Raw genomic sequence first — 110,392 nt, forward strand, 5'->3', positions numbered from 1 at the left:
GCGGAACGCTAGTCGAGCCGGGTGAACCACCCGCTGCCGCCCGCCCGCATGATCAACACCGGATTCCCGATGTCGCGGCATCCAGGACGTCGGGCCGATCACCACGTCCGGCAGTCGCGCCGGTGGGAACTAGGCTCGCGGCATGACGATCGACAGCGACGGCTTCGCCGCCCCGGCCGCCCTGGTCGAGCACGCCCGCCGGTTCCGGGCCGAGGGCGGCACCCCGGCCACGCCGCGGGTCGCGGCCACCGTGCTGCTGCTGCGTCCGACCGACGCCGACTTCGAGGTGTACGTCATCCGGCGGGTCGCCGCCATGACCTTCGGCGGGATGTACGCCTTTCCCGGCGGCGGGGTGGACCGTTCCGACTCCGCGGCACACCTGGACTGGGCGGGCCCGCCACCGACCGAGTGGGCGGGTCGGCTCGGGGTGACGCCGGACGCCGCACAGGCGGTGGTCTGCGCCGCCGCCCGGGAGGTCTTCGAGGAGGCCGGCGTGCTGCTCGCCGGCCCGGACCCGGCGACAGTGGTGGGCGACGTCAGCGGGGACGACTGGGAGACGGCCCGGCAGCGGTTGGAGGGGCGTGAGCTGGGCTTCGCCGAGCTGCTGGCCGACCGCCAGCTCACGCTGCGATCGGACCTGTTGCTGCCGTGGAGCCGGTGGATCACCCCGGAGTTCGAGCCGCGTCGCTTCGACACGTACTTCTTCGTGGCCCTGCTGCCGGCGGGGCAGCGGACCCGCGACGTCTCCGGCGAGGCCGACCACACGCTCTGGATCCGTCCGGCGGACGCGTTGGCCCGGGCCGAGGCCGGAGAGTTGACCATGCTGCCGCCGACGCTTGTCACGCTGGCGCAGGTGGCGGCGGCAGGCGACCTGGCCGGCGTGGCCCGGGCGGCGGCCGACCGGGACGCCGCCACCCCGATCACCCCGCGCCTGGACCTGCCCCCGGACGGCGAACCCCGCTTCGTGCTCGGCTGACCCCGGCCGGCGGTCCGCCGTATCCCCGAGGCGCGGCGGACCGGCGGTCCCTCAGTAGTGCCCGACGTACCGGTAACCGGCGTTGAGGCTGCCCGGGGCGGCGTGCGCCGGTGCCAGCGCGTCGAATGGCGCCACCGTGAGGAAGCGGACGAACTGCTGGTCCGGCTCCTCGTTGGGTGCGAAGGTGAGGACGTCGATGTCGCCCGGCGCGACATCACGCTCGACCCAGTCCATCAGCGGCTGGAGGAGTTCGGGGATGCCGACCTCCGACGGGTGCGGGCTCGGCTCCGGCCCGAACAGGCAGTGGTAGCCCGCGGGCACCATGTACAGCCGCGTGAACGCCTCGCTGCCGCCGCGCCGCTGCACTGCCGCGTAGTAGTCGACGGTGGTGAACGGGGGGACGGAAGGGTCCGCCCAACCGTGGTAGAGGATCAGCTTGCCGCCCTGTGCGCGGAACTCGGACAGGTCCGGGTCGGTGGCGTTGTAGATGGCGTCGCCCAGCACGTTCAGCCGGTCGAACGTGGCCCGGGTGAACCGCACGTCGGTCAGCTGGAAATCGGTCGGCGGGTTCTGCGGGTACGCGAGGTATTTCAGGTAGTTGAGGGCGATCCTCCCGGCGTTGCCGTCCGACGGGGAGCCCGAGCGCACCACGAACTGGTCGATCCAGCCCAGCTCCGATCCGTACGGCATGCCCCCCTCGTACAGGCCGTCAGGCCCTCGGTAGAACGCCACCACGGCCGCCACCTGGGCCGCCGTGAGGCAGTCCGGCCGGTCCGTGCCACGGGGACAGCGCAGCGACGACGGCTGGAACCCGCACCGCCGCGGATCGTCGATGACCGCGCCGCACCTCCGCACAACCGCCTCGTGCAGCGCGGGAATCTTCTCCGGGCCGAGGATCTGTCGGCCTGACGCGTCCGTGTTCCGCAGGGCCACCCAGGCGTTCAGCAGCGCGAGTGGCGCCAGGTTGTGCACCGGCGCGCCGGCCAGGATGCCGTCGAAGTCGGCCGGAAACCGCTGCGCCAGCATCAACCCCTGCCGCCCGCCGGTCGAGCAGCCGTCGAAGTAGCGGTACGTCGGGCCGTGCCCGTAGTACGCGACCATCACCGCGTCCGCGACCCTCCGCAGCCGATGCTCGGACAGCAGCCCGAACTCCAGTCGGGCCCGCGGGTCGGCACCCCAGGTCGCCGGCTCGCTGGTCTGCGGGTCGCCGGTGTGCCCGGCGTCGTCGGCGGCCAGCACGAGCCGACCGTCCCGGGCAGCCGCGCACTGGAACCCGAAGAGCGGCAGGGTCAGGTCGGGCACCTCGCCACACAGCCCGCTACAGCCCTGCTGCACGTACTGCCCCGTCCATCCGGAGACGGGGAGTTTGACGGTGAACCGCGTCTGCGGCCGGATGACCCCCTGCACGACGCAGAACTCCTGACCCTCGGCGTTCGTGTCGCGCTTCGCCGAGAACACCGACACCTGCGGGATGCGCGCCCCGGCCAGCCCCGCGCATCGGTCGGCGGGCGGGCCGGTGGTGACCGCGGGCGTGACGATCAGGGGTACGACGGTCAGCAGTGCCAGCACTGAACGGATCATGTTTCCCTCCTCTTTGGAGGGGGGTTAGGCAGGCCGGCGGGTCTGCCGGATCGGTCCCGGGACGGGACTCCCGGTCATCCCCGAGGTGGAGCGGTGCCGGGTCGGACCAGGCCGCACTCGTAGGCGAGCACCGCCGCCTGCACCCGGTCGCGCAGGCCGAGCTTGAGCAGGATCGCCGACAGGTGGGTCTTCACGGTGGCCCGGCTGAGGACCATGCGCTCCGCGATCTCGTCGTTGGAGAGTGCCCGCGCGACAAGCGTGAGCACCTCGATCTCCCGGGCGCTGAGCGCGTCGAGGGCCGGCGGGGGAGTGCCGCCGGGCAGTTCGCTGGCGAACCGGTCGAGCAGTCGCCGGGTGACGGTCGGCGCGAGCAGAGCCTCACCGCGCGCCACCACCCGTACCGCCGTGGTCAGTTCGTCGGGGCGGATGTCCTTGAGCAGGAAGCCGCTGGCGCCGGCCCGCAACGCCGCGAACACCGGCTCGTCCAGGTCGAACGTGGTCAGCATGATGATCCGCGCCGCCTGGCCGGAGGCGGCCAGCCGACGGGTCGCCTCGATGCCGTCCAGCCGGGGCATCCGTACGTCCATCAGGATCACGTCCGGTCGCAGGCGCTCCGCGAGCGCGACGGCCTCCAGACCGTCGCCCGCCTCGCCGACCACCTCGAGATCCGCGCGGCTCTCGATGATCATCGCGAAGCCGGCTCGGACGAGGGCCTGGTCGTCGGCGATCAACACCCGGATGGCGGCCGTCGTCATGCCGAGGTGAGCGGCAGGTCCGCCCGTACCCGAAAGCCGCCGCCCGGCACCGGCCCGGCGTCCAGCGTCCCGCCCAGCAGCCGGGCCCGTTCCTGCATCCCCACGATGCCGCGGTGGGCGGAACGGTCGACCCGGCCGACCGGACGGGCCGGCCCGTCGTCGCGGATCTCCAACCGCACCGACCGGGGCGAGCACCGCACCGTCACCCGGGCCAGGGTGGCCTGGCTGTGCCGCAGGGTGTTGGTCAGCGACTCCTGCACGATCCGGTACGAAGAGAGGTCCACCGCCGCCGGCAACGTCGACACGGCCGGCTTCCGATCCAGCTCGACGGTCAGCCCGGTGGCCCGCAGCGACGCCGCGAGGGTGTCCAGTTGCGCAAGACCGGGCTGCGGGGTGGCCGGGTCGGGCCCGGTGTCGGCGCTCATCGTCTGCAACAACATCCGCAGTTCGGAAAGGGTGGACCGGGCCGCCAAGTCGATCGAGGTGAGCGCCGCGCGGGCCAGGTCCGGCCGACGGTCGAAGACGTCCTGCGCGGCACCGGCCTGCACCACGATCACCGACACCGTGTGGGCCAGCACGTCGTGCAACTCACGGGCGATCCGTTCGCGCTCCAGGGCGACGATGCGGCGCTCGGAGTCCTGCCGGCGCAGCGCGCGGGTCCGGCCCAGCTCACCGAGGGCCCAACCGAGCGCCGGGCCGGCGACCGCGAGCAGCACGTTGCGCCAGTCGCCGTGCGCCAGCTTCCACGGCGTACCGGCCAGCAGCAGGCCGAGCACCCACAGCGACCGCGACGGCGATCGCCTCCGCGCGTACCCGGCCAACACGGCGGCGACCTGACCGAGCCAACCGATGTCCGGACTGAGCGACTCGATGCCGACCCCGGCGAGGACGGCCGCCGCCATCGCGGCCTCCGGGTGGCGACGCAGCACCGCGATGGTGCTGGCCTGCACCGCCGCCAGCACGAGGGCGGCGGCGTACCCGATGGGGTGTTGCGGGCCGTTCGGCGTGACCACGATCAGTGTCGCGAGCACGACGAACAGGCCGACGGCGACTCGCAGTTCGGGCCGGCATCCGCGCAGGAGTCCGCCGGATGTACGCACCCGCTGATCGTAGGCAGCACACGATCGGCGGTCATCGGCCGCGGGAACGACGAAGCGGTCCGTCCGGAGACGGACCGCCCGCGTCGCGGCCGAGACCAGCGGCTCAGCCGAAGCGGCCGGTGATGTAGTCCTCGGTCTTCTTCACGCTCGGGTTGCTGAAGATCTTCTGGGTGTTGTCGTACTCGATAAGCCGGCCCGGGTCGCCGGTCTTCTCGATCGAGAAGAAGGCGGTCCGGTCCGACACCCGCGCGGCCTGCTGCATGTTGTGCGTCACGATGATGATCGTGAACTTGTCCTTGAGCTGGAACATCAGGTCCTCGATCGCCAGCGTGGAGATCGGGTCCAGGGCCGAGCAGGGCTCGTCCATCAGGACGACCTGCGGCTCGACCGCGATGGTCCGGGCGATGCAGAGCCGCTGCTGCTGACCGCCGGAGAGACCAGCGCCGGGCTTGCCCAGCCGGTCCTTGACCTCGTCCCACAGGTTCGCCGAGCGCAGCGCCTTCTCGGCCGCGTCCTCCAGGATCGACTTCTTGCGGACGCCGTTGAGCTTCAGCCCCGCCACCACGTTCTCGAAGATGCTCATGGTGGGGAAGGGGTTGGGCCGCTGGAAGACCATGCCGATCGTGCGCCGAACCGCGGTGACGTCCACCTCCCGGTGGTAGATGTCCTGGTCGTCGATGGTCAGGCTGCCCTCGACCCGGGCACCCGGCAGCACCTCGTGCATCCGGTTGATCGACCGCAGGAACGTCGACTTGCCGCAACCGGACGGCCCGATCAGGGCGGTGACGGTCTTCGGCTCGACGGTCAGGTTGATGTTCTCGATCGCCTTGAACCCGCCGTAGTACGCGGTGACGTTCGAGGCGGAGACGCGCTTGGCCATGGTGGTACCTCCGGGGTTCATCGGCTGAGCCTGTTGCGACGGGCCAGCAACTTCGCCGCGATCGTCAGGATGAGCACGAGGGCGACCAGGGTGAGTGCCGCGGTCCACGCGCGGTCCGGTGCGTACTTCGACGCGTTGCCGGCCTGCTGGTAGACGTAGAGCGAGAGAGACGACTGGTTGTTCTCGAACGGGTTGAAGTTGATCGCGGCGCCACCGCCGGCGATCAGCAGCACCGGGGCGGTCTCGCCAGCCGCGCGGGCGATGGCGAGCATGACGCCGGTGACGATGCCCGGGAGCGCGGTGGGAAGCACCACCCGCAGGATGGTCTTCCACTTGGGCACGCCCAGGGCGTAGGCACCCTCGCGCAGCGGTGCCGGAACGAGGCGCAGCATCTCCTCGGTGGAGCGGACGATGGTCGGCAGCATCAGTACCGCGAGGGCCAGCGCGGCGGCGAAGCCGGAGAAGCTCGGCCGGCCGTCGTTGAACCACGGCGAGACGATCAGCACCCAGAACGCCAGCACGAACAGGCCGCTGACGATCGACGGGATACCTGTCATCACGTCGACGAAGAACCGGATCGCGAAGGCGAACTTGCCCCGGCCGTACTCGACGATGTAGATGGCGCAGAGCAGCCCGAGCGGCACGGTGATCAGGACGGCGATGCCGACCTGTTCCAGAGTGCCGATGATGGCGTGGTAGGCGCCGCCGTTCGGGTCGCGGGCGCCGATGTTGTTCATCGAGGTGAGGAAGAAGTCGGCATCCAGCCGCTGCACACCCTTGCTGAGCAGCGTCCAGACCACCGAGACCAGCGGCACCACGGCCAGCACGAACGCGGAGTGGATCAGCGCGCTCCAGGTGCGGTTGCGGGCCGCTCGTCGCCCCTCGACGGCGTTGGACGCCGCGAAGAGACCGACCAGGTACAGCACCGCGCCCAGCACGATGACGAGGACGGGCCCGCCGATGCTCGCTCCGTAGACGATCGCGGCGGCGAGGACCAGCGCGGCCACCGCGATGGCCGGTGCGGCGTACGCGGGCAGCCGCCGGGCCCGTAGCGTGTCCGGCTGGACCGGCGGCCGGGTGCGGTGTGAGGTGATCGTGGCGCTCATGCGGCGGACTCCGTGAACTCCCGGCGCCGGTAGATGATCGCCCGCGCGATGATGTTGACGACCAGCGTGATCGCGAACAGCACCAGACCGGACGCGATCAGAGCCCCGCGACCGGTGTCGTTCGCCTCGGCGAAGCGGTTCGCGATGTTGGCGGCGATCGTGTTGCCGCCGGACTCCAGCACGTTGAACGAGATGCTGTAGGTCGCGCCGAGGGTCAGTGCCAGCGCGATGGTCTCGCCGAGCGCCCGGCCGAGGCCGAGCATCACCGCGGCGATGATGCCGGGCCGCCCGTACGGCAGGACCGCGGTGCGCAGCATCTCCCACCGGGTGGCGCCCAGCGCGAGAGCGGCCTCCTCGTTCGCGGTCGGGGTCTGCCGGAACACCTCACGGGTCAGCGAGGTGATGATCGGCAGCACCATGATCGCCAACACCAGGGAGCCGAGCAGGATCGAGTTTCCGTACGGGCCGTCGCCGCCGAAGATCGGGATCCAGCCGAAGTACGTGTTCAGCCAGCCGGAGAGATCGGTGACCGGGCCGATGAGGTAGTCCCGCCCCCAGAGGCCGAACACCACGCTCGGCACGGCGGCCAGCAGGTCGATCAGGAAGCCGAGTGCGTTGCCGAGCCGCCGGGGCGCGTAGTGGGACAGGTAGAGCGCGATGCCCATCGCCACCGGCACCGCCATGAGCAGCGCCAGTGCGGCCGTGAGCACCGTACCGAAGGCGAGCGCGCCGATGCCGAACGTGGGCGGATCGTCGTTCGGGAACCAGCCCTCGTAGGTCCAGAAGCTGGCGGAGTTGGCCCGCAGCGCCGGAATCGCCTTGGCGATCAGGAAGACCGCGATGGCGACGATGATGACCAGGACCGTCGTGCCGGCGGCCAGGGTGAGGCCGTGGAAGGCCCGCTCGGCGCCGAAGGCGCGGGCCCGGGGCAGCGCGCCACCGCCGCCCAGGCCGGAACCGTCAGGGGAACGGGTGCTGACTGGTGCCTCGGCCACACGCGCCGAGGCACCGGCGGGCCACTCGTGACTCTGGGTCACGCGCGTCCCGCCGGTGCCGGCGTCGGCCGAGCGGTGAGGGGTTTCACCCATCTGCTCGCTCGATTCGGTTGCGGAGGTGGTGGGTTCGGGTCAGGAGAGGTTCTTGACCGCGGTCTCGACCTTGGTGCGGACCGTCTCCGGCAGCGGGGCGTAGCCCAGCTCGGTGAGAGAGGTCTGGCCCTCGGCGCTGGCGGCGTGGCCGAGCAGGCCCTTGACCAGCTTCAGCTTGTCGGCTGCGAGGCCCTTGCTGCAGACGACCTCGTACGTCGCCAGGACGATCGGGTACGCCCCGGCCTCCTTGGTGTTGTAGTCGATCGACATCTTGAGGTCGTCGCCCTGGCCCTCGATCTTGGCCCCGGCGATCGTCTTGCCGGCCGACTCGGCGGTCAGCGCGGCGAACTCGCCCGCGCCGTTGCCGACCTTGGCCATCTTCAGGCTGGCGTTCTCGGCGTACGACCACTCGACGTAGCCGATGGTGCCGTCAGTGCCCTTGATCTTGCTGGCAACGCCGTCCGACTTGGCGGCGCCCACGCCACCCGGGGCCTTCCAGGCCTTCGCGTTGCCAAGGGTCCAGTCCGCCTCGGCGGTCTTGGAGAGGAACTTGGTGAAGTTGTCGGTGGTGCCCGACTCGTCCGAGCGGTGCACCGCCTGGATGGCGGTCGACGGCAGCTTGGCGTCCGGGTTGTCGGCCTTGATCGCCGGGTCGTCCCACTTGGTCACCTTGCCGGCGAAGATCTTCGCCAGGGTGGCCGGCTTGACCTGGAGGTTGTCCACGCCGTTGAGGTTGTAGGCGATGGCCACCGGGCCGATCACCATCGGCAGGTTGATCGCGGCGCCACCGGCGCACTTGGCGTCGGCCTTCGGCTGCTCCTCCGGCTTGAGCGCGGAGTCGGAGCCGGCGAAGTCTGCGGTGCCGTTGATGAACGCCGTGATGCCGGCGCCGGAGCCGGAGGGCTCGTAGTTGATCGTGACGCCCTGGCACTTCTGCTGGTACGCCTTGATCCACTCGTCCATGGCGTTCTTCTGTGCCGACGAACCCTGGGCGTTCACCGTGCCGGTGGCGCAGTCGGCCGCGGCGGCCGAGCCCGAAGCGCTGGTGCTGGGCTCGTTGTTGTCCGAGCCGCAAGCACTGAGACCGAGCGTCGCAGTAAGAGCGAGGCAGGCAAGAGTGCCGTACCGCTGGAGCTTCACCTGAGGGGTTTCCCTTCGCGTCTGACTTGGCACCCCGATGCCGGGGCCCGAGGACCGGCACTGACCGGCTGACACGAAAGTTAGAAGTGCCAGGTAGCCGGTTCGCCGGTCGCAAGTGAACGCAGGGTGAACACGTACGGCCCTCAAGATGACCGCTTGCTGAGGGTGAGTTGTCCGTTAAGTGAACCGGGAGGCACCTGTCGGATGTATGGGTATATTTCCGGTTCGGTGTTATGCCGCCGAAGCCCGGCCGTTACCGCACGGTGATCGGCCGGGGAGCGGGTCGACGGTCAGCCCAGGTGGTAGTTGATGTGCGCGGACCAGCGGGCGAAGCCCAGCCGCTCGTAGAGCGCGACCGCCCCGGCGTTCGACTCGTCCACGTAGAGCATCACCCGGTCCAGACCCCGTCTGTCCCGCAGGTACGCGAGCCCGGCGGTGGTCAGGGCCCGCCCGAGCCCGCCACCGTGCGCGGTCGGCTCCACGCCCAGCACGTACACCTCACCGATCCGGGCCGACCCCGGGCGCTCGTGCACCTTGGTCCAGTGGAAGCCGAGCAGTCGACCGGTCGCGGTCTCCTCGGCGAGCAGGAAGCCGTCCGGGTCGAACCACGGCTCGGCGAGGCGGACACGCAGGTCGTCCGAGGTCCACCGCCCCTGCTCGGGGTGCTCGGCGAAGGCGCGTGAGTTGAGGGTCAGCCAGGCCCCGTCGTCCGCCCCGGGTCGGAACGCGCGCAGCACCACCCCGTCGGGCAGACGCGGCTCGCCCAGCGGGGCGGCCAGCGGCCGGCGCAACTGCCAGAGCACCCGGGCCCGGGTGAACCCGAGGTCGACACCGAGCGCCGCGGCCGACGGGTGGTCGCCGCGCGCCCACGCCCGCAGCGGCCCGGTGGCCGAGGCGAGTACGCCCCGGGCCAGCGCCCGACCGGTGCCCCGCCGCCGGTACGCGGGGTGCACCACCAGCTCGACCCCGATCCCGCCGACCGGGTCGGTGGTGTCCAGGTGTGCGTACCCGGTGAGGGTGCCGTCGTCGGCGCGGGCGATCAGGTGCAGGGCGGGGGCGTCCGGGTCGCGCAGGCGGAGCAGGACGTGCTCGTCGAGCGGGTCCGCGCCGTCGGTGTCGCCCGCGGAACTGGCAAGGGCCAACACGTCGATGATCTCCGCCGGTGCCAGTCGGTCGGTCCGGGTCACCTGGTCGCTGGTCGGCTCCGCGCTGCTCATCCCGTCACCGTATCCCCGCTGCGTCTCGGAACGCCCGGACCGTCGCCGTAAAGCCGCGCCTCAGGTCGGGTCGGTGGGCAGAGCCTCCAGCTCGAACCGCGAGGTCAGGTCGGGCAGGATCTGGCGCAGCGCGTCCACCGTGCCCTGTCGGTTGCCGCCGGCGTCGTGCAGCAGCACCACCGAACCCGGTGCGGCCTGGGTCAACACGGTCGCGGTGATCTTGCTGGCGCCGGGGAGTTCCCAATCCGACGGGTCCACCGACCAGTGCAGCGGGGTCATGCCGAGTTGCCGGGCCACCGTCACCACGGGGTACGTCCAGGCACCGCCCGGCTGGCGGTACCAGACGATAGGCGCGTTCGGCGCCGCTGCCCGGATCGCCTCGTTGGTGCGCAGGAGGTCGGAGCGGATGGCGTCGGCCGACCGGGCACCCAGGCCGACGTCGTGGTGCCACGAGTGGTTGCACAGGGTGTGTCCCTCGGCGACGATCGCCTGGATCAGGTCGGGGTGGTTCTGCGCGTTCTCGCCGACCACGCAGAACGTGGCCCGCACGTCGAATTCGCGCAGCGTGGCGAGGACCTGCGGGGTGTACCGCGGGTCCGGCCCGTCGTCGAACGTCAGCGCGATCCGTCGGGAGCCGGAGGTGGCGTGCGCGCCGAACAGGTTGTCGCCGCCGGCGTCCTGCCCCGTGCCGTCCTGACCGGTCTCGGCGGGGCCGGAGCTGGCACTCGGGGTGCCGCTCGGCTCGCCGCCGCCGGGCTGGTCGGCGTAGTGCGGCCCGTCGGCGTTCGTCGTGGCCCCGGTGGAATGCCCCGGGACCTGGTCGGGGACCAGGCTGCGGCCCAGCGCGTACGCCGAGCCGAGCAGGGCGGCCACCACCACCGTCACGATCCCCGCCGCCCGCACGGTCGTGTTGCCCCGCGTCACGGCGTCTGCCCGGCTGGCCGGTCAGGCCGGCCCTTCGCCCCCGTGGTCACTGCGCGCACGGTCGCCCCTTTCTCCGACAAACCCGGCAGTCAGAATAGGACTGCCAAGCTGCGCAAAAAGGGCATATGGGAAATTGGCCGGGGCGACTCGCTGATCAGACGGGCAGTGGCGCGTGCTCCGCCTCGGACAGCGAACGCGACGGCGGGACGACGAACTTGTAGCCGACCTGGCGCACGGTGCCGATCATCGACTCGTACTCCGAGCCGAGCTTGGCGCGCAACCGCCGGACGTGCACGTCCACGGTGCGGGTGCCGCCGAAGTAGTCGTAGCCCCAGACCTCGCGCAGGAGCTGGTCGCGGGTGAACACCCGGCCCGGGTGCTGGGCCAGGAACTTCAACAGCTCGAACTCCTTGTAGGTGAGGTCGAGCGGGCGACCCTTGAGCTTGGCCGCGTACGTGTCCGGGTCGATGGTCAGCTCGCCGGCCCGGATCGAGCCGCCCGCGCCAGCCGTCGCGTTGCTCAGTCGGCCCACCGCCAGCCGCAGCCGTGCCTCGACCTCGGCGGGGCCGGCCGAGGCGAGGATGACGTCGTCGACGCCCCAGTCGGCGTTGAGTGCGATCAGGCCGGCCTCGGTCACCACCGCGACAAGCGGCACGCCGAGCCCGGTGGCGTGCAGCATCCGGCAGGTCGCGCGGGCCTCGCTCAGCTCCGACCGGGCGTCCACCAGCACCGCGTCCGGGCTGGGGCCCGCGACCAGGGTGCGAACATCGCGCGGCGCGGTGCGCACCGAGTGCGGCAGCAGGTCGAGTGCCGGCAGCACAGCCGACGGTTCACCTGCACGCGCGGTCACCAACAACAGGATTTCCACGATCACCTCCGTCCCGGCGGCGCTCGGCCGCACGCGACCAGACACACTCGTGAGGGAGTGCGCTGAGAAATTGCGTGGTCCCGGCGTCGCTGACGGGCGGGGTAACGGGTTGAGCGTAACCGATCGCCTCGGCCGCGCCGTCAGGCCATTTCCCGTTTGTCTACCTTGCCCCTGATCGTGGCTCAGGTTTTAACGTTGCCGAAACCCGTAACCACCGCGTCGGGCGGTCGGTCTGGCACGATCGGGTCGTGTTTCCCTCCACGTCGCCCGAGGCCGGCCGCGAATCGTGGCCCGCCGGGCCCCACCCGGGTCCGGCCGCCACACCGTCCCGCGGCCACCCGCCCGCGCCGCGTACCGGCCCGGCCACCACCGATGGCGAACGCCGTGAGCGGGGCAAGCCCCGGCGTGCCCGTCGCGCCGGTGAGCCGGCTCGCCGCTCCGAGGACGAGGTCGACGAGCCGGAGGAGGAGGTCGTACCCCCGGTCGACGTGCGACGCCAGTTGGCGGTGACCATCGCCGGCTTCGCCGCGTTGCTCGGTGTCGGTCTGGTGCTCGGCGCGCAGACGTCCGGGCCCGGTCACCGCCTGCCGTTCGCCTTCATCATCTTCGGCGTCCAGTTGTTGTTCGTGCTCGCCTGGACCATGGCGATGCGACCGCCGGCGCTGCTGGTGGTCGCCGGGATCAGCGCCGCGGTCGCGGCGCTCGTCGACATCGCCGCGGTGCAGACCGACGTCGCCGGCCTGGCGCCGCTGGGCTACCTGGCCGCCGGTGGGTTCCTCGCCGCGGTGCTCGGCCAGTTGGTCCGGCGGGTCGACCGGGTCCGGGTCACCGACTCGCTCGGCGCCACGCTGCTCATCGTGGTCGGGGTGGTGGCCTTCGGCACCCTGATCGTGCTCAGCCGGATTCCGGCCGGCACCCAGGCGATCACCGTCTGCCTGACGGCGAGCGGTGTCGCGCTGACCGTCGCCCGGTTGACCGATGCCGTGCTGCCCTGGCCCCGGCTGGCTCCCCAGGTGCCGCGGGGCGCCGCCGGTGTGGTCGCCGGCGCGATGGTCGGCACGCTCACCAGCGCGCTGCTGGGCAGCTACCTGGTGGCTCCCTTCACGCCGACCCGGGCCGCCGTGATCGGCCTGGTCGCGGCGGTCACCGCCGTCCTCTCCGATCTCGCCGTGGGGTACGCGGAGGCGGGCCGGCTGATGGCCGGCGAGACGCCCACCATGTGGGTGGCTCGGCACATGCAGGGTCCGCTCGGCGGGTTCGCCCTCGCGGCGCCTGCCGCGTACGCCATGTGCATGCTGTTCCTCTGAGTCACGGTTGAGCCCGGAGTCGGTCGGGTACCTATGGGTGCGCCGCGCTGCGGCACCGGCACGGACGACCCGCCAGCTCGGCGGGCGGAGACAGGAGGCGGCGTGGCGCAGGACTATCCGGTGGACGAGGCGCGACCCCGACGCCGTGGCCGCAAGCTGCTCATCGGGCTGTTCGTGCTGCTCCTGCTGCTGGCCGGGTTGCTGGTGGTCGCCGACCGGGTGGCGGTCGGGGTCGCCGAGCGGATGATCGGTGACCGCGTCCAGCAGGAGGTCGCCAAGCAGGGCGCGCAGTCCACCAAGCCGGACGTGGAGGTCGCCGGAGTCCCGTTCCTCACCCAGGTGCTCGACGGCCGCTATGAGCGGATCTCGATCAAGCTGCGGGACGTGCAGGCCCCGGTCGAGGGCGACACCGTGCTGCTGCCGGTGCTCAACGTGGACGCTCGCAACGTGCGGGCCGCACTGGACACCCTGCGCAGCGGCCAGGGTGACGTCGTGGCGGACACCGTCAAGGGCACGGGCACGATCAGCTACGAGAGTCTTGCCGCGCTGCTGAAGCGGCCCGGCCTCACCCTCGGCGAGCAGAACGGCAAGCTCGCCGTCACGGCCCCGGTCGACATCCTCGGTCAGAAGCTCACGGTCAGCGGCACCGCCGACGTCACGGTCGCCGACAACGGCGCGGTCGCCCTGCGTTTCAACGAGTTGGACGCCGCGGGCCTGCCGAACCTGCCGTTGGCCCGGGCCCTCGTGAGCAACTACGCCAAGAGCATCTCCATCGATGTGCCCCTGCCCGACCTGCCGTTCCAGCTCGCCGTCCGGGAGGTCCGCCCGCTGCCGGAGGGGCTGGCGGTCACCGCCGACGCGAAGAACGTACCGATCAATTCGGCCAGCTGAGTCGCGACCCGGGCCGGACGCCGGCCCGGGTCGTTCCCGGATGGTGGTCGGCTCAGTGGCAGCACTGTCACTGGCTGGTAGGCTCCCTGCTCATGGGGACCCACCTCACCAAACGGCGCGCGGTCGACCTGTGCCGCGTGGCCACCTGCCTGTGTCGCCCCGTCATCTGACGGCGGGGCTGTCTCCGGCCGCCTGACGGCGGCCACCGGCAAAGGGTTCTCGCACCCTCCGGTAAACCCACCGAACGCCCGGCAGCGGCGCCGTCGCACGAACCCGTGATCCATCCTTCCGCTGGGTCCGCGCGTGGTGCGACAGTTACACCCATCCATCTCGCGCGTTGGCTCACCATCCATCCTCACCAGGGAGTGATTCGATGAGTCGCGACACCGCACTCGTTTCGGCCGAGTGGGCCGAGAAGAACCTCGACGCCCCGGGCGTCGTCTTCGTCGAGGTCGACGAGGACACCTCGGCCTACGACACCGGCCACATCGCCGGCGCCGTCAAGATCGACTGGAAGACCGACCTGCAGGACCAGGTCCGCCGGGACTTCGTCAACAAGACCCAGTTCGAGGCGCTGCTCTCCGAGCGGGGCATCAGCAACGACGACACCGTCATCCTCTACGGCGGCAACAACAACTGGTTCGCCGCGTACGCGTACTGGTACTTCAAGCTCTACGGCCACCGCGACGTGAAGCTGCTCGACGGCGGTCGCAAGAAGTGGGAGCTGGATGCCCGCCCGCTGGTCACCGAGACGGCGGCCCGCCCGGCGACGCAGTACGTCGCGCAGGAGCCGGACACCTCCATCCGGGCCTTCCGCGACGAGGTCGTCGCCGCGATCGGCACCAAGAACCTGGTCGACGTGCGCAGCCCCGACGAGTTCGCCGGCCGCCTGCTCGCCCCCGCCCACCTGCCCCAGGAGCAGGCGCAGCGGGCCGGCCACATCCCCACCGCGATCAGCGTCCCGTGGTCCAAGGCGGCCAACGAGGACGGCACCTTCCGGTCCGACGACGAACTGCGCCGGATCTACGGCGACGCGGGCCTCGACGACGGCAAGGAGACCATCGCCTACTGCCGCATCGGCGAGCGCTCCTCGCACACCTGGTTCGTGCTCCAGGAGCTGCTGGGTCACCGCAACGTCAAGAACTACGACGGCTCCTGGACCGAGTACGGCTCGCTGGTCGGCGTGCCGGTCGCGCTCGGCGACGAACCCGGGGAGGCGTGATCATGACCCTGCCCACCGCCGCCGGGTGCGCCGCACCTGACCAGGCCGCGCCGCTGCCCGCCAGCCTGGACCTGGAGAAGGAAACCGTCATCACCGGCATCGTCCGCTCCGCCGAGGACGAGCCGGTTCCGGGCGCGTACGTCCGGCTGCTCGACTCGACCGGCGAGTTCACCGCCGAGGTGGTGACCTCGGCCGCCGGTCAGTTCCGGTTCTTCGCCGCGCCGGGTTCCTGGACGCTGCGCGCACTGTCCCGGCACGGCAACGGCGACACCGCCATCACCGCCGGTCGGGGCGTCAACGAGGTTGCCGTCACCGTCGCCTGACCCACCGCTCTGATCGACCGGGGCCGGTCACCCACACGGGTGACCGGCCCCGGTCGTCGTTTCCCCGCGGCGTCAGCCCTGTATTCCAGCTCCCCCGGTGCCCGAGCGGCGATGCCCGGAGCGTCGCGTACCGCCCTGCGCCACTCCTCCCGGCCCTCCGCCGCCAGGGCGGCGGCGCAGGCGTGACACCATGGCCGGGTGAGCGGTGCTGTCCAGACGGGTTGGGCCTCCTCGGCCGGTCCCGCCGCGCCGGCACCCGCCCGGTCGTGGCGGCGTTGGCTCCTGGCCGCGACCGTGGCCTGGGCCGTGCTGTTGGCCCTGCTCACCTGGATGTCGGTCCGCGAGGACCCACCCACCGTGCGCGAGCAGCGTTCCCTGGACCAGGCCGGTCCGGTGGTCGACCGGGCGGTCGGGGAGCTTTCCCGGGCGGCCGGCGTGGGCGGGCTGCTGGAGCTGAGCCCGCCGCGGATCGTGTCCGGCTGTCGGGTCACCCCGTTCGCCGACGGGGCGAGGCTGCGACGCGAGGTCGGCGTGCTCGCGCCCACCGGCAGCGAGCAGGCCGTCCTTGCCGGCATCGCCGATCGGCTGCCGGCCGGTTGGCGGGCCGGGGTCGGCCCCGGGCTGGACGGCCCCGAGCTGCACGCCGACGCCGGCGAGTTCGTGGCCGTCAAGGGACGGCCGACCGTGGACGGCCGGGTGCTGTTGCTCGTCGACACCGGTTGCCGGCCGGTCGGCTCCGGCTACCGGTCAGCCCAGACTCCCGCTGCCGGCCCGGAAGCCGCAGCCCTGACCGCCGCGCTGACGGCGCTCGGCCGGCCCGGCGACGCCGCGCCGGAGCTGGTCACCGCGCCCTGCCCGGGCGGTGGTTTGGCCCGCACCGCACGGTCCGCGGGCGGTCCCGGCCAGGCCGCGTCGAAGGACGCCCTCGCCCCGCTGGCCGGCAACGCCCCACTGCTGGACCAACCCCCGGTGTACGCGTACCGCGCCGGCCCGGTCACGGTGCTCGCCGACCTCGCGCCGGACGCCACCCGGCTGGCCGCCACCGTCGGCTGCCCGAGCTGAGCCGGGCAGCCCGCCCCGGTCAGCCGCCGTCCGGCTGGTCCTCCGGGTCACGGCTGCGGCCCAACGCGTCGACCATGCCCCAGCGGCCGGGGATGTCCAGCAGCTCGACCCGACCCATCCCCGGTGGCACGGCCGGGTCGATGATCAGGTGCTCGCCCTGCGGCTCCAACCCCAGCATCACCCGCAGCAACAGCAGCGGGGTGCCGGTCGACCAAGCCTGGGGGCTGCACGCGGTCGGGTACTCCACCGGGTAGTCGGTGAGGTCCCGGGCGTAGCCGGCGAACGCCTCCGGCAGCCGCCCCTCGAAGTACCGGGACGCCGCCAGCATCGTGTCGCAGAGCCTGCCGGCCTCCTCCCGGAATCCGTACCGCCACAACCCCCAGGCGATGATCGAGTTGTCGAACGGCCACACCGTGCCCACGTGGTAGCCGATCGGGTTGTAGCGCCCCTGGTCCGCGGCGAGCGTCCGCACCCCCCAGCCGGAGAACAGACGTGGCCCGAGCAGGTGCTCGACCACCTTGCCGGCACGCGACTCGTCCACGATGCCGCTCCACAGCAGGTGCCCGATGTTCGAGGTCAGCGCGTCCACCTGCCGGCCGTCGGCGTCCAACGCGAGCGCGTAGTACTCGCGGTCGGCGATCCAGAAGTCACGGTCGAACCGCCGTTTGAGATCGGCGGCCTGCCGCTCCAACTCGTCGGCGTACTCCGGGTCGTTCCAGAACGTCCGGGCCAGCCGGGCCGCCCGGATCTTCGCGTCGTACGCATACCCCTGCAACTCGCAGGTGGCCCGGGGGAAGTCGGGCAGTTGGCCGTCGGCGTACGAGATGGCGTCCCAGGAGTCCTTCCAGCACTGGTTCTGTAGGCCGGTCTCCGGGTTGCGGGTCTGATACCAGAGGTAGCCGGTGCCGAGCAGGTCCCCGTAGGTGTCGATCCACTGCAACGCCGCGCGGACCTGCGGCTCCAGCCGGCGTACCAGCGTGGAGTCACCCGTCCAACGCTCGTACTCGTCGACCAGGATGACGAACAGCGGCGTCGAGTCGGCCGACCCGTAGTACGGCGAGTGTGGCTGCTCCTCGAAGCCGGCGGTCTCCCCGTACCGCAGCTCGTGCAGGATCTTGCCGGGCTCCTCGTCCCGGAAGTCGTCCACCCGGTGCCCCTGTAGTCCGGCCAGCATCAGGATGGTCGGCGGGACCAGCTCCGGCAGGAACGGCAGCACCTGTAGTGAGGTGATGATGCTGTCCCGGCCGAACAGGGTCATGAACCAGGGCAGTCCCGCGGCGATCAGCCGCACGCCCAGGGCGATCGACTCGTAGCGCAGGGCGGCCAGGTCGTTGAGGCTGCGCCGGTACGCCCCGGCCAACGGCTCGCAGTCACACCCGAGCTTCGGCGCCCGGTCGATCAGCTCCTGCTGCTCGGCCCGGATGGCGTCCGCGTTGCGGCTGCCCCCGTACGGCAGGGTGGCCCGGATGTCCTGGCCACGCGCCCCGTAGACGACGCTGGACACGTGCAGTCGGGTGGTCCACGCGCTGTTGCGGGCGATCCGGACCTGAAAGGTCATTCCGGTGGCGTCGACCTGCGCGGGCGTGCTCGTGGTGACCACCATCTCCCGGTGGAACGCCTCCCGCCGGTACGTCAGCCGCAGCTCGTTCTCGGCGACCGAGACGGTGGTCCGGCCCCGCTTCTGCCGAGAATTCTTGATCTCGAACAGGTCGGCGAAGTCGGCTCCCACCTCGATGCGGATGGTGCACTCGGACTCCGCGCCGAGGTGGTTCAGCACGGTCAGCTCCTCCTCGAAGCTGCCCACGATCGCCCGGCTGCGGATCACCGACGCCTTCGCGTCCAGATAGTGCGTGGGTTCCCCGGGGGCGAGGAAGAACTTGGTGCGGTACGACTCGGTGTCGTCGACGGAGAGGGCGTGCAGGCGTTCGCCGTCCAGGGTGAGCACCCAGGTGGACAGGAACCGGGTGTCGAAGGAGAACAGCCCGGTGGGGAAGTCGTAGGACGGTTCGATGTCTCCCCGCCGGTCACTGACCAGGAAGGTGTTGCCGTCCAGGATGCTGACGAGTTCCTTCACGCCAGCCGTCCGGCTGCTCGGCGCGCCGTTTCGCGGGGGTCGCGGGTGCCGGGCGGGTTCGGGAAGAACCGCCGGAAGGCGAGGAAGAGCACCACGTTGCCGCTGAACGTGCTCTCGTTGCGCAGCACCGCGGCGACACCCTGGGCCTCACCGGCGATCAGCCGGTCGAAGAGCGCGGCGCTGCTGTACCAGATCGCGTCGGCCGGCCCACGCCCGCGGTTGACCTGCACCGACCCGGGCCGCATCCGGACCAGCCAGTGCTCGGTCCGGTGGTCGTCGCCGAGGTCGATCTGCAGGGTCCCGTCGGCCAGGCCGCCCAGGATGTCGGGGGCGCGCGACGGCAGTGCTTCGAAGAACCTCTCCGTCGCCTCGGTCACATCCGAATCGTAGGCAGCCGCCCGAGTTGTCGGGTCGGTATCGGCACTCCGCTCGAATCGACGGACCGCGTCCGCTGGTCAGTAGACGAGCGCCTGCGCCCCCTCGGCCATCGCCTCCTCGACGAAGACCGCGGCACCCGCGATCCGGACCCCGGGCAGGACGTCGTCCGGGCCGATCTCCCGTCGGGCCGCGCACTGGGTGCAGGCGGTCACCCGGCCGCTGGTCAGGATGACGTGCAACAACTCGGCCAGCGGTGCGGAGTGCGGCAGCTCGAACTGTTGTGCACGACCGGGCAGGGCGAACCAGGTCGACTCACCGGTCAACCAGAGCGACACGTCCACCCCGGCCGCGACGGCCGTCGCGGCGACCGTGAATGCCTGTGCGCACCGCTCCGGGGCGTCCGCCCCCGCGGTGACCTTGACGACGAGAGTGCGGGCCATGTGGCCCAGCATAGGATGGTCGGGATGGTTACCGAGATCGGGTTTGTCAGCCTGTTGGTCGCTGGCCTGGGCGGGCTCGCCGGTGGCCTGGTCTACCTTGCCGTACGCATTTCGAGAGGACGCTGGTGAGCGCGAGGAGTGAGCCGGGTCTGCGAGCCCCGCAGTCGCGAACGAAGGTGGCCCTGTGAGCGAGAACCCGCTGCAGCCGCCGTGGCTGAACGCGCCGCCGGTCGAGGAGTACCCGTTCGAGGAGAGTCACGACCTGCGGGTCGGGCCGAAGCTGCATCCCGCGCTGGACGGCCTGTTGCCCTACGTCGGTCTGTGGCGTGGCCGGGGCAAGGGTGGTTTCCCCACCATCGAGGATTTCGACTACGCGCAGGAGATCCGGATCAGCCACGACGGCCGACCGTTCCTGCACTACGAGTCCCGTGCCTGGATCCTGGACGAGCAGAGCAGGCCGGTCCGTCCGGCCGGTCGTGAGATCGGCTGGTGGCGACCGGTGTTGGTGGACGGTCGGGCGACCGACGAGCTGGAGGTGCTGCTGACCACGCCGACCGGGGTGATGGAGCTGCACCTGGGCAAGCGCACCGGCACGCAGGTGGAGTTCGCCACCGACGCGGTGGTCCGCACTCCGACCGCCAAGGAGGTCACCGGCGGTAAGCGGCTCTTCGGCATCGTCGAGGGCGCGCTGCTCTACGCCCAGGAGATGGCGGCGATGGGGCACGGGCTCAGCCCGCACCTCTCCGCCCGGCTCGTCCGGGTCGGCGGCTGACTAGACGGGGTAACCCAGCAGGGACTGTAGGGCGGGGGTGCGCGGGCAACGGTCCCGGCGCACCCCGTCCAGCGTGTGGACCTCGACGGCACCGCGCACGGACGAGGTGAACCACACGCCGTCCGCCGCGTGTAGCTCGGCGGTGGTGACCATCCGCTCGGCGGCGCTCAGGCCCAGCTCTCCGGCGTGGGCGAGCAGCCAGGCGACTGTCGTGCCGGCGAGGATGCCGGTGGTGGCGGCCGGCACCGTGCAGAGTGTGTCGTCGGTGAGCCACACCACGTTGGCCCAGGGGCCCTCCAGGGCGTACCCGTCGGAGGAGACCCACAGCACGTCGTCCACCCCGGCCCGGGTGGCCCAGCGGCGGGCGGCGCTGTTGACCGCGTACGACGTGGATTTGATCCCGGCCGGCAGCCAGCTCAGCCCGTTGCGGGCGTCGGCGGGCACCCCGAGCGGCAGGGTGGCCACCCGGATCCCGTCTCGGCGGGCTGCCCGGGAGGTCGCCGGCACCTCGGCCAGCGTGGCGTAGACCGTCGGCGGTCCGCCGCCCTCCGGGCCTCGTGTGCAGACCAGCCGAAGTGCCCCTTCCACGGCCGCTGGCCAGCCTGCGCGTACCTCGTCGAGCAGGTCGATCAACGCCGCGGTGGGCGGCACGGCCAGTTCGACGGCGTCGGCCGCCGCGACCAGGCGGGCCAGGTGTTCGTCGCGTAGCCACGGCCGGCCCTGACGCAGGTGCATGGTCTCGAAGAGGCCGTCGCCACGGAGGACGCCGAGGTCGTCACCGCGGAGCACCGGATCGCCGGCCGCCACCGGGCCGCGCCCGAGGACGGCGATTCGCGCGGTCGGCGGGGCCGCGGCCTTGCCGGTGGGCGACGTCACCATGGCTGTCGAGCGTAGCGGCGGTCGATCGCGGTGCACCGGCCGGCACGGTGGCCGAACTATGATCGGACGGTGTCCGAATCCTCCCTCGCGGAAATGCTGCGGGCCCGTGGGCTGCGGCTGACGGCCCAGCGGCAGCTCGTCCTCCAGGCGGTGCTCGATCTGGGCCATGCCACACCGGAGCAGGTGCACACCGCGGTCCGGGAGGTCGCCGCCGGCGTCAACATCACCACCATCTACCGCACGCTGGAGCTGCTGGAACGGCTCGGCCTGGTCACCCACACCCACCTGTCGCACGGCTCACCGACCTATCACGCCGCGGGTGAGCACCAGCACGTCCACCTGGTCTGCCGGGAGTGTGGGGCGATCGACGAGATCGATCCGCTGCTGCTCCGCCCACTCGCCGACGAGTTGGCCGCGCAGCGCGGGTTCCGGGTGGATATCGGGCACGTGTCACTCTTCGGCGTCTGCGCACGCTGCGAGAACGGGGACAACAAATGATCGACATCGCGGGTGCGGTGGCCGTCGAGAGCATCGACGAGGCCAGCCGCGACCAGCCGGATCCGGCGCACGTCGCGGCCGGGGTGCGGGGGGTGGCCGCGCACTACGGCGACCCGCTGCGCGAGCAGCGCACCCTCGACACCGAGGTCGGCCTGGTCGACAGGTCGCACCGGGGGGTCATCGCGGTGCCCGGCGAGGAGCGCGCCGGCTGGTTGCACACGATCACCTCGCAGCACCTGACGACGCTGTCCGCCGGTGAGGGCACCGAGCTGCTGGTGCTCTCCCCGCACGGCCACGTCGAGCAGCACGCCCTCGTCGCGGAGGACGGCGAGACCGCCTGGCTGGACACCGAGCCGGGTGCGACCGAGGGCCTGCTGACCTACCTGGAGAAGATGCGGTTCTTCAGCCGGGTCGACCCGCGCGACGCGACAGCCGAACGGGCGCTGCTGTCGCTTGTCGGGCCGGCGGCGACGGAGGCGCTGGCCACGCTCGGCGTGACCGGGCTGGCCGCACCGGACGTGGTCGCGGTGCCCGGCCCGAAGTTCGCCGCCGGTGCCGTGCCACCACGGGCGAGCATCCGGTACGACGTCAAACCGCTGCCGATCGGCGGCTGGGCCCGACGGGGCCTGCTCGGGGTGGACCTGTTGGTGCCGCGCCAGGCGATGGACCAGGTGGTGGCGGAGCTGCGCGGCGCGGGTGTGCCGGTCGCGGGCCTGTGGGCGTACGAGGCGATCCGGGTGGCCGCCCGGCAGCCCCGGGTCGGGGTGGACACCGACCACCGGACAATTCCGGCCGAGGTGGATCTGATCGGCCCGGCGGTGCACCTGGACAAGGGTTGTTACCGGGGGCAGGAGACGGTGGCCCGGGTGCACAACATGGGCCGGCCGCCGCGTCGCCTCGTACTGCTGCATCTGGACGGGGTGACCACCGACCAGCCGCCGACCGCCGGTACGCCGGTGACCCTCGACGGCCGGGCGGTGGGCTTCGTCGGCACCGCCGTGTTGCACCACGAGCTGGGTCAGGTCGCTCTCGCCGTGTTGAAGCGGAACGTCCCGGACGACGCCGCGCTGCTGATCGGGGAGACCGCGGCGGCGATCGACCCCTCCTGAGCGGGCCGTCTAGGATCGCCGGCATGACGACAGGGACGTTGATCACGGTGGCCCCGACCGGCGCGGAGTCGGCCAAGGCGGAGGTGCCGGCGCTGCCGGTGACCCTCGACGAGCTGCTGCTCACCGCCAAGGAGTGCGAGGCGCTCGGCGCCGCCGTGATCCACGTCCACATCCGCGACGACGAGGCCCGGCCGTCGTTGGATCCGGTGCGTCTGGCCGACACGGTGGCGGCCCTGCGGGACAGCACCGGCCTGATCGTGCAGCTCTCCTCCGGGGGTGCGGTGACCGACCCGGAGGCCGCCCGGCTGGCCGTGCTCGACGCCGGACCGGACATGGCCTCCTGCACCATGGGCACCGTCAACTTCGGCGACGACGTCTTCCTCAACCGCTGGGAGTTCATCGTCGACCTGCACACCCGGATGCAGGAGCGCGGGATCGTTCCGGAGTACGAGATCTTCGACCTCGGCCACCTGTCCGCGTTGCAGCGGCTGCTCGGCAAGTACGGGCTGCCGGCCGGCGGGCACGTGCACGTCGACTTCGTGATGGGGGTTCCCGGCGGCATGCCGGGCACCACCGAGACGCTCGTCGCCGCCCATCGGATGCTGCGCGACCTGCCCGAGGGCACCACCTTCTCGGCCACCGGCATCGGCCGCAGCACGATTCCGGTGCTGCTGGCCGCGCTGTCGACGGGCGGGCACCTGCGCGTCGGTATGGAGGACACCGTGACGTACGCGAAGGGCCGCCCGGTGGAGTCCAACATGCAGTTGGTCGCCCGCGCTGTCGGTTTCGCCCAGCTCGCCCAGCGCCCGCCGCTGACCACCACCGAGGCCCGCGAGCTGCTCGGCCTGTAAGGACGGGCACGTCCCACGCCCCTGTCACCCGAGCGATGGACGACCTGGTCACCCCGCCGACGGGCACCCCAGGACCGTCGGTACCGTCCAGCGCGTGACGAAGACGTACGAGGGCGGCGCGCCGCTCGCCGAGGTGGTCCGGTCCGGGTTCGTGGAGGGTGCGCACCGCGGCTCGGTGGTGGTGCTCGACGCCGCCGGTGTGCCGGTGGCCGCCGCCGGGGACGTGCACTCGCCGGTCTTTCCCCGGTCGGCCAGCAAGCCGATGCAGGCGATCGGGATGCTTCGGGCCGGTCTGACGTTCACCGACCCGGCCGACCTGGCCCTGGTGTCGGCGAGCCATGCGGGTGAGGACTTCCACCTGGCCCGGGTCGGTGCGCTGCTGGAGCGCGCCGGGCTGGACGCGGAAGCGTTGCACTGCCCGCCGGACCTGCCGGCGGGCGCGGCCGCCCGGCAGGCGGTGCTGCGCGCCGGTGGCGGCCCGAGCAGGGTGCAGATGAACTGCTCCGGCAAGCACAGCGGGATGCTGTTGACCTGTGCCGCCGCCGGTTGGCCGCGGGAGGGCTACTGGCGGCCGGAGCACCCGTTGCAGCAGCGGTTGCGGGCGGCCATCGAGGAGTTCACCGGCGAGCAGGCGGCCGCGGTCGGCGTGGACGGTTGCGGCGCGCCGGTGCTCGCCGTGTCGCTGACCGGCCTTGCCGGGGCGTACCTCCGGCTTGTCGACGCCGAGCCCGGCTCGGCGCCGCGCGCGGTGGCCGATGCCATGCGCGCGTACCCGGAGATCGTCGGTGGCACCCAGGCCGACGACACCCGGCTGATGCGCGGTGTCCCGGGCCTACTGGCCAAGATCGGTGCCGAGGGCGTGTTCGCGGTGGCGCTACCGGGCGTCGGCGCCGTCGCCCTGAAGATCGACGACGGCGCCGACCGCGCCCGGATGCCGGTGTTGGTCTCCGCGCTGCGCCGGCTCGGCGTGGATGCGCCGGTGCTGACCGAGTATGCGGAGGTGCCGCTCTTCGGCGGCGGGGTCCCGGTCGGCGCGGTCCGCCCGCTCTGGTGACCGCCGCCTGACCCCCGCACCCCACCCCCCGCACCCCACCCCGCCCAAGATCCGAGCAACTTTCCCTGATGTTGCTGCCTGCGGCGTGCGGGAGGCAGCAACATCCCTGATGTTGCGCGGATCCTGGGCGGGGGTGCGCTCGAGTAGGGGAGGGAGAGGGACTAGCTCAGGAAGTCGAGCAGTGCGGCGTTGACCGGCTCCGGACGCTCCAGCGGCAGCAGGTGCGCGGCGTCCGGCACGTCGGGCAGTCGTACCGCGCCGGGGACCTCGGCGGCGATCCGGTCGGCGAGTCGACTGATGTCCGGCACGTCCGCGGCACCGGCGGTGACCAGGACGGGGATCCTCAGCTCGCCGAGGCGGCCGATCGCCGGTGGCGTCAGCTCGCCCACCTCGACCGCGCCGAGCGCCAGCTCGGCGGCGAGGGCACGCTGGTCCATCTCCTGCGCGAACGCGAGCAGTTCCGGGTCGACGTCCTCCGGTCGGCGGGCCGGGCCCACCACCCAGAACCGCACCTCGCCGGCCGCCCCGGCGACGAAGTCGTCGGGATCGACCTCGCCGACCAGGCTGTCCCAGAGGTCGTTGGCCTCCTCGGACCACTCGTTGCCGGAGACCGCGGTGTCGAACAGCGCGAGCGCGCCCACCCGGTCGGGGTGGGCCAGCGCGGTGTCGATGGCGACCGACCCGCCGAAGGAGCAGCCGACCAGGGCGGCCCGGGGCAGGTCGAGCGCGTCCAGCAGCCCGGCCACGTCGTCGTGGTGTGCGAACGGGGTCGGGGGCAGCTCCGAGTCTCCGTAGCCGCGCAGGTCCGGAACGATCACCCGGTGCCGGGTGGCGAGCGCGGGCAGCTGCCCCCGCCACATCCGCCGGTCGGCGATGCCGGCGTGCAGCAGCACGACGGGCGAACCCGTGCCGGCCTCGTCGTACGCGATGCTTGCTCCATTGACTGTGATCTTGTGCACGAACGGACCGTACGGATCGGCGAAGCGGCGCGCAAACGGGCGCTGAGACCTTGCTAACTGTGGCTAGCGTTTTGCTTGCAAGAGTTAGCGCGGCCGGTTAGCGTCGCTGTCATGGCCACACCCAAGGACCTTCCCGACGTCGGCGGGTTCATCCGCGATCTGCGGCGCAACGCCAAGATCTCGCTGCGGCAGCTCGCCGAGCAGGCGGGGGTCAGCAATCCGTACCTCAGCCAGATCGAGCGCGGCCTGCGCAAGCCGAGCGCCGAGGTGCTTCAGCAACTGGCGAGCGCGCTGCGGGTGTCCACCCCCGCGATGTACCTGCGCGCCGGTCTGCTCGACGACAAGGAAGGCCACGGCGTGCTCGCCGCCATCGCCGTGGACGCCGACCTGACGATGGCCCAGAAGCAGTCGCTCAGCCAGATCTACGAGACGTTCCGCCGGGAGAACGCCCGGCTGGCCGAGGCCCGGGCCGACACCGAGGGCACCGCCGCGACCGACGCGATCACCCCGACCGCCCCGACCGGCGCGACCGGCCCGACCGGCGGCACCGGCGCGACCACCCCGACCGACGTCGCCGACCAGCCCGCCGACCTGGCCAACCTGGCCGCCACCGGCCCCACCACCGCGGGCGGCACCCCGACCGAGGCCGTACTCGAGTCGGTTGCCGTCACCGAGGCGGGCGCCGCCCCCGCCCCACCCAGCACCCCCGAGAAGAAGGCCGCCGCGGCGGCCGAAGAGGAGACGTCATGAGCGAGCCGAAGACCAACCGCATCCCCGCCCCGATCTACGCCGCCGCCGGCGCCGGTGAGTTGGCCATCGAGCACCTGCGCAAACTGCCGGCAGTGGTCGGCGTCCTCGGCACCCGGGTCGTCGCCGACCTGGGCGGCCGGGCCGTGCTGACCGGCTTCGAGTTGCGCCAGAAGGCCACCGAGACGCTGCGTACCGCCAACGAGACGGCCGGGACGCTGCGCGACCGGGCGCAGGCCGAGCTGGACCTGACCAAGCTCCGCGAGTCGGCCGACCTGGCCAAGCTGCGTGAGGTTGCCGACCTGGCCAAGCTGCGCGAGGTCACCGACCTCGACAAGCTGCGCGCCGCCGCGACCCGCAACGCCATCATGGTGTTCGCGGGCGCGCAGGCCGCCCAGGAGCGGGCCTTCGCCGCGTACGGTGCGCTCGTCGCCCGTGGTGAGCGGGTCGTCGGCGCCGGTGTGCTGGAGGCCGCCGAGACGGTCAACGCCGACATCGAGGCGACCCAGGCCGTGACCCCCGTCACCACGGTCCCGGCCGCCCCGGCCGAGGTGCCGACCCCGGCCGACGTGGCCGAGATCGCCGAGGCCAGGCCGGCCGCCGTCAAGAAGGCCGCCCGTGCCCCGAAGGCCCCCAAGCCGGCCGCGACCCCCTCGGCGAAGCTGCCCGGGGCCACCAAGCGGACCCGCCCGGCAGCCGAGTAGTTCGTCCGGACGACGACCCCGGCGGCGTCCTTGTCGGACGTAGCCGGGGTCGTGGACATAAGCTTGCCGGCATGGCCAACGCCGCGCCGATCTTCGCCTTCGCCGTCCGCGAAGTGATCCAGCTGATCCTGCTCGTCTTCGCGCTGATCGTCCAGGGCGTCGCCCTGGTGCACGCGATTACCCAGCGCTCCGACGCCTTCCCCGCCATTGGCACCCTTCCGAAGGGCGGCTGGATCGCCATCCTGGCGGTCTGCCTCCTGCTGACTCTGCTCGGCTTCGGCCCGATCAGCCTCTTCGGACTGATCGGCATCGCCGCCGGTCTGATCTACCTCCTCGACGTCCGAGTCGGCCTCCGCGAACTCGGTGACGGCAAAGGGTCCTGGTGAGAGGTTTTCGCTGGCCACCCCCACCGGACAGCGGGCCCCGCACCTGGGGTCCCGGCCCGGGTGGGCCGCGGACCGGCCGACCGGCGCTGCCGGAGCCGGACACCGAGCTGGTCACCACCCCGCACGGCGTACGGCTGGAGCGCTTGGTCACCGGCACCGGTGATCCGGTCACCGTCTTCGCGCACGGGCTGGGCAACGGCATCGCCACCACTCGCCCGTTCGGCAGCGGAGTGACCGGCCGCAAGGTGTTCTTCCAGTTCCGCGGGCACGGCCGTTCCGAGGCCCCGGACGGTCCGTGGGACTACCTGGACCTGGCCCGGGATCTGCGCGCCATCGCGGACCTCGGCGGGGCCAGCCGGGCGTTCGGCGTGAGCCTCGGTGCGGGTGCCCTCTGCCGCCTGCTCGCGGAGAGCCCGGAGCGTTTCGAGAAGCTTGTCTTCTTCCTGCCGGCGGTGCTCGACGAGCCGCGCGGGCCGGTCGCCCACGAACGGATCACGGGTCTGTTGGAGGCGGTGCAGAGCGGGGACGCGTCGGCGGTCGCCGACGTCGTCTCCCTGGAGATGCCCCCGGCGGTGCGCAACACCCCGGCCGGCTGGGCGTACCTGCGGCAGCGGCTCGACCAACTGCTGCGCGACGGTTTGGCCGACGGGCTGGCCACGCTCGCGGCGCAGACGTCGCTGCGCCAGCTCGGTGACCTGGTGGCGGTCACCGCGCCGGCGCTGGTCATCGGCTGCGCGGGCGACGACCTGCATCCGGTCGAGGTCGCCGAGCGGCTCGCCGCCGCGCTGCCGCAGGCGACCCTGCACGTGTACGACAGGCCCGGCGTCCTCTGGACGGAGCGCGCCGACCTGCGGGACCGCATCGCCGGCTTTCTCAACGAGTAACGTGCCCTGTCATGGGTGTCACACAACACGGCCGCACGCACCGACTCGACCTCGCCGACCCGACCCTGCGCGAGTGGACCTGTACGGTCCTGCACGCCGACCCGGAGCAGGGCATCGTCCTGGACCGCTCGGCGTTCTACCCGGGCGGCGGCGGCCAACCACCGGACCACGGCGTGCTGCTGTGGCAGGGCGTGCAGACGCGGATCGTCGGCACCCGCAAGGGCGACGACCCGTACCTGATCCCCGCCGAGGGCGACCCGTTGCCGCCGGTCGGCACCGAGGTCGTCGGCGCGCTGGAGGACGAGCGCCGCAGCCGGCTGATGCGTACCCACTCCGGGTTGCACGTGCTCTGCGGTGTGGTGTTCCGCGACTTCGGCGCGCTCGTCACGGGTAACTCGATGGAACCGGGCGAGGCTCGGATGGACTTCAACCTTCCCGAGGTGCCACCGGATTTCAAGAGCCGCATCGAGGAGTTGGTCAACGCCGAGGTGGCCGCCGACCGGGCCGTCGCCACGCGGGTGCTGCCGCGCACCGAGGCCCTGGCCCTGCCGGACATCATCCGGACCCAGTCCAACCTCATCCCGCCGGACGAGCAGGAGGTCCGCATCGTCGACATCGTCGGGCTGGACGTGCAGGCCGACGGCGGCACCCACGTGGCGTCCACCGCGCAGATCGGCAAGGTGCAGGTGGTCAAGGTGGAGAGCAAGGGCCGGGCCAACCGCCGGGTACGCGTCCGACTTGTGGACTGAGTGACGCTGTCGCCCAGCAGGCTCAGGGTCGTGGCCGGCATGCCGCGACAGGATCCCCAGATCTTCTGCCCCCGCTTGCCGCAGCGGCTGATCGAGCACCGGCGAGCAGCCGGACGCACCTGTCTGCGCTCCTGTAGAGCTGCCCCAGATACGGGGCGCGGCGGATCGTGGTGGTCGCCCTCAGCGTCACCACCGCGAGGGGTCGAGGGTGTTGGTGGTCGCGTTCCGGCACCCAGCCCCATTTATGGGGCAGCTCTACAGGAGCGCGTGGCCCCTACCGCTGCCCGCCGCCCGCCGCCCGCCGTCGCCGTCGCGATCCTGGTTCGGGAATTCGGACGCCGGTTGTCAGGTATCGCTGACATGAACCGGCGGAGACCATCGAGGAGACCGCCGAGCTGGTCACCGCGGCCGGTGGCACCGGCATCGCCGTGCGGGTCGACCACCTGGTGCCGGAGCAGGTCCGCGACCTGGTCGCCCGGATCGACGCCGAGCAGGGCCAGCTCGACGTACTGGTCAACGACATCTGGGGCGGCGACCCGCTGGTCACCTGGAACCAGCCGGTCTGGGAACAACCCCTCGACGCCGGCTTCCGCACCCTGCGACTGGCCATCGACACGCACATCATCACCAGCCACTTCGCCCTGCCCCTGCTGATCCGCAAGCCCGGCGGTCTGGTGGTGGAGATGGGCGACGGGACCAAGGCGTACAACGACGAGAACTACCGGCTGTCGGTCTTCTACGACCTGGCCAAGGTGTCGGTCAACCGGCTCGCCTTCTCCCAGGCGCACGAGCTGAAGCCGCACGGCTGTACGGCGGTGGCGCTCACCCCCGGGTGGATCCGCTCCGAGGCGATGCTGGAGCACTTCGGCGTGACCGAGGAGAACTGGCGCGACGGCGCCGCCACCGACCCGAACTTCCTCATCTCGGAGACCCCGGCCTTCGTCGGCCGGGCGGTGGCCGCGCTCGCCGCCGACGAGGACAAGGCCCGCTGGAGTGGCAGGTCCGTCGACGCCGGCACGCTGTCCAAGGTGTACGGGTTCACCGACCTCGACGGCAGCCAGCCGGAGGGCTTCCGCTACATCACCGAGGTGGTCGACGCGGGCAGGCCGGCGGACGTCACCGGCTACCGGTAGAGCGAGCCGAGTCGCTCGGCCGCCCCGGCGAACAGTTGCCGCAACTCGGGTGGACCGAGCACCTCCACCTCGGGGCCGAGCCCCAGCAGTTGGTGGTACGCCACCTGGACCGACTCGACGGGCAGCCGCGCCACCACCCAGCCCTGCCCGTCGGGCGGGCTGGCGGCGGCGCGCAGTTCGTCGTACACGAAGGGGGCATCGACCAGGTGCCGGAGCTGGCGCAGGCCGGCGGGGCTCAGCCGGACGGCGACCTCGGCCCGCAGCATGGTCCGCAGGAACGACGCGGCCTGCTCGCGCCAGTGCCCGGCCAGGTCGAAGCCCTCGTCGCGGTCGAAGTGCTCCTCGCCCACCTCGACCCCGGTGACCCGGTCCACCCGGTAGGTGCGGGTGCCGTCGTCGACGCGACCAACCAGATACCAGACCCCACTCTTGAGCACCAGACCGTACGGCTGAAGCCGGCGGGTCACCTCCCGGTCGCCGCGCCGGTAGCGCAACTCCACCACCCGGTCCGCCCAGACCGCCCGGGCCAGCGCGGGAAGCCAGAGCGGTGCTGCGGTCTCCCGGAACCAACCCGGTACGTCCAGGTGGAACCGCTGCCCGGCGCGAGCCGGGGCGTCACGCAGGGCGGGTGGCAGCGCGGCCAGCACCTTCAGCTCGGCGGACGCGACAGCGTCGGCGAGCCCCATCTCGCCGGCCGGCCCGGGCAACCCGGCGAGGAACAGCGCCTCCGCCTCGTCCCGGGTCAGCCCGGTCAGTCGGGTGCGGTAGCCGCCGAGCAGGCGGTAACCGCCGGCCCGACCCCGGTCGGCGTAGACCGGCACCCCGGCGGCGGAGAGGGCCAGCACGTCCCGGTACACGGTCCGCTCGGAGACCTCCAACTCCCGCGCCAGCTCGCCGGCGGTCATCGACCCGCGCGACTGCAACAGCAACAGCAACGAGATCAGTCGGGAGGCGCGCACCCGCCCATCCTGCCCCGCGCACCAATCAGCGGATCCGATCACCGCTCGCTAGGCTGCTCGATCGTGGATGCCAGCAGAATCGCCAGCCCGGTGACCGGGGTCGTCGGCCGCTTCCTCGCCGGGGCGGGGCTGCTCCTGCGCGGGCTGGGCCTCTACGTCCGCAGCCCGGGGCTGATGCTGCTCGGCATCGTGCCGGCGCTGATCTCCGGCGCGCTGTTCCTGGCGGCGCTCGCCACACTCGTGTACTTCGTGGACGACCTCGCCGCGCTCGTCACCCCGTTCGCCGACGACTGGTCGAGCACCTCCCGCAGCCTGGTCCGGGTGATCGCCGGGTTGGCCTTCCTGGGGGTTGGCGGCCTGCTCGGGGTGCTCACCTTCACCGCGGTGACCCTGGTCATCGGCGACCCGTTCTACGAGAAGATCTCCGAGAAGGTCGAGCAGCGGTACGGCGGAACGCCCGGCGCGGTGGACGTGCCCTTCTGGTCGTCGCTGCGCCGCAGCCTCGCCGACTCGGTACGGCTGGTGGCGCTCACGGCGCTTGTCGGGATTCCGCTGTTCCTCGCCGGCTTCATCCCGGTGGTCGGGCAGACGGTCGTTCCGGTCATCGGGGCGGCGGTGGGTGGGTGGTTCCTTGCCGTGGAGCTGGTCGGTGCGCCGTTCTACCGGCGGGGGATGCGGCTGCCGCAGCGCCGGACGATCCTGAAGGCCGACCGGGCCGCCTCGCTCGGTTTCGGAGTGGCGGTCTTCCTCTGCTTCCTCATCCCGCTCGGCGCGGTGCTGATCATGCCGGCGGCGGTCGCCGGTGCCACCCTGCTGGCCCGTCGATCGTTGGGCCAATCAATCGAGAGGGACTGACATGGAGATCACCCTGGTCGAGGGGGACATCACCACCCAGCGGGTGGACGCCATCGTGAACGCCGCGAACTCCTCCCTGCTCGGCGGCGGTGGCGTCGACGGCGCGATCCACCGGCGCGGTGGACCGGCCATCCTGGCCGACTGCCGGGCGCTGCGGGCGTCCCACTACGGCAGGGGCCTGCCCACCGGCCAGGCGGTGGCGACCACGGCCGGAGAGCTGCCGGCCCGCTGGGTGATCCACACCGTCGGGCCGGTCTGGTCAGCAAGCGAGGACCGGTCGGCGTTGCTGCGCGACTGTTACGCCAACAGCCTGCGGGTGGCCGACGAGGTGGGCGCGTCCACTGTGGCGTTCCCGCTGATCTCGGCCGGCATCTACGGCTGGCCGCTCGACGACGCGGTCCGGCAGGCGCTGTCGGTGCTGCGTTCGGCCACGCCGGCCGCCGTCACCGAGGCCCGCCTGGTGCTCTTCGGCGCCGACACCCACGCGACAGCCCGCCGGGTCTTCGACGGCGCCTGACGTCGGCCGTAGCCGCGGTGCCCGCCTCGATCAGGTCAGGTCAGGTCGGCCAGGCAGGACCACTGCGACGTCACCGGTCGGTAGCCCAGTCGGGCGTTGATCGCCAGCATCGGCGCGTTGGCCTCGTCGTTCGAGGTGTACGCCACACGCACGCCGTTCGAGGCAGCCCGGTGCAGCGCCGCCACCTTGGCCAGCCGGGCCAGCCCCTGACCTCGGTACGCCGGAACGGAGCCCGTGTAGTCCGACCACATCCGGTCCCCGTCCCGCTTCACGAGACTGAAGGCGGCCACCACGCCGTCGACCTCGGCGGCGACGCTGGCCGTCTTGTCCAACCCGAGGTTGTCCCACACGTCGTACTGCCAGCTCTCGTAGCTGATCGCGTCGACCGGCACGTCGCCCGGTTCGTCCGCTGCCGAGGCCACATTCGCCACGTACAGCAGGTGGGGGTCCAGGTCGCCGATCGGGCGCAGCCGTACGCCCGGGGGCGGCTCGGGTAGCGCCGGTGCCGAATTCAGGTCGAGTGCCGAGTAGCGCACCTCTCGGCTTGGCTCGTAGCCGTGTCCGCGGGCGAACGGCAGCGCCTCCGACAGTGCCATGGCGCGCACCCGGCGGACTCCCAACGGGCGAAGGTGGTCGGTCGCGGCGGTCAGCAGGGCCGTCCCGAGGCCGCGCCGCCGGTGCTCCGGGTGCACGTGCAGCAGGTTGATGCCGCCGACGTCCGTCGCTGAGGTCGTCCCGATGCGTTCGGCGGACACCCAACCGACCACGCGATCGTCGACCTCGGCCACGAAGGCGGTCCAGGCCTGCCCGGGCGGTGGTTCCGCGATCATCTTCCGGGTCGACTCGACACCGCGCACCAGGTACGGAACGACCGTCGCCCGCAGGGCCACCACACCCGGGGCGTCATCCGGCTGCGCCACACGGATCCGCATGTCAGGCCCCCGTCCGTACGGCGGCGACGGCCTCGACCTCGACGAGCTGGTCGGGGTAGCCGAGCACGGTGACCCCGAGCAGGGTGCTGGGCGGGTCGTGGTCGCCGAAGAAGTCGCGCACCACCTCCCAGACGGTCACCAGGTCGGCCTGCCGGGAGGACGACACGTACACGGTGGTCTTGACGACGTCGGTGCGGGTTGCCCCGGCCGCCGCGAGGGCGGTCTGGAGGTTCGCCAGCACCTGCCGGGCCTGTGCGGCGTGATCGCCGGGCGCGACGGTGCGACCCTCGGCGTCCAGCGGGCAGGCGCCGGCGGTGAAGACCAGTCGGGCGGTCGACTCGACGGTGGCCGCGTACGCGTATTCGGCGACGTCGGAGAGTGCGGGTACGCGCAGCAACGCGACATGGTCAGGCATGCCGGCGAGGCTAACGACGTTCGCCCTCCAGAGCGAGGAGTTATCGGTTCCGCCCGGCGCGCCGAGGAGGCAGCAACTTCAGGGTTGTTGGTGCCTCGTGACGTCTGGAGGCAGCAACAACCTCGAAGTTGTGCAGATCCTGCCCGCGGGCCCGACCGGTTTACGCGGAGGCGCGGCGGATCAGTTCGGTGGGGAGCATGACCGCCTGCTCGATCGTCTCCCCGGCGGCCAGCCTGAGCAGTTGACGGGTCATCCGGCGGCCCAACTCCACGATCGGCTGCCGGACGGTGGTCAGCGGTGGCTCGGTGTACGCGGCGGTCTCGATGTCGTCGAAGCCGACCACCGCGACGTCCGCCGGCACCCGCCGGCCGGCTTCGCGCAGCGTCCGCAGGGCGGCGTGCGCCATCAGGTCGGAGGCGGCGAAGACGGCATCCAGGTCGGGGTGCTCGGTGAGCAGTTGACGCATCGCCGCCGACCCGGACTCCCGGGTGAAGTCACCGACGGCGATCAGCTCGGGCAGGCCCGCGTCGGCGACCGCGCTGCGGTAGCCGCTGAGCCGTTCGATGCCGGCGACCATGTCCTGCGGGCCGGCGATGGTGGCGATCCGCCGACGACCGCTGTCGACCAGGTGTCGGATGGCCGCGGTCACGCCGGCCACGTGGTCGACGTCGACGTACGGTACGGGCACGTCGCCGAGCGGCCGGCCGCTGACCACCACCGGGATGCCGAGCCGGGCGAGCGTGCCGGGCAGCGGGTCGGCACCGTGCAGCGAGGCGAAGAGCACCCCGTCGACGTGCCGGCCGGTGGTGTACCGCTCGACCCGGTGGTGCCCGGCCGGTGAGCCGGCGAGCATCAGCACCAGTTGCTTGTCGGCCGCCTCGAGCTCCTGGCTGACGCCGCGGATGATGCCGGGGAAGACCTGGTCGTCGGAGAAGACCCGGGTGGCTGCCTCCGGCATGACCAGGGCGACCGAGTCGGTGCGTTGGGTGACCAGGCTGCGGGCGGCGAGGTTGGGCACGTAGCCCAACTCGGCGACGGCCCGGGTGACCGCCTCCCGGATCGGCTCGGCGACGGTGGTGGAGCCGTTGACCACCCGGGACACGGTGGCCCGGGACACCCCGGCCCGCGCCGCCACCGCTTCGAGCGTCGGCCGTTGCGCCGTCGTCATCGTGCCTTTCCCCCCGCTCGTCCCAGCCCGTTCCGGGTGACACCCCGTGCCTCTGGGCCGGGTAGTCGACGCGCCGCAGCCCGAACCGTTGCGGTGACCGTCGGCCCGGTAGAGGTGTCCAGGAACGACCATACGAGAAGACCGCCACGGCAGATCGCCCCGCCGAGGGTGGCCGATGCGGCACGCCCTGTCAAGAGAGCGCTCTCTCACCCTCGCGGCACCGACCCGAACGAGGGCGCCACCCGCCGGGGTGACGCCCTCGGTCAGTGCGAATCGATCACTTGGCCCGCAGGCCGTCCAGCAGGGCACGATCGCCGGCAACGACAAGCGTCTCGAAGCTCACCCGGCCCCAGAGCGCCAGCAACAGGTCGCTCGCCGTGCCGCTGACCTGCGCCCGAGCGTGATGATCGTCGTGGTCGAAGATGGTCGCCGTGTCGAGCAGCGCCACCCCCTCACCGCGCAGCCGCAAATACCACTCCTGGGCCGCGTCGGTCGCGGTGAGCTGCACCACCCCGCGCCAGTCGCCAGGCGTCCGCCGCCGACCCGCCGGCAGCCAGGTGTCCAGCACCTCGCTCACGCCGTCGGCCGCGAGCTTCGCCTCCACCGGATCGCCGGCCGCGATGGCGAGCTGGGCGTCCCACCGGTGCACAGCCGTCTCGTGTGCCATCCGACGCGGCCAGAAGCCGGCCTTCTTCGGCTGCGGGGCCCAGTTCCACGCCGGTGCCTCCGGGTCGAGCCCGTCGAAGACGGTCATCAGCTTGTCGTACCCCTGCTGCCACAGCTGGAGCGGGCTGACGCCCGGGTCCGCCGCAAGCGGCTCCCGGCGGGCCGGCTGAGCGGTCTGGCCGGACCCGGCGAACGACGAAACCCAGTGGTAGATGCCAGCGAGGTGCAGTGTGAGGTCGTTGACCGTCCAGCCCGGACAAGACAGAACCGGTGTCTCCGGCGGGGCCTCGGCCACCGCCGCCGCGAACGCCGGGCCCTCCGCCCGGAGCGCCCCGATCCAGAAATCCTTGCTGCCCTGCAGTCTGCTCATCGCCATCCTCCCGGGGGTGCCGGGCGACCAATGGGTGCCACGGCTATCAGTCAGCCTAAGGTGAAGGGCGTGCCAGACGCCTCCGCCCAGCCGACAACCGAAGCCGATCGTGCCATCCCTGGTCCACTGGCCAGCTACACCACTCTACGGATGGGTGGGCCGGCCGAGCGGATCGTGACCGCCACCAGTGCCGACGAGATCGTCCGGGCCGTCCGAGCCGCGGACGAGCCGGTCCTGATCCTGGCCGGTGGCAGCAACGTCGTGGTCGGCGAGCCCGGCTTCCCCGGCACCGTCGTGCTGGTGCGCTCCCGTGGCCTGAGCGTCGTCGCCGAGGACGCCGGGTTCGTCACCGTACGGGTCGACGCCGGCGAGCCGTGGGACGACCTGGTCGCCGCGACCGTTGCCAACGGCTGGGCCGGGCTGGAATGCCTCTCCGGCATCCCCGGCTCGACCGGTGCCACCCCGATCCAGAACGTCGGCGCGTACGGCCAGGAGGTCGCCGAGACGATCACCGGCGTCGAGGTGTACGACCGGGTCGAGGGCACCCGACACACCATCCCCGCCGCCGACTGCGGGTTCGCCTACCGGGGCAGCATCTTCAAGTACCGGGACCGCTGGGTGGTGCTGTCCGTCGACTTCCGACTCACCCGGTCCCCGCTCTCCGGCCCGGTGCGCTACGCCGAGCTGGCTCGTGCGCTCGGTGTCGAGGTGGGCGACCAGGTGCCGTTGGCGGACGCCCGAGCGGCGGTGCTGCGGCTGCGCGCGGGCAAGGGCATGGTGCTCGACGCCACCGACCCGGACACTCGTTCGGTCGGTTCCTTCTTCACCAACCCGGTGCTGGACCAGGCGACGTACGCGCTGCTCCTGGAGCGCTCCGCCGAGCTGGGCGACCCGCCCGCCTGGCCGGGAGCCGACGGCCTGGTCAAGGTGAGCGCGGCCTGGCTGATCGACAAGGCCGGCTTCACCAAGGGCCACCCCGGCGAGGGCGGAGTCTCGATCTCCAGCAAGCACACCCTGGCCCTGACGAACCACAGCGGCACGGCCAGCACCGGTGACCTGCTCACCCTGGCCCGAGACATCCGCGACACGGTGCAGACCCGCTTCGGCGTAACCCTCCACCCCGAACCAGTCCTCATCAACTGCACCCTCTAACCCCGACCCCGACCCCGACCCCGACCCCGACCCCGACCCCGACCCCGACCCGCCCCCAGCCCACGCGATCTTGCAGTTTCTGCCGGGGCATAAGGGGTGTAGCGGGGCAATCAGCGACAGAAAGTGCAAGATCGACGAGGTGGGGGTGGGGCGCGGGGGCGCGGGGGGTGGGGCATGAGGGGCAGGGCGGGTGGGGTTATGGGAGGGGCCAGGGGAGGGTTAGTTCGCCTTGGCGCCAGCGGGACGGCCCGCCCAGGATGGGCCATCCTGCCTCGCGGAGGCGCGTCACCGCTCGCAGCCATCGTTGACGGGGGCCGAACGTGGCGTACGGGGCGGCGGCCTGCCAGGCGTCGTCCAGGGCGCGGATCAGGTCGTGCACCTGCTCACCGGGGACGTTGCGATGGATCAGCGCCTTGGGCAGCCGCTCGGCCAACTCGGCGGGGCTGCCCAGCGTGGTGAGTTTCGCGGCCAGGGTCAGCGTCCGAGGGCCGTCGGCGTCGACCAGCAGCCAGCTCGCGAGCCGCCCCAACTCGTCGCACGTGCCCTCGACGAGCACCCCGCCCGGGGCGAGCGCAGCGGTCATCGTCCGCCAAGCGTCCGGGACCTCGCTCTCGTCGTACTGTCGAAGCACGTTGAACGCGCGGACCAGCACCGGCCGGAGCCCGGCCAACTCGAACCCACCCCGGGCGAACGTCAGGCCGGGCGGGTCGGCGGCCGGGGCCGCGGCGGCCACCCGGGCCGGGTCGATCTCCAACCCCACCAGCCGTACGTCGGGACGAACCCCCGCCGCCAGCCGCGCGCGCAACTCCACAGCGGTCACCGGGTTGGCGCCGTAGCCGAGATCGACCACCAGGGGGTCGGTCGCCGCCAACAGCCGTTCGGCGCAGGTGGCGACAATCCAGTTGTCCACCCGACGGAGCCGGTTCGGGTTGGTCGTGCCGCGCGTGACCACACCGAGCGGCCGACGCCGTGCCACGCCGCTCACTGCGCACGCCGCCCGGTCGGCGTCCGCTCGCGACTGCGGGGCTCGCAAACCCGGCTCACTCCTCGCGCTTCACTGGCCGACCCGGTGCACCTTGTGCTGTGCGGCCTGCGCCCGCGGCCGGACCACCAGCCGGTCGACGTTGACGTGCTCGGGGCGGGTGGCGCACCAGGCGATGCAGTCGGCGACGTCCTCGGCGACCAGCGGCCCCGGCACCCCGGCGTAGACGGCGGCCGCCCGTTGCGCGTCCCCCTCGAAGCGAACCAGCCCGAACTCCTCGGTCTGCACCATGCCCGGGTCGATCTCGATCACCCGCAACGGCCGGCCGCACAACTCCAGACGGAGCGTGCCGGCGATGGCGGTCTGCGCGTGCTTCGCGGCGGTGTAGCCGCCCCCGCCCTCGTACACCGTCAGGCCGGCGGTGGAGGAGACCACCACGATGGTGCCGGAGCCGGACGCCTCGAGCGCCGGCAGCAGCGCCTGGGTGACCCGCAGCGTGCCGAGCACGTTCACGTCGTACATCCACTGCCAGTCGGCGACCGAGCCGGACTCCACCGGGTCCAGCCCGCGCGCGCCTCCGGCGTTGTTGACAAGCAGGGTGACCGGCCCGGGCGCCTGGGCGGCGGCCCCGGCCAGCCCGGCCACCGACTCGTCCGACGTGATGTCGCAGGTCACGGCGGTGGCCTGCCCGCCAGCGGCGGTGATGTCGGCGACCAGGTCGGCGAGCCGCTCGGCGCGACGGGCGGCGGCGAGCACGTGGAAGCCCTCGGCGGCGAGTCGGCGGGCGGTGGCCGCGCCGATTCCGCTGGACGCTCCGGTGACGATGGCGACAGGGGTCATTGCGACATTGTCCCCCGCCCGTGGGACCCGGGCGGACCGGGCGGGGCGACCGTCGACGGGCGTGCGGTGATGAGGTCCGTCACCCCCGGGACCCGCGCCGGGGAATTTCCGATGCCCGATGGGGAAGATGACGTCTGGCGTACAGGTTGACCGAGAAGCGCCGGTCGTGCGAGACGGCATCTACCGTGACAAAGGAGCGGATGTGGCGGAACTGCACACCGGTGTCGGGCGTCAGCGAGGTGCCCAACCGTGGCCCCGGCCCCGTCGCATCGCCACCCTCTCGGTGCACACCTCCCCCCTGCACCAACCCGGCACAGGCGACGCCGGTGGCATGAACGTCTATATCCTTGAGGTCGCCCGGCGACTCGCCGAAGCCAACGTCGAGGTGGAGATCTTCACCCGGGCCACCTCCGGCGACCTGCCCCCGGTCGTCGAGATGGCACCCGGGGTGCAGGTCCGCCACATCACCTCCGGTCCGCTGGAGGGCCTCACCAAGGAAGAGCTGCCCGGTCAGCTGTGCGCCTTCAGTGCCGGGGTGCTGCGCGCCGAGGCGTCCCGCCCGCCCGGGCACTACGACCTGATCCACTCCCACTACTGGCTTTCCGGCCAGGTCGGCTGGCTGGCCAAGGAACGTTGGGGCGTTCCGCTTGTGCACACCGCACACACCCTGGCGAAGGTCAAGAACGCCCAGCTCGCGGCCGGCGACCGGCCAGAGCCCAAGGCCCGGGTGATCGGCGAGGAGCAGGTGGTCGCCGAGGCGGACCGCCTGGTCGCCAACACCCGGGTCGAGGCAAGCGACCTCGTCGACAGGTACGACGCCGACCCGGCCCGGGTGTCCGTCGTGCAGCCGGGTGTCGACCTGGGCCGGTTCCGGCCCGCACTGGGCGACAGGTCCGCGGCCGCCCGCGAGGCCCGCCGTCGGCTGGGGCTTCCGATCGATGGGTACGTGGTTGCCTTCGTCGGTCGGATCCAGCCGCTCAAGGCCCCCGACGTGCTGATCCGCGCGGTTGCCGCCCTGCGCGAACGCGACCCGGCGCTGGCCGACCGGGTGACAGTGGTGATCTGCGGCGGGCCCAGCGGCAGCGGGCTTGACCGTCCGACCGCGCTGATCGAGCTGGCTGCCACGCTCGGTGTCGCCGACGGGGTGCGGTTCCTGCCACCGCTCACCGGAGACGACCTGCCCGCCCTGTACCGGTCGGCCGATCTCGTCGCGGTCCCGTCGCACAACGAATCGTTCGGGCTGGTCGCCCTGGAGGCGCAGGCCTGCGGTACGCCGGTGCTGGCCGCCGCCGTCGGAGGGCTGGTCACCGCCGTGCGGGATGAGGTCAGTGGCGTACTGATCGACGGTCACGACCCGGTCGACTGGGCCCGTGCGCTGGGCCGCCTGCTGCCGAACCGGGCCCTTCGGGCGGAGCTGGGCCGCGGGGCCGAGCAGCACGCCCAGCACTTCTCCTGGGACCGTACGGTCGCCGGTCTGCTCGGCGTCTACGGCGAGGCGATCGCCGCGCACCGGGCCCGGCTCGCGGCCGACCTGGCAGCCGACCCGGCACTCTCCTGCTCCTGGTGACCGGTGAGCGTCGCCTGCCCGGTGGGCGTCGCGTGCCCGGTGGGCGTCGCGTGCCCGGTGGGCGTCGCGTGCCCGGTGGGCGTCGCGTGCCCGGTGGGCGTCGCGTGCCCGGTGGGCGTCGCCTGCCCGGTGGGCGTCGCCTGACCGGGCGTCGCCTGACCGGGCGTCGCCTGACCGGGCGTCGCCTGACCGGGCGTCGCCTGACCGGGCGTCGGCTGACCGGGGCGTCGCCGCCAACCGGTGCGCGGGCCGGGTCGGTCGTAGAGTGGGTCCGGTGAGCCCGAAGAGCGATCTTGCGACCCTGATCGAGTCGGTCTGCGCCGAGCGGGAGCTGGCCTGGGAGTCGACAGGCCCCGGCTCGTACGCGGTGACCCTGCCGGGCACACACAAGCTGAAGACGGTCTGCAACCTGATCGTCGGCGAACACGCGCTGCGGATCGAGGCGTTCGTGATGCGCCAGCCGGACGAGCGCCGCGAGGAGTTGTGGGCCTGGCTGTTGCAACGCAACGCCCGGATGTACGCCGTCTCCTTCTCCACCGACGCGGTCGGCGACGTGTACCTGACCGGGCGGGTCAACCCGGCCGGCGTGGACGCCGACGAGTTGGACCGGCTGCTCGGTTCCGTGCTGACGTACGCCGACGAGTCGTTCGACACGATGCTGGAGATCGGCTTCGGCAGTTCGATCCGCCGCGAGTACGAGTGGCGGGTCAAGCGTGGCGAGTCGACAGCCAACCTGGCCGCGTTCGCCCACCTCTTCGAGCCCTCCGGCTCGGGCCCCGACCCAGCCTGACCACCCCGCGCCAAGATCCGCGCCCCGCGCCCCGCACCCCGCGTCAAGATCCACGCAACTTCCCGGATGTTGCTGCCTCCGACAGGTCGAGAGGCAGCAACATCCCCGATCTTGCGCGGATCTTGACGACGCACACCGCCCGCCCCGCCCGGAGCGGGGTTTTGGATCCAGCACGGTCATGGCGTGTCGTCGGAGGTTCGGACTGCTCCTGACGGGTATGCCGCACCGCGCGGTGCGGCGAGGGACCCCCGCGCGCCGAGGACGGAGTGTCAAGGAGCGGAGCGTCCCATGGCTCAGCGGAACAGCTCAGGTCGCGGCGCGACTGCGACCAGGACGAAGCGACAGGCCGGCAACCAGACGCCGGGTACCCCGGGAGTCTCCGAGTCGGAGATCTCCCGGATGCGGGTGGACGACATCCGCGGGCAACTGCGTAGACGCGGGGTCTCCGGGATCTCCGCGCTGCGTAAGCCCGACCTGGTGAAACAGTTGGTCCGCTCGATGCGGGCCGGTGCGGGTCGGAGCAGCACCGGCCCGACGGGCCGGGCCACCGGTACCCGGGCGTCGGCCGGTCGTGCCGCCGCCACCAGGAAGTCGGCGGCCAGGCCGGCGTCGAGCCGCGCGAAGGCCGCGCCAGCGAACAAGAGCGCGCCCGCGAAACGGGCCGCCGCGACGAAGGCGACCGCCGCGCGGAAGTCGGCGGCGGCGAAGAGAGCGCCGGCGAAGAAGGCGACCGCCGCGAAGAGGACGACAGCGGCGGCGAGGTCGACGTCCGCCCGTAAGACGGTGGCCGCGCGGAAGACCACGGCGGCACGCAAGACGACGCCGGCCCGGAAGACGACGCCGGCGCGTACGACTGCGGCGGCCCGGAAGACGACGGCGGCCCGTACCGCGCCCGCGCGGAAGGCACCGGCGCGGCCCGCGGCGAAGCGTGCGGCGCCCGCCACGCGTACCACCGCGAAGCGGGCGGCACCTGCGAAGCGCACCACGGCGAAGCGGGCGGCACCCGCCAAACGTCCGGCGACCCGGTCGGTCAGCAGCGGCACGACGACAGGTGGGATCCGGACCGGGCGGGGTACCGGACGGTCGGTTCGCAGCTCGCAGGTCATCTCGTCGCTCCAGGACCAGCCGGAGCGGCCGGGACGGAGCCTGATCACCACGAACCACGAGGTGATCCAGCGTTGGGCCCGCGAGCGTGGGGCCAGGCCGGCAACCATCACGGGTACCGAGCGGGACGGCCGTGCGGGCGTTCTGACCTTCCACATCCCCGGTTACCGCGAAAGTAGCCGAAATCGCGAGATCACCTGGGATGAGTGGTTCTATACCTTTGACCTTCGCCGGCTGAACCTGATCTATCAGGAACAGTTGCGCGACGGCCGGCAGAGCAGCTTTTTCCGGACCGAGTCGCCCGATCGGGAGGACGGCTGAGGTGTTTGCGGGAATGGCTGACGGGTACGCGGCTGTTGTCAGAGACTGAGGCCCGAGCAGCGGATACTCGTCAGTTGTGACCGGCGAGACAGGCGTTCTGGGTTGAATCCAGAATCTGGGCGAACTAGCTTTATTGCACCGCGCCACGCTTGGAAACGTTCGGGGGAGCGGCGGATCGATCAGGTCCGTGCACCAGGCGAGGCGCGAGGGGACGGGTGGATTTACCGTTGGGGGACGGTGCCCACCTGTTTGGACCGGCGGCTGAGCGGGCGATGCTTACGGGGGTGAGTGTTGCCCGCCGCCGCCGGCCCCACCGGCGGGCGCCCACCACGACCTCAGGGCCGTGGTGGGCGCTTTGCCGTGTTTCGTCGATCATGCGCTTGGCACCCGGTGAGCGGACGGCGTCTGCTCCTGGCGCAGGGCGGCGACGCGTCGCTCCCGGGGTGGTCCGGCGAGCAGATGCCCGACCGCTGCCGCCAGGCCCAGCCCACCCACCAGCAGCAGTGCCCCGCGCCGAGGTGTTGCAGGCTCACCCCGCCGAGGGTGGGTGCGACGAACGCCGCGGCCGGGAACGTCAGGTAGAAGACCGCCTGGTAGCGCGCGCGTAGCCGCGGTGGCGCCAGGTCGGCGTTGATCTGCGCGTTGGGCGGGGCGGCGAGCATCGAGCCGATCGTCCAGACCACGGCGGCGATCAGGTAGACGGCCAGTTCGTCGGCGACGGCGAGTGCCCCGAAACCGAGCGCGAGCAGCGCGGTGGAGGCGGCCAGTACGACGTCCTTGCGGTGCCTGTCGATCAGCCGGGGCACGAACAGTTGCCCGATCACGATCAGCGCGCCGCCGAGCGCCACCACCAGCCCGTACGCCGATGGGCCCAGGCCGTCGGCGCGCATGGCCAGCGGCATGATCGTCGACGTCTGCATGGTGAGTACGGCCAGCACGAAGGTGAGCCCGACGAAGACCAGGAAGGTGCGGTCGGTGAGCGCGGTGTGCAGTCCCGGTCGGCGGGGCCGGATCGTCGTGGGTGTCGGGCTGTCGGCGGGTGGAGCGGCCAGTCGTAGGGTCTCCGGCACCTTCCAGCCGATCACCGCGGCGGCGGTCAGGGTGGCACCGGCGTCGACCAGGAACAGCGCGGTGAAGCTTGCCTCGGCCAGCACTCCGGCGAGCATCGAGGCGACCGCCATGCCCAGGTTGAACGCCCAGAACTGGAGGTTGAACGCGCGTGAGCGGCGTTCGGCGGGCACCACGTCGACGATGGCCGCGACGAACGCCGGGCTGGGCATCGAGTGGACCACGCCGACAAGTGCGGAGAGCGCCGCGATCAGGAGTAGGGGTTGGCTGAAGGCGAGCGCCACCATCAGGGCGGCCGTGGTCAGGTGCGCGGCGAGCAGGGTCGCCCGGCGGCCCCACCGGTCGGCGAGAACACCGCCGAGGAGCACTCCGGCCGCGCCGCCGGCCCCGTACGCGCCGACCACCGTGCCGGCCAGCCCGACGCTCGCTCCGCGTACGTCGGTGAGGTAGAGCGGGAGGAACAGCATGGCGAACGCGCCGGCCCGGTTGATCAGCAGGCCGGTCCAGAGATACCAGAAGGTGGCGGGAAGCCCGCCCGCGGTGTCGTGCCACAGGCGCCGCAGGGCGTGCACTCGTCCTCCATACAGTTCGCTTTCTTAACTGTTTCGAGTGCAGAGTAGGAACTCGGGCCGCCCCGGCGCCAGCCGTCAGGCGGCTGCCTCGGCGGGTTGCGGCGTCCGGCCGGTGTCGACAGGTGCCAGCGCCTCGCCGGAGCGGCGCAGTGCGGCGGCCCGCCGCTCCCGGGCCGGGCCGGACACCAGGTGGGCCACCGCGGTCAGTACGCCGAGCGCGGCGCAGCCGTACCAGAGTGTGTCGTTGCCGCCGTGCTCGCGCACCAGTCCGCCGAGGATCGGTGCGCTGGCCCCGGCGATCTGCCAGGACAGCGAGAACACGCCCTGGTAGCGACCGCGCAGCTCGGCCGGCGAGAGCTCGGCGATCAGCGTGGAGTTGGACGGCGAGTTGAGCATCTCGCCGACCGTCCAGATCAGCACGGTCAGCCCGTAGAACCAGGGGGTGCCGGCGAACGCGGTGAGCCCGAAACCGACGCCCATCACCACGGACGCCAGCGCGAGCACGTGGGAGCGGCTCCGACCTCGGATCAACCGGGGTACGAAGAGTTGGCCGACCACGATGAGGACCCCGTTGAGCGCGATCACGGAGCCGTAGGTGGCTGGGCTCAGGCCGTCGTCGCCCATGGCGATCGGCAGCATCGAGATGTGCTGGAGGAAGACCAGCGCGGCGAACAGGTTGAGAGCCACGAAACCGAGGTAGACACGGTCGGTGAGGATCGCGCGCAGGGCGCCGCGTGGAGTGGTGGCGGTGGCAGTGGCGGAACGGGCCTGTCGGGTCTCCGGCACCCGGGTGAAGATGATCAGCGCGGTGATCAGCATGGTGCCGGCGTCGACCACGAAGAGCAGCAGGTAGTCGGCCTGCGCGGCGAGGCCGGCGAGGACGGCGGCGCAGGCGAAGCCCAGGTTGATCGCCCAGTAGTTGAGCGAGAAGGCGCGCAGCCGGTCCTTCGCCGGCACCACGTCGATCATCATCGCGCCGAACGCGGGCCGGGCCGCCTCGGCGAACATGCCGAGCAGCAGGGCGCCCAGCGCCACCGCCCAGAGATCCCGGGCCAGGCCGAGGCCGATCATCATCGTGGCCGCGCCCACGTGGGCGGTGAGCAGTGTCGGCCGGCGACCCCACCGGTCCGCGAGGGTGCCGCCGGCGGTGGTGCCGAACGCCCCGCCGACGCCCCAGAGGCCGATCACCAGGCCGGCCTGGGAGGCCGAGAAGCCACGTTCCTGGGTGAGGTAGATGGCGAGGAAGACGAGAACGAACGAGCCGAGCCGGTTGATCAGGGTGCCGGACCACAGGTACCAGAAGGTGGTCGGTAGGCCGCCGGTGGTGTCCCGGAACCAACTCCGCATCGTCCGCATCTGGCGCCCCGCTTGCAAGTAATGACCGCTATGACTGTTGCGCCTTACAACCCTAGTGGCGGGGTGATCCGCTGGTCATCCGCATTTTTACGTGGTGGTCGTCACGACGGCTGCCCGCGTGTCCCCGAGGCGGTTGAGGCAGGATGATCCGCATGACTGCGAGCGAAGGGCCCACCGTCGGGACGCTGGTCCTGCTTCGACACGGTGAGAGCGACTGGAATGCCAAGAACCTCTTCACCGGCTGGGTGGACGTTGACCTGACCGAGAAGGGCGAGGGCGAGGCGCGGCGCGGCGGCGAGCTGCTGCGCGAGCACGGCCTGCTGCCGGACGTCGTGCACACCAGCGTGATGCGCCGCGCGATCCGCACCGCCGAGCTGGCGCTCAACGCCGCCGACCGGCACTGGATCGCTGTGCGCCGGTCGTGGCGGCTCAACGAGCGGCACTACGGCGCCCTGCAGGGCAAGAACAAGAAGCAGACCCTCGACGAGTACGGCGAGGAGCAGTTCATGCTCTGGCGCCGGTCGTACGACACGCCGCCACCGCCGATCGACGACAACGACGAGTGGTCGCAGGTGGGCGACCCCCGCTACGCGCTGCTGCCGACCGAGCTGATGCCGCGTACCGAATGCCTCAAGGACGTCGTCGAGCGAATGCTGCCCTACTGGTACGACTCGATCGTGCCGGACATCCTGGCCGGCCGGACGGTGCTGGTGGCCGCGCACGGCAACTCGCTGCGCGCCCTGGTCAAGCACCTCGACCAGATCTCCGACGAGGCGATCGCCAAGCTCAACATCCCGACCGGCATCCCGCTGCGCTATGACCTGGACCCGCAGCTGCGCCCGCTCACCCTGGGCGGCACCTACCTCGACCCGACGGCGGCGAAGGAAGCCGCTGCGGCGGTCGCCAACCAGGGCCGCTGAGCCGACGACGAAGGCCCCCGGGATTCCCGGGGGCCTTCGTCGTTCCGAAGATCAGCTCGCCGAGGTGGTGCTCTGCCCGGTGATCAGGTAGATCACGTGCTCGCCGGCGTTTACCGCGTGGTCGGCGAAGCGCTCGTAGAAGCGGCCCAGCAGGGTGGCGTCGATCGCCGTCTCCACCCCGTACGGCCAGTCGTCGCCGAGCAGCACGGCGAACAGGTTCTTGTGCAGCTCGTCCATGGCGTCGTCGTCACGGTCCAGCTCGCCGGCCAGGCCGGCATCGGGTTTCGCCAGCACCGAGCCGATCTTCACGGCCATCCGGTCGGCGATCTCGGACATCTCGGTGAACACCGTCCGCAACTCGGCCGGAACCGCGGGGGAGGGGTGCCGGCGCAACGCGGTCTTCGCCACGTGCTCGGCGAGGTCACCCATCCGCTCCAGGTCGGCGGCCACGTGCAGGGCGGTGATCATCGCCCGGAGGTCGGAGGCGACCGGCGCCTGTCGGGCGAGCAGGTCACAGACCCGCTCCTCGACGTGCCGGTAGAGGTCGTCGATCTCGGCGTCCCGCTCGATGACCGTCTCGGCGGCCTGCCGGTCGGCGGTGAGCAGGGCCCGGGTGGCCTGGCGCATGGCGGCGCGGACGCCCTCCGCCATGTCCACAAGCAGTTGGCTGACGATCTGGAGATCGGCCCGGAACTCGTCGCGCATCATCACGTCCTGTGGTCGGTCGCCGCCGACGGGTGCCGGCGCAGGGGGTTGAGCAGGTACGACGCCAACGGTAGGGGGGCGCGGACGGACCCTGGATGAACCACGGTGAACGACGCCGGTCGTGGGGGTGAACACTTCTCGAAGTGCGGGTGGTTCGTCCCGTTCTGTGTGGTAGCCAGGTTAACAATGACCCTACGATCGCCGGGTGGACTGGGCAGTGGCGGTCGTGGTGGCCGTGGCGTTGGCGACCGGACTGGTCGCCGGTTTCCTGCTGCCCCGGTTCCTGCCGAGGCGGGACGGTCGCTCCACGTCGACGGGGAGCGTCAGCTCCCGCTGGAGCAGGGGGAGGCCCCCGATAGCCGAAGAGCAGCAGGCCGGGCTCGGTCGCCGGACGATCGACTCGCTCCGGGCCGGTGTCGTGGTATTGGACAACGACGACGTGCCGGTGCTGATCAACCCGGCCGCCCGCGCGATGGGGCTACTGCGTACCGGCAGCACCCCCGGCTCGATCGCCGCGCACCCGCTGATCCGTACCCTGGCCGGCCAGGTGCGACGCACCGGGGTGCGGCGCGAGATCGAGCTGGACCTGCCCCGGGGTCGCGACAGCGCGGGGGAGAACCCGCTCGGCGTGCACCTGCGGGCGATGGGCCTGGGCAACGGGTTCATCGCTGTCGAGGCGGTCGACGTGACCGAGGCGCACCGGTTGACCCGGGTGCGACGGGACTTCGTGGCCAACGTGAGCCACGAGCTGAAGACCCCGATCGGGGCGCTTCAGCTCCTCGCCGAGGCGTTGCTGGACGCGACCGAGCCGGCCGACGCGGCAGCGCCAGATCTCTCCGAGGACCTGGTGGCCGCCCGCCGGTTCGCCGAGCGGATCCAGCACGAGTCGACCCGACTGGGTCGCCTGGTGCAGGAGTTGCTGGAGTTGACCCGGTTGCAGGGCGCCGAGCCGCAGCCGCCACCCGAGCCGGTCGCGCTGGACTGGGTGATCGCCGAGGTGGTCGACCGAACCCGCACCACGGCCTCCGCCCGGGGTGTCGAGGTGACCGTGGACGGTCAACGGGGCCTCACCGCGTACGGCAGCGACTCCCAACTCGCCACGGCGGTGGCGAACCTGGTCGAGAACGCCATCAACTACTCGGGCGAGGACACCACGGTGCGGGTCACCCTGCGCGGTGACGACGAGCACGTCGAGGTCGCCGTCGCTGACCAGGGCATCGGCATCGCCCCCACCGACGTGGACCGGATCTTCGAGCGGTTCTACCGGGCCGACCAGGCCCGTTCGCGGGCCACCGGCGGCACCGGGCTCGGCCTGGCAATCGTGAAACACATCGCGAGCAACCATGGCGGACGGGTCGAGGTGTCGAGCACTCTTGGTGGTGGATCGACGTTCACCCTCCGGCTGCCCGCCAGCCCACCGGACGACCTGTTGGCGACACTGCCGCCGGTTGGGATCGAGTCCGGTCCGGCTGGGCTACGGCAGGTCTGACAGCAATGGAAAGGAAATCCCCGTTGAGCCGCGTTCTGGTGGTCGAGGACGAGGAGTCGTTCTCCGACGCCTTGTCGTACATGCTCCGTAAGGAGGGCTTCGAGGTTTCGGTCGCGGCGACCGGCACCGAAGCCCTCACCGAGTTCGACCGAACCGGCGCCGACATCGTGCTGCTCGACCTGATGTTGCCCGAGATGTCGGGGACCGAGGTCTGCCGACAACTGCGGCAGCGGTCGGCCGTACCGATCATCATGGTCACCGCCCGGGACAGCGAGATCGACAAGGTGGTCGGGCTGGAGATCGGCGCCGACGACTACGTCACCAAGCCGTACTCGCCGCGGGAGCTGGTCGCCCGGATCCGGGCGGTGCTGCGCCGGCAGAGCCCGGAGGTGGCCGAGGCGGGCGCTCCGACGCTGGCCGCAGGCCCGGTGCGGATGGACATCGAACGGCACGTGGTGACCGTCGAGGGCGGGGCCGTGCAGTTGCCGTTGAAGGAGTTCGAGCTGCTGGAGCTGCTGCTGCGCAACGCCGGCCGGGTGCTCACCCGCGGCCAGCTCATCGACCGGGTCTGGGGCGCCGACTACGTCGGTGACACCAAGACGTTGGACGTGCACGTCAAGCGGCTGCGTTCCAAGATCGAGCCGGAGCCGTCCGCGCCGCGTTTCATCGTCACCGTCCGGGGCCTGGGCTACAAGTTCGAGCCGTGATCGGCGTACCCGAAGGGGCCTGCGCTCGGCGTAGGCCCCTTCGGCCTGTCCGGACGGAGGCCGGGGTGTGTTGTCCTCCGACTGTAGAGCTGCCCCAGATGTGGGGCGACGCAGGCACGTGGCCGTTCGTCAGGGCTGAAGAGGCGCGCCGCTCGGCTGAACGCGTGCACCGCGCCAGTCTCCCGGGTCTGCCCCACTTGTGGGGCAGTTCTACAGGCAGCGGGGGATGGGTCGGCACGCCGGCAGCCGACGGACGAATCCCCTGACGGGACACCCAAGCGGACGCGTTCGGGTGCCGCTCAGAAGAGCTTGCGCAGCGCCGCGGCGATCTCGGCCACCTCGGTCAGCCGGCTCTCCGCCACGCCGATGACCGAGTCGTACGCGACGTCCTGGTCGGTCTCGTCGAGTTGGCCGATGCTGACGGCGTTGTTCTGCAGCAGGAAGGCGATGGCGACGATCCAGCCGATCCGCTTGTTGCCGTCCACGAATGGGTGGTTGTTGACCAGCGAGTGCAGCAGCGCGGCCGCTTTCGTCCAGAGGTCGGGGTAGGCGTCCTCCCCGAAAACGCTCGTCTGCGGCCGAGCCACCGCCGACTCCACGAGGCCGGCGTCCCTGATCCCGACGCCGATCTTTCGAGCGATGCTCGCCACGTCCGCCAGGGTGGGATAACGAACCCCCGACATCACTCCGCCAGGCGAGCGAGCAGGGTGGCGTGGCGTTCGATGATCTCGTCGGCGAGGCCGCCGAACTCCTTGGCGTTGCGCCGTGCGAGGTAGTCGTCGATCGCGGTGACGACCACGGCGTGCATTGAGCGCGCCTCTTCGTCCGCGGCGAGACGGAGTTGCCGTTCGCGGTCGTCGTCGAGTCGGAGCGTCATGGCCATGCCGCAAATGGTAGCAAGACTGCTACCAAGATCCGCTAGATCTCGTCGGCCGGGTGCGGGGCGACCATGCCCTGCTTGACCCGCGCCGCACACAGCTCGGCCAGCCGCTCGTAGGCGGCAGCGCCGATCAGCGCGCTCAGCTCCGGGGCGTACGACAGGTACATCGGCTCGGTGCCGACGTGCGCGTCCGTCGAGGAGGTGCACCACCAGTCCAGGTCGTGCCCGCCGGCACCCCAACCGCGCCGATCGAACTCGGACAGGGTGGAGACCAGCACCTTGGAGTTGTCCGGACGCTTCACCCAGTCCTGATCGCGGCGGATCGGCAACTGCCAGCAGACGTCCGGCTTGTATTCCAGTGGGTGCATTCCGTCGCGCAGCGCCTGGGCGTGCAGGGCGCAGCCGCCCCCGCCGGCGAAGTCGGCGTCGTTGAGGAAGACGCACGGACCGTCGGGGCCCTGGGTGGCGGTGCGGCGGGCCGGGTTCTTGCCGTCGATGGTGTCCTCGGCGGTCCAGTTCTTGAAGCCGCGCTGGAAGTGCTGCCACGTCGACGGGGTGAGCCGCTTGACGGCGTTACGGACCCGCTTCTCGTCGTCCGAGTCGGTGAAGAACGCCCCGTGCGAGCAGCAACCGTCGGCGGCCCGGCCGGCGATGATGCCGTGGCACCCCTTGCCGAAGATGCAGGTCCAGCGGGAGAGCAACCAGGTCAGGTCGGCGCGGATCAGGTGCGTCTCGTCGGCCGGATCGGTGAACTCGATCCACTCCCGGGGAAAGTCCAGTGGCACCTCGCGACTGCGCGGATCGCCCGGGTCGTCCACCAGCACACGGAGCTCCATCGTCACCCGGCCCAGCGTACGCGCGGTGCCGTCCGCAGGCCGGCGAGCCGCGCAAACGAGTTGCACCTATGGTCTTCATCATGCGACTGGGTGTCCTCGACGTCGGATCCAACACGGTGCACCTGCTCGTGGTGGACGCGCACCACGGCGCGCACCCGTGGCCGGCGCACTCCGAGAAGGTGGTGCTCCGGCTGGCCGAGCAGATCGGCCCGGACGGCGCGCTGACCGAGGCGGGCGCGGACGGCCTGGTCAAGGCCGTCGGCATGGCCAAGGCGGCGGCCACCGGCCTGGCGGCCGACGACCTGATCGCGTTCGCCACGTCCGCGGTGCGCGACGCCACCAACGCGGCCGAGGTGCTGGCCCGGGTCCGGGACGAGACCGGCGTACGGCTGGCGGTGCTCTCCGGGGCGGACGAGGCGCGGTCGACGTTCCTGGCCGTGCGGCGGTGGTTCGGCTGGTCGGCGGGTCGGCTGCTGGTGCTGGACATCGGCGGTGGCTCGCTGGAGATCGCCGCCGGCATCGACGAGGACCCGGACGTCGCGGTCTCACTGCCGCTCGGGGCCGGTCGGCTGACCCGGGAGCGGCTGCGGCTCGATCCGGCAAGCGCGGCCCCGCCGTCGGCGGAGACCATCGAGAAGCTCCGGGAGTACGTGGACGGGCGGCTGGACAAGGTCGTCGACCAGATGACCGAGGTGGGCTGGGACCGGGCGGTCGCCACCTCGAAGACGTTCCGCACCCTGGCCCGACTGGCCGGGGCCGCCCCCTCCGGTGCCGGGCTGTGGGCGCGACGCAGCCTGACCCGGGCGGGTCTGCGGCAGGTGATCGGGTTCATCCGGCACATCCCGCCGGCCCAGTTGATGGAGCTGGAGGGGGTCAGCGCGGGCCGGGCCCACCAGTTGCTTGCCGGTGCCGTGGTCGCCGAGGCGGTGATGCGCCGCCTGGATCTGGGCTCACTGGACATCTGCCCGTGGGCGCTGCGCGAGGGCGTCATCCTCCGTCGACTCGATCAACTCGAACCGATCTGACCGGGCGGCCGTTTTCGGCCTGTTTGCTGGCACTCGTCCCGATGGCGCCGGCGCTGCCGGGCTACGCTGGCTGACGTGACTTCCCGCGTTCCCGTGCTCCTGTCCAGCTCGTCGGTCTTTCCCGAGCCGACCGCGGCGGCGTTCCAACTGGCCGCGGCGCTCGGCTACGACGGGGTCGAGGTGATGGTCTGGACCGACGTGGTCAGCCAGGACGCGGGCGCGCTGCGCGGCCTGTCGGCGCACTACGGGGTGCCGGTGCTCTCGGTGCACGCCCCCTGCCTGCTTGTCACCCAGCGGGTGTGGAGCCCGGACCCGTGGGAGCGGCTGCGCAGGGCCGCCGAGCTGGCCGAGACGCTGGACGCGCCGACGGTCGTGGTGCACCCGCCGTTCACCTGGCAACGCGACTACGCGCGAAACTTCGCCGAGGGGCTGGCCACCGTCGCGGACCGGTTCAGCGGGCTGCGGTTCGCCGTGGAGAACATGTACCCGGTGCGGATGGCGGGTCGGCAGTTCGTCCCGTACGTGCCGGGGTGGGATCCCACCGACACCGGCTACCCGTCGTACACCCTGGATCTGTCGCACTGCGCGGCCTCGCACAGCGACCCCCTCGCGATGGCCGACCGGATGGGCGCCGGGCTGGCGCACGTGCACCTCGGTGACGGCACCGGCGAGGGCCGCGACGAGCACCTGGTGCCCGGGCGCGGCACCCAGCCCTGCGGGGAGCTGCTCTCCTCGCTGGCCGGGCGCGGCTTCACCGGGGCGGTCGCCGTGGAGGTCGCCACCCGGGGCGCGAAGAGCCGCGCGGTGCGCGAGGCCGACCTGCGCGCCGCGCTGGAGTTTGCCCGTCAGCACCTGACCGCGCCGTCCCCGGTCGACGCCTGACCACGTCCGCCCGCGCCGGGCGGTGTGTCAGCTGACCGGTGAGAGCGAGCCCACGGCACTCGTCGGCTGGGCGGCGACCGTCACCTGCTCACCGACGGCCGCCCGCTTGCGGGCCCGGTGCGCCGCCACGTGCGAGCGGGTGGCGCAGCGCTCCGAGCAGAACCGCCGGCAGCAGTTGGACGACGTGTCCAGGTAGACGTTGCCGCACCGATCGTCGGCACAGACCCCGAACCGGGCACTGCCATACTCGCAGAGCCAGACCGACAGCCCCCAGACCGCACCGGCCAGGTATTCCGCGCTGACCGAGGCGCCCCGACTGGTCACGTGCATGTGCCAGTCGCTGGAGTCGTGCCCGGAGATGCGTGGCTGCACCGGGAACGCCTCCAGCAGCGCGTTCAGCTCGGTGACCGCCTGGCCGTCGCGCCCCGAGGTGCCGTACTCGAAGACGTCGCGCAACCGTTTCTGGGCCCGCCGGAAGATCGCGACGTCCCGGTCCGCGACCTCGTCGCGCATCCAGGCGTTGTCGTCGGGGAAGAGGGCCCGCAGGTCGTCGAGGTCGTCCAGGCGGGCGTTGACCAGGTCAACGCCGGTCCGGGCGTACGCGTCGAAGTTCACACCCCCAACGGTAGACGACTCATGGGGTGCGCGGCGCGTCGATGTAGTGCGGCAGGAACCGCGCGTAGCCGTCGGTGATCAGACTGGCGCTCTCCCGCACGCCCACGCCGGCCGACTCGCCGTCGACGATCCAGCTCCCCAGCACCATGCGGTTGCCGGCGAACTGCGGCAATGCCCGGAACTCCTGGTAGCACCAGCCCTCGTCGCCGTAGATCCCCGGGTTGGTGATCTCCTGCTCGGCGGTGACGATGCGGACCGAACCGCCCTCCCGGCCGAGCAGTGGCTTGGCCACGTACTCCGTCATGCCGCGCGGTGAGTCGAGGTACGCCGGGAGCAGGTACTCGTGGTCGGGGTACAGCTCCCACAGGACGGCGAGCAACGCCTTGTTGGACAGCAGCAGCTTCCAGGCCGGCTCGATCCAGGTGGTCGGGGTGCCCGGGGCCAGGGCCGCCGGCCCGTACGGCTCGGCCAGCATCCACTCCCACGGGTAGAGCTTGAAGCAGGTGGTCACCGGGCGGTCGGCGACGTCGAGGAAGCGCCGGCCGTCCCAGCCGATCTTCTGGATGGGCTGCAACTGGACGTCCAGGCCGGCCTGTCGGGCGGTCTCGGCCAGGTAGCCGGCGGTCATGTGATCCTCGCCGGACTCCTCCTCGTTCGACCAGAGCACGTGCACCCGGGGGTCGTGCAGCCCGGCAGCGATCTTGGCCCAGGCGCCCACCAGCCGCTCGTGCAGGCTGTTCCACTGGTCCAGCTCCGGCCGGCTCTGCTCCAGCCAGTACCACTGGATGATGCTCGCCTCGACGAGCGCGGTCGGGGTGTCCGCGTTGTACTCCAGCATCTTTGGTGGCCAGGTGCCGTCGTACGCCAGGTCGAAGCGCCCGTAGAGGGTGGGTGGCGTCTCCCGCAGCGACCGGGCCACCGCCTCGGCCGCCCAGTCCGGGATGCCGAACTCGGCGTACCGGCGCTGTGCCACCACGTGCTCGGCGGCGGCCACCGACATCCGGTGCAGCTCCTCGGTGGCCTCCTCCAGCCGCAGCACCTCGTCGAGGTCGAAGGCGTACGCCCCGGTCTCGTCCCAGTACGACATGATCTCGCCGTCGGGCAGCTCCGTATCGACGTAGACGAGCCCCTGCTCCCGGATGGTGGTGTCCCAGTCGGGTCGGGGCTCGACCGTCTCGCGGCGCACCTCAGCCGCCGCAGGAGGCGAGGTGGGTGCCGAACCCGCCGCGATCGGGCAGGGCGGCAGTGGTCGGCTCCGGGGCGGCGCGGCCGGCGGACGGGTCGGCGACCCGCATCGCCAGCGCGACGGTGTCGCCGCCGCCGACCGGGCCGAGGGCACAGTCGTCGTCATCGTCGTCGTCCGAGGTCATGTTGCAGCCGGAGAGGGCGAGCGCGAGAGCGGTGAGCGCGCCGAGCTGCACGGAGGCCGACCGTAGCCGGCGGCGGGGGCGTGGGTCCACGGCATCGTTGTAGCCGATCGGCGCCACCACCGCCGCCCCGCCCCCCTCCGGGAGGTGGCCCTCCCCGCCCCTCGGCGGGGCCCCTGGCAGGGGCGATACGCTCGGTTCATGCTCCGTTCCGTCATCCTCGCCGCCTCCCGGTCAACCCAGGTCGAGCGGCTCGTCGCGACCGCCCCGTACACCCGGGACGTCGTTCGCCGGTTCGTCGCCGGCGCCACCACCGACGACGCGTTGCGCGCGACCCGCGGGCTCGTCGACGACGGTCTCGCGGTCACCCTCGACCACCTCGGTGAGGACACCGTCACCCCCGAGCAGGCCGTCGCCACCCGCGACGAATACCTGAAGTTGCTGAAGATGCTCGGTGCCGCCGGGCTCACCCCGGCCGCCGAGGTGAGCGTGAAGCTCTCCGCCCTCGGTCAGATGTTCGACGAGCAGTTGGCGTACGACAACGCGCGGGCGATCTGCACGGCGGCTGACGCGGCGGGCGCCACTGTCACCCTGGACATGGAGGACCACACCACCACCGACTCGACGCTGGAGGTGCTGGGCAGGCTGCGCAAGGACTTCCCGTCGACCGGCGCGGTGCTCCAGGCGTACCTGCGCCGGACCGAGTCGGACTGCCGGGAGCTGTCCTCGGCCGGGTCGCGGGTGCGGCTGTGCAAGGGCGCGTACAAGGAGCCGGAGTCGGTGGCGTACCAGTCGGCCCGTGAGGTCGACAGGTCCTACGTGCGCTGCATGAACATCCTGATGTCCGGCGACGGCTACCCGATGCTGGCCACCCACGACCCCCGGATGATCGCGATCGGCGAGGACCGGGCCCGCTGGTTCGACCGGGGGCCGGAGCGCTTCGAGTTCCAGATGCTCTACGGCATCCGCCCGGAGGAGCAGGCCCGTCTTGCCGCCGAGGGTTACACCGTGCGCACCTACGTCCCGTACGGCGACGAGTGGTACGGCTACCTGATGCGCCGGCTCGCCGAGCGCCCGGCCAACCTGGTCTTCTTCGGCCGTGCCCTGATCTCCAAGAAGTAACAGCTCCGGTTCGGCCGACGGGCCGGCGGCGACCTTCCGGGGTCACCGCCGGCCCGGGGGCGGCCTCGCCCCATCCACCGGATGGTCGTACCCTTCGGCGGGTGACTGACGGGGTGCAGCAGCCAGCACCACGGCGGCTCTGGCCGTTGTGGACGGTGCTCGTGGTGGTCGTCCTGCTGCTGGGCTGCGGCCTGCCGGCGTTGCTCGTCGTCGGCGTGGTCCGGGAGAACGGCGTCCGGTCCACGATCAGTCGGGCCGGTGCCTCGACGGCTGACGACCCGGCCACCGCGCTGGCCCGAGGGCTGGCCGACCGGATGACCGCCCAGCTCGACCGGCAGTCGACGGCGCTGCTCGGCGGTGACCGCGCGGGTTTCCTCGCCATCGCCGAGCCCGCCGCGCACACCGATCTGCGCCGACGCTTCGCCGCGCTACGCGAGCTCAAGGTGACGGTCTGGCGGGCCGAGCCGAGTGGCCTGCCCGCGCCGATCGTCGGCAAGCCGGGGGAGTGGCGGCTCCTGGTGCGCTTCCAGTACTGCTTCGTCGAACCGAACTGCCGACCCAGCCCGGTGCTGATCGGCACCCGCTGGCGGGAGTACGGCGACCAGCCCCGGTTGGTCGCCATGGAGGAGTCCAAGTCGGTGGAGACCGGCACCCGACCGTGGGAGGTCAGTGACCTGGTCGTGGCGGTCGGCGCGCGGACCATCGTCGCCACCACCCGGCCGCTGCGCGGCAAACTGCCCGGCCTGCTCGCCCAGGCCGAGGCGGCCGCCAGGATCGCCGACGGGTACGTGGTCGCCGGGTCGTCGCCACCGGACCGCTACCGGATCTTCTACGCCGGCCGCGCCGAGTGGAAGCACTGGTACGGCGGCGACCGACCGGAGTGGACCGGTGGTTACGCGGTGACCGTGGGGGGCGGCCACCACGAGGTGGTGCTCAACGCCGACGGGCTGCCCAGCAGCGGCACCGATGACCTGCTCCGGCACGAGCTGACCCATGCGGCCTCACTGCCCGAGCGCGGCTACCCGGGCAAGACCACCTGGTGGCTGGTGGAAGGGCTGGCCGAGTTCGCCGGCACCGGCGGCCAGGCGGTCGACAGGTATGAGGGGCTCGCCGAGGTGCGCAAGCTGGTCCGGGCCAAATGGGACGGTCAGTTGTCCGGCGTCAACCCGGCCGACGATGCGTCCGCCGAGCAGGTCAGCGGCAGCTACGGCGTCGGCTACCTGGCCGTCCGGCACCTCGTCGACAGGTACGGGCCCCAGCGGTTGCTCACCTTCTTCAAGGCCGTGGTGCACGAGCGCAAGACCCTTGAGGTGGCCGCCGAGGAGGCGTTCGGCGAGCAGTGGTCGACGCTGCACGACGAGTGCGTCGCGTACGTGCGCGCGGCCGCCGCCTGACGGGTCCGCGGGTGGTGTGACGGCCCGCCGTACCATCGATGGGTGCACCGCCCTCAGTCACCTCGGCCGGGCCGCACCATCCGGCCGCGCCTGCTCGTCGCCCTGACCGCCGTCGCCGTCCTGATCACCACCACCGCCGCGTCGTGCGGCGACGAAGACCCCGACCTGGCGCTCGCCTCGGCCGCCCGTAACCAGGTCAGTGAGGTGATCGACGCCCCGGCGACGGTGACCGCCCGGGCCGCCGCCACGCTCACCGCTCCCGCCGACGGCACGCTGGCCAGCCTGCGTGTCCAGCCTGGGCAGCGGGTCAAGGGTGGTCAGGTTCTCGCCGTGGTCGACTCGCCCTCGGCCCAGCAGCGGCTGCGGCAGGCGAAGGAGGCGTTGACCGCCGCGAAGCGCGCCGGTCGGGGTGCCTCCACGGGTGACCTGACCAGCAGTCGACGCGGCACCGACAAGGCGGCGGACGAGGCGTTCGACGCCGCCCGCAAGGCCGCCGAGAAGATCGCCGACCCGCAGTTGCGGAACGCTCTGCTGACCCAGGTGACGTCCGCGCAGAGGCAGTACTCCGCCGCCGCGCGCAGCGCCGACCAGGCCGTCCGCGCGGTGCAGCGGGGGATCAACGGGCTGAGCTCCGCCGTCGGCGCGCTGTCCGCGGCGCAACGGCTCCAGGCCCAGCAGGCGTACGACCTGGCGAAGGCGACAGTCGACGCGCTGACCCTGCGCGCTCCGATCGCCGGTGTCGTGCAGCCGGGTGGCACCCGGGCCGGCGGTGGCTCGACCGGTGGCCTCGCCGGGCTGCTGGAGCAGGCCGGTGGCGCCCAGGCGGCCGGCATCGACCCGTCCGTGCTGACGCCCGGCCAGGGCGGGCCGCCCGCCGGGGTGGACGACGCGGTCACGGTCGGCGCCCAGGTCACCGCCGGCACACCGGTGCTGACCGTCGTGGACACCGGGCAGTTGGGGCTGCTCGCCGAGGTGGACGAGACAGATGTGCTGCTGGTGCGGGCCGGCGTGACCGCCACCGTCGAGTTGGACGCGGTCAGCGGCGCCAGCTACGACGCGACGGTCCGCTCGGTGGACGTGCTGCCGACCAACTCCGCCCAGGGCGGGGTGAGTTACCGGGTGCGCCTCGCGCTGGGCGCCGGGAAGCTGGCCGAGGACGAGCCGGCACCGAGCCCCCGGCCGGGCATGAACGCGATCGTGCACCTACGGGTACGCGAGGCCGCCGACGCGGTGACCGTACCCGCCTCGGCGGTGTTCTCCGCCGACGGCCGGGACGCGGTCTGGGTGGTCCGCGACGGCAGGGCCGACCGGGCGGCGGTCACCCTGGGCGTCCAGGGGTCGGATCTGGTGCAGATCCTCAACGGCGTGCAGCCCGGCGACCGGATCGTGGTGCGCGGCACCGACCAGGTGCGCGACGGCCAGGAGGTGCGGTGACCGGCACCCCGCCGGCGATCGAGGCGGTGGAGGTGTCCCGGACGTACCACCTCGACGGGGTGTCCGTCGAGGCGTTGCGCGGGGTGTCGCTCGTCGTGCAACCGGGGGACTACGTGGCCCTGGTCGGCCCGTCCGGCTCGGGCAAGTCGACCCTCATGCACCTCCTCGGTGGGTTGGACCGGCCCACCGGTGGCCGGTTGGTGATCGGCGGACGGGACGTCAACACCCTCGCCCCGCCGGACATGGCCGCCCTGCGCAACGAGACGATCGGCTTCGTCTTCCAGGCGTTCCATCTGCTGCCGCGCACCTCGGCCGTGGAGAACGTCGCCCTGCCGCTTGTCTACCGGGGTGTGCCGGCGCGGCAGCGTCGGGCGCGGGCGGCGGCGATGCTCGGCCGCGTCGGCCTCGGGCACCGCCTGGACCACCGGCCCAACCAGATGTCCGGCGGTGAGCAGCAACGGGTGGCGATCGCCCGTGCGCTCGTCACCGAGCCGACGGTGCTGCTGGCCGACGAGCCGACCGGCAACCTGGACAGCGTCACCGGCGCGGCGGTGCTGGAGCTTCTGGAGCAGTTGAACGTGGAGTCCGGGGTGGCGCTGGTGATGGTCACCCACGACCAGGAGGTGGCGGCCCGCGCTCAACGCCGGATCACGATGCGCGACGGGGTGGTCGTCGCGGACAGCGACACCCCTCATGATCGACCGCTGTCCGTCGATCCCGGTCGACCTGCGACACTTGTCTCCGCTCCCAGCGCGGAGCCCCGGTCCGCGTCCGGAAGCGGCCCGGGGCACCCGTCCGGTGGCTCCGGTGGCGCCGCCGGAGCCACCGGGCGCCTTCCGCGCGAGGTAGCCCCCGGTGAGGCCGTTCCGCGCGATGCCGCCTCAGGTGCGGTCGAGTTCGAGCGGCCGGGAGGCGCCGCGTGAGGGTCGCCGAGGCGTGGCGGGTCGCGCTGGACGCCCTGCGGGCCAACCGACTGCGCAGCGCGCTGACCATGCTCGGGGTGATCATCGGGGTCGCCTCGGTGGTCCTGCTGGTGGCCATCGGCACCGGCACCAAGCAGAAGGTCGAACAGCAGGTCGAGGGCCTGGGCTCCAACCTGTTGCTCGTCGTCCCCGGCCGGATCGAGGTGGGCAACGCGCCGGTGGTCTCGCCGCTGACCCTCAAGGACGTCGACGCCGTCAGCCGGGTGGTCGGCGACCCCGACCTGGTGGCGGTCACCGTCGCCTCCGGAGCGACAGCGCGCGCCGGCTCCCGCTCCGACTTCACCACCGTCCAGGGGGTGCTGGAGACCACCCCGACGGTGTTCACGCGGTCGCTGGCCCGGGGCCGCTACCTCACCGGCACCGACGTGGACACCAGCCGGCGGGTGGCGGTGCTCGGTGACTCGGTGGCCCGCACGCTCTTCCCCGACCGGGACCCGCTCGGCCAGCAGGTGACGCTGGCCGGGGTGCGGTTCCGGGTGATCGGCATCTTCGCGCCGCTCGGGCAGAGCCTCGGCGTCGACCGGGACGACGAGGTGCACGTACCGGTGACCGCCGCGCAGCGGCTCTGGGGCACCCAACGGGTGGACGGCATCGCCGTGAAGGCACCGGACCGGGAACGGATCGACGAGTTGGGCGAGCGGATCGTCGCCGAGCTGAACCGCCGGCACCCGGACACCGAGTTCAGCGCGGTCACCCAGCAGCAGATCCTCGGCGTGCTCGGCGACATCCTCGGCGTCCTCACCGGCGTGTTGGCGGCCATCGCCGGCATCTCCCTGCTCGTCGGCGGGGTCGGTGTCTCCAACATCATGCTGGTCAGCGTTCGGGAGAGGACCCGGGAGATCGGGCTGCGCAAGGCCGTCGGGGCCCGCCCGCGCGATATCGGCGTGCAGTTCCTGCTGGAGGCGGTGCTGCTCACCACGATCGGTGGGCTGGCCGGGATGGCGCTGGGCGTGGGTGCCGCCCTGCTGATCGACGCGCTGTCGCCGATCCCCGCCGCGATCACCTGGTGGTCGTTGGCGCTGGCCTTCGGGGTGTCCGCGGTGGTGGGCATCGTCTTCGGAGTCGTCCCCGCGCAGCGCGCCGGCCGACTCGACCCGGTGGTCGCGCTCCGCGCCGAGTGAGCGGCGTCGGGGCAGTCGGGACGCCGGGCGGGCGTCGGTGACAACCGGGACGGCGGGCGCGGGAGGGGTGATTCCGGGAGCGTGAATCGGGTGAACGGCGAGGAGAAACATGATCAGTTGTACGAAGGGATCGCGCCGGTCACAGCCGCCCCGCTACCGTACTGGTAACACGCGCGTCGCCGCCCGACCCGGAGCATCCGTCGGGTTGGCACGCGCCGGGCATGGGATGGGTTGGTGAGCCATGGCCGGGTCACAGTCCGACGGGCGGCTGTCGGAGGTCAGGTTCCTGACCGTCGCGGAGGTGGCGACGGTGATGCGGGTGTCCAAGATGACTGTCTATCGCCTGGTGCACAGCGGTGAGCTCACCGCCGTCCGGGTCGGCCGGTCATTCCGGGTGCCCGAGCATGCGGTGCACGAATATCTCCGGGGCGCTTTCCAAGAGACCGCCTGAGCCACCGCTCCGCCCTCCCGGTGCCGCCCTAACCGGCATCGACGGGGGCGCGTTGGTCCGGCTGAGACCCTGCGGCTACCCTGGAGCCCGACCGAGACCCCACCGGTGCGTCCTGCCGCCCAGACTGGTCCGGTCCGTTGTCCGCAAGCGGTCGCCGTCGCCACCTGCGTGGTGTCATCCGGTCCGCCCCGCACGTTGTATCGAAAGGCTGTCGTATGGGCTCGGTGGTCAAGAAGCGCCGTAAGCGCATGGCTAAGAAGAAGCACCGCAAGCTGCTGCGCAAGACCCGCGTCCAGCGTCGCCGTCTCGGCAAGTGATTGCCGCCGGGCGCTGAGCCCGGTGTCACTTGCCTAACTGTCGACTCCCGGAGGCTCAGGTGATCAGGCCGTGGTCGTCCCGGCTCGGTCCTTCCTGCCGGGGTAGGTGCGTCAGATGACCCCCGGTGGCACCTCAGGTGCTCCGGGGGTCGTCCTCGTCACCGGAGTGGGTCGCTACCTGGGTGCCCACGTGGCGGCCCGACTGGCCGCCGACCCGCGTATCGAACGGGTCATCGGCGTCGACGCACCGGACTCCGGCACCGAGTTCACCGACCTGCTGGACCGGGTCGAACGCCTCCGCGTCGACACCGGTTCACTCGGTGACCTCCTCGCCGACCTGGATGTCGACGCCGTCGTGCACCTCGCCCTGGTCAGTGCCCCCGATCCGCAGCACGGCGGCCGGTCCGCGATGAAGGACCAGAACGTCATCGGCAGCATGCAGATGCTCGCCGCCTGCCAACGGGCGCCCCGGCTGCGCAAGCTCGTGGTCCGCTCGTCGACCGCCGCGTACGGGGTGTCGTTCCGGGACCCGGCGGTCTTCACCGAGGAGACCGAACCCCGCGAGGTGCCGCGTGGTGGTTTCGGCCGCGACATCCTCGACCTTGAGGGGTACGTCCGTGGCTTCCGGCGCCGCCGATCCGACGTCACCGCGACGGTGCTGCGGTTCGCCCCGTTCATCGGTTCGACCGCCGACACCACGTTGACCCGCTACTTCGCGCAGCCGTTCGTGCCGACCGTCTTCGGCCGCGACCCTCGTCTGCAGTTCCTGCACTTCGACGACGCGTTGGAGGTGCTGCACCGGTCGATCGTGGAGGACCACCCCGGCACCTACAACGTCGCCGGTCCGGGGGTGCTGTCGCTGTCCCAGGCGATCCGGCGGGCCGGTCGGGTCGCGGTGCCGGTGTTGGAGCCGGGTCTCTCCGGGGCTGCCGCGTTGGCCCGCACGATGGGCTTCGGCCGCTACGGCCTGGACCAGGTCGACCTCTTCGTGCACGGCCGGGTGGTCGACACCAGCCGGCTGGAGCAGGAGTACGACTTCACGCCCCGCTCCACCGCCGAGGCGTTCGACGACTTCATCCGCGCCCACCACGGTGGGGTGGTGGTCACGCGGGGGCAGTTGGCCGCCGCCGAGCAACTCGTCCTGGCCGGCATCCGGCAGGTTCGTTCCGCAGTCCGGGACCGGACGTGACCGGGCCGGGGGAGGGGCGTGACCCGCAGGGGGTCGGGCGTTTCGACGTACCGCAGCAGCCGCCGGTGGTGGACGTGGAGCCGGCGCGGCGTAACGGACATCGACCGGCTGCCCGGGTCGCGCCGACGCCGACACCGACCGACGAGGTCGACACCGCGGCCACCGACGAGCCCGTCGGCGCGACCGCGGGTGGCCGGGTCGACGCGCCGGTGGGTGGCACCGGGCCGGCGGTGCCGGACCGGCCGGGGGACCACTGGGACCGCAGGGTCGCGAACGGCCTGGCCTTTCTGCGTCGGCGTCTCTCCGGCGACTACGAGGTCGACGAGTTCGGGTTCGACTCGGAGTTGACCGACGCGGTCTTCCATCCCCTGCTGCGTTTGCTCTACCGGGACTGGTTCCGCACCGAGGTCAGCGGCCTCGAACATGTGCCAGTCGACGGGCCGGCGCTGGTCGTCGGCAACCACTCGGGGACCGTGGCGCTGGACGCGTTGATCCTCTCGGCGGCGCTGCACGACAAGCACCCCGCGCACCGGTACCTGCGGTTGCTCGGCGCCGATCTGGTCTTCCGGATGCCTGTGGTGTCCGAGATCGCCCGCAAGACCGGCGGCACGGTGGCCTGCAACCCGGACGCCGAGCGACTGCTCGGCGGCGGCGACCTGGTCGGGGTGTTCCCCGAGGGTTTCAAAGGCATCGGCAAGCTCTACGCCGACAGGTACAAGCTGCAACGGTTCGGTCGGGGCGGCTTCGTGTCGGCGGCGCTGCGCACCGGCACCCCGATCGTGCCGGTCGCGATCGTCGGCGGCGAGGAAATCTACCCGATGCTCGCCGACATCAAGCCCCTGGCGCGGTTGCTCAAGCTGCCCTACTTCCCGGTCACGCCGACCTTCCCGTGGCTCGGGCCGCTGGGGATGGTGCCGCTGCCCAGCAAGTGGCTCATCGAGTTCTGTCCGCCGATCCCCACCACGCACCTGACCGACTCGGCGGACGACCCGCTCGTGGTCTTCAACCTCGCCGACCAGGTGCGGGAGACGATCCAGCAGACCGTGCACACGCTGCTGGAGCGACGGCCCGACCCGTTCGGCCCGTAACGCGTCTCAGCCGGCGCGGCGGCGGCGCTGTAGTGCCAGCCCGGCGGTGACCGCGCCGACGACCAGCCCGGCCGCGGCGGTGGACGGTACGGCGATCTTGACCGCCCGCCGGCCGGTGCGGAAGTCCCGTACCTCCCAGCCGTGCTGGCGGGCCTGCCGCAGCAGGGTGCCGTCCGGGTTGACCGCCACGGCCCGACCCACGGCGGAGAGCAGCGGCAGGTCGTTGGCCGAGTCGCTGTAGGCCGCGCAGCGGGCCAGGTCGAGCCCTTCCACCGCGGCGAGCTGGGTGACCGCCTCGGCCTTCGCCGGCCCGTGCATCAGCTCACCCACCAACCGCCCGGTGTACGCCCCGTCCACGACCTCGGCCACCGTGCCGATGGCACCGGTCAGGCCGAGCCGGGTGGCGATCACCCGGCCGATCTCCACCGGGGCGGCGCTGACCAGCCAGACCCGCTGCCCGGAGTCCAGGTGCCGTTGGGCGAGTTGGTGGGTGCCGGCCCAGATCCGGGGAGCCATCATCTCGTCGAAGATCTCCTCCGCGAGGCGCTCCACGTCGTCGACCCGCCAGCCTTCGACGAAGGCCAGCGCGGCCTCCTTGGCCACGGACATGTCACCCGCGTGCTCCCGGGCCAACAGCCGGAACCGGAGCTGCTGCCAGGCGAATCGGGCCAGGTCGGTGGTGGTGAAGTAGTTGCGGGAGGCGAGCCCACGGGCGAACCAGTAGATCGAGGCGCCCTGCATCATCGTGTTGTCCACGTCGAAGAAGGCCGCGGCGGTCCGGTCCGGAGCGGGGGCGACGGCCGGGGCCAGGTCGGTCTCCGCCCAACCCGCGGTGTGTCCCGCGGCGTCGGTGCTGACCGTCACCTTACGGCTGCGCGCCACGCGACTCCCTTCCTTGCCGGTACGAGTGCCTTCAGCGAGGGTAGCCGCCGCACGTGGTCGACCGGCCGGGCACAGAGTGAACTGTGGCGCGGCCGGTCGGAGGTGCGGTATAGGGGGCGTGCCGTCAGCGAGCCCCGGGGCAGGTGTTCGGGTCGGGGCCGAGGGTGTCGCTGGCGGGCGGGACCGGCAGGCCGCAGGCGATCGCCGCGCGCAGCGCGTCCGAGCGTTCCCGGATGTTTTCCAGTAGGCGCAGGGACCGCTGGGTCCGTTCCCGGTCGACGCGGCTGCTCCCGTCGAGCAGATTGCTCACCGCCCGACGTTGGGCGGTGACGAACGTGTTGAGCGTGTCCAGGCTGGCCGGCTCTGCCCGCTCGGCAGCGGCGGTGGTCAGCAGGCGGACACCCTGCCGGGTGTCGGCGTCCATGTCGTCGAGGACGGCGCTGTAGCCGATCTGGTCGCCGCGCAGTTCGGCTGCCTCGCCCAGTCTGGTCCGGGCGAAGTCCAGGAAGAGCTGACCGCGGCTGATATTGGAGCTGGCCAGGGCGAGTTGCGCGCGTTCGGTCTTGCGCTTCATGCCGTACAGCGCGTCGCCGGGCACCGCGTTCTCGCTGGCGGCGGAGATCCCGGAGACGGCGATGGCGCCGGCGGCGATGCCGACCAGGATCGCGCCCCGGGCTCGGGCCCGCCGGGCGGTGGCCGCCGGCAGCAGCCGCCCACGGGCGGTCGTGGCCGGTTCGGTGGCCGCCGGTGCGGTGCCCAGCCCCTCCCGTTCGGCGGTGGCGAGCAGCATCGCTCGCAGGCCGGTACGGAAGTCCTGGTCCACCTCGACGGTCGGGGGGTCGGTGCTGAGCCGTTGGCCCACCGCGACGACGGGCGCGAGTTGCGCGTCCATCCGGGATCGCACGTGGTGTCGCCGAGCGCCGTTGGCCTCGTCGAGAAGCTGCGCGAAGCGCTCGGCGCGCCGGCGGGAGAAGAGGATGTCGTCCACCGCAGGCACCTCTCTCTCGCTGGTCACGGCCGGTCGGCCGCCGTCGTTGCCGACGACCGGGCGGCAGTGTGACACCACGGAGGTGAGGTGCCGCCGGCCTGCCGGTCGGACCTCGGTGACCCGGCCCTGCCGGGACAACCACCGGTCGCACCCGGAGAAACGCGGCGGACCTGGCACGGGTTACGGGCCGGGCGGAGCGGAAATTACAGAAAGTGATCGTCATCACCGGGCGGGACCGACTCTGAGCTGCATGGACGTCGATCGACGTCCATCGGTCCCGCCGTTGCGATCTACGGCTGGAAGCCGTCGGGCAGAAGCCGGGCCAGGGCGCGAACGGCCCGGTACTGGAGGGCCTTGATGGCACCCTCGTTCTTGCCCATCGCACGGGCCGTCTCGGCGACCGAGAAGCCCTGGAGGAAGCGGAGCACGATGCACTCCTGCTGCTCCGGGTTGAGCTGTTTCACGGCGGTGAGCAGCGCGACGTTGGTGATGTGCTCCACCACCGCCGCCTCCGGGCTGCCCTCCGGGCCCCGGTCCTCCCGATCGGCGTCGAGCACGTCACCGGTGGTGACCTCCAGCCGGTAGCGGCCGGACTTGAAGTGGTCCGCGACCAGGTTGCGGGCGATCGTCACCAGCCAGGCGCCCAGGTCACGGCCCTGCCAGGTGAAGCTGCCGATCCGCTTGAGCGCGCGCAGGAAGGTGTCCGAGGTGAGGTCCTCGGCGAGTTGGCGATTGCCGACCCGGAAGTAGATGAACCGGAACACGGTGTCCACGTATCGGTCGTAGATCAGACCGAACGCCTCGGACTCACCGGCCTGGGCGCGCTCGATCAGCGTCCAGACCTCGGTGGCCGGGTCGGACGGGTCCGGACGGCTCGGGAAGCCGGTCGGGGTGGTGGCGGTGGTGGCCGGCACGGCCGGGATCACCGCCGTCTCGCCCGCCGCCGGGTCGGTGGTCACCGTCGGCGTTTCACTGACCCGGCGACCCTGCGTGGGCATTGTCGGTCGGGCCGGAACGGCGACCCGGCCGCCGGCTGGTCGCGCGTTGCCGCCGGGCACCGCGGGTCGCGGCGGCGGCTCGTTGTGATGTGGCCGGCTGCGGATCCGTTGCGCCGCGCCGTCGCCGCGCGCCGCGGTGCCGGGTGGTTCGTCCATGGGAGGGCGGGCCGTCGGTCGCTCGTTGACGTGCGAGCGCGCCGGTTGACCGGTCAGGCCGACCGGACGTTCCGCGTAACCGAAGGTGGTCACCGGGTTGCCCCCGTCCCGTGGGTCGCCGGACGGGCCGGTCTGTGTCGTGTCGGGGCGGGCCGACCGGGCAGCCGGTCGGGCAGGACGGTCGAGGGGGTTGCCGATGGGCGGCAAATCCCCTGGAGGTGCTGGTCCAATGCGCTAACAGGCACGGGGGCCTCCTCGGGCTGAGGGGTGTCGACTCACGGCAAATGGGGTGAGCCGACCCGAGTGATGATAGGGCCAACGTCACCCGCGCGTGGCAAGTCCGTTACACAAGGCGGAAGTATTTCCCGCTCCGTCGCACCAGCGGCGGACCGGTTGTCCGTCGTGTGCGTTTGACTTTCCGTTGACCGGCTGTTCATGGATGGATTCCCAGGTCGGGGCCTATCGCCCGTTCGGTTGACCGATCGCCTCGGCTGACCGCGCGGTCGTGGCCGAAACGCCCGCGGGTGGCGCCGACCATCCCATCGGCGGGACTTGATCGGCTCGTCGGTGGCACATCGGACCGTCCCGTCAACGGGACTGTCCCGTGTGTCACCGGAGCACGGGTGCGCACCGTCGGTCGGGCCGGTCGCCGCCCGCCGTGCCAGACTCGACCACCGTGCCGGCCGAGTCGGCGGTACCGGGTGTGCGGCACCCGCGAACCGGCGAGACTGTGCGGGCGTACGCGGCGGCGGCGCCGGCGCGACAGGTGACGCCCCCGGCGATCGCCGACACCCTTACGGAGGTACCGATGTCCACTGACGCCCGGCTCGCCCTGATCACCCGACCCGGCTGCCACCTGTGCGACGACGCCAAGGCCGCGCTCGACCGGGTGGTGGCGGTCACCGGCGACAAGTGGGTCGAGTGGGACGTCACCGGCGACGAGGGTCTGGAGCGCGAGTACGGCGACCGGCTGCCGGTGGTGCTGCTCGACGGCAAGGAGCACGGCTACTGGCGGGTCGAGGAGGACCGGCTGCTGCGGGACCTGACCACGCCGCAGCTCTGAGGGGTGCCTAGGGTGCGGTGATGGACACTGCGCACCCCCACCTCGTGTGGGACTGGAACGGCACCCTGCTCAACGACCTCAGCCTGGTGGTGTCGGCCACCAACGTCGTGTTCACGAGCCTCGGTGGGCCGACAGTCACCCTCGACGAGCACCGGGTGCGGTTCCGCCGGCCGGTCGCCGAGTACTACGCCGAGGTGCTCGGGCAGGCCGTGGACGACGACGAGTTCGGCCGCCTGGACCGGATCTTCCACGAGGCGTACCGCACCGGGTTGACCACCTGTGAGCTGGCCGCCGACGCGCACGCCGCGATGGCGGCCTGGCCGGGCAGTCAGAGTCTGCTCTCCATGTGGTTCCACGAGGAGTTGGTGCCGACCGTGCACACGTACGGGCTGACCGGCCACTTCACCCGCGTCGACGGGCTGCGGGCCACGGTCGGCGGCGACCGCAAGGCCGAGTCGCTCACACTGCACCTGGCCGAGTTGGGCGTGGACGGCACCTCGGTGGTGTTGATCGGTGACTCCATCGACGACGCCGACGCGGCGCTCGCGGTGGGTGGCCGTGCCGTGCTCTACACCGGCGGGTTCACCGACCCGGGCCGGCTGCGCGCCTCCGGTCACCCGGTGGCCGACACCCTCACCGACGCGGTGGCCCTGGCCCGGGAGGTCAGTTCCGCAGATAGGTGAGGACGGCCAGCACCCGCCGGTGCTGCTCGGTGTCCGGTGGCAGGGTGAGCTTGGTGAAGATGTTGCGCACGTGCTTCTCCACCGCGCCGTCGCTGACCACCAGGGCACGGGCGATGGCGGTGTTCGAGCGTCCCTCGGCCATCAGGGCGAGCACCTCGCGCTCGCGCGGGGTCAGCTCACGCAGGGGGTCGTCGCGGCGGCGTCGGGCGAAGAGCTGACCCACCACCTCCGGGTCGAGCACCGTGCCGCCGGCCGCCACCCGGCGCAGCGCGTCCAGGAACTCGTCGATCGCGGCCACCCGGTCCTTGAGCAGGTAGCCGATGCCGCCGCCGGCACCGCCGGTGGCCAGCAGATCATCGGCGTACGAGACCTCGACGTACTGGGAGAGCACCAGGATCGGGGTACGCGGCACCAGCCGCCGCGCCTCCACCGCAGCCCGCAGCCCCTCGTCGGTGTGTGACGGGGGCATCCGGACGTCGACGATCGACACGTCCGGCTGGTGCTCCACCACCGCCTTGACGAGCGCGTCGCCGTCCCCGACGGCGGCCACCACCTGGTGCCCACTCTCGGTCAGCAGCCGGACCAGCCCCTCCCGGAGCAGGACGGCGTCGTCGGCGATCACGATCCGCATGGCTGTGTTGTCTACCACGTCCGGGCCGCCTCGGGGGCGCGGCGCGGTGCCGGATCGCTCACAGCGGTAGCTCCGCGCGGATCTCGGTGGGGCCACCCGCCGGGCTGACCACCATCAACTCACCGCCGGCGGCCCGCACCCGGTCGGCGATGCCGGCCAGCCCGTGGCCCTTGGCCAGGTGCGCGCCGCCCTGCCCGTCGTCGCCCACCCACACCTGAAGGTGGGTGCCCTGCCGGGCCACTGTCACCACGGCCTCGGTCGCCCGGCTGTGCTTGGCGACGTTCGTCAGCGCTTCGGACACCACGAAGTACGCCGTGTTCTCCACCGCCGGGTCGAGCCGCCCCTCCGGGGTGCCGAGCTGCGGGTCCACCTGAAGCTCGATGGGGATCAGCCCGCGCCCGGCGATCGCGGCCAGGGCGCTGGGCAGGCCGCGGTCGACAAGGATCGGCGGGGCGATCCCCCGGGACAGTGCCCGCAGCTCGGCGAGCGTGTCCCGGGTCTGGGTGACCGCCTCGTCGATGGTGTGGCCGGCGGCCTCCGGGTCGGAGGCGAGCTGTATCCGAGCCCGGCTGAGGTCCATCGCCAGCCGAACCAGGCGCTGCTGGGGGCCGTCGTGGATGTCGCGTTCCAGCCGGCGTAGTGCGGACGCCTCGGCGGAGACGGCGGCCCGCTTCTGCTCCTCCAGCACCGTGATCCGGTCGCGCATCTCGGCCACCCCGGTCAGCATGGCCTTGGCGAAGCTGGCCTGTAGCAGCGCGCAACCCCGGACCACGATCGGCAGTGTGATCAGGAAGAACACCCCGAGCGCGGTGTTCAGGCCGATCCGGGCGGTGGTCGAGTCGCCCAGGCCGAGCAGTTGCGCCAGGTCCTGGTCCTCGCCGGTCGGTCGGGGCAGCGCCCAGTCGTACACCCAGTAGAGCGAGCCGGCGATCGCGGCGGCCCACCAGATCACTGTCACCAGGAAGGTGGCTCCCGCCGCGATCAGCCGCAGGATGCCGTGCGCCAGGTCGAGCCAGGACTGGGCGTCCCGCATCGGCACGAAGATCCGCCGCCAGGTGTTCGCGCCCGGCTCGGGCAGCCGGTAGTGCGGTCGGATCCGGGGCTGCCGGAGCACGGCCGGCAGCCGCAGCCGCTCGATGTCGGCCAGCCCACGGGCGGCGTACAGGGTGCCGCTGAGGATCGGCAGGCCGATCACCGTGACCACCAGGCCGAGGCCGACCGCGAAACCGGCCACGAGGACGGCGAAGCTGGCCACCGCCAGGGGCAGCCCGAGCAGCACGTACCCGGAGTCGACGAAGAGTTGGCGGGGGATGCTCGGTGCCAGCATCTGTTGGTCGCTGGTGGCGGCAACGGCGGTCATGGGAAAAGGCTAGGCACCCGGGCCCGGTGTCCCCATCCCGAAGCCCCGCCTCTCCCCCGTAGTGCTGTCCCTACCACCTGCCCGACCACCCCCACCAGGCCCGGCGCGGGATTGGTCAGAGAAGTCGGGATTGAGCAATAATCGCCCGGGCGGCGCGGGTGGGACGCCGCTGAATCGATCTTGTGGAATGGAGGTGCCTGTGGAGTCGCGGCGCGCAGCGACAAGATCGCGATTTGTGCACGTCTTCACAAGCGCCTACTCTGTGACTCCGACGCGCCCTGCTAGCACAGCCGCCAACCTCGGTCGCCAGCGGGAGTCCATAAGCGGCCCACCAGCGGAGTTGGCCGAGGATCGCACCGCACGGAGTCTCATGAGTCAGCACCGTCACCCAGGCGCGCCCGGCCGCGCCGGTGCCGTACCAGCGCTCCCGGATCTGCCCGAGGCCACCGTCGCCCGGCTCCCGGAATATCTGCGCGCGCTGCACAACCTCGCCGACACCGGGCACGAGACGGTGTCCAGCGAGGGGCTCTCCGCGGCCGCCGGCGTCAACTCCGCCAAGCTCCGCAAGGACCTGTCCCACCTCGGCTCGTACGGCACCCGGGGCGTCGGCTACGACGTCACGCTGCTGATCGAGCAGATCGAGAATGTGCTCGGGCTCACCCAGCGCCGGGCGGTCGCCCTGGTCGGCGTGGGTAATCTCGGTCACGCTCTGGCCGGCTACGACGGCTTCGCCGGTCGGGGCTTCCGGATCGCCGCACTGCTCGACGCCGATCCCTCCCGGGTCGGCGAAGAGATCAACGGCCTGGTGGTCAGGCATGTCGACGATCTCCCCACGGTCGCCGCGGAGGAATCCCTCGCGATCGGCGTGATCGCCACCCCGGCCGCCGCCGCCCAGCAGGTCGCCGACCAACTGGTCGCCGTCGGCGTGACGAGCATCCTCAACTTTGCGCCGTGCGTACTCTCGGTTCCGGAGGGGGTCGACGTGCGCAAGGTCGATCTCGCCATCGAGCTGCAGATTCTGTCCTTCCACGAGCACCGCAAGGCGTCGCTGACCGCGTTGCCCGCCACCGGCGGGTCCGCTCTCACCGCCCTGCCCGGCGGGTTCGCGGCCACCGACACCCAGGAGGCGATAGGCACGTGAAGCTGCTCGTCGTCGGCGCGTCCTACCGGACCGCCCCGGTCGCCACGCTGGAGCAACTGGCCGTTCCTCCCGCCGACCTGACCCGCACCCTGGACCGCCTCGTCGCCCAGCCGTACGTGGCCGAGGCAGTGATCGTCTCCACCTGCAACCGGGTGGAGGTCTACGCCGCCGTGTCCGGTTTCCACGGCGGCCTCGGTGACGTCTGCGCCGTCTTGGCCGAGCAGGCCGGCAGCTCGCCGGCGGCGCTCGCCAGCCACCTGTACGTGCACTACGACACCGCCGCCGTGGACCACGTGTTCCGGGTCGCCACGGGTCTGGACTCGATGGTGGTCGGCGAGGCGCAGATCCTCGGCCAGCTACGCGACGCGTACCACTGGGCCACCGGTGCCGACTCGGCCGGCCGGCTGCTGCACGAGCTGATGCAGCAGGCGCTGCGCGTCGGCAAGCGGGCCCACGCCGAGACCGGCATCGACCGGGCCGGCCAGAGCGTCGTCACCGCCGCGCTGGAACTGGCCGCCGGGCACCTCGCCGGCGACCTCGCCGGCCACCCGGCCCTGGTGGTCGGCGCCGGCGCGATGGGCTCGCTCGGGGTGGCCACGCTCTCCCGACTGGGCGCCGGCCCGCTCACCGTCAGCAACCGGGGCGCCGACCGGGCCGTCCGGCTGGCCGAGTCGTACGGGGCGAGTGCCGCGCCGATGACCGAGCTGGCCGACACCCTCTCCACAGTGGACATCGTAGTGGCCGCCACCGCGTCCACCGAACCGGTCCTCACCCGGGCGGTGGTCGGCGCGGCCCTGGCCGACCGGGACCCGGCCCGGGGCCCGCTGGTCCTGCTCGACCTGGCCGTCCCCCGCGACGTCGAGGACGGCGTCGCCGAGCTTCCCGGCGTCGAGGTGATCGACATCGACCGGATGGCGGCGCTGCTCGCCGACGGTCCGGCCGCCGCGGACGCCGCCGCCGTCGAACGGATCGTGCGGGGCGAGGTGGAGGGCTTCCTCACCTGGCTGCGCGGCGCCGACGTGGCACCCACCGTGGCCGCGCTGCGCGGCCGGGCCGACGACGTGGTCACCGCCGAGCTGCGCCGGCTCGCTCAGCGTCGCCCCGACCTCGGCGACGACCTGCGTGCCGAGGTGGCCCGTACGGTGCACCGGGTCGTGCAGCGCCTGCTGCACCAGCCCACCGTCAAGGTCCGCCAGTTGGCCGCGGAGCCGGGCGGCGACCAGTACGCGGCCCTGCTGCGCGAGCTGTTCGACCTTGAGGTGCCGCAGACCTCTCCGGTGGACACCGTCCCGGAGGTGCTGGCCCCCGACCTCGGCACGGTGCTCCCCGGCATCGACCCGGTATCCGGAGCCGACAGCGTCGAGCCGACCCCACCCACCGGAGGAGCGCGATGACCGCCCCACTGCGCCTCGGCACCCGGGGCAGCGCCCTGGCGATGGCCCAGTCCGGCCAGATCGCCGAGGCGTTGACCGCCGCCACCGGCCGCCCGGTCGAGCTGGTCGAGGTGGTCACCGCCGGCGACCGCTCCCACGCGCCGGTGCACCGGCTCGGCGTCGGGGTGTTCGTCTCCGCGCTGCGCGACGCGCTGACCGCCGGGACGATCGACTTCGCGGTGCACTCCTACAAGGATCTGCCCACGGCTGCCGCCGCTGGGCTGCACATCGCGGCGGTGCCGCCCCGGCAGGACCCGCGCGACGCGCTGATCGCCCGCGGTGGCCGGACGCTCGCCGAGCTGCCGCCCGGTGCCACCGTGGGCACCGGCGCGCTGCGCCGTATCGCCCAACTGCACGCCCTCGGCCTACAGTTGGAGGTCACCCCGATCCGCGGCAACGTGGACACCCGCCTGGCGCGGGTGCTCGGCCCCGAGGCCGACCTCGACGCCGTCGTCGTCGCCCGGGCCGGGCTGGCCCGGCTCGGCCGGCTCGACGTCGTCACCGAGGCACTGGACCCGATGCTGATGCTGCCCGCGCCCGCTCAGGGCGCGCTGGCCGTGGAGTGCCGGGTCGACGACCAGGACCTGGTCGAGCTGCTCACGGTGCTGGACCATGCACCGTCGCGCGCCGCGGTCACCGCGGAACGCGCGTTGCTGGCAACCCTGGAGGCCGGGTGCAGCGCACCCGTCGCCGCCTATGCCGAACTCGCCGAAGGCGACGACGGCGATGAGATCTACCTGCGCGGGGCGGTGATCAGCCCGGACGGCACTCGTGACCTCCGGCTGTCCCGCACCGGAACGCCCGCCGACGCGGCGGAGATCGGTAAGGCACTCGCCGCCGAACTCCTCGACCTCGGCGCCGACTCGATCCTCGGCCACGAAGGACACACCGGCCCGGGGACCCAGCAATTTGGGAGCACAGAATGACCCGCACCCGTAAGCCCGTCGGCCGTATCGCGTTCGTCGGGGCTGGCCCCGGTGACCCGGGCCTGCTGACCCGTCGGGCCCACGACGCCCTGGTCGACGCCGACCAGGTGATCTACGACCGGGGAGTCCCGGAGTCGTTGCTCGCCGTCGTTCGCGCCGAGGCCTCCGACGACGCCGAGTTCACCCCCGCCGAAGGCGCACCCGGGGACGTGGCGAAGGTGCTGATCTCCGCGGCCCGGTCCGGGCTGAACGCGGTGCACCTGGTCGCCGGCGACCCGTTCGGCCACGACTCGGTGGTGAAGGAGGTGCAGGCGGTTGCCCGCACCGCCGCGCACTTCGAGGTGGTGCCCGGTGTCGGCCAGGCCGAGGGTGTGGCCACCTACGCGGGTGTTCCGCTGCCGGGTGTGCGTACCGCCGCGGACGTCGAGGACGTCAGCGCCCTGGACTTCGAGGCGTTGGCCGCGGCAGTCGGCCGGGGTTCGCTCGCGCTCGCCGTGGACGCCGGTGACCTCGCCGCCGTCCGGGACGGGCTGCTCGCCGCCGGGGTCGACGGCACCACCGGCGTCGGTGTGACCGGCGACGGCACCGGCGAGACCCAGTACACGACCACGTCGACCGTGGACAGCTTCGTGGCCGCCGCGCTCGGCTTCACCGGCCGGGTGGTGCTCACCGTCGGCGTCGGGGTGGGCCAGCGCGACAAGCTGAGCTGGTGGGAAAACCGCCCGCTGTACGGCTGGAAGGTGCTCGTACCCCGGACCAAGGAGCAGGCTGGCGCGATGAGCGCCCGACTGCGCGCGTACGGGGCGATCCCGTGCGAGGTGCCGACGATCGCGGTCGAGCCGCCGCGTACTCCGGCGCAGATGGAGCGGGCCGTCAAGGGCCTGGTCGACGGCCGGTACGCCTGGGTGATCTTCACGTCGGTCAACGCGGTCCGCGCGGTGTGGGAGAAGTTCGCCGAGCACGGCCTCGACGCCCGGCACTTCGGCGGCGTCAAGATCGCCTGCATCGGGGAGGCGACCGCGGACGCGGTCCGCGCGTTCGGCATCCAGCCGGAGCTGATCCCCGCCGGGGAGCAGTCGTCCGAGGGGCTGCTGGCCGAGTTCTCCCCGCACGACGAGATCCTGGACCCGGTGGGCCGGGTGCTGCTGCCGCGTGCCGACATCGCCACCGAGACGCTCGCCGCCGGGCTCACCGAGCGCGGCTGGGAGGTCGACGACGTGACCGCGTACCGGACGGTGCGGGCCGCGCCGCCGCCCGCCGAGATCCGGGACGCGATCAAGTCGGGCGGGTTCGACGCTGTCCTGTTCACGTCATCCTCCACCGTCCGGAACCTGGTCGGCATCGCCGGGAAGCCGCACGCGCGTACCGTTGTTGCCGTCATCGGGCCCAAGACGGCGGAGACCGCGACCGAGTTCGGCCTGCGGGTCGACGTGCAGCCACCGCACGCCTCGGTGCCCGACCTGGTGGAGGCGCTCGCCGCCTACGCCGTCGAGCTGCGCGAGAAGCTGGCCGCCATGCCGGCCAAGCAGCGCCGTGGCTCGAAGGTGCAGGGGCCGACCGCGCTCCGCTTCCGGTAGTCGTCGCCGAGGAGGCCCCCTCATGTCGTACCCCGAGATCCGGCCCCGCCGGCTGCGCCGTAACGCGGCCGTGCGGCGGCTGGTCTCCGAGACCCGCGTCGACCCGGCCGAGCTGGTCGTGCCGATGTTCGTCAAGGAGGGACTGACCGAGCCGCGCGCCATCGCGTCGATGCCGGGCGTGCTCCAGCACTCCCGGGACTCGCTGCGCAAGGCCGCCGCCGAGGCGGTCCAGGCCGGGGTCGGCGGGATCATGCTCTTCGGTGTACCGGAACAGCGGGACCCGACCGGCTCCGCCGGCATCGACCCGAACGGCATCCTGAACGTCGCCATCCGCGACGTGGTCGCCGAGGTGGGCGACGCCACGGTGGTGATGAGCGACCTGTGCCTGGACGAGTTCACCTCGCACGGGCACTGCGGGCTGCTCACCGGAGACGGCGAGGTCGACAACGACGCCACCCTGGCCGCGTACGCCGAGATGGCGGTGGCCCAGGCCGCCGCCGGGGTCGGCATGGTCGGGCCGTCCGGGATGATGGACGGCCAGGTCGGCGTGGTACGCCGGGCCCTCGACGCCGCCGGGCACCAGGACGTGGCAGTGCTGGCGTACGCCGTGAAGTACGCCTCGGCGTTCTTCGGCCCGTTCCGCGACGCGGTGGAGTCGGCGCTGGAGGGGGACCGGCGCACCTACCAGCAGGACCCGGCCAACCTGCGGGAGTCGCTACGCGAGGTGGCGCTCGACGTCGCCGAGGGTGCCGACCTGGTGATGGTCAAGCCGGCGCTGCCCTACCTCGACGTGGTGTCGGCGGTGCGGGCCGCGGTGGACGTCCCGGTCGCCGCCTACCAGGTCTCCGGTGAGTACGCGATGGTCGAGGCCGCCGCCGCGAACGGCTGGATCGACCGGGAGCGCGTGATGCTGGAGACGCTCACCTCGATCAAGCGGGCCGGCGCGCAGGTCATCCTCACCTACTGGGCGGTCGAGGCCGCCGGGCTGCTGCGCCAGCGCTACTGACCGACTCCGCGGGTCCCGCCGGGGTGACCACCTCGTCGGCACCCGCGACGGCGGCCGGAAGTCGCCGGCTGGTCAGCCAGGCGAGCGCCAACAGCACGGCCGACACCGCCAGCGCGAGCCGGGTGGCCTGCGCCAGTTCCGGCGCGAAGCCGAGCCGGCTGGCCGGGTCGAGTCGGCTGGCGGCCGTTATGCCCCCGCCGCCCAGGCTGGGGGCGAACCGGTCCGCCAGCCAGGACAGGACGGCGGCGATGAGCGCCGTGCCGGCCGCGACCGAGGTGTGCGACACCGTGGTGAGCAACGTGGAGCCGGACGGCAGGTCGTCGGGCGGGAGCGACCGGCTGGCCGCGGTCATCGTCGGCATCAGCGTCGCGCCCATACCCAGGCCGATGACCGCACCCAGCGTGGCCAGCAGCGGGTACGACGTGTCCGCGTCGAGCACCAGTACCCGGGCCACCGTGCCGGCCACGGCGGTGACGATGCCGAGCCCGACGACCCGCCGCGCCGAGACGCGGTCGACGAGTCGGGTCGCGACCTGGAGCATCAGCCCGGTGGTCAGCGCCTGCGGGATGCCGATCACCCCCGCCAGAGTGGCCGAGTCACCGCGTACCACCTGCACGTAGGCCGGGATGATCAGGAACGAGCCGAAGTATCCGGCGGCGAAGAACGCCACCGTCGCGGCGCCTCCGGCCATTCCCGGGGCGCGCAGCACGGCCAGGTTCAGCAGTGGCTGCCGGATCCGGCCGGCCCGCCATGCGAAGGTGACCACCAGCGTGGCGCCGAGCGTGAGCGGCAGCAGCACCGCCGCGGTGACGACGCCGCCGCGCTCGCCGGTGACGCTGAGCCCGTAGACCGCCAGCGCCAGGCCGGGGCAGAGCAGCAGCAGCCCGACGACGTCCAGCCGGACCGGTGGCCGTCGCGGGTCGGCGACGGGCAGCACCGACCGGCCGAGCAACACCGCCAACAACCCCACCGGCAGGTTGATCCAGAAGATCCACCGCCAAGACGCGTGATCGAGCAGCAGCCCGCCCAGCACCGGCCCGATCAGGGGCCCGACCAGCACCGGAAGGCCGAGCAGGCTCATCATCCGTCCGCGCCGCCCCGGCGGCACCGCGGCGAGCGCGAGGGCCATCCCGACCGGGTTGAGCAGCCCGCCACCCAGCCCCTGGAGCACCCGGAACGCGATAAGCGACCCGACGTCCCAGGCGGCCCCGGCCAGCACGGAGCCGGCGGTGAACAGCAGCAGCGCGGTCAGGTAGGCGCGGCGGGCACCGAAGCGGCCGATCGCCCAGGCGGCGGTGGGCATCACCGCGACCAGGGCGAGCGCGTAGCCGCTGGTGACCCAGCCGATCGTGGTGAGGTTGGTGTCGAGGTCGTCGACCAGCTTCGGTAGGGCCACCACGGTGACCGTGGTGTCGATCACCGCGAGCAGGCCACCCAGGGTCAGGTACCAGCCGAGCCGTCGCGCGGACGCGTCCATGTCGCGGCTCAGGGCCGGGCCCGACGGGCAACGCGCAGCGCCTCGGCCCACCAGGCCAGCTCGCTCAGCGTGGCGTCGGCGGCCTTGCGCAGCGGCTCGTCGTCGACCAGCCGACCGGTGTCGTCCAGCCGTTCCCAGGGTGCCCGGAGCACCACCCCGGAGCGGGTCGTGGCGGCCTGCACCTCGGCGAAGACAAGCCGGAGCTGCTCGACCGCGCGGATGCCGCCGGAACCGGCGCCGTACGACACGAAGGCCACCGGCTTGCGGGCCCACTCCCGGTAGTGCCAGTCGATGGCGTTCTTCAGCGCGGCCGGGAAGCTGTGGTTGTACTCGGGTGTCACCACCACGAACGCGTCGGCGGCGGCCAACCGGGCACTGATCGGGCTTGCCGCATTGCCCCCGGGAGGGGTGTCGGCGAAGGGCAGCGGCACCTCGGCGAGGTCGACGAGGTCCAGGTCGAGGTCCGCGCGGCGGCCCGCGTGGGCGACGAACCAGTTGGCGATCGAGCGACCCACCCGAGGTTGACGGACGCTCCCGACGAGCACGGCGACGGTCGGCGGAGCGGAGTCCTCTTGCGTAGTCATGCCTCGGACGCTAAGACTTGAAGTAATGGTGAAGTCAATGGCGACGGGGGAGTTTCGATGGGCACGTTGACGGTCGGCGAGGTGGCCCGGGAGAGCGGGGTCAGCGGCTCCGCCGTGCGGTTCTACGAGCGGCAGGGCCTGATCGCGGCGGCCCGCACCAGCGGCAACCAGCGGCGTTTCGACTCCGACGCGGCCTGCCGGATCAGGGTGGCGCGAGTGGCCCAGCGCGTCGGCCTGACCGTCAACGACATCCGTGACCTGCTCGCCGTCCTGCCGCCCAACCCCGAGCCGGCCGACTGGCAGGGTCTACACGATCGGCTGACCGCCGAGGCCGAGCGGCGCATCCGTGACCTGCACGCGGCACTTGACGACATCGGCTCCGGTCGCCGTCTCTGCGACCTCTGACACCGCCCAGTCGAGTCGCCCCGCGCTGTCCAACCGCGACGACGCGCATCGATCGTGGTGCCCCTCCGTGGAGCGTGCACAGGATGTGGCCTCGACGGCTGGCTCCGGATCTCGTCTGGCGGGTCCCTGGCCCCGACGCCTCCACACCGGCCTTTGCTCTGCACCCGCGGATGCGACGGCTGCACCGGCTGCGTCGGCGAGCTGGCTCGGGTCACGCTGCTGCCTTTGCTCTGCACCCGCGGATGCGACGGTTACACCGGTCGCGTCCGTGAGCTGGCTCGGCTCATGCCGCTGCCTTTGCTCTGCACCCGCCGGTGCGACGGTTACACCGGTCGCGTCGGCGAGCTGGCTCGGCTCATGCCGCTGCCTTTGCTCTGCACCCGCCGGTGCGACGGCTACGGTCCGCAACCGGCGCATATTGGGGTGCAGAGCAAAGGGGGAAGAGTTGGGTTGCCCTCCCTGCTCCTTCGGCGGGGAGGACGTGCCGTCCACGGCTCACGGTTTCGCCGACGCGGGCGGAGGCTACCTGCGTGCCGCAATGGGCGCCCGGTTATCCACAGGTCCTTTCGTTGTCCACAGGCTCGGCAGACGGGGCTGCGAGAAACGGAGCGAGCCGGGACTGTGGCGGCATGGACGACTCACCGATACCTCCGGATGCGGGAGCATCCAGCGCCGACGGCGGGAATCCCAACGGCACGAGCCTCGGCACCGCGCAGCGGAAAGTCATACTCAGCGAGCCTTCCGGCACACCGTGGCCGGTCGTTGGCATCGTTCGGGCGATCCGTCGGCACGCCGACCTGAGCCAACGTGAGCTGGCCCGGTGGGCGGGAGCGCACCATGCAACCATCGGCCGTATCGAGGCCGGTCGGACTGTTCCGAGCATCGACCTGCTGCGCCGGATCATCGGCGTCGCCGGGTTCCGGCTGGCCGTCGTCGACGAGTTCGGCCGGGTGCTCAGGCCGATGCGGGACTGGGACGACACGCGCGACGGTGCGGGGCGCCGCTATCCGTCGCACCTGGACACCATCCTCGACCCCGAGCCGGGGGAGTGGTGGGCGGACATCTACGGGCTGGCCCGCCCGCCCGAGACGTTCTACCGCAATCGGGACGTCCGGGACGCGATGCGTCGGCGCAGTCAGTGGGAGGTTCGGGTAGCCCGGCACCGGGGCGATCCGCCGCCGCCACAGCTCTGGCGATACCGCTGACGCACGGATGGACGACGGCCCGCCGACCCCACTCGGGGCGGCGGGCCGTCGTCGACCAGACGCCGCGATCAGTCGTCGTTGGTGATCGTGCCGACTGCGAGCGGGTCGGCCAGCCGCAGGCCCGGTACGCCGGCCACCAGCAGCGTCAGCCTCTCGTCCGCCTCCCGTCTGCGGTCACCCCGAATGGTCACCGGGAACGCCACCGACGTCTGCCCGGCGGCCAGCACCCGGCAGCCGGCGTACGAGTCGAAGTCCGAGCCGGCCTGCGCCGTCAGGCCCACGGTGGCGGCGCAGAGCAGCACCGGCTGGGACAGGGGCCGGGACACCGTCGCGGTGAACGTCAGTTGCCGGGTGCCCTGGTTGCCCTCGACAACCGTCGCGTCGGCCACGGTGAGCGTGGCCCGGGACCGGAACCTCGCCACCTGCGGGTCGTGGTCGCTGGAACCACGCGACCCGTCGCCGGTGAATTCCGCCGGCCAGTCGGCGTTGATGTGCGCCGCCCGCACCTGCACCAGATCGCCGTAGAGCGCGTCGTTGACGAACAGGTGGTCGAGTGTCTGTGCCTGCCCCTCGAAGCTGTACGAGTAGGCGGAGGCCGGCACGTCCGCGACGAGGTTGTCCCACAGGTTGTGCAGACCAGCCTCGTAGAGCGGCGCGAGCTGGTCCGACGGCGTGGGCTGGTCGCCGGTGGCGATGGGATCGTCCGGGCGGGGGAACACATTCAGGTCCCCGCCGTAGACGATCCGGGCGTTCTGGTCGGCCGCCTCGATCGCGGTGACGATGGCGGCACCGTAGCGCGCCTGCTCCCGCCGCTGCCCGACCCGGCTGTCCGGGCCGGAGGAGTAGTGGTTGCTGAGCGCGTACAGGGTGAACCGCTCGGACGCGCCGGGTGACGCGGCCACGCTGAACCTGCCCAGCTGGGGAGCACGGGTGAAGACGTTGGTGCCGTCCCGGCCGGTCGAGGTGTCCACGTCCGCCGGCAGCACCGCGTTGAGCGCCTTCGGGTTCTGCACGTCGGCGTTGGCCGGCAGCCCCGCAGCCCGGTACTGGACGGTCGGCGCCGAGCCGAGCAGCGGGTCGTTCGCCGTCGCGGCCGCCAGCGACAACCGGTCCGTGCGGTACAGGAACGCCGCGGTGATGCCGCGGGCGTCCGCGCCGGTGCGGTCATAGGCGGCGGCGTACGCGGGCCCGCCGGCCGCCGCCACGGTGAGCGCCAACTCCTGGATGCTGTCCGGGGCGCCATCGGCGTTGTTGGTGTCACCGCAGCTCAGCGCGGCACCGGAGACCGTGCAGATGTCCTGGTCCTCGGCCTCCTGCACCAGGATCAGGTCCGGTGCGTGCAGATCCTTCACGATCTGGTCGGCGAGCGCGGCCAACTGCTCGCGGTAGTCCGCCTCGCTGCTCGGCACGTAGTCGAACGGCGGGTCGACACCCGGGCAGCCGGTGTTACCGGTGAAGTCGCAGCCGTCGAACGGGTCGTCGCGGTAGTCGTACAGGTTTTCCACGTTGTAGGTGGCCACGGCCACCTCCTGCGAGCGGTCGGCCGGCGTGGGCGGGTTGTTCTTCGACGGGTCGGCCCCGGCGTCGAACTCGGCCCGCTCGACCTGGACGCCGTACTTCTCGAACGAGTAGTGGACCCCGCCCACCGCGTCGGCGCGCAGCGTGTCGAAGGTGTGTGCCGGCGGGAGCAGTGCGGCGCTGTCCCCGACGGTCGCCTTCACGCCCATGCTGCCGAGCAGTGTCCGTTGGCCGTTGCCGTCGTCGAAGCGGCGGGTCGGGTCGTTGTCCAGCGGGTGCGAGTCACGGAAGACCCGCCGGGAGTACGGGTCGGCGCGGTCCAGCAGCGGGTCGTCGCGGTCGACCACCCACAGCTCGGCGTCGGCGGTGGAGGAGAAGACGTCCCGGCCGCTCACCGCGCCACTGCCCGCGCGGACCCGCATCCGGGCACCCTCGTGTCGCTCCCAGAACCGCTGGGCGTCGGTCAGCTCGGCCGGTGGCACCGCGTCGGTCACCGCGACCGCGCTGTCCACGGCCAGGCCACCGGCGATCCGACGGACCAGCGAGGCACCGGAGAGCTGGGTGAAGCTGTAGTACTCCGACACCCGCGCCCGCAACACGACCTCGTCGCCGACGGTCGGCACGTAGCCGCCGACCAGCGACGTGAACGCGCCCATGAACACGAAGATGCCGTCGGAGCTGGTCGGATCACCGTCGGTGTCCCCGACCCGGCTCTGTAGGAAGAAACCGTGCTGCTCCGCGCCAGCCGAGGTGCGGGCGAGGGTCAACTGGGTGATCACGCCGCGCACGTCGTACAGCGTGCTGCTCGTGCCGTTGCCGCTCGTCGGTGCGAGCGGCGAGCGATCGGTCGGACCGGGCTCGGCGTCGGTGGTCGGGCCCTGCACCTCGCCGACGGTCAGCTCCCGGGTCACCTGCACGGCCAGCGCGCAGGTGGCGGTGCCACCGCCCGCGTCGGTCGCGGTCACCGCGACGGTGTACGCCCCGGCGGCGAGGTCGGCGCTCGCGCCGATCGTGGCGCGGGCGGTGCCGCCCAGGCCCTCGGCGGGAGTGAACGCGGTGCGGGTGATCGAGCCGGCGGACGGCGTCGGGCTGACCGAGGTCACCGTCAGGTCGACGATCGTGTCGTCGGGGTCGGTGGCGGTGACCTCCCGGCTCGCCGCCGTGCCCGCGCCGGTGACAAGCGGGCCACCACAGGTCAACGTGGCCGGGACGTCGACCGGGCCGCCGCCGTCCACCGTGTGCGTGCCGAGGCCGTCGAAGGTGTCGACCGGGAAACCGGCCCACTGCGCGGCGGGGTCGAACGCGTCGGTCGGATCGGTGTCGCCGGTGGTGACCGTCGACAGGCGGCGCAGGGTGTTGTCCGCGGTGCTTGTGGCACCCGCACCCCACTCGGTGCCCGGGTCGACGCCCAGCTGCCCGATCGAGTCGAGCACGGTGCTGCCCCGGCGCAACACGATCGCGTCGTCGCCGTTGAACAGGCTGGCCCCGGTGGTCTGGTCGGCCTGGGCGAGGACGGCGGCCCCGGCCGAGGCGCTGGCGAACACGAACGCGTCTCCGGCAGCCACCGTCCCGGCCAGCGCGATGGTGGTGGCCGTGGTGGAGCCGTTGAAGTAGAGCTGGAGCTGGTAGCCGCCGGCGGTGAGGTCGACCGGAGCGCCGGTGCCGTTGAACAGCTCGATCGCCTTGTTGTTCGACGAGCCCTCGACGTACTCCGAGATGAACAGGTCGGTAGGCGCGGCGCTGGCCGCGGTGGGTGCGACGCCGAGCGCCGCCACCGTCACGGCGGCGGTGGCGGTCGCGAGCGCGGCGATTGAGCGGCGCGGGCGCATAGGGCCTCCACGATGGGTGGATGAGAGTCAACGCACGTTAAGGTGCCCGACTGTCCACCGTCCATCCCCTAGTGGACAGTTGCGTGAATTCCCTCAGCGCGGCGGATCGAGTCGGTGCACCAGCTCGGCGACGTCGACGCTGTATTCGCACCAGTCCCGGTCGGGCCGGTAGCCCAGCTCCGCGTTGACCTTGAGCATCGCCTCGTTGGCCTGCGCGTTCCAGGTCTGCACCTCGATCAGCTCCGGCTCGGCGGAGCGCAGCTCCAGCAGCATCCGGGCCTTGATCGCCCGGTCGATGCCGTAGCCCCGATGGTCCTGCGCGACGATCGTGTCGTACTGGTCGGCACGGGTCGGGTGCTGCGCGGGGACCACCACCTCGGTCAGGCCGGCCACCTCGCCGCTCTGCTCGTGCCGAGCGAGCACGATGTACGGTTTCATGCCTCGCCGGTGCAGGGTGTCGATGCTGTCGCGCAGCCGCTCCGGATCGTAGGAGCTGGGGCGCAGCTCACCGTCGTCGACGTCGCGGACCTCGGCCTTCGCCCGCGCGTACGCCTCGATCAGGTCGTCCGGTGGCCCGCCAGGGAAGAACTCCAGGTGGTAGCCCGCAGCGACGCCGGTGGCCATCTCGGCCAACTCGGCCCAGTCGACCGCGGTGAGGTCGAGCACGCTGCGCGTCTCCACGTACTCCCGGGTGAAGCCGAGCGACTCGTAGAACCCGACCGCGGGCGTGTCACCGACCACCTCGACCCCGATCGACTGGAAACCCTCCTGGTAGACCCGGCGGGCGGCGCGCAACACCAGGTCACGACCGAGGCCGCCGCGTCGCACCGACGGGTGCACAAGCACCTCGAGCACACCGATGTCACCGAGGAGCAGCACGTGGACCTGGCCGAGCACCGCGCCCGGATCACCGGGGCCGGTCGGCTCTGCCTGGGCGATCCACGAGATCCGCCGTTCGCCGGGCATCACCTCGGCGAGGTATTCCCGCAGTGAGGTCTCCCGCCACGGCGGGTCCTGCGGAAGATCGGCCGCCAGCACCGCGTTCAGCGTGACCAGCAGCGACGCGATCTCGGCGGACGACGCGGTCCTGGGGTCCCACTCGCGCACCATCACCTGTCTAGCTTGCCGCTAACAGAGGCCGGGGGGAAGTGTCCAGTTCTCCAACGTATCGAGACGATCACTTCACAGGCGGCTGGACCGTCCGTACCGGTTGGCGGTGTCATAGACGTCCTGGGCGTACCGCCGTACGTCGTTGTAGGAGAGGATCGCGTTCCACCAGTCGCCGGGGATGCTCAGGTTGCGACCCCCCTTGCAGAGGTAGTTTCCCGCCGCCAGCGCCGCGTCGTCCAGGTCGTGCGGATCCTTGACCCCGTCGTTGTCGGCGTCCGCGCCGATCTCCTGCCAGGTGGTCGGGATGAACTGCATCGGCCCGATGGCCCGGTCGAGGGTCAGGTCCCCGTCGAGCACCCCACGGTCGGTGTCGATGATCCGCATCCGGCCGCCGTTCCCGTCCAACGGCAACCCGATGATCTTCGGTAGCGCCTTGCCGTCCTGCCCCAGCCGGGCACCGTTGGCCGAGCCGTGCCCCGACTCGACCTGACCGATCGCGGCCAACGTGGTCCAGCTCAGCGCGCAGCTGCGGTTGGTCTGGGCGAGCATCAGCTCGGCGTAGCCGTACGCCTGCATGGCGACGGCCGGAATGCCCACCTTGCTCGCGACCTGCTGTGCCCAGCCCGCGAGGGCGTCCGACGGACGCCCGCCAACCCCCGGCCCGACGGCGGGCCCGCTGGGCAGTCCACCGCTCGGTAGTCCGCCACTGGGTAGTCCACCGCTCGGTAGTCCGCCGCTCGGTAGTCCGCCACTGGGCAGTCCTCCGCCGGGCAGTCCCGGGCCGGTCGGCACCAGCCCGGTGGGCAGGCCGGACGGCGCTCCCGGCGGCACGGTGGGCGTGCCGGAAGCGTCGGCCGCGACCGGACGGGGTGCGCGGATCGTGGCCGGCACGAGCAGGGCCCCCGCCGCGGCTGTCGCGCCCACAAGCGCCAACAGGAAGAGGCCGGGCAGTGTGAGCCGACCGCTCGGCCGGCGAGCCCAGGCTCGGGTCGCACGGGCGGCGGAGGCCGCCGCCTGGCGCGGTGGCAGCCGTACCGCGTGCGCGAACGGCACCCGCCGTCGCCGGACAGGGCCGGGCACCGCCACGACGGGCAACTCGTCCACACTGGTCTTCGCCGGATCCCCGACGCCAACCACGGTGACGGCCTTCGCGCCGTCGGCCGGCGCGTCGGTCTTCGCGCTGTCGGCCGAGGCGTCGGTCTTCGCGCTGTCGGCGGGCGCGTCGGTCTTCGCGCTGTCGGTCTTCGGCTCGGTGGCGGCTTCGGACCTGGGGGTCTCGACCTGCGTGTCGGCCTTGCCGTCGGCGACCGGATCGGACGCGGCCGACGGCTTCACGCCCGGAGCGGTGGCGCTCACGTCCGGGCTGGACCCGGTGGTGCTCACGTCCGGGCCGGCGGCGCTCGCGGACGGGCTGGCCGTGGTGGGACTGGCCGTGGTGGCGGGCGTGGTCGGCGTACCCCCGATCCGGCCGCTCAGCCAGGGCCGGCGGGGGCGGGGCACCGCGCGCACCGGGTCGGGGGCGGCCCCGGAGCCCTCAAGTGGCCCCTCCAGCGGCGCGGCCGGTCGTAACGGTTGCACACGCGTGTCGTCCTCGCCGTCCACCACCCGTCGAGTATCACCCATCCTCCGCCGAACGTCAGATCCACGTACCCTGGGCACATGCCCCGGTACGAGTTCCGTTGCCGCGCCTGCGGTGACACTTTCGAGGTCAACCGTTCGATGGCGGCGGCCGCCGACCCGGCCACCTGCCCACAGGGACACGCCGACACGGTCAAGCTGCTCTCCGCCGTCGCGGTCACCGGCCGGGGTGGGGCCGGCAGTGCCCCGACGCCCGCCGGTGGCGGGTGCTGCGGCGGTGGCTGCGGCTGCTGATCGGCCCCGTTCTCCGCCACCTGGTGGGCTGGTCTTGCCGTGAGCGGGTTCGAGTGGCACTTTGAGGCGGCATCTGCCCGGCCGTTCTCACGATGCGTTACCGCTCGGACTCAGGCAGCATGAACCCGACGTCACGGGCGGAGGTTCCACGCATGTCGCCACGGATCCAGCTCCCGAGCGGTTGGGTGACCTTCGTGTTCACCGATATCGAGGGCTCGACCCGGCTGGCCCAGTTGCTCGGCCCGGACTACCGGCCGGTGCTCGCCGAGCATCGGCGGCTGCTACGTCGGACGCTGGCCAGCACGGGTGGCGCGGAGTTGCTGACCGAGGGCGACTCGTTCTTCCTCGCCTTCGAGGACGCGACCTCGGCGCTGACCGCCTGCCTGACCGCCCAGCGCGCGTTGTCCAACCACGACTGGCCCACCGCCGAAGCCGCACCCCGGGTGCGCATGGGCCTGCACACCGGTTACGCCGAGCCGCGCGACGGCGACTACGCCAGCCCCGAGGTGCATCGGGCCGCCCGGGTGGCCGCCGCCGCGCACGGCGGGCAGGTGCTCTGCTCGGCGTCCACCGCCCGTCGGGCCGAGCCGTTGCCGCCCGGTGCCACCCTGCTCGACCTGGGCCTACACCGGTTGCGTGGCTTCGACGACCGGGAACGGCTCTTCCAACTTGTCGCGCCGGGCCTGGAGCGGCAGTTCCCCCGGCCCCGCACCGCGGACGCGGTGGCGCACAACCTGCCGACCCAGGTGACGTCGTTCGTCGGCCGGCAGGCCGAGCGAGTCGAGTTGGGCCTGCTGATGAAGCAGCATCGTCTGATCACGGTGCTGGGCGCGGGCGGGGCGGGCAAGACCCGGCTCGCGGTGGAGTTGGCCAGCGGGATGGTCGAGGCGTACCCGGATGGGGTTTGGTTCGTCGACATCGCCGCGGTGACCGACCCGGGTCTGGTGGCGTTCGCGATCGCCGCGGTGCTCGGCCTGCGACCCGAGCCGGGCCGGCCGATGCTGGACACCCTTGTCGAGTACGCGGCGGCCCGCCGCATGCTTGTCGTCCTGGACACCTGTGACACCCAGCCGGCCGCCTGCGCGGAGGTGATCGCGCGGTTGCTGTCCGGTGGGAGTGGCGTGCGGGTGCTGGCGACCAGCCGGGAGTCGTTCAGCCTGCCGGGCGAGGTGGTGTGGCGGATCCCGCCGCTCTCGGTCGACCCACGGGCGGACGGCACGGAGAGCGACGCGGTGGCGCTGCTGCTGGACCGTACGGCGGCGGCACGCGGCGGCCGACGACCGGACCCAGCCGAGTCGGCCGACCTCCGGCGGGTGGTGCAGCGACTGGACGGGTTGCCGCTCGCCATCGAGTTGGCCGCCGCCCGGCTGCGGGTGCTCTCCGTCGGTCAGCTCGCGGAGCGCCTGGACGACGTTCTGGGCACCCTGGACGCCGGTCGCCAGGATCCGGATCCGCCGCCGGTGGAGCGCGGTTGGTCCGGCAACCAGCAGGACACCGTGGACCTGGTCGCCGCGGCGTCCGGGGCGTCGCCGCCCACTCCGGCGAGCAGGGCGGTGCAGCGTTCGGCCACCGAGCGGCACCTGACCATGCAGGCCACCGTCACCTGGTCGTACCGGACGTTGGGGCCCCGGGCCGCCCGCCTGCTGCGGTGGCTGTCGGTCTTCGCCGGGCCGGTGGACCTGGCGACCGTGGAGTGGCTGCTGGGTGACGACCCGCTGGATCCGCTCTCGGTGCTCGTGGACAAGTCGATGGTGTTGGCCGAGCCGCGAGCCACCGGCAGCACCTACCGGATGCTCGACCCCATCCGGGCGTACGCGGCGCGGCGGTTGGCCGAGGCGGGCGAGGCGCAGGCTGCCCGGGACCGGCATGTGGCCTGGTCGGCCCATGCGGTGGAACGGGCACACCTGGGCCAGGACGGCCGTCCGGTGACCCTGTCGCTGTACGCCCTCGACCCCCTGGCCGGGGAGGTACGCGCCGCGTTGCGGTGGTGCGCCACCGGCGGCAGCGCCCGTGCCGGTCTCGGTCTGGCCGGCGGCCTGGACCAGTGGTGGCTTGAGCGGGGCCTGGCCCGGGAGGGGCGGCTGTGGCTGTTTCGGCTGTACGGGCGGATCGCCGAGACGGGTGAGCGGATCCCGGAGGCGGAGCTGGCTGCGGTCTACCACATGCACTCGTTGCACGCCGGCGCGGACGGTGAGTTCGCCGAGGAGCTGCGCTACTCCCAGCGGGCCGAGGCCGCCGCCCGACAGGCCGGTGATGCCGGGCTGCTGGCCCGGGTGCTCGCCGGCAGGGCCGCGCCGCTCGTGGACATGGGGCAGTTCGTCGAGGCCGAGCGGGTGTGCCGGGAGGTCATCGACTGGGCGCACGGGCAGGACGTGGTCGGCGAGGCGCTGTTGGCGGTGTTCAGCCTGGCCGAGTTGCTCTGGCGGCGCGGTGCCCTGGAGGAGGCGGCCGACCTGCTGGGGGCGGTCCGCCCGGTGGAGGCGGCCCGTCCGGTGGAGCGGGGCCGGCGGTCGGTGGACATGCTGCTCGGGATGGTCGCGCTGGCCCGGGGCGATGTGATCGCGGCACACGAGCACCTGCTGGTGGCACTGCGTTCCCGGATGGGTCACGGTTACCACGGCCGCGCCTGCGACACGTTGAACGCGATCGCGGTGCGCTGTGCGATCGGCGGGGACCGGCTGACCGCGGCGCGCCTGTTCGGAGCGGCGCAGGCCACCCGGGCGAGCATGCGCGCGACCCCGGGCATCTTCGGCGGCTACTGGGCCGAACAGCAGGCGGAGCTGCGCGCGGTGCTCGGCGACACGGTCTTCGACGACGCGTACGGCGAGGGTGCCGAGTTGGGGTTGGACGAGGCGGCAGCGCTGGCACTGGACGTGGAACATCCGGACCTGGCAGCGGATTCGACCCGCTTCAGCACCGGCCTGTCCCAGCCCACCCCCCGCCGCCCGGTGGACCCCGACCGCCACCCGGCAACCCGAACCGAACGCGCCTAACCCACCCCACCCTGCCCCCACCCCGCCCCGCCCCCGAGCCCCGGCGATCTTGCACTTTCTGTCGGGAGATAACGGTGCCAAAGCGGCAAATGGGCGACAAAAAGTGCAAGATCGCGGGGCCGGGGCCGGGGCCGGGGCGCGGGGTCGGGGTCGGGGTCGGGGCGCGGGGTCGGGGGGTAGGGCGTGGGGTGGGGTTAGGGGGTTTTGGCGTTGGCTTCGGCTTGGGCCTTCATTCGGGCGGCGCGGTCGATGTCGGCCTGCTGGACGGCCGCTACCGAACCGAAGATGCTGACGGCCTGGTAGTAGGTCCAGGCCAGGCTGTAGCAGGCCGGACGGACGACCGAGTTGTACGTGGTGCAGACGCGCTTCAGGTCCTCGTAGAAGGCGCTGTCGAGGCGGGACTTGTTGGCGGAGAACTGGCCGACCGCCTTGTAGTTGCGGTAGCCGAAGTCGTGCCGGTAGCAGCCCAGGTTGAAGGTGAAGCCGAGCGGGTTGTCCGGGCTGGACGAGCAGTAGTCGGTGGACCAGGTGAAGTTGTACTCGGCCCAGGGTGCCCGGTTGACCCGGGCGCTGTTCCACGAGTTGTAGCTGGACGCGCTCGTCTGGGTCCAGCTGGACAGTACGGAGAGTCGTTGGGCGGGGGTGACGGCGGCGGCGGGGGAGGCGATGGTGAGGGTGGCGAGCAGCGCTAACGCGCCCGAGGCGAGCAGGGTGGCGAGACGTCGGGGCACGGGTTACCTCCGCGGGGGTGAGCGGGTGGGACGAAGTTACCGGCGGGTTACCGGATGTCGATAAGTTTCGATCAAGGGGTCGACCAGCGGGAATGCGCCTCGCAAACTATTGGTGACATGCGTCGAAACAGGCGAATGCCCCGGTTGCCAGGGGCACCCGGGGCATTCGACGAGAGCGGGTCAGCGCAGGACGAACGCCGGCGGGCTGGTGGGGCTCTCGTTGGCCGACCGGTCCAGTGCGGTCAGTTGGTAGGTGTAGCGCTGGCCGGGCTCGGCCGAGGTGTCCACCCAGGACTGGGTGCCGCCGGGCGTCGCCCGGACGGTGTCGACCAGGTGCGCGGCGTCGGCCGTGCCGCACCGGCCGGGCAGCGCGGTGCCGTCGAACCGGTAGATCGCGTACGAGGTGGCGGTGCCGAGTGGGCCGACGCCGTCGGCGGGCTGACGCCAGGTGAGCCGTACCCCGTCAGCCTGTCGCGCGGTCCCGCTGACCACCGGGAAGAGCAGCGGCCTGGCCGGCAGGTGCGGCATGGTCGGCACCAGCGCCGGGCGTGAGTAGTGCTCGGCCGCGTAGATGTCGGTGGCACCGAGCCGGTTGGCCCGCACCTGGACGGCCGAGAAGTGCACGTTGCCCTGCACCTGGGGGTACGACCGGTTGAGCGTCAGGTGGTCGGACAACTCCCGTGGGTTCTGCCAGTACGGCCCGTACGCCGGATCGCCGCTCTTGTAGTCGGCCTGGCCGATGTAGAGCTGCACGCGGGTGCCGCGCACCGTCTCGGCCCACCACGGCACCAGGCGCGCGTAGTCGGCGGCCGGATACTGGCCGATGTACCAGTAGAGCTGCGGCACCACGTAGTCGATCCACTCCTGCTTGACCCACTTGCGGGTGTCGGCGGAGATGATGTCGTACGACTGGCTGCCGGTGGTGTCCGAGCCGAGCGGGTCGGCGGCCCTGTTGCGCCAGATGCCGAACGGGCTGACGCCGAACTTCACCCACGGCTTCGCCGCCTTGATCTTTCCGCTCATCTCCTGGATCAACAGGTTGATGTTGTCCCGCCGCCAGTCGGCCCGGTCGGTGAAGCCCCGGTCGTACGCGGCGAAGGTGGCATCGTCGGGCACCTGGTAGGTGCCGCTCGGGTACGGGTAGAAGTAGTCGTCGAAGTGCACACCGTCGATGTCGTACCGCCGAACCGCGTCCATCATCGCGGTCTGCACGAACTCGCGTACCTCCGGAATGCCCGGGTTGTAGTAGAGCCGGCTGCCGGCCACGCCGGCCGGCGGGTAGGCGAAGGTCCAGTCGGGGTGCTGCCGGGCCGGGTGGCCCGGGGCGAGCTGGGCGAGGTCGGCGCCGGCGCCGCCGGGCGCCGGCATGGAGACGCGGTACGGGTTGAACCAGGCGTGGAACTCCAGGTTGCGCCTGTGCGACTCGTCGACGAGGAAGGCCAGCGGGTCCCAGCCGGGGTCCTGGCCACGCGCGCCGGTCAGGTACTCCGACCAGGGCTCGTACGGTGAGGGCCAGAGCGCGTCGGCGGTGGGCCGGATCTGCACCACGACGGCGTTGTGGTGCAGCCGCTCGGCGAGGTCGAGCAGCTCCCGATACTCGGCCTGCTGAGCGGCGACCCGGTCCGGGCTGCTCTGGGACGCCTTGCTGGGCCAGTCGATGTTGACCACCGACGAGATCCACATGGCCCGGAACTGACGCTTCGGCGTGGCCGGGTCGGTGACGCAGGTGGTGGTGGGAGCGGCGGCATCTGTCGCGGCGCTCGCGGGGGTGGCGGTGACAGACGTGCCGAGCAGGGCTGCGACCAGCCCGGCGACTCCGAGTCGGGTGGCTCTCATGCGGTGTGTCCCTTCGTTGGGGCTCCCGGATGGTTCGCGGCGCGCGGCAAGAATCGCCTTGGATGTCCGCGTTGTTGGAAGGAAATTTTCACAATCTGGCCGTTGCCGCAAGGGTTCGTGGTTGACCAATCGCGCCGCTGGGTAGCAACGCCGGTTACCGACCGCCACGGAGGTGGTCGCACGGCGGGAGGGGTGGCCGGGTGTCCGTGCTGCGCACAAAACCAATCAAGGACGTGATAGCCCAGGGTGAGGCGGACGGCAGTGACGGCACCCTCGGGCTGAAGAGACGGCTTGGCGCCGTCGACCTCACCGGGTTCGGCATCGGCATCGTGATCGGCACCGGCATCTTCACGCTCACCGGCATCGAGGCGCGGGACAGTGCCGGACCGGGCGTGGTGATCTCCTTCGCCATCGCCGGCGTGGTCGCCCTACTCGCCGCCCTCTGCTACGCCGAGTTGGCCTCCAGCGTGCCGACGGCCGGCAGCGCCTACACCTACGCGTACGCGACGATGGGCGAGATCGTCGCCTGGATCATCGGCTGGGACCTGCTGCTGGAGTTCGCGCTCGGTGCCGCAGTGGTGGCCCGAGGCTGGTCCGGCTACCTCGCCGAACTGCTCGACCTGCCGACCCGCTGGTTCGGCGAGGAGGGCAGCACAGTCAACTTCGGTGCCATCGCGATCGTGCTGATCCTCGGCGTCGTGGCGATCGTCGGCATCCGGGAATCCTCCCGGATCACCAACCTGCTGGTGCTGGTCAAGGTTGCCATCTGCGTGTTCGTGGTGGTGGCCGGTCTGTTCTTCGTCAAGGCCACCAACCTCAGCCCGTTCATCCCGCCGGCCGAGCCCGCGGGCAGCGGCGACGACGGCATCAAGCAACCCGTCACGCAGGCGCTCTTCGGACTGGAACCGTCGGTCTTCGGCTTCGTCGGGGTGCTCAGCGCCGCGGCTGTGGTGTTCTTCGCGTACACCGGCTTCGAGGCCGTCGCGAACCTGGGTGAGGAGACGAAGAAGCCCAAGCGGGACCTCACCCTGGGTCTGCTCGGCACGTTGCTGATCTCCACCCTGCTCTACATCGGCGTCTCGCTGGTGGTGGTCGGGATGGTGCCGTACACCGAGATCGACAGGGGTGCCCCGATCGCGTCCGCCTTCGAGTCGGTCGGCGCGGGCTGGGCGGCGGTGCTGGTCTCCATCGCCGCAGTCGCCGGCCTGACCAGCGTCATCCTGGTCGACCTGGTGGCGATGGGCCGGATCGGCTTCGCCATCGCCCGGGACGGGCTGATCCCGCCGTCGATCGCGGCGGTACACCCGCGCTGGGGTACCCCGTACCGGATCTCGGCGATCATGACGGTGGCTGTCGCTTTGCTGGCCGGTTTCCTGCCGCTGTCCGCGCTCGCCGATCTGGTCAGCATCGGCGCGCTCTGCGCGTTCGTGCTGGTGTCGATCGCGGTGCCGATCCTGCGCCGCAAGCGCCCGGACCTGGAGCGACCGTTCCGGGTGCCGTTCTCCCCGGTGCTGCCGATCGTCTCGGCGCTGGCCTGCTTCTACCTGATGCTCAACCTATCGGTGGAGACCTGGCTGCGGTTCCTGGCCTGGATGCTGCTCGGCGCGATCATCTACTTCGGCTACGGCTACCGCCGCAACCGCCTGGCCCAACACGAACCGGCAGTCACCCCAAGCCCCCGCAAACCAACCGCCTGACCCGCCCCGCCCGGACCCACCCCGACCCGCCCAGACGCGGTGATCATGAGGTTGACCGGGTTTTCGATCTCCACCGTGCCCGTCAACCTCATGATCAACCTGGGTTGCGGTGGGTGGGGTGGGTGGGTCGGGTGGGTGGGTGGGTGCGGTGGGTGGGGTGGGTGGGTTAGTCGAAGAAGCGGGCCAGGTGGGGCTGGGGGGCTGGGTCGGCGTCCGGGGGGAGGGGAGTCAGGTCGGCGAAGATCGAGGCGCCGTCGCAGCCCGCGTGTAGTGGGTACCACCGCGGGGTGCCCGGCGGCCGGAGCTGGCAGATCCCCTTGAACGTCTGCACGTCCATCAGTCGGACGTGAGTCGGGTCGGCCACCGCGTTCACGTGCCCCCACCAGGGGCTCATCACGTGCAGCACGCCACCCGGACGGAGCACCCGGTGGCACTCGTCCACCAGTGGCAGGAAATCGATCAGGTGCTCCAGGATGTGCACCGCGAAGAGGACGTCCACCGAGTTGTCGGCCAGCGGCAGCGAGCCGGACAGGTCCGCCACCGCGTCCACGCCGGGCGCCGGGTAGATGTCCAACCCCAGGTTTCCCGACCACTGCTTGGTCGGACCGCAACCGAGGTCCACGACCACCGGTGCCCGCCCGCCGACGCCGACCCGGCACCAGACGCCGTAGACGCCGGCCAGTCGGCCCACCAGGTCACGCACCAGCCGCAGCTCGGCGGGCTCGGCCACGTCTCCGCTGAGATGGGCCACCCCCCGGTCGAACCGCACCTCGACGGCCAAGCTCCGGAGCCGGTCGTCATGCCGAGCCTGGTCCGCCCACGCCAGGGTGAGGGATTCGTCGATCGCCCGCAGCCGGTCGGCCGAGGGCGGAGTCTGTGCCAAAGCGACCATTCGGGCCACCTCCCGCCGCGCGTTACCCGCAATCGCGCCCGGTATGCCCCGCTCGTCCGCGTCGTCGCCTGCTCCGGCGCGGCGAGGCACAGGCGTGTCGCAGGACGAGCGCCTTTGCCCCGCGCCGCCCGGCCGCGCCGCCCGGCCGCGCCGCCCGGCCGCGCCGAGGGGCCGGACCGCCCGGCCGCGCCGAGGGGCCGCACCGCCGGGCCGTGCCGCCGGGCCGCGCCGAGGGGCCGGACCGCCGGGCCGGACCGCCGGGCCGTGCCGCCGTGCCGGGCCGCCGGGCCGTGCCGGTCGGATCAGCCCGAGAGGGTACGGCGGCTGCCGCGCATCCGCTGACGGGGTTGCGGTGCGGCGGGCTTCGGCCGCTTCAGGTGATAGCGGTGCAACTCGTGGTTGCCGGGCAGGGACGGGTCCTCGCTCATCGCGACCAACTCCCAGCCCTGGTCACCGGCCCGGTTCAGGTGGGCCAGCGAGGTGTCGCCGTACGGCGTCACGTCGACCATCGAGCCGTCCGGGCCGTACCAGACGAAGACGACCTCCCAGCCGAGGTCGTTGGTCGCGGCCTGGCGGCGGCGGACCAGCAGGGCGTACTCCCACTTGAGCATGAGGTCATTCTCACCCCGGGCCGCCCCGCTGGCACGGATCAATCTTCGGCGATCCGCCCGCCGTCGACCCGCAGTCGCCGGTTGGTCTCGATGGCGGCCAGCATCCGACGGTCGTGGGTGACGAGCAGCAGCGTCCCGGGATAGCTGGCCAGCGCCGATTCGAGCTGCTCGATGGCGGGCAGGTCCAGGTGGTTGGTGGGCTCGTCGAGCACCAGCAGGTTGACCCCGCGGCCCTGGAGCAGCGCCAGCGCCGCCCGGGTCCGTTCACCGGGGGACAGGGTGGCGGCCGGTCGCGGCACGTGCGCCGCACGCAACCCGAACTTTGCCAGCAGGGTCCGCGCGTCCGCTGGCGACATGTGGGGTACGGCCGCGTGGAACGCGTCGATCAACGGCGCGTCGCCGAGGAACAGCCCTCGGGCCTGGTCCACCTCACCGACCACCACCCCGGGCCCGAGCGAGGCGGTGCCGGAGTCCAGCGGGAGTCGCCCGAGCAGCGCGGCCAGCAGGGTGGACTTGCCCGAGCCGTTCGCCCCGGTCACCGCGACCCGGTCCGCCCAGTCGATCTGGAGGTCGACCGGCCCGAGGGTGAACCCGCCTCGGCGTACCACCGCGGAGCGCAGCGTGGCCACGACGGCGCCGGCGCGGGGCGCGGCGGCGATTTCCATCCGCAGCTCCCACTCCTTGCGGGGCTCCTCGACCACGTCGAGGCGTTCGATCAGCCGTTCGGTCTGCTTGGCCTTGGCGGCCTGCTTCTCGCTCGCCTCGCTGCGGAACTTGCGGCCGATCTTGTCGTTGTCGGTGGCCTTTCGCCGGGCGTTCTTCACGCCCTTCTCCATCCACCCGCGCTGCGTGCGGGCGCGTGCCTCCAGCCCGGCCTTCGTGTCGGCGTACTCCTCGAAGTCGGCGCGGGCGTGCCGGCGCGCGACCTCGCGCTCCTCCAGGTAGGCCGCGTAGCCGCCGCCGTAGTGGTGCACCTGCTGCTGGGGCAGGTCCAGCTCCAGCACCCGGGTCACCGTGCGGAGGAGGAACTCCCGGTCGTGGCTGACCAGCACCGTGCCGGCCCGCAGCCCGGTCACGAACTCCTCCAACCGCTCCAGACCGGCCAGGTCCAGGTCGTTCGTCGGCTCGTCGAGCAGGAACACGTCGTAGCGGCTGAGCAGCAGCGAGGCCAGCCCGGCACGGGCCGCCTGACCGCCGGACAAACCGGTCGTCGGGTGGTCCAGGTCGACCGCGAGCCCCAGGTCCGCACTCACCTGCTCGGCGCGTTCGTCCAGGTCCGCGCCGCCGAGGGCGAGCCAGCGCTCCAGCGCGTCGGCGTACGCGTCGTCGGCGCCCACCGCCCCGGCGGTCAGCGCCTCGGTCGCCGCGTCCAACGCCGCCTGCGCGGCGGTCACCCCGGTCCGGCGGGCCAGGAAGTCCCGCACCGTCTCGCCCGGTCGCCGTTCCGGCTCCTGCGGCAGGTGCCCGACGCTCGCGGTGGGCGGGCTGAGTCGCACGCTGCCGGCCTCGACCGGCAACAACCCGGCGAGGGTACGCAGCAGCGTCGACTTGCCGGCCCCGTTCGGCCCGACCAGGCCGATCACGTCACCGGGGGCGACCACCAGGTCCAGCCCGGAGAAGAGTGGGCGGTCGCCGTGCCCGGCGGCCAGGTCCTTGACGATCATCGTGGCGCTCATCAGGACGGCAGCCTATCCGGCTGCTGGCATACGAGCCGACGACAGCGGGCAGACTCAACGGCGTGGTGACCACACTGGCGATCGACTGTGGCGGCGGGGGCATCAAGGCGTCCGTGCTCGACGAGGCGGGGACGATGCGGGCCCGACCGTTGCGGGTACCGACCCCGTACCCGTTGCCGCCTGCGCTCTTCGTCCGGACCCTGCTGGATCTGGGCGGGCGCCTGCCGACGGCGGACCGGCTGACCGTCGGCGTACCCGGAATGATCCGGCACGGGGTGGTGGTGGCCACACCGCACTACGTGACCCGCAGCGGCCCGCGCAGCCGGGTCGACCCGGATCTGCTCGCCGAGTGGTCCGGCTGGGACGCGCGCGGCGCGCTCGCGGAGGCGTTCGGGGTGCCGGCGCTGGTGCTCAACGACGCCGAGGTGCACGGGGCCGGGGTTGTCGCCGGCACCGGCTGCGAGCTGGTGCTGACCCTGGGGACGGGGCTGGGCAGCGCGCTCTACGACGGTGGGGTGCTCGCGCCGCACCTGGAGCTGTCGCACGCGCCGGTGCGCTGGGGCACCACCTACGACACGTACGTGGGTGAGCCGGAACGGCGGCGGCTCGGCGACGCCTTCTGGTCCCGGCGGATCCGGCAGGTGGTGGACGGGCTCCGCCCGGTGTTCCGCTGGGACCGGCTCTATCTGGGCGGGGGCAACTCCCGGCTGATCCGGCCCGAGCAACTGGCCCGGATGGGCGACGACGTGGTGGTGGTGCCGAACACGGCCGGGATCGTCGGCGGTGTCCGCGCCTGGGAGCTTTTCGCCGGACGCCGGGACGCCCGCGCCTGACCCTTTTGTGGCCCCGGGAACAGTCGCCAAACGGCCGGTGTTGTGCCAGCGTCGGAACAGGTGACGGTGCGACCCGAGGAGGTGGGCAGATGGATCTTCTGGCGGACTACCGGCGGGCGACCATGTTCTTCGAAACCGGTGACCCTAGCGGAGCGGCCCGACTGCTGGAGCCGATCGTCGCCGCCGAACCCGGCAACGCGGCGGTCCGGCAGTTGCTGGCCCGGGCGTACTTCCAGTCGGCCCAGCTCAACCGGGCCGAGGAGCACCTGCGCGAGCTGGTCGACCGGGACCCGAGCGACCACTACGCGCACCACGTGCTCGGTCGGACGCTGGAACGGCTGAACCGACACACCGACGCGCTGCGGCACCTGCGGATCGCCGCCGCGATGTACGCGACGAACGACGACTACCGGACCGCGCTGGAGCGGGTGGAAACCCGGGTGGGTGGCACGCGCTGAGGGTGGACCGGTGACGTGGTGGAAGGGGCGGTCCTGCGGGACCGCCCCTTCGTCGTCCGGCTCGTCGTCCGGCGGGTGGGCTCTTCCGTCCGGCGGGTGGGCTGCCGGGCGTGCCTAGGATGGCGGGCATGGGACCTGACCGGGCGGAGGCCGCGGCATGAAGCTCAAGCTGGACCTGCACGAGATCTTCAACAAGGGGCAGGACATCGACCGCGCGCTGCGCGGGATCATGGACGAGGCGGTGGCGAAGAAGGCCACCCTCGTCGAGATCATCCCCGGCAAGGGGTCGGGCCAGCTCAAGAAGCGGGTGCTGCGGTTCCTCGACCAGAAGGACGTCAAGCAGCTCTACCACCGGGTGGAAAAGGACTCGAAGAACTTCGGCCGCCTCTTCGTCCACTTCCGCTGGAAGTAGCGACGACATGGGCTCTGACCTGCGTATCGGGGTGCTTGCAGGGCCGCTGAACCATGATCATGCCGTGTCCAGGCCGTCAAGGGCTTGCGGAGCGTCTGCGCCGGGCTGATCTCCACCGAGCGCCTTGTCGATGGCCCGGCGGGTGCGATCCTCGCTGGCCGGCAGTAGGTGGGTGTAGGTGCGGAGGGTGAAGCCCGGGTCCGCGTGGCCCAGGTAGGCCGACAGAGCCTTGATGCTCTCCCCTGCGTCCAGGAGGACCGAGGCGTAGGTGTGCCGCAGAACGTGCATCCCGTTGTGTCGGTCATCTGGGATGCCGGTCGCCCTGATCGCGGGCTTCCAGACACCGGAGTTGAACATCGAGCGCGACAGCGCCAGACCGGCGGGTGTCGTCAGGTACAGCTCGACGGTTCGCGGCTCGCCGGTCAGCGTCTCCCACGGCAGGGTCACCGGGACCGGCGGGCCGTCTCGCGTGTGTTGCTTGAGTCGGTCTGCTACCGAGTCCGGTAACGGGACCTCGCGGGACTTGCCGCCCTTCGGCGGCGCGAAGATCAGCGAGCCGCGAACGAGTTTGATCTGCCGAGTGATGTGCAGGACCGGACGGGTCGGGTCGAGATCCCCAGGGCTGACCGCGAAGATCTCACCCTGCCGCAGGCCGCAACCCGCGCCCAGGTCCACCGCCACCCGGTACCGGGGCCGGACGTTTTCCCTGAATGCTGTCAACCGGGCGACCGACCACGGCACCACCTTGGTTGGAGCGGGCGTCGGCCGGCGGATGCTCTTGACCGCGAACGGGTTGCTGACGATCTTCTTGTCGTCTACCGCTGCGTTGAGAATCATCGAGACATCGGTGAAGAGGACCCGGCGGTAACCGACCGAAAGTCCTTTCTCCTGGATCTTCCGCGCCCACTCCCGGATCGTCGTCGGCTGAATGGACGCGATCGGCCTTTGCCCGATAATCGGGTATACGTGCAGGCGAAGTTCGTATTCGATGCGGTCGCGGGTGAGGACATCAGTGGTCGCGGCAGCAAGCCATTCGTCGGCGTACTGCTTGAAGGTCATGCGGCCGGCGTCAGGGTCGACGTAGGTGCCCTTGAGGATGTCGGCCTGGACGTTGGCAAGGAACGCCTGTGCGTCGCGCTTCTTCTTGTCGGGGAACGACTGCGATTTCTCTTTCCCGTCCGGGGCGAGGTACCGGACGCGGTAGCGCATTCCCTGCCCGCACTCTGGCTTTGGTTCCTGCCGTGACTTTCCGTCCGGTCCGGTGACTGTCTTGTACCAGCGGTCAACGATGTGGGCCACGTCAGGCCGCCGTGGACTGGTCGGTGAACCAGGCGCGCACGGAGGCGGGGTCGTAGCGCAGGTGCCGGCCGACTCGGGCGGCGGGTGGGCCGTACCTGCGCTTGCGCCACTGGTAGAGCGTCTGCACTGGCACCCGCAGGTAAGCGGAGACATCTTCGATTTCCCAGAGCGGTTCGGGCGTAGATGATGCGGTCATTGGGGCTGCTCCTTTCGCGTGATGGTGATGTAGGTGCGGCTTTCGCCGCTGTAGCCGGCGGGTCGGGTGCTGGTGCGGCAGGTGACCCGGTCGCGGCCGTAGTGGGCGGTGAGTTGGGCCGCGATGGTCGCGGCGTGGGCGGTGACGGTGGCGGTCGGGCCGATGAGTCGGACCGTGACCAGAGGGCGGGGCCGTGTGGGCATGGCGCTCCTTCCAGGTCGGGTGGGTGGGGTGTTGCGTGCGCTGTGGAGTTGTCAAGGAACGGGTTCGCGGGCGTTGACACGTACGTGTCAAGCGGCCAGGGGTTGGACCGCGCGAGCGGCGGTGAGTTCGTCGGCCAGGGCGTCGATGCCGGCGAGGTGTTGTGCGCGGGCCATGGCGGCGGCGGTGTTGGCGAGCAGGGCGTCGCCGGTGGTGATCCAGCCGGTGGCTTGGTAGCCGAGTTCGTAGATGACGCGCTCGGTCTGCTCGTCGTCCCAGGTGTGGGGGTGGCCTTCGGTGCGTCGCCAGATGGTGCGCTGCATACGGAGGAAGCCGAGGGTGACGGAGAAGGCGCGGCTCTTGGTGGCGATGTGTCCGCCGTAGCCGAACTGGTGTGCCCACCGCCGCAGCCGCGCGTAGTGGGGGTCCTCCCCGAGGTCCCAGCAGGCGCGGATGAGCCGGCCGAGGTGGGTGCCCGGGTCGCCGTGGATTTCGACGGAGAGGTCGTCGACGCGGCGCAGGCTCAGGCCGGTTACTTCGGTGCTCTTGGTGACGTACTTGGCGATGTAGCCGGTGATCTGGGCGAGGTTGACCTCGTGGCCGGGTGCGTTGACGTGCTTGAGGTCCAGGCCCTTGTCGCCCCACGCGATGTGCCAGCCCTGCCGACCGTTGGCGGGGTGCGGCGCGGAGGTGTAGGAGGTCTTTACGAACGCGGCCCGGACGGCAGCCTCGAACATGTCCCGGGTGATGGCGGCCGGCGGCGGGACGATGGCTTCGGGGCAGTCGGGGTTGTAGCCGTCGAGGCGGATCAGGGCGTGGTAGTGGATGACGCCTCGTACCTGGAATTCGTAGACCTTGATGTAGCGGCGGCGCAGGTCTACGCCGTGGGTGCGGCCGAGGCGGCGTAGTTCTCGGTCGGCTTGTTGGATGGTGCGGCGCCACAGCTCGGGTGCTTCGTGGTTCCAGACGACCTGGCCGGTGTGGTCGTAGCAGTCCAGGCACAACGGCTGCCCGAGGTGGGCGTCGGCGGCCTTGTGGCGCTGCCCGCAGCGCAGCTCGACGCCGTGGGGGCAGGTCCGGCCGAACGGGTGGCAGACCGAGGCGCGGCAGGTGCAGCCGTCCTTCTTGCGGCAGTCCGCGGAGTGCACCTTGACGACCCGGTGGTGCACCGGCCCGAAGGATGGGGCGGTGGCGGTGAGGAAGATGGCGATGTGTTCGTTGAGCGGGGGTAGTCCCCATCGGTCGCCTTGGAGGCCGGCTTTGATGAGGTGGTAGGTGTCGCGGCGGTACAGCTCGGCGCAGGACGGGCAGACGTTGGCGCGGCGGTTGCCGCAGGGGGTGTAGATCGCGCCGTCGGGCATGTCTTCGGTGTCGATGGTGGCCATGCGGTTGCCGTCGGCGTCGTTGACGTGGATCTGCCCGGCGAGGCGGATCGGGTGCTTGCACGCTGAGGCCGCGCGGACGTGGCCGAGCCATTCGGGGTAGTCGGGGTCTTGGGCGCGGGCGCGGCCGGAGGCGACGGTGCGGGGGTCGTGGCCGCGTACCCACCCGTCGGCGGCGGGGTTGCGGGGGCCGGTGGTGGGGGTAGCCCAGGGCCAGTAGGCGGCGGACTCAGCGGAGGCTCCCGTGCCCGAAACCGTGGTGGTTTCGGGCGCGAGAGGCAGCGTCGAGGACGTCACGCGGTGGCTCGCACAGCGGTGCCGTTGTGGGTCTTGTCGTTGATGGTCGGTTGGGTGTTGAGGGCCGTCAGGATGTCGGCGGCCGTGTGGGTGGGGACGCGCAGTCGCACCGCGAGTTGGCCGGGGGTGATCGGTTCACCGTGGGCTTTCTCGTGGGCGCTGGCGACGATCCGAGCTCCGGAGAGCAGCGCCGGCGCGGGGCCAGCAGTTGCCGCCGGCGCGGTAGGTGCCGGTGACGGGTCCTTCTCGGTGGTGTCCGGGGTGGGCTCGACCGTCGTCGGGGTGTCGGTGTCCTCGCCAGAGGTGGGCAGGGGGATGGGTTCGTGGACAGGTGCGGTGATCTCGGGTGTGGGGTTGGCGGCCGGGGTCGCGGCGGCCGGGCGGACCGTCGGCGAGGCGGGGATGTCGGGTGACGACGCCTCGGCGAGGGTGGCCGGCGCAGGTGCCGGGACGGTTTCAGTGGGCCGGGTGTTGGTGTGTTTGGCGGCGAGTAGGGCGGCGGTGGCCATGAGCATCAGGCCATCGACGGCGATGGGACCGAACCAGATGACGAGGGTTCCTTCGTCGTAGTGACGCAGGAGTCCGGACAGGTGTTGGTAGGACACGAACGCGGCGACCAGGGCGACGGGCGGCATGCCGACCCAGCGCAGGACGTCCCAGCCCCAGCCCGAAGGCCACGGGGTGCGGGCAAGGATTTCGATGGCGATGAACAGGAACAGCGGCCAGACGATCGCGGAGACAACCGCGCCGGGCTCAGGGGTCCAGTCCTGCGGTGCGCCCTTGGGGGCGATGAACGAATGAGCGATGTTCGCGGCGACGGACACGAGTCCGCCGAGGACCAGGCCAAGGTAGGCCCAGCGGGTAGGACGAAGGTTCGTCGAGGTCATGGGGTCACCTCAGGGGTGCAGTCGAGGCACGCGTTCGTGCGGCGGGGGATGTAGTAGGGCTTGACCTGGCCGCAGTCGGGGCAGGTGCGCCGGGCGGTGAGCGCCTTGTCGATGGCCGCTCGTTGGGCGGGGGTGGCGGTGCGTTTGGGCATCGCGAGGTCGAGGCGGAAGAGGTAGGCGACGCGCTTTCCGCGACGCCACATGATTTGCGCGGCGGGGTCTTGGCCGCCGGGGCGCAGGTTGCGGGTGCGGAGTTGCCGGCGGGTCAGGAGCCCGTCGGGGGCGAATTTGAAGGGGTAGGTCGGCAGGCCGTAGCGCTCGCCGGTCGGGTCGTAAAAGACCATCGGGTCCTCCGAGTCGGCCTGGTCCTGGTCGTCGTCGCCGGCAGGGGTGCCGGTGGCGAAGGTGGGGTGTTCGTAGGTGTCGCGGTCGATGTCCTCGGGCAGGAACGCCGCCTGGCAGACCGCGCAGACGATCGCGCCTTCCTCGAAGGCGGTGGTGGAGATGCGCAGCTTGCGGGGGCATTCGCACTCGCAGGAGACGCCGTTGTTGTTGTTTGTGCGGGTTTTGCCTTCCCCGGTCGGTTCGGGGTGGCGGTAGAAGCGCAGCGCCTCAGTCAGGCCGGTGATGGTGGCCTTGTAGCGGGCGCGGGTGAGGTCGGTCAGGGTGCAGGGCGAGTAGCCGAGCTTGTCGTCCTTGGTCGTGGACAGGCCGAGTTCGGCGGCGAGGGTGGCGAACTTCTTGTTGTGCCAGCGGCCCTGCCGCGAGGTGTCTTGGATGCCTCGCACGTCGGCGAGGGCGTGGGTGGCTTCGTGCAGGAGGGTGGTGAAGACGGCTTCCGGTTCGCGGGAGAGCCCTTCACCGGAGATGAGGATTTCGGGCAGTTGCTGCTCGCCGGCTTGCCAGCGCAGGGCGGCGAAGTGGCCCCACTTCATGCCCTGACTGGGCTTGGTGGGAGAGCCAGAGCCGACCACCAGAACAGCGGCCGGAACGTCGGTGTGCTGGGCGCGAATGGCCGACCAGGCGGCTTCCAAGGCGGCGACGAGTGCGGCGGTAGAGATGTCGTTTTGACACGTACGTGTCATGTCGGTGATCTCGACGGCGGTGGTCATGCGGCCCTCCAGGTGGTTGGGGCGGCGGCGAGGGGACTGGTCGGGCGAGCCAGGTCACGGGGCCGATCGGTCGGCCGCAGGTCGGCGGCGGTGTCGGTGGTGTCCGTGAAGACGGCGGTGGTCCGCCGGGTGGCGCGGGCGGTGTACATGGCGAGGTCGGCGTGGTGCAGCCATGCGGCGGCGGGGTTGCCGGGGTGGGCCAGGACCGCGCCGAGGGTCGCGCCGACGGCCAGGGTTCGGCCGTGGTAGGTGACCGGGGTGGTCAGGCGGGTGTGGATGTGGGTGAGCCAGTCGGCCAGCCAGGTGTCGGCGTCGTCGTGCCGGGTGGCGGGGCCGGTGGTGATGAGGGCGAATTCGTCGCCGCCGAGGCGGGCGCAGATGCCGGCGGGGCCGGCGATGCCGGTCAGCCGTTGGGCGACGGAGGTGAGGATGTGGTCCCCGGCGTCGTGGCCGTGGGTGTCGTTGACCTTCTTGAAGCCGACCAGGTCGACCAGGACGACCGCCACCGGGCGGCCGGTGGCGTGGGCGGTAGTGATGAACGAGTCGGCGGCGGCGGTCAGGCCGGCCCGGTTGTGGATGCCGGTCAGCGGGTCGTGACAGGCGGCGTGCCGGACGGTGGCGAGTTCAGCCCGCAGGCTGTGCCTGGCGGTGAGGTAGCCGGCGGTAGCGGCGGCGCTGATGGCGCTGGCGGTGACCAGGGCACGCAGGCGGGGCGTCATCGGGTAGCCCGCCAGACGAGGAACCCGGCGCGGGTGGGCAGCCGTTCCTGGTCGTACTCGTGTTCGGCGTAGGTTTCGAGGTCGTCCTCGGTGGCGTGGGTCCAGTCGTAGTCGTCGGCGCAGTCGCGCAGGACGTCGAGGACATCGGTCAGGGTGTGCCCGGCGTGGTCGTTGAAGTCGGCGACGATCTCTCGGTCGGAGGAGCACAGCGCGCCGTAGTAGTTGTGTTCGGGGGTGCGGCCGTCGCGCCACAGGTAGTCGGCCAGGTGCCGGAAGGTGCTGTCGCAATCGGCGTTGTCGCCGAGCAGGACGGCCATGCGGTCGCCGTAAACAGCCATGCCGATAGCGCCGGTCACGCAGGCCGGCGGGAACGCGGTTTCGGTGGTGCAGTCGTAGTAGCTGCCCTGGGTCCAGCCTCGGATTTCGAGGTAGCGGGCGGCGCAACGCAGGATGTCGGCCGGAGTCAGATCGGCCAGCGCGCCGAGGGCGGTGGGCTGTTTTTGGGTAGGGTTCATGGCGGCCACGTCCTTTCGTGGGCGGTGGTTGGGTCGACAGACCGGGCAGCTTTCTCAGGGCCTTGGCCGGTCTGTCGGCCGCTTCTATCGGTGGTGCAGGTGGAGCCGGAGAATCACCCGTTGCCTGCCGTCGCTGACAAGAGCGGGTGCGGAGCGGAAGACCAGGGCGCCCGACTGGCGGGCGATGGCGGTCAGTGCAGCGATGTCCTCGCCGGTCCCGATGAGCACGAGGTCCAGGACGCGAGTCGGGGTAGCGGTCGTGGTGCTCGTGCGGCTGTCCGCAGGTCAGCGGGGGCGGCGAGGCCGGTGCGGCGGCGGGTCCAGGTGGCGTAGTCGGCGACGCGGATGATGTCGGCGTCGGTCATGTAGGCGGCCTTCACGCGGTTGGGGATGCCGCCTTCGGCGATGAGGTAGCCCTCGCCCTGGTTGTTCGGGTCGATGCTGTTGGAGGAGAAGCCGCGGGCGTACCAGCCGTGTCCGAGCACGATGTCGGAGGACACGTCGTTGGTGCAGCGGCCGGCGAAGCGCCACGCGAACAGGTCCCGCAGCGACGGCGGGATGATGTCCGACGACGGACGCTGCGTCGCGGCGGCCACGATGATGCCCACGGCACGGCCCCGGGCGACGATGTCGCGCAGCAGCGCGGCGAACAGGTCCTGGTCCTTCTTGTCTCCGGCGGTGGCGGAGAAGTAGGCGATCTCGTCGCAGGCCACGAGGATCTGACCGAACACATCGTTCGGGCCGATCTTCCGGCGGCGGTGCGACAGCAGGAACGAGTACCGGTTGTCCATCACCGTCTGCACCCGGCGCAGGGTGCGGATGGCGTAGTCCATGTCCGGGCCGACGAACACGTCGGCGGCGTCCTTCCACAGCCCGAGTTCGACCTGCTTGCCGTCGAGCAGGCACAGCCGCACATCCGGGCACAGGGCCGCGTGACCAACGATGGTGTTCAGCAGCGACGATTTGCCCGCGCCGGGCTCACCGCCGATGAGGATGTTGCGGTAGATCATCGGCAGGTAGGCCGGGTGGCCGAACTCGTCGATGCCGAGGAAGACCGGGTCGAAGATGGACAGGCCCGCGCCGACCGGCACCGTCTGCGGCACATCCGGGGGCGGGGGCAGTTCGATGGTGTCCGTGAGGTCCATGGCAGGGCTCCCGGGGTCGGTTGACACGTACGTGTCACAGCGAGTGGGGGATCGGGTAGGGCGCGGACGCTTGACCCGTCAGGGGTGCTCGGTCCGCGCCATCCCGGTGGTTAGGCGTAGTCGGAGGGGTCGAACCCGGTCGGGCTCGTGGTGTTTGTGGTGGGGTTGCGCGGCTGCTGCTGGCGGGGAGTGTCAGCCGGTCCGATGACCGGCTGGTCGGGCACGTCGGGCAGGTCCAGACCGACAGGCGGCATGCCCGGAGAGGTAGGCGCGTCGGCCGGGATGTCCATGGGGACGTAGTCCGGCAGCGGCGACACCACCGTGTGCGCCAGCGGTTCCCGGCGGGTGATGTCGATGCGAATCAGTGCGGCGTACTTGCGGCCGGCGCGCATGACGCGGACCTCGTTGGCCCAGCACGCCACCGCGAGCTTTTGCACCTGGCCGTCCTGCTCCAGATCGCGCAGAGACAGACCAGGGCGCAGCCACACCCAGACTCGTTCACCGGCCGGGGTCGGCTTGGCGAGCAGGATCAGTGGCAGCGAGCCGTGCCGGTTGGTGGCGATGAACGCCGCGAAGCACAACCGCAGCCGGTGCCGCACGATCAGGCACCAGATCCACGACATGACCCGACGGCGCACAGGTGCGATCGCGGCGGGGACGCCGACGACCAGGGCGACGACGAGCAGCGAACCCCACAGCGGGGTCGACTGCATCAACGTGGTCCAGCCGTAGACGACGGCCAGGCCGAGCAGGATCTCTAGCAGCCAGTGCCAGAAGACGCGCAGGACCGGCCACGCCACGATCAGCGCGAAGACCACCGCGCCGAGGACAGCGCCGAGGACGACGCCGAGCAGCCCACCCAGGATCGGGTGCATGTACTCAGAGGCCACCATGGCGGCCAGGAGGCCGACCACACCGAGGGTGACCCAGAACGCGATGGTGGCCCGACGACGGTACGAGCGGGCAACCGGCGCTTCGATGACAGTGACGTTGGTGCCCCCACGGTTCGACCAGCCGAACGGGGACCTCTGGCTAGACTTGGACACGACAAGTCCTCCCTACCTAGGGACCTTGTTGGACAGGACGCGGGGTCGCAGACGACGCCAATCAACGGCGACCCCGTGTCCACCTCTCCTTGTGGAGCCGAACAGGAACACCGGCCGCTAGACGGCGGCGGTCTCCATCGCGGTCAAAGCCGAAGCCCGGAACGCCACACCCGAGCGGACCTTCCCGTCCCGGTCGTTGACCCAGGGCAGCGCCTCCAGGTCCATCGGCACCACCGGCTGACGAACAGCCACCGCCGGCATCACCGGGCTGACCACCGTCACGTTGATGACCTCCGCGCTTCCCTCCGACAGGGCGTAGAGCTGCACCGCCCACATCGGCTGCTTCGACTCCCGGTCAAACTTCTGCTGACCCGTCTGGTCCAGCTTCGGAACCGGGTTCACCGCGACCTCGTACGACACCCGCGAGGTGTCCAGCAACAGACGTCCCATGACTGACTCCTTCATCTCGTGAGCTGAGCCCTTACGGCGGGCCAGTTGCGTCCTCTCTGGACGGCAGCTCTTGTGCAATCAGGTTCCGTCGATCGGTAGTGACGAGTTCACCACCAGGCATGGACGAGTAGGGACGTCCTTGCTAAGCTAAGTCGTCCCCCAAGTTGTCCCGACAGCCGATGGGCAGGAGACGTGATGCCGAACGATCGCCTTCGCAACGGGTTGCTCAAAAAGGGTCTGACCTCGGCGATGCTGGCCGAGAGGCTGGGTGTTGACCCGAAGACAGTTGAGCGGTGGGTGACGCAGACCCGCAACCCGTACCCGCGCTATCGCCACACCATCGCCGAGCTGCTCGACGAGAGCGAGTCGTACCTCTGGCCGGACGCCCTGCCAACGCAGCGAGCCGTGCAGGTCAGCCAGTCAGAGGTCGTCCACATCTACCCGCGCCGCGGAGCCGTCCCCACCGACCTCTGGCAGCGGCTCCTGGAGCAAGCCACTCGACAGGTCGGCGTCCTCGTCTACGGCGGATTGTTCCTGCCTGAGTTCAACCACCGCTGGGTCCCGACTCTCCGAGAGAAGGCGCTGGCCGGGGTCCAGGTGGAGCTGCTATTCGGCGACCCGGAGGGCGAGCACATCGCCGAGCGTGGCGACGACGAGGGCATCGGTCCAGCCATGTCCAACAAGATCCTGAACGCGTTGGCCTTCTATAAAGACCTACGGGACCTGGACAACGTTGGGATCTACTACCACGACACCATCCTCTACAACTCCATCTACCGCTTCGACGACGAGATGCTGGTCAACACCCACCTCTACGGCACGCCAGCCGCCTATGCGCCGGTGCTGCACCTGCGACGCCTCGGCGGCGGGGACTTGTTTGACAGTTACGTCGCCAGCTTCAACCGAGTCCTCGGGCAGAAGCGGGCCGTGTGGCCTGAGCATTGAGCCGCAGGCGGTGAGAGGCTGAGAACATGGCCCGGATCGAGCACCTCAACAACCCGAACGCCCCTAAGCCGAACAGCATCGTCGTCGCAGTGACTGTCTTCGTTCAGGACGAGCAGGAGCGGGTGCTGCTCATCCAGCGGACCGACAACGGCCTGTGGGCGCTACCCGGAGGCGCCCAGGACTTCGGCGAGTACATCGCCGAGACAGCCGTCCGGGAAACACGAGAAGAGACCGGCGTCGAGGTCAAGGTCACCGGTGTGGTCGGGATCTACACCAACCCGAACCACGTCGTGGAGTACAGCGACGGCGAGGTACGGCAGCAGTTTTCAATTTGCTTCCGATGCCGGTATATCGGCGGTGAGCCCACGACCAGCGATGAGTCTTCGGCGGTGCGATGGGTGGCACAAGACGATCTGGATGGGCTCTCGATCCACCCGTCGATGCGGCTACGGATCGACTGCGGCTTCCGTCAGTTGCCAGAGCCCTTCATTGGATAACGCGCCAATCGTTCTTGCACCCGTTCCACCACCTCAAGCAGCGGAGCTTCGGCTCTGTCCCAGAATCTTGTTACGAGATGATCCGGGCCGTAGCGTCTGCGGATTTCCGCGAGTCTGCTCCTCACGTCCAAATCTTGGCCGTCGGGCCCTGTTGTCATATCCGCATACCAAAGGGCATCAGAGGTATCGGAAATCTCCAGTGGAAACTCGGCTGTCAGTACTTCGCCCAGCCCTCTTTCGGTCGCCTCATAGGACGCACAGGAGTGATGTGCAACTAGGGCGGCCAGGCGCGGGTTGAACCCCCGTCGAAGCAACCAACGAGCTCCATCGAGCGCGTGAAAGCCAGTGTCTACGATCTGCGGTGCATACCCGATGTCATGAAGCCACGCTGCGGCAACCAGGAGGTCATCATCGCCCGACGTCAGAGGTGCGAGTCTTGCCGCCTTCGCTGCGACCGCTTGGACGTGCCGCCAGCGTCTGGGAAGTTGGGCAGCAAGTTCGC

At 71.7% G+C, this 110,392-nt stretch carries 113 protein-coding genes and 2 pseudogenes (1 of these 115 only partly in view); 56 read left to right on the forward strand and 59 right to left on the reverse strand.

Going from position 1 to position 110,392, the window contains the following annotated elements; translation table 11 throughout:
• Positions 1–142: 142 nt before the first annotated feature.
• Positions 143–976: an NUDIX hydrolase gene (locus ACGFIW_RS14675; protein ID WP_393314780.1), complete on the forward strand. Its 834-nt coding sequence runs from the start codon at positions 143–145 to the stop codon at positions 974–976.
• A 51-nt stretch (positions 977–1,027) separates the two neighbouring features.
• Here ACGFIW_RS14675 and ACGFIW_RS14680 read toward each other — a convergent pair whose 3' ends face one another.
• The 10 genes from ACGFIW_RS14680 to ACGFIW_RS14725 form a co-directional block, all read right to left on the reverse strand.
• On the reverse strand, positions 1,028–2,557 hold the full coding sequence (locus ACGFIW_RS14680; protein WP_393314783.1) for a tannase/feruloyl esterase family alpha/beta hydrolase: 1,530 nt from the start codon (positions 2,555–2,557) through the stop codon (positions 1,028–1,030).
• Positions 2,558–2,631: 74 nt separating this feature from the next.
• Positions 2,632–3,312, reverse strand: a complete 681-nt coding sequence (locus ACGFIW_RS14685) for a response regulator (protein WP_393314785.1) — start codon at positions 3,310–3,312, stop codon at positions 2,632–2,634.
• A complete protein-coding gene (locus ACGFIW_RS14690) occupies positions 3,309–4,412 on the reverse strand; it encodes a sensor histidine kinase (protein WP_393314788.1) in 1,104 nt (367 codons plus the stop codon). The genes ACGFIW_RS14685 and ACGFIW_RS14690 overlap by 4 nt, the downstream gene beginning before the upstream one ends.
• 103 nt (positions 4,413–4,515) lie before the next feature.
• Positions 4,516–5,292 (reverse strand): phosphate ABC transporter ATP-binding protein PstB, encoded by a 777-nt coding sequence (gene pstB / locus ACGFIW_RS14695; RefSeq protein ID WP_357068446.1) that lies wholly within the window; start codon positions 5,290–5,292, stop codon positions 4,516–4,518.
• A 17-nt stretch (positions 5,293–5,309) separates the two neighbouring features.
• Positions 5,310–6,398 carry a phosphate ABC transporter permease PstA gene (gene pstA, locus ACGFIW_RS14700; protein WP_357068211.1) on the reverse strand — a complete coding sequence of 363 codons (1,089 nt, stop codon included), beginning with the start codon at positions 6,396–6,398 and terminating at the stop codon, positions 5,310–5,312.
• A complete protein-coding gene (pstC, locus tag ACGFIW_RS14705; RefSeq protein WP_393314791.1) occupies positions 6,395–7,486 on the reverse strand; it encodes a phosphate ABC transporter permease subunit PstC in 1,092 nt (363 codons plus the stop codon). The genes pstA and pstC overlap by 4 nt, the downstream gene beginning before the upstream one ends.
• Positions 7,487–7,525: 39 nt before the next feature.
• On the reverse strand, positions 7,526–8,626 hold the full coding sequence (pstS, locus tag ACGFIW_RS14710) for a phosphate ABC transporter substrate-binding protein PstS (RefSeq protein WP_393314794.1): 1,101 nt from the start codon (positions 8,624–8,626) through the stop codon (positions 7,526–7,528).
• Between the two features lie 290 nt (positions 8,627–8,916).
• Positions 8,917–9,843 (reverse strand): mycothiol synthase, encoded by a 927-nt coding sequence (gene mshD / locus ACGFIW_RS14715; protein WP_393314797.1) that lies wholly within the window; start codon positions 9,841–9,843, stop codon positions 8,917–8,919.
• 60 nt (positions 9,844–9,903) lie between these two features.
• Complete coding sequence (locus tag ACGFIW_RS14720; protein WP_393314800.1) at positions 9,904–10,767, reverse strand: polysaccharide deacetylase family protein; 864 nt, start codon at positions 10,765–10,767, stop codon at positions 9,904–9,906.
• A gap of 154 nt (positions 10,768–10,921) precedes the next feature.
• Positions 10,922–11,641 (reverse strand): winged-helix domain-containing protein, encoded by a 720-nt coding sequence (locus ACGFIW_RS14725; RefSeq protein WP_393314803.1) that lies wholly within the window; start codon positions 11,639–11,641, stop codon positions 10,922–10,924.
• Positions 11,642–11,883: 242 nt separating this feature from the next.
• On the opposite strand from ACGFIW_RS14725, the gene ACGFIW_RS14730 reads away from it, so the two are divergent.
• From ACGFIW_RS14730 to ACGFIW_RS14755, 6 genes are all read left to right on the forward strand, one after another.
• On the forward strand, positions 11,884–12,942 hold the full coding sequence (locus ACGFIW_RS14730; protein ID WP_393314806.1) for a hypothetical protein: 1,059 nt from the start codon (positions 11,884–11,886) through the stop codon (positions 12,940–12,942).
• Positions 12,943–13,044: 102 nt separating this feature from the next.
• Positions 13,045–13,833, forward strand: a complete 789-nt coding sequence (locus ACGFIW_RS14735; RefSeq protein ID WP_393314809.1) for a DUF2993 domain-containing protein — start codon at positions 13,045–13,047, stop codon at positions 13,831–13,833.
• A 92-nt stretch (positions 13,834–13,925) separates the two neighbouring features.
• Complete coding sequence (locus tag ACGFIW_RS14740) at positions 13,926–14,003, forward strand: Ms5788A family Cys-rich leader peptide (RefSeq protein ID WP_310503780.1); 78 nt, start codon at positions 13,926–13,928, stop codon at positions 14,001–14,003.
• A 203-nt stretch (positions 14,004–14,206) separates the two neighbouring features.
• The gene (locus ACGFIW_RS14745; protein ID WP_393314812.1) at positions 14,207–15,055 is read left to right on the forward strand and encodes a sulfurtransferase; all 849 of its coding nucleotides are present in this window, start codon (positions 14,207–14,209) and stop codon (positions 15,053–15,055) included.
• Positions 15,056–15,057: 2 nt separating this feature from the next.
• A complete protein-coding gene (locus ACGFIW_RS14750; protein ID WP_393244216.1) occupies positions 15,058–15,378 on the forward strand; it encodes a DUF1416 domain-containing protein in 321 nt (106 codons plus the stop codon).
• 198 nt (positions 15,379–15,576) lie between these two features.
• Positions 15,577–16,440: a hypothetical protein gene (locus ACGFIW_RS14755; RefSeq protein ID WP_393314815.1), complete on the forward strand. Its 864-nt coding sequence runs from the start codon at positions 15,577–15,579 to the stop codon at positions 16,438–16,440.
• Between the two features lie 19 nt (positions 16,441–16,459).
• Here the strand turns inward: ACGFIW_RS14755 and ACGFIW_RS14760 are convergent, their stop codons facing one another.
• From ACGFIW_RS14760 to ACGFIW_RS14770, 3 genes are all read right to left on the reverse strand, one after another.
• Positions 16,460–18,514, reverse strand: a complete 2,055-nt coding sequence (locus tag ACGFIW_RS14760) for a glycogen debranching N-terminal domain-containing protein (protein WP_393314818.1) — start codon at positions 18,512–18,514, stop codon at positions 16,460–16,462.
• On the reverse strand, positions 18,511–18,891 hold the full coding sequence (locus ACGFIW_RS14765) for an SCP2 sterol-binding domain-containing protein (RefSeq protein ID WP_393314820.1): 381 nt from the start codon (positions 18,889–18,891) through the stop codon (positions 18,511–18,513). The genes ACGFIW_RS14760 and ACGFIW_RS14765 overlap by 4 nt, the downstream gene beginning before the upstream one ends.
• A 78-nt stretch (positions 18,892–18,969) precedes the next feature.
• A complete protein-coding gene (locus ACGFIW_RS14770; protein WP_204942287.1) occupies positions 18,970–19,344 on the reverse strand; it encodes a DsrE family protein in 375 nt (124 codons plus the stop codon).
• A 12-nt stretch (positions 19,345–19,356) separates the two neighbouring features.
• On the opposite strand from ACGFIW_RS14770, the gene mtfM reads away from it, so the two are divergent.
• Both mtfM and ACGFIW_RS14780 read left to right on the forward strand, forming a co-directional pair.
• Positions 19,357–19,461: a small membrane protein MtfM gene (gene mtfM / locus ACGFIW_RS14775; protein ID WP_030327764.1), complete on the forward strand. Its 105-nt coding sequence runs from the start codon at positions 19,357–19,359 to the stop codon at positions 19,459–19,461.
• A 55-nt stretch (positions 19,462–19,516) separates the two neighbouring features.
• Positions 19,517–20,104, forward strand: a complete 588-nt coding sequence (locus ACGFIW_RS14780) for an FABP family protein (protein ID WP_393314823.1) — start codon at positions 19,517–19,519, stop codon at positions 20,102–20,104.
• Here the strand turns inward: ACGFIW_RS14780 and ACGFIW_RS14785 are convergent, their stop codons facing one another.
• Positions 20,105–20,983, reverse strand: a complete 879-nt coding sequence (locus ACGFIW_RS14785) for an aminotransferase class IV (protein WP_393314826.1) — start codon at positions 20,981–20,983, stop codon at positions 20,105–20,107. It lies immediately after the preceding gene.
• Between the two features lie 69 nt (positions 20,984–21,052).
• On the opposite strand from ACGFIW_RS14785, the gene ACGFIW_RS14790 reads away from it, so the two are divergent.
• From ACGFIW_RS14790 to ACGFIW_RS14805, 4 genes are all read left to right on the forward strand, one after another.
• Entirely contained in the window at positions 21,053–21,481 is a 429-nt protein-coding gene (locus ACGFIW_RS14790; protein WP_393314829.1) for a Fur family transcriptional regulator, read from the forward strand.
• The gene (locus ACGFIW_RS14795) at positions 21,478–22,590 is read left to right on the forward strand and encodes a YgfZ/GcvT domain-containing protein (protein ID WP_393314832.1); all 1,113 of its coding nucleotides are present in this window, start codon (positions 21,478–21,480) and stop codon (positions 22,588–22,590) included. Before ACGFIW_RS14790 ends, ACGFIW_RS14795 begins: the two co-directional genes overlap by 4 nt.
• A gap of 23 nt (positions 22,591–22,613) precedes the next feature.
• Positions 22,614–23,441 (forward strand): 3-keto-5-aminohexanoate cleavage protein, encoded by an 828-nt coding sequence (locus ACGFIW_RS14800; RefSeq protein ID WP_393314835.1) that lies wholly within the window; start codon positions 22,614–22,616, stop codon positions 23,439–23,441.
• 94 nt (positions 23,442–23,535) lie between these two features.
• On the forward strand, positions 23,536–24,495 hold the full coding sequence (locus ACGFIW_RS14805) for an asparaginase (RefSeq protein ID WP_393314838.1): 960 nt from the start codon (positions 23,536–23,538) through the stop codon (positions 24,493–24,495).
• Positions 24,496–24,656: 161 nt separating this feature from the next.
• On the opposite strand, the gene ACGFIW_RS14810 is transcribed toward ACGFIW_RS14805, so the two are convergent.
• Positions 24,657–25,454 (reverse strand): alpha/beta fold hydrolase, encoded by a 798-nt coding sequence (locus ACGFIW_RS14810; protein ID WP_393314841.1) that lies wholly within the window; start codon positions 25,452–25,454, stop codon positions 24,657–24,659.
• 111 nt (positions 25,455–25,565) lie between these two features.
• Here ACGFIW_RS14810 and ACGFIW_RS14815 point away from each other — a divergent pair, with 111 nt between their 5' ends.
• The 6 genes and pseudogenes from ACGFIW_RS14815 to ACGFIW_RS14840 all read left to right on the forward strand — a co-directional run.
• Positions 25,566–26,204, forward strand: a complete 639-nt coding sequence (locus ACGFIW_RS14815; protein ID WP_393314844.1) for a helix-turn-helix domain-containing protein — start codon at positions 25,566–25,568, stop codon at positions 26,202–26,204.
• A complete protein-coding gene (locus tag ACGFIW_RS14820; RefSeq protein WP_393314846.1) occupies positions 26,201–26,905 on the forward strand; it encodes a hypothetical protein in 705 nt (234 codons plus the stop codon). Before ACGFIW_RS14815 ends, ACGFIW_RS14820 begins: the two co-directional genes overlap by 4 nt.
• Positions 26,906–26,976: 71 nt before the next feature.
• Positions 26,977–27,291: a DUF2516 family protein gene (locus ACGFIW_RS14825; protein ID WP_393314849.1), complete on the forward strand. Its 315-nt coding sequence runs from the start codon at positions 26,977–26,979 to the stop codon at positions 27,289–27,291.
• Positions 27,288–28,175 (forward strand): alpha/beta fold hydrolase, encoded by an 888-nt coding sequence (locus tag ACGFIW_RS14830; protein WP_393314852.1) that lies wholly within the window; start codon positions 27,288–27,290, stop codon positions 28,173–28,175. The genes ACGFIW_RS14825 and ACGFIW_RS14830 overlap by 4 nt, the downstream gene beginning before the upstream one ends.
• 11 nt (positions 28,176–28,186) lie before the next feature.
• Positions 28,187–28,924: an alanyl-tRNA editing protein gene (locus tag ACGFIW_RS14835; protein WP_393314855.1), complete on the forward strand. Its 738-nt coding sequence runs from the start codon at positions 28,187–28,189 to the stop codon at positions 28,922–28,924.
• Positions 28,925–29,295: 371 nt separating this feature from the next.
• Positions 29,296–30,057, forward strand: a pseudogene (locus ACGFIW_RS14840) (SDR family oxidoreductase); the annotation flags it as partial.
• On the opposite strand, the gene ACGFIW_RS14845 reads toward ACGFIW_RS14840, so the two are convergent.
• Positions 30,048–31,016 (reverse strand): helix-turn-helix transcriptional regulator, encoded by a 969-nt coding sequence (locus tag ACGFIW_RS14845; protein WP_393314858.1) that lies wholly within the window; start codon positions 31,014–31,016, stop codon positions 30,048–30,050. The pseudogene ACGFIW_RS14840 and the gene ACGFIW_RS14845 overlap by 10 nt on opposite strands.
• 63 nt (positions 31,017–31,079) lie before the next feature.
• Here ACGFIW_RS14845 and ACGFIW_RS14850 point away from each other — a divergent pair, with 63 nt between their 5' ends.
• Together ACGFIW_RS14850 and ACGFIW_RS14855 are read left to right on the forward strand one after the other, a co-directional pair.
• The gene (locus tag ACGFIW_RS14850) at positions 31,080–31,871 is read left to right on the forward strand and encodes an EI24 domain-containing protein (RefSeq protein ID WP_393314861.1); all 792 of its coding nucleotides are present in this window, start codon (positions 31,080–31,082) and stop codon (positions 31,869–31,871) included.
• Between the two features lies 1 nt (position 31,872).
• The gene (locus tag ACGFIW_RS14855; protein ID WP_393314864.1) at positions 31,873–32,388 is read left to right on the forward strand and encodes an O-acetyl-ADP-ribose deacetylase; all 516 of its coding nucleotides are present in this window, start codon (positions 31,873–31,875) and stop codon (positions 32,386–32,388) included.
• 35 nt (positions 32,389–32,423) lie between these two features.
• Here the strand turns inward: ACGFIW_RS14855 and ACGFIW_RS14860 are convergent, their stop codons facing one another.
• From ACGFIW_RS14860 to ACGFIW_RS14875, 4 genes are all read right to left on the reverse strand, one after another.
• Complete coding sequence (locus ACGFIW_RS14860; RefSeq protein WP_393314867.1) at positions 32,424–33,320, reverse strand: GNAT family N-acetyltransferase; 897 nt, start codon at positions 33,318–33,320, stop codon at positions 32,424–32,426.
• 1 nt (position 33,321) lies between these two features.
• On the reverse strand, positions 33,322–33,735 hold the full coding sequence (locus ACGFIW_RS14865; RefSeq protein WP_393314870.1) for a RidA family protein: 414 nt from the start codon (positions 33,733–33,735) through the stop codon (positions 33,322–33,324).
• A 160-nt stretch (positions 33,736–33,895) separates the two neighbouring features.
• Positions 33,896–34,903 carry a LacI family DNA-binding transcriptional regulator gene (locus ACGFIW_RS14870; protein WP_393314873.1) on the reverse strand — a complete coding sequence of 336 codons (1,008 nt, stop codon included), beginning with the start codon at positions 34,901–34,903 and terminating at the stop codon, positions 33,896–33,898.
• A 277-nt stretch (positions 34,904–35,180) separates the two neighbouring features.
• The gene (locus ACGFIW_RS14875) at positions 35,181–35,939 is read right to left on the reverse strand and encodes a maleylpyruvate isomerase family mycothiol-dependent enzyme (RefSeq protein WP_393314876.1); all 759 of its coding nucleotides are present in this window, start codon (positions 35,937–35,939) and stop codon (positions 35,181–35,183) included.
• 30 nt (positions 35,940–35,969) lie between these two features.
• Here ACGFIW_RS14875 and ACGFIW_RS14880 point away from each other — a divergent pair, with 30 nt between their 5' ends.
• Positions 35,970–37,091 (forward strand): UDP-N-acetylmuramate dehydrogenase, encoded by a 1,122-nt coding sequence (locus ACGFIW_RS14880; protein WP_393314879.1) that lies wholly within the window; start codon positions 35,970–35,972, stop codon positions 37,089–37,091.
• A gap of 196 nt (positions 37,092–37,287) precedes the next feature.
• On the opposite strand, the gene ACGFIW_RS14885 is transcribed toward ACGFIW_RS14880, so the two are convergent.
• The gene (locus ACGFIW_RS14885) at positions 37,288–38,067 is read right to left on the reverse strand and encodes a class I SAM-dependent methyltransferase (RefSeq protein ID WP_393314882.1); all 780 of its coding nucleotides are present in this window, start codon (positions 38,065–38,067) and stop codon (positions 37,288–37,290) included.
• A 78-nt stretch (positions 38,068–38,145) separates the two neighbouring features.
• Positions 38,146–38,913 carry an SDR family oxidoreductase gene (locus tag ACGFIW_RS14890; RefSeq protein ID WP_393314885.1) on the reverse strand — a complete coding sequence of 256 codons (768 nt, stop codon included), beginning with the start codon at positions 38,911–38,913 and terminating at the stop codon, positions 38,146–38,148.
• Positions 38,914–39,115: 202 nt separating this feature from the next.
• Between ACGFIW_RS14890 and mshA the strand changes: the two genes are divergently transcribed.
• Complete coding sequence (mshA, locus tag ACGFIW_RS14895) at positions 39,116–40,480, forward strand: D-inositol-3-phosphate glycosyltransferase (RefSeq protein ID WP_393314888.1); 1,365 nt, start codon at positions 39,116–39,118, stop codon at positions 40,478–40,480.
• A gap of 274 nt (positions 40,481–40,754) precedes the next feature.
• Entirely contained in the window at positions 40,755–41,270 is a 516-nt protein-coding gene (locus tag ACGFIW_RS14900; RefSeq protein WP_393314891.1) for a YbjN domain-containing protein, read from the forward strand.
• Between the two features lie 293 nt (positions 41,271–41,563).
• Here the strand turns inward: ACGFIW_RS14900 and ACGFIW_RS14905 are convergent, their stop codons facing one another.
• Positions 41,564–42,427: a hypothetical protein gene (locus ACGFIW_RS14905; RefSeq protein ID WP_393314894.1), complete on the reverse strand. Its 864-nt coding sequence runs from the start codon at positions 42,425–42,427 to the stop codon at positions 41,564–41,566.
• 10 nt (positions 42,428–42,437) lie between these two features.
• On the opposite strand from ACGFIW_RS14905, the gene ACGFIW_RS14910 reads away from it, so the two are divergent.
• Entirely contained in the window at positions 42,438–42,695 is a 258-nt protein-coding gene (locus ACGFIW_RS14910) for a hypothetical protein (protein WP_393314897.1), read from the forward strand.
• 372 nt (positions 42,696–43,067) lie between these two features.
• On the opposite strand, the pseudogene ACGFIW_RS14915 reads toward ACGFIW_RS14910, so the two are convergent.
• Both ACGFIW_RS14915 and ACGFIW_RS14920 read right to left on the reverse strand, forming a co-directional pair.
• Positions 43,068–44,335 (reverse strand): annotated as a pseudogene (locus ACGFIW_RS14915) (MFS transporter).
• Between the two features lie 75 nt (positions 44,336–44,410).
• Positions 44,411–45,691: an MDR family MFS transporter gene (locus tag ACGFIW_RS14920; protein ID WP_393314899.1), complete on the reverse strand. Its 1,281-nt coding sequence runs from the start codon at positions 45,689–45,691 to the stop codon at positions 44,411–44,413.
• Positions 45,692–45,843: 152 nt separating this feature from the next.
• Here ACGFIW_RS14920 and ACGFIW_RS14925 point away from each other — a divergent pair, with 152 nt between their 5' ends.
• Complete coding sequence (locus ACGFIW_RS14925) at positions 45,844–46,611, forward strand: phosphoglyceromutase (RefSeq protein WP_357525638.1); 768 nt, start codon at positions 45,844–45,846, stop codon at positions 46,609–46,611.
• Between the two features lie 51 nt (positions 46,612–46,662).
• Here the strand turns inward: ACGFIW_RS14925 and phoU are convergent, their stop codons facing one another.
• The gene (gene phoU, locus ACGFIW_RS14930; protein WP_393314902.1) at positions 46,663–47,316 is read right to left on the reverse strand and encodes a phosphate signaling complex protein PhoU; all 654 of its coding nucleotides are present in this window, start codon (positions 47,314–47,316) and stop codon (positions 46,663–46,665) included.
• A 205-nt stretch (positions 47,317–47,521) separates the two neighbouring features.
• On the opposite strand from phoU, the gene ACGFIW_RS14935 reads away from it, so the two are divergent.
• The gene (locus tag ACGFIW_RS14935) at positions 47,522–48,805 is read left to right on the forward strand and encodes a sensor histidine kinase (RefSeq protein ID WP_393314905.1); all 1,284 of its coding nucleotides are present in this window, start codon (positions 47,522–47,524) and stop codon (positions 48,803–48,805) included.
• Between the two features lie 23 nt (positions 48,806–48,828).
• Positions 48,829–49,512 carry a response regulator gene (locus ACGFIW_RS14940; protein ID WP_393314908.1) on the forward strand — a complete coding sequence of 228 codons (684 nt, stop codon included), beginning with the start codon at positions 48,829–48,831 and terminating at the stop codon, positions 49,510–49,512.
• Between the two features lie 299 nt (positions 49,513–49,811).
• On the opposite strand, the gene ACGFIW_RS14945 is transcribed toward ACGFIW_RS14940, so the two are convergent.
• From ACGFIW_RS14945 to ACGFIW_RS14955, 3 genes are read right to left on the reverse strand one after another with little or no spacing between them, the layout of a single operon-like run.
• Positions 49,812–50,162: a type II toxin-antitoxin system death-on-curing family toxin gene (locus tag ACGFIW_RS14945; RefSeq protein ID WP_393314911.1), complete on the reverse strand. Its 351-nt coding sequence runs from the start codon at positions 50,160–50,162 to the stop codon at positions 49,812–49,814.
• A gap of 32 nt (positions 50,163–50,194) precedes the next feature.
• The gene (locus ACGFIW_RS14950) at positions 50,195–50,395 is read right to left on the reverse strand and encodes a hypothetical protein (protein ID WP_393314914.1); all 201 of its coding nucleotides are present in this window, start codon (positions 50,393–50,395) and stop codon (positions 50,195–50,197) included.
• Positions 50,396–50,430: 35 nt separating this feature from the next.
• Positions 50,431–51,228, reverse strand: coding sequence for a hypothetical protein (locus ACGFIW_RS14955; protein WP_393315304.1), 798 nt, complete (start codon positions 51,226–51,228; stop codon positions 50,431–50,433).
• Positions 51,229–51,308: 80 nt separating this feature from the next.
• On the opposite strand from ACGFIW_RS14955, the gene ACGFIW_RS14960 reads away from it, so the two are divergent.
• Together ACGFIW_RS14960 and ACGFIW_RS14965 are read left to right on the forward strand one after the other, a co-directional pair.
• Positions 51,309–52,253, forward strand: coding sequence for a Ppx/GppA phosphatase family protein (locus ACGFIW_RS14960; RefSeq protein ID WP_393314917.1), 945 nt, complete (start codon positions 51,309–51,311; stop codon positions 52,251–52,253).
• Between the two features lie 75 nt (positions 52,254–52,328).
• Complete coding sequence (locus ACGFIW_RS14965) at positions 52,329–53,135, forward strand: sugar phosphate isomerase/epimerase family protein (RefSeq protein ID WP_393314919.1); 807 nt, start codon at positions 52,329–52,331, stop codon at positions 53,133–53,135.
• Between the two features lie 27 nt (positions 53,136–53,162).
• On the opposite strand, the gene ACGFIW_RS14970 is transcribed toward ACGFIW_RS14965, so the two are convergent.
• From ACGFIW_RS14970 to ACGFIW_RS14980, 3 genes are read right to left on the reverse strand one after another with little or no spacing between them, the layout of a single operon-like run.
• Positions 53,163–53,750 carry a CGNR zinc finger domain-containing protein gene (locus ACGFIW_RS14970; RefSeq protein ID WP_393314922.1) on the reverse strand — a complete coding sequence of 196 codons (588 nt, stop codon included), beginning with the start codon at positions 53,748–53,750 and terminating at the stop codon, positions 53,163–53,165.
• 19 nt (positions 53,751–53,769) lie between these two features.
• Positions 53,770–54,936 (reverse strand): glutathionylspermidine synthase family protein, encoded by a 1,167-nt coding sequence (locus ACGFIW_RS14975; protein WP_393314925.1) that lies wholly within the window; start codon positions 54,934–54,936, stop codon positions 53,770–53,772.
• A 1-nt stretch (position 54,937) separates the two neighbouring features.
• Positions 54,938–55,210: a hypothetical protein gene (locus ACGFIW_RS14980; RefSeq protein WP_393314928.1), complete on the reverse strand. Its 273-nt coding sequence runs from the start codon at positions 55,208–55,210 to the stop codon at positions 54,938–54,940.
• A 108-nt stretch (positions 55,211–55,318) separates the two neighbouring features.
• Between ACGFIW_RS14980 and ACGFIW_RS14985 the strand changes: the two genes are divergently transcribed.
• The 9 genes from ACGFIW_RS14985 (at position 55,319) to ACGFIW_RS15025 (ending at position 64,216) form a co-directional block, all read left to right on the forward strand.
• A complete protein-coding gene (locus ACGFIW_RS14985; RefSeq protein ID WP_393314931.1) occupies positions 55,319–56,239 on the forward strand; it encodes a proline dehydrogenase family protein in 921 nt (306 codons plus the stop codon).
• A 101-nt stretch (positions 56,240–56,340) separates the two neighbouring features.
• A complete protein-coding gene (locus ACGFIW_RS14990; RefSeq protein WP_393314934.1) occupies positions 56,341–57,633 on the forward strand; it encodes a hypothetical protein in 1,293 nt (430 codons plus the stop codon).
• 42 nt (positions 57,634–57,675) lie between these two features.
• On the forward strand, positions 57,676–59,067 hold the full coding sequence (locus ACGFIW_RS14995; protein ID WP_393314937.1) for an efflux RND transporter periplasmic adaptor subunit: 1,392 nt from the start codon (positions 57,676–57,678) through the stop codon (positions 59,065–59,067).
• Entirely contained in the window at positions 59,064–59,990 is a 927-nt protein-coding gene (locus ACGFIW_RS15000) for an ABC transporter ATP-binding protein (protein WP_393314940.1), read from the forward strand. The genes ACGFIW_RS14995 and ACGFIW_RS15000 overlap by 4 nt, the downstream gene beginning before the upstream one ends.
• Positions 59,987–61,171 (forward strand): ABC transporter permease, encoded by a 1,185-nt coding sequence (locus ACGFIW_RS15005; protein ID WP_393314943.1) that lies wholly within the window; start codon positions 59,987–59,989, stop codon positions 61,169–61,171. The genes ACGFIW_RS15000 and ACGFIW_RS15005 overlap by 4 nt, the downstream gene beginning before the upstream one ends.
• Positions 61,172–61,412: 241 nt before the next feature.
• Positions 61,413–61,622, forward strand: a complete 210-nt coding sequence (locus ACGFIW_RS15010; RefSeq protein ID WP_110563213.1) for a helix-turn-helix domain-containing protein — start codon at positions 61,413–61,415, stop codon at positions 61,620–61,622.
• A gap of 215 nt (positions 61,623–61,837) precedes the next feature.
• A complete protein-coding gene (locus ACGFIW_RS15015) occupies positions 61,838–61,939 on the forward strand; it encodes a 30S ribosomal protein bS22 (RefSeq protein ID WP_007465623.1) in 102 nt (33 codons plus the stop codon).
• 115 nt (positions 61,940–62,054) lie between these two features.
• Positions 62,055–63,128: an NAD-dependent epimerase/dehydratase family protein gene (locus ACGFIW_RS15020; RefSeq protein ID WP_393314946.1), complete on the forward strand. Its 1,074-nt coding sequence runs from the start codon at positions 62,055–62,057 to the stop codon at positions 63,126–63,128.
• A 209-nt stretch (positions 63,129–63,337) separates the two neighbouring features.
• Entirely contained in the window at positions 63,338–64,216 is an 879-nt protein-coding gene (locus tag ACGFIW_RS15025; protein ID WP_393315307.1) for a lysophospholipid acyltransferase family protein, read from the forward strand.
• A 6-nt stretch (positions 64,217–64,222) separates the two neighbouring features.
• Here ACGFIW_RS15025 and ACGFIW_RS15030 read toward each other — a convergent pair whose 3' ends face one another.
• The 3 genes from ACGFIW_RS15030 to ACGFIW_RS15040 all read right to left on the reverse strand — a co-directional run bounded on the left by ACGFIW_RS15030 (position 64,223) and on the right by ACGFIW_RS15040 (position 67,333).
• Positions 64,223–65,173 (reverse strand): HAD family hydrolase, encoded by a 951-nt coding sequence (locus tag ACGFIW_RS15030; RefSeq protein WP_393315310.1) that lies wholly within the window; start codon positions 65,171–65,173, stop codon positions 64,223–64,225.
• Positions 65,174–65,222: 49 nt separating this feature from the next.
• Entirely contained in the window at positions 65,223–66,095 is an 873-nt protein-coding gene (locus ACGFIW_RS15035) for a DUF5667 domain-containing protein (RefSeq protein ID WP_393315313.1), read from the reverse strand.
• A 281-nt stretch (positions 66,096–66,376) separates the two neighbouring features.
• The gene (locus ACGFIW_RS15040; protein WP_393314949.1) at positions 66,377–67,333 is read right to left on the reverse strand and encodes an ECF subfamily RNA polymerase sigma factor, BldN family; all 957 of its coding nucleotides are present in this window, start codon (positions 67,331–67,333) and stop codon (positions 66,377–66,379) included.
• A gap of 715 nt (positions 67,334–68,048) precedes the next feature.
• Here ACGFIW_RS15040 and ACGFIW_RS15045 point away from each other — a divergent pair.
• Both ACGFIW_RS15045 and ACGFIW_RS15050 read left to right on the forward strand, forming a co-directional pair.
• Positions 68,049–68,303, forward strand: coding sequence for a glutaredoxin family protein (locus ACGFIW_RS15045; protein WP_377503816.1), 255 nt, complete (start codon positions 68,049–68,051; stop codon positions 68,301–68,303).
• Between the two features lie 20 nt (positions 68,304–68,323).
• Positions 68,324–68,986, forward strand: coding sequence for an HAD family hydrolase (locus tag ACGFIW_RS15050; RefSeq protein WP_393314953.1), 663 nt, complete (start codon positions 68,324–68,326; stop codon positions 68,984–68,986).
• Here the strand turns inward: ACGFIW_RS15050 and ACGFIW_RS15055 are convergent.
• Entirely contained in the window at positions 68,967–69,617 is a 651-nt protein-coding gene (locus tag ACGFIW_RS15055) for a response regulator transcription factor (RefSeq protein ID WP_357558032.1), read from the reverse strand. The genes ACGFIW_RS15050 and ACGFIW_RS15055 overlap by 20 nt on opposite strands.
• Positions 69,618–69,675: 58 nt before the next feature.
• Positions 69,676–70,977, reverse strand: a complete 1,302-nt coding sequence (locus ACGFIW_RS15060; protein ID WP_393314956.1) for a sensor histidine kinase — start codon at positions 70,975–70,977, stop codon at positions 69,676–69,678.
• 370 nt (positions 70,978–71,347) lie between these two features.
• Here ACGFIW_RS15060 and ACGFIW_RS15065 point away from each other — a divergent pair, with 370 nt between their 5' ends.
• Genes ACGFIW_RS15065 through hemB form a run of 5 tightly spaced genes read left to right on the forward strand, consistent with a single transcriptional unit; the run spans position 71,348 to position 77,060 of the window.
• On the forward strand, positions 71,348–72,118 hold the full coding sequence (locus ACGFIW_RS15065) for a redox-sensing transcriptional repressor Rex (RefSeq protein WP_393244128.1): 771 nt from the start codon (positions 71,348–71,350) through the stop codon (positions 72,116–72,118).
• Positions 72,115–73,512: a glutamyl-tRNA reductase gene (locus ACGFIW_RS15070; RefSeq protein WP_393314959.1), complete on the forward strand. Its 1,398-nt coding sequence runs from the start codon at positions 72,115–72,117 to the stop codon at positions 73,510–73,512. Before ACGFIW_RS15065 ends, ACGFIW_RS15070 begins: the two co-directional genes overlap by 4 nt.
• On the forward strand, positions 73,509–74,477 hold the full coding sequence (gene hemC / locus ACGFIW_RS15075; RefSeq protein ID WP_393314962.1) for a hydroxymethylbilane synthase: 969 nt from the start codon (positions 73,509–73,511) through the stop codon (positions 74,475–74,477). Before ACGFIW_RS15070 ends, hemC begins: the two co-directional genes overlap by 4 nt.
• On the forward strand, positions 74,474–76,054 hold the full coding sequence (locus tag ACGFIW_RS15080; protein WP_357068337.1) for a uroporphyrinogen-III synthase: 1,581 nt from the start codon (positions 74,474–74,476) through the stop codon (positions 76,052–76,054). The genes hemC and ACGFIW_RS15080 overlap by 4 nt, the downstream gene beginning before the upstream one ends.
• Before the next feature lie 22 nt (positions 76,055–76,076).
• Entirely contained in the window at positions 76,077–77,060 is a 984-nt protein-coding gene (gene hemB / locus ACGFIW_RS15085) for a porphobilinogen synthase (protein ID WP_393244122.1), read from the forward strand.
• Here the strand turns inward: hemB and ACGFIW_RS15090 are convergent.
• Both ACGFIW_RS15090 and ACGFIW_RS15095 read right to left on the reverse strand, forming a co-directional pair.
• Positions 77,011–78,537, reverse strand: a complete 1,527-nt coding sequence (locus ACGFIW_RS15090) for a DHA2 family efflux MFS transporter permease subunit (RefSeq protein WP_393314964.1) — start codon at positions 78,535–78,537, stop codon at positions 77,011–77,013. The two genes, hemB and ACGFIW_RS15090, sit on opposite strands and share 50 nt — an antisense overlap.
• Before the next feature lie 8 nt (positions 78,538–78,545).
• The gene (locus ACGFIW_RS15095; RefSeq protein ID WP_393314967.1) at positions 78,546–79,121 is read right to left on the reverse strand and encodes an NADPH-dependent FMN reductase; all 576 of its coding nucleotides are present in this window, start codon (positions 79,119–79,121) and stop codon (positions 78,546–78,548) included.
• Between the two features lie 57 nt (positions 79,122–79,178).
• Between ACGFIW_RS15095 and ACGFIW_RS15100 the strand changes: the two genes are divergently transcribed.
• Positions 79,179–79,526: a MerR family transcriptional regulator gene (locus tag ACGFIW_RS15100; protein WP_393314970.1), complete on the forward strand. Its 348-nt coding sequence runs from the start codon at positions 79,179–79,181 to the stop codon at positions 79,524–79,526.
• Between the two features lie 629 nt (positions 79,527–80,155).
• Positions 80,156–80,731, forward strand: a complete 576-nt coding sequence (locus tag ACGFIW_RS15105) for a helix-turn-helix transcriptional regulator (protein WP_393314973.1) — start codon at positions 80,156–80,158, stop codon at positions 80,729–80,731.
• Positions 80,732–80,799: 68 nt separating this feature from the next.
• On the opposite strand, the gene ACGFIW_RS15110 is transcribed toward ACGFIW_RS15105, so the two are convergent.
• The 3 genes from ACGFIW_RS15110 to ACGFIW_RS15120 form a co-directional block, all read right to left on the reverse strand.
• Entirely contained in the window at positions 80,800–84,078 is a 3,279-nt protein-coding gene (locus ACGFIW_RS15110) for a lamin tail domain-containing protein (RefSeq protein ID WP_393314975.1), read from the reverse strand.
• Between the two features lie 93 nt (positions 84,079–84,171).
• Entirely contained in the window at positions 84,172–85,188 is a 1,017-nt protein-coding gene (locus ACGFIW_RS15115; RefSeq protein WP_393315316.1) for a GNAT family N-acetyltransferase, read from the reverse strand.
• 72 nt (positions 85,189–85,260) lie between these two features.
• Positions 85,261–86,811, reverse strand: a complete 1,551-nt coding sequence (locus ACGFIW_RS15120) for a lytic murein transglycosylase (protein WP_393314978.1) — start codon at positions 86,809–86,811, stop codon at positions 85,261–85,263.
• A gap of 36 nt (positions 86,812–86,847) precedes the next feature.
• Between ACGFIW_RS15120 and ACGFIW_RS15125 the strand changes: the two genes are divergently transcribed.
• Together ACGFIW_RS15125 and ACGFIW_RS15130 are read left to right on the forward strand one after the other, a co-directional pair.
• Positions 86,848–87,060: a zinc ribbon domain-containing protein gene (locus tag ACGFIW_RS15125; RefSeq protein ID WP_393314981.1), complete on the forward strand. Its 213-nt coding sequence runs from the start codon at positions 86,848–86,850 to the stop codon at positions 87,058–87,060.
• 152 nt (positions 87,061–87,212) lie between these two features.
• Positions 87,213–90,053: an ATP-binding protein gene (locus tag ACGFIW_RS15130; protein ID WP_393314984.1), complete on the forward strand. Its 2,841-nt coding sequence runs from the start codon at positions 87,213–87,215 to the stop codon at positions 90,051–90,053.
• Between the two features lie 194 nt (positions 90,054–90,247).
• Here ACGFIW_RS15130 and ACGFIW_RS15135 read toward each other — a convergent pair whose 3' ends face one another.
• A complete protein-coding gene (locus ACGFIW_RS15135; RefSeq protein WP_393314987.1) occupies positions 90,248–90,784 on the reverse strand; it encodes a phospholipase in 537 nt (178 codons plus the stop codon).
• Positions 90,785–90,964: 180 nt separating this feature from the next.
• Positions 90,965–92,620 carry a glycoside hydrolase family 10 protein gene (locus ACGFIW_RS15140; RefSeq protein WP_393314990.1) on the reverse strand — a complete coding sequence of 552 codons (1,656 nt, stop codon included), beginning with the start codon at positions 92,618–92,620 and terminating at the stop codon, positions 90,965–90,967.
• A 200-nt stretch (positions 92,621–92,820) separates the two neighbouring features.
• Between ACGFIW_RS15140 and ACGFIW_RS15145 the strand changes: the two genes are divergently transcribed.
• Positions 92,821–94,317: an amino acid permease gene (locus ACGFIW_RS15145; protein ID WP_393314993.1), complete on the forward strand. Its 1,497-nt coding sequence runs from the start codon at positions 92,821–92,823 to the stop codon at positions 94,315–94,317.
• 166 nt (positions 94,318–94,483) lie between these two features.
• On the opposite strand, the gene ACGFIW_RS15150 is transcribed toward ACGFIW_RS15145, so the two are convergent.
• From ACGFIW_RS15150 to ACGFIW_RS15160, 3 genes are all read right to left on the reverse strand, one after another.
• Positions 94,484–95,209: a methyltransferase domain-containing protein gene (locus ACGFIW_RS15150; RefSeq protein WP_393314996.1), complete on the reverse strand. Its 726-nt coding sequence runs from the start codon at positions 95,207–95,209 to the stop codon at positions 94,484–94,486.
• 302 nt (positions 95,210–95,511) lie between these two features.
• Positions 95,512–95,820 carry a hypothetical protein gene (locus ACGFIW_RS15155; protein ID WP_393314998.1) on the reverse strand — a complete coding sequence of 103 codons (309 nt, stop codon included), beginning with the start codon at positions 95,818–95,820 and terminating at the stop codon, positions 95,512–95,514.
• Between the two features lie 38 nt (positions 95,821–95,858).
• A complete protein-coding gene (locus ACGFIW_RS15160) occupies positions 95,859–97,496 on the reverse strand; it encodes an ABC-F family ATP-binding cassette domain-containing protein (protein ID WP_393315001.1) in 1,638 nt (545 codons plus the stop codon).
• Positions 97,497–97,558: 62 nt separating this feature from the next.
• Here ACGFIW_RS15160 and ACGFIW_RS15165 point away from each other — a divergent pair, with 62 nt between their 5' ends.
• The 3 genes from ACGFIW_RS15165 (at position 97,559) to ACGFIW_RS15175 (ending at position 99,199) form a co-directional block, all read left to right on the forward strand.
• Positions 97,559–98,329 carry an ROK family protein gene (locus ACGFIW_RS15165; protein WP_393315004.1) on the forward strand — a complete coding sequence of 257 codons (771 nt, stop codon included), beginning with the start codon at positions 97,559–97,561 and terminating at the stop codon, positions 98,327–98,329.
• A gap of 89 nt (positions 98,330–98,418) precedes the next feature.
• On the forward strand, positions 98,419–98,787 hold the full coding sequence (locus tag ACGFIW_RS15170; protein WP_184178902.1) for a M48 family metallopeptidase: 369 nt from the start codon (positions 98,419–98,421) through the stop codon (positions 98,785–98,787).
• Between the two features lie 157 nt (positions 98,788–98,944).
• Positions 98,945–99,199 (forward strand): Smr/MutS family protein, encoded by a 255-nt coding sequence (locus ACGFIW_RS15175; RefSeq protein ID WP_007465523.1) that lies wholly within the window; start codon positions 98,945–98,947, stop codon positions 99,197–99,199.
• Positions 99,200–99,256: 57 nt separating this feature from the next.
• Here ACGFIW_RS15175 and ACGFIW_RS15180 read toward each other — a convergent pair whose 3' ends face one another.
• From ACGFIW_RS15180 to ACGFIW_RS15230, 11 genes are all read right to left on the reverse strand, one after another.
• Positions 99,257–100,498 carry a tyrosine-type recombinase/integrase gene (locus ACGFIW_RS15180; protein ID WP_393315007.1) on the reverse strand — a complete coding sequence of 414 codons (1,242 nt, stop codon included), beginning with the start codon at positions 100,496–100,498 and terminating at the stop codon, positions 99,257–99,259.
• A gap of 1 nt (position 100,499) precedes the next feature.
• On the reverse strand, positions 100,500–100,694 hold the full coding sequence (locus ACGFIW_RS15185) for a helix-turn-helix domain-containing protein (RefSeq protein WP_393315010.1): 195 nt from the start codon (positions 100,692–100,694) through the stop codon (positions 100,500–100,502).
• A complete protein-coding gene (locus ACGFIW_RS15190) occupies positions 100,691–100,897 on the reverse strand; it encodes a hypothetical protein (protein WP_393315013.1) in 207 nt (68 codons plus the stop codon). Before ACGFIW_RS15190 ends, ACGFIW_RS15185 begins: the two co-directional genes overlap by 4 nt.
• 87 nt (positions 100,898–100,984) lie before the next feature.
• Entirely contained in the window at positions 100,985–102,574 is a 1,590-nt protein-coding gene (locus ACGFIW_RS15195) for a replication initiator (RefSeq protein ID WP_393315016.1), read from the reverse strand.
• A complete protein-coding gene (locus ACGFIW_RS15200; RefSeq protein WP_393315019.1) occupies positions 102,571–103,461 on the reverse strand; it encodes a DUF2637 domain-containing protein in 891 nt (296 codons plus the stop codon). Before ACGFIW_RS15200 ends, ACGFIW_RS15195 begins: the two co-directional genes overlap by 4 nt.
• Positions 103,458–103,805: an RRQRL motif-containing zinc-binding protein gene (locus tag ACGFIW_RS15205; RefSeq protein WP_393315319.1), complete on the reverse strand. Its 348-nt coding sequence runs from the start codon at positions 103,803–103,805 to the stop codon at positions 103,458–103,460. Before ACGFIW_RS15205 ends, ACGFIW_RS15200 begins: the two co-directional genes overlap by 4 nt.
• A 764-nt stretch (positions 103,806–104,569) precedes the next feature.
• A complete protein-coding gene (locus ACGFIW_RS15210; RefSeq protein ID WP_393315022.1) occupies positions 104,570–105,292 on the reverse strand; it encodes a diguanylate cyclase domain-containing protein in 723 nt (240 codons plus the stop codon).
• A complete protein-coding gene (locus ACGFIW_RS15215) occupies positions 105,289–105,807 on the reverse strand; it encodes a hypothetical protein (RefSeq protein ID WP_393315025.1) in 519 nt (172 codons plus the stop codon). The genes ACGFIW_RS15210 and ACGFIW_RS15215 overlap by 4 nt, the downstream gene beginning before the upstream one ends.
• A gap of 191 nt (positions 105,808–105,998) precedes the next feature.
• A complete protein-coding gene (locus ACGFIW_RS15220; protein WP_393315028.1) occupies positions 105,999–106,952 on the reverse strand; it encodes an FtsK/SpoIIIE domain-containing protein in 954 nt (317 codons plus the stop codon).
• Positions 106,953–107,062: 110 nt separating this feature from the next.
• A complete protein-coding gene (locus tag ACGFIW_RS15225; protein ID WP_393315031.1) occupies positions 107,063–107,998 on the reverse strand; it encodes a hypothetical protein in 936 nt (311 codons plus the stop codon).
• A gap of 117 nt (positions 107,999–108,115) precedes the next feature.
• Positions 108,116–108,448: a hypothetical protein gene (locus ACGFIW_RS15230; protein WP_393217540.1), complete on the reverse strand. Its 333-nt coding sequence runs from the start codon at positions 108,446–108,448 to the stop codon at positions 108,116–108,118.
• A 195-nt stretch (positions 108,449–108,643) separates the two neighbouring features.
• Between ACGFIW_RS15230 and ACGFIW_RS15235 the strand changes: the two genes are divergently transcribed.
• Positions 108,644–109,393 (forward strand): helix-turn-helix domain-containing protein, encoded by a 750-nt coding sequence (locus ACGFIW_RS15235; RefSeq protein ID WP_393315034.1) that lies wholly within the window; start codon positions 108,644–108,646, stop codon positions 109,391–109,393.
• 26 nt (positions 109,394–109,419) lie between these two features.
• On the forward strand, positions 109,420–109,890 hold the full coding sequence (locus tag ACGFIW_RS15240) for an NUDIX hydrolase (protein ID WP_393315037.1): 471 nt from the start codon (positions 109,420–109,422) through the stop codon (positions 109,888–109,890).
• Here the strand turns inward: ACGFIW_RS15240 and ACGFIW_RS15245 are convergent.
• Positions 109,863–110,392, reverse strand: the 3' portion of a protein-coding gene (locus ACGFIW_RS15245; RefSeq protein WP_393315044.1) for an HD domain-containing protein. It continues 40 nt past the right edge of the window; the window shows 530 of its 570 coding nt (coding positions 41–570); the start codon falls outside the window, past its right edge; its stop codon occupies positions 109,863–109,865. The genes ACGFIW_RS15240 and ACGFIW_RS15245 overlap by 28 nt on opposite strands.

Origin of the sequence: Micromonospora sp. NPDC048935 (assembly GCF_043197875.1) — a bacterium.
Classification (GTDB): Bacteria; Actinomycetota; Actinomycetes; order Mycobacteriales; family Micromonosporaceae; genus Micromonospora.

Excerpts from the sequence above, each read along its gene's own strand:
- hemB (WP_393244122.1), top strand. The coding sequence starts at position 76,077 with ATGTCGTACCCCGAGATCCGGCCCCGCCGGCTGCGCCGTAACGCGGCC.
- ACGFIW_RS15130 (WP_393314984.1), top strand. The coding sequence starts at position 87,213 with ATGTCGCCACGGATCCAGCTCCCGAGCGGTTGGGTGACCTTCGTGTTC.
- ACGFIW_RS14870 (WP_393314873.1), bottom strand. The coding sequence starts at position 34,903 with ATGACGACGGCGCAACGGCCGACGCTCGAAGCGGTGGCGGCGCGGGCC.
- ACGFIW_RS14865 (WP_393314870.1), bottom strand. The coding sequence starts at position 33,735 with ATGCCTGACCATGTCGCGTTGCTGCGCGTACCCGCACTCTCCGACGTC.
- ACGFIW_RS14955 (WP_393315304.1), bottom strand. The coding sequence starts at position 51,228 with ATGGAGCTCCGTGTGCTGGTGGACGACCCGGGCGATCCGCGCAGTCGC.
- ACGFIW_RS15010 (WP_110563213.1), top strand. The coding sequence starts at position 61,413 with ATGGCCGGGTCACAGTCCGACGGGCGGCTGTCGGAGGTCAGGTTCCTG.
- ACGFIW_RS14750 (WP_393244216.1), top strand. The coding sequence starts at position 15,058 with ATGACCCTGCCCACCGCCGCCGGGTGCGCCGCACCTGACCAGGCCGCG.
- pstC (WP_393314791.1), bottom strand. The coding sequence starts at position 7,486 with ATGGGTGAAACCCCTCACCGCTCGGCCGACGCCGGCACCGGCGGGACG.
- ACGFIW_RS15090 (WP_393314964.1), bottom strand. The coding sequence starts at position 78,537 with ATGGACGCGTCCGCGCGACGGCTCGGCTGGTACCTGACCCTGGGTGGC.
- ACGFIW_RS15110 (WP_393314975.1), bottom strand. The coding sequence starts at position 84,078 with ATGCGCCCGCGCCGCTCAATCGCCGCGCTCGCGACCGCCACCGCCGCC.
- ACGFIW_RS14890 (WP_393314885.1), bottom strand. The coding sequence starts at position 38,913 with ATGACCCCTGTCGCCATCGTCACCGGAGCGTCCAGCGGAATCGGCGCG.
- ACGFIW_RS15155 (WP_393314998.1), bottom strand. The coding sequence starts at position 95,820 with ATGCTCAAGTGGGAGTACGCCCTGCTGGTCCGCCGCCGCCAGGCCGCG.
- ACGFIW_RS14860 (WP_393314867.1), bottom strand. The coding sequence starts at position 33,320 with ATGCGGATCCGTGTGGCGCAGCCGGATGACGCCCCGGGTGTGGTGGCC.
- ACGFIW_RS14880 (WP_393314879.1), top strand. The coding sequence starts at position 35,970 with ATGGGTGCCACGGCTATCAGTCAGCCTAAGGTGAAGGGCGTGCCAGAC.
- ACGFIW_RS15140 (WP_393314990.1), bottom strand. The coding sequence starts at position 92,620 with ATGAGAGCCACCCGACTCGGAGTCGCCGGGCTGGTCGCAGCCCTGCTC.
- ACGFIW_RS15055 (WP_357558032.1), bottom strand. The coding sequence starts at position 69,617 with ATGCGGATCGTGATCGCCGACGACGCCGTCCTGCTCCGGGAGGGGCTG.
- ACGFIW_RS14950 (WP_393314914.1), bottom strand. The coding sequence starts at position 50,395 with ATGGCCATGACGCTCCGACTCGACGACGACCGCGAACGGCAACTCCGT.
- mtfM (WP_030327764.1), top strand. The coding sequence starts at position 19,357 with ATGGTTACCGAGATCGGGTTTGTCAGCCTGTTGGTCGCTGGCCTGGGC.
- ACGFIW_RS15235 (WP_393315034.1), top strand. The coding sequence starts at position 108,644 with ATGCCGAACGATCGCCTTCGCAACGGGTTGCTCAAAAAGGGTCTGACC.
- ACGFIW_RS15015 (WP_007465623.1), top strand. The coding sequence starts at position 61,838 with ATGGGCTCGGTGGTCAAGAAGCGCCGTAAGCGCATGGCTAAGAAGAAG.
- ACGFIW_RS14800 (WP_393314835.1), top strand. The coding sequence starts at position 22,614 with ATGACGACAGGGACGTTGATCACGGTGGCCCCGACCGGCGCGGAGTCG.
- ACGFIW_RS14675 (WP_393314780.1), top strand. The coding sequence starts at position 143 with ATGACGATCGACAGCGACGGCTTCGCCGCCCCGGCCGCCCTGGTCGAG.
- ACGFIW_RS14770 (WP_204942287.1), bottom strand. The coding sequence starts at position 19,344 with ATGCTGGGCCACATGGCCCGCACTCTCGTCGTCAAGGTCACCGCGGGG.
- ACGFIW_RS15190 (WP_393315013.1), bottom strand. The coding sequence starts at position 100,897 with ATGCCCACACGGCCCCGCCCTCTGGTCACGGTCCGACTCATCGGCCCG.
- ACGFIW_RS15215 (WP_393315025.1), bottom strand. The coding sequence starts at position 105,807 with ATGAACCCTACCCAAAAACAGCCCACCGCCCTCGGCGCGCTGGCCGAT.
- ACGFIW_RS15065 (WP_393244128.1), top strand. The coding sequence starts at position 71,348 with ATGAGTCAGCACCGTCACCCAGGCGCGCCCGGCCGCGCCGGTGCCGTA.
- ACGFIW_RS15240 (WP_393315037.1), top strand. The coding sequence starts at position 109,420 with ATGGCCCGGATCGAGCACCTCAACAACCCGAACGCCCCTAAGCCGAAC.
- ACGFIW_RS15175 (WP_007465523.1), top strand. The coding sequence starts at position 98,945 with ATGAAGCTCAAGCTGGACCTGCACGAGATCTTCAACAAGGGGCAGGAC.
- ACGFIW_RS15185 (WP_393315010.1), bottom strand. The coding sequence starts at position 100,694 with ATGACCGCATCATCTACGCCCGAACCGCTCTGGGAAATCGAAGATGTC.
- ACGFIW_RS15060 (WP_393314956.1), bottom strand. The coding sequence starts at position 70,977 with ATGACCGCCGTTGCCGCCACCAGCGACCAACAGATGCTGGCACCGAGC.
- mshD (WP_393314797.1), bottom strand. The coding sequence starts at position 9,843 with ATGAGCAGCGCGGAGCCGACCAGCGACCAGGTGACCCGGACCGACCGA.
- ACGFIW_RS15220 (WP_393315028.1), bottom strand. The coding sequence starts at position 106,952 with ATGGACCTCACGGACACCATCGAACTGCCCCCGCCCCCGGATGTGCCG.
- ACGFIW_RS15105 (WP_393314973.1), top strand. The coding sequence starts at position 80,156 with ATGGACGACTCACCGATACCTCCGGATGCGGGAGCATCCAGCGCCGAC.
- ACGFIW_RS15095 (WP_393314967.1), bottom strand. The coding sequence starts at position 79,121 with ATGACTACGCAAGAGGACTCCGCTCCGCCGACCGTCGCCGTGCTCGTC.
- hemC (WP_393314962.1), top strand. The coding sequence starts at position 73,509 with ATGACCGCCCCACTGCGCCTCGGCACCCGGGGCAGCGCCCTGGCGATG.
- ACGFIW_RS15115 (WP_393315316.1), bottom strand. The coding sequence starts at position 85,188 with ATGGTGCGCGAGTGGGACCCCAGGACCGCGTCGTCCGCCGAGATCGCG.
- ACGFIW_RS14960 (WP_393314917.1), top strand. The coding sequence starts at position 51,309 with ATGCGACTGGGTGTCCTCGACGTCGGATCCAACACGGTGCACCTGCTC.
- ACGFIW_RS14925 (WP_357525638.1), top strand. The coding sequence starts at position 45,844 with ATGACTGCGAGCGAAGGGCCCACCGTCGGGACGCTGGTCCTGCTTCGA.
- ACGFIW_RS15170 (WP_184178902.1), top strand. The coding sequence starts at position 98,419 with ATGGATCTTCTGGCGGACTACCGGCGGGCGACCATGTTCTTCGAAACC.
- ACGFIW_RS15045 (WP_377503816.1), top strand. The coding sequence starts at position 68,049 with ATGTCCACTGACGCCCGGCTCGCCCTGATCACCCGACCCGGCTGCCAC.
- ACGFIW_RS14785 (WP_393314826.1), bottom strand. The coding sequence starts at position 20,983 with ATGGTGACGTCGCCCACCGGCAAGGCCGCGGCCCCGCCGACCGCGCGA.
- ACGFIW_RS14920 (WP_393314899.1), bottom strand. The coding sequence starts at position 45,691 with ATGCGGACGATGCGGAGTTGGTTCCGGGACACCACCGGCGGCCTACCG.
- phoU (WP_393314902.1), bottom strand. The coding sequence starts at position 47,316 with ATGCGCGACGAGTTCCGGGCCGATCTCCAGATCGTCAGCCAACTGCTT.
- ACGFIW_RS15100 (WP_393314970.1), top strand. The coding sequence starts at position 79,179 with ATGGGCACGTTGACGGTCGGCGAGGTGGCCCGGGAGAGCGGGGTCAGC.
- ACGFIW_RS14680 (WP_393314783.1), bottom strand. The coding sequence starts at position 2,557 with ATGATCCGTTCAGTGCTGGCACTGCTGACCGTCGTACCCCTGATCGTC.
- pstA (WP_357068211.1), bottom strand. The coding sequence starts at position 6,398 with ATGAGCGCCACGATCACCTCACACCGCACCCGGCCGCCGGTCCAGCCG.
- ACGFIW_RS14745 (WP_393314812.1), top strand. The coding sequence starts at position 14,207 with ATGAGTCGCGACACCGCACTCGTTTCGGCCGAGTGGGCCGAGAAGAAC.
- ACGFIW_RS14820 (WP_393314846.1), top strand. The coding sequence starts at position 26,201 with ATGAGCGAGCCGAAGACCAACCGCATCCCCGCCCCGATCTACGCCGCC.
- ACGFIW_RS14825 (WP_393314849.1), top strand. The coding sequence starts at position 26,977 with ATGGCCAACGCCGCGCCGATCTTCGCCTTCGCCGTCCGCGAAGTGATC.
- ACGFIW_RS14985 (WP_393314931.1), top strand. The coding sequence starts at position 55,319 with ATGCTCCGTTCCGTCATCCTCGCCGCCTCCCGGTCAACCCAGGTCGAG.
- ACGFIW_RS15020 (WP_393314946.1), top strand. The coding sequence starts at position 62,055 with ATGACCCCCGGTGGCACCTCAGGTGCTCCGGGGGTCGTCCTCGTCACC.
- ACGFIW_RS15210 (WP_393315022.1), bottom strand. The coding sequence starts at position 105,292 with ATGACGCCCCGCCTGCGTGCCCTGGTCACCGCCAGCGCCATCAGCGCC.
- ACGFIW_RS14795 (WP_393314832.1), top strand. The coding sequence starts at position 21,478 with ATGATCGACATCGCGGGTGCGGTGGCCGTCGAGAGCATCGACGAGGCC.
- pstB (WP_357068446.1), bottom strand. The coding sequence starts at position 5,292 with ATGGCCAAGCGCGTCTCCGCCTCGAACGTCACCGCGTACTACGGCGGG.
- ACGFIW_RS15205 (WP_393315319.1), bottom strand. The coding sequence starts at position 103,805 with ATGGTCTTTTACGACCCGACCGGCGAGCGCTACGGCCTGCCGACCTAC.
- ACGFIW_RS15125 (WP_393314981.1), top strand. The coding sequence starts at position 86,848 with ATGCCCCGGTACGAGTTCCGTTGCCGCGCCTGCGGTGACACTTTCGAG.
- ACGFIW_RS14815 (WP_393314844.1), top strand. The coding sequence starts at position 25,566 with ATGGCCACACCCAAGGACCTTCCCGACGTCGGCGGGTTCATCCGCGAT.
- ACGFIW_RS14855 (WP_393314864.1), top strand. The coding sequence starts at position 31,873 with ATGGAGATCACCCTGGTCGAGGGGGACATCACCACCCAGCGGGTGGAC.
- ACGFIW_RS14740 (WP_310503780.1), top strand. The coding sequence starts at position 13,926 with ATGGGGACCCACCTCACCAAACGGCGCGCGGTCGACCTGTGCCGCGTG.
- ACGFIW_RS15150 (WP_393314996.1), bottom strand. The coding sequence starts at position 95,209 with ATGGTCGCTTTGGCACAGACTCCGCCCTCGGCCGACCGGCTGCGGGCG.
- ACGFIW_RS14875 (WP_393314876.1), bottom strand. The coding sequence starts at position 35,939 with ATGAGCAGACTGCAGGGCAGCAAGGATTTCTGGATCGGGGCGCTCCGG.
- ACGFIW_RS14835 (WP_393314855.1), top strand. The coding sequence starts at position 28,187 with ATGGGTGTCACACAACACGGCCGCACGCACCGACTCGACCTCGCCGAC.
- ACGFIW_RS15230 (WP_393217540.1), bottom strand. The coding sequence starts at position 108,448 with ATGGGACGTCTGTTGCTGGACACCTCGCGGGTGTCGTACGAGGTCGCG.
- ACGFIW_RS15080 (WP_357068337.1), top strand. The coding sequence starts at position 74,474 with ATGACCCGCACCCGTAAGCCCGTCGGCCGTATCGCGTTCGTCGGGGCT.
- ACGFIW_RS15120 (WP_393314978.1), bottom strand. The coding sequence starts at position 86,811 with ATGGGTGATACTCGACGGGTGGTGGACGGCGAGGACGACACGCGTGTG.
- ACGFIW_RS14685 (WP_393314785.1), bottom strand. The coding sequence starts at position 3,312 with ATGACGACGGCCGCCATCCGGGTGTTGATCGCCGACGACCAGGCCCTC.
- ACGFIW_RS15050 (WP_393314953.1), top strand. The coding sequence starts at position 68,324 with ATGGACACTGCGCACCCCCACCTCGTGTGGGACTGGAACGGCACCCTG.
- ACGFIW_RS15160 (WP_393315001.1), bottom strand. The coding sequence starts at position 97,496 with ATGAGCGCCACGATGATCGTCAAGGACCTGGCCGCCGGGCACGGCGAC.
- ACGFIW_RS15200 (WP_393315019.1), bottom strand. The coding sequence starts at position 103,461 with ATGACCTCGACGAACCTTCGTCCTACCCGCTGGGCCTACCTTGGCCTG.